Raw genomic sequence first — 115,343 nt, forward strand, 5'->3', positions numbered from 1 at the left:
CCTTCATATTGCGTTATTTGCTTTAGTGGTAATGCTGCTTCCACTTAGCGGTTATACAGGTATTGGCTTTTTAACAGTAGCTTTCGCAACAAGCCTTTGGTGGCTGTTAATGGCGCTGCGCGGATACAGACCCGACATCAACGTAGAAGGCTGGGCAAAACGTGTTTTTGGTTTCTCCATTGTGAATATAACGCTGTTATCCGTCGCTATGTCACTCGACTATCATACGTCAGTAACGAGTCTGTTTGCGCTCTCGTTCTAATTGACGTGTTTCGACTCACTCCACGAGGTTGGCTTGAAAGCTTCCAATGCAGTGTGCGTATAGCAACGCATTCACTTTGGGCAATCAGGCCTAACCGAGTGCTTTTTGCCCTCTGTACAAGCGAATAATGGTGAAGCTATTAACTGCCAGTAGCGTAGCTTCAAGCAGGGTGCCGCCAATAGAGCCGACAATAATATTGTTAGTTAGCCAACATATAGCGCCGCACAAAAACGCTAAACGCATGCGTATTCCCGACAAACAAAACAAGGCATAAGTGCCTATACACGTGCCCAAAATAGGGAATAAGTCGTACCAAACTTCGGCCAAATACAGCCCGGCTGCTAGCGATATCAATATAAACAGGTAGGCGACATTTCTGGAGCGAGTTTTAATTGAAATGCCTGTTCTTATCACTGAAAGCAAGGCACTTAAGCATGCGGTAACGGCACCAAGTAGCGCAAAATGCAGGGCGTGATTTAAATTCATCACCACCATCATTATTCGCAGGTGCTGATCATCACGCTGATAAAAGCACAAAATGCCAAGCGCAAAACTCAGCATTCCTATCGCTTGGGCCAAGTCGAATTCTGGTAACAAAAGGGAAGGCTCGTCAATGATTGATAAAGGTTAACGATACGCAGTTTTTAAACAGCAGAGTAGCCTTTACATCGCTTTTTTAACCCAACACATCACATTGACTAATGGCAGGTGGGTTGTTCACTAGGGTATACTTAGCGTGCACGATATTATTCTTAAACCCCCGAGACAAATTAGGTCCTTTCCATGGCAACGGCATCCGCACTTCACATTTTGGTTAAAACAGAGAAAGAAGCGCTTTCTATTTTAGAGCAGCTTAAAAAGGGTAAGGATTTTGCGACGTTAGCAAAGCGTCATTCTAAATGCCCGTCGGGCAAGCGTGGCGGCGATCTTGGTGAATTCCGTAGAGGCCAAATGGTAAAAGCCTTCGACGATGTGGTATTTAAAAAAGACGTGCTCAAAGTACACGGGCCGGTGAAGACCCGTTTCGGCTACCACCTTATTAAAACGCTTTATCGTAGTAATTAAAACCAGAGCCTTTTAAAACCAAAGCCGCTAAAGCCGAAGTAAGCCCGATCCATTCAACAAGCGTTTAAAGTATGTCCTAGCTAATTACCTTGTTAATTGCCCGGCTCCCACTTTTCACCGCATACTGAATTTTTGGTAAATATGGCGTACGGGCTGTTGGTGTCGTGCAGTGAATTGCGTAGCGCTGCGCCGTGATCTACCGTAATAAAAGCTGTGTCAGAGGCCTTACCTTGTTCATCCAGCATAAAGTAGTCGCTGGAGTAGCTTGTTAGCATCATGCGATTGTCGTAACCCATATCGCTTAAGCGAACCCGGGTAATGGCTTTAAATTTAGCATCGGGGTTAGAAAGGCCTACGATTTTCTTAAAAAAGTAGCCTTTATCAGACTGCAGCTGGGAAAAACCATTTAACGTGTTTATCAGGGTTTTTAAATCTATTGCTTCGCGCTGCAGCATGAAGTCGTGCTGGATGGCATTGCCATCTTTTCTAAGGCTGTCTTTCGACGGTGCTTTACCAGCAGTATAGGCCTGCTCTGCTTCCATTGAAGAAAGGTGCGCTTGCCCTTCCTCTGTATAGTGAATCAGTGCGCTCGTATTCATGTTTACGTAGTAGTCGCTGATCCCCGCAGGTACCACTTCAAATAGCATAACATCTGGGGTTACGGCGCCTCGCTCTTCGGGCGTTTGAGGGCCTTTAGCCACGCACTTGTCAGAAATGAAATAGTAATATTGGCCAGCTTCAATGGCGAAAGCTGTATTAGATAGCACCGCGCAGGTGGCCAGAAATAGTAGCCTGGAAGTGAGCTGCTTAATTGCCGTTAAAGTACTGCCTAATTGCATATCAAAGACGCCTTATTGTTTGATGCATTTATCTATCATACCAATGCATGCCGACTGGTATAAGGCGTCATTGTAAGGGGGAGTGGGTAAAAGCGCGAGTTAAGCTTTAGAACGCGCTTTGTGTTTAGTTTGTAGCTCAATAATGCTAAGTAAGAACTTATGAGCCAAACCCACTGTTAACGGGGGCGAAGGACAATAGTGTCGCTAGAGTAGTCTGTAGATATCTGTAAATTGTCGGCAAGGGCGGCAATAAGCGCGTCTACATCATTGGTGTTGAATAGCCCTGCTACTTGCATATTGGCAAGTGCCGCATCACCTAAAACGACCGTTTTATCCGTATATCGGCTTACTTCTTCAATCACGTCAATTAATGGCTCGCCGCGAAATACAATCTTGCCCTCACGCCAGCTTAAATCATTCGCGATATCTTCATCTGACACGGTCTCAACGGTGCTGTTAGGCAAAGATAAAAGTGATTTTTCACCTTGAACTAACGTCAATGGCTGAGCCTGCGGTTTAATAATTGGATCAATAATGCTTTCGCCATTCGCTTTGTTAAGTGTATAACTGGCGACTTCTACCACGCCTTCGGTAACTACCAGTTCAAGGTCGCCGCGGTGATATTGCACATTAAAAGCAGTACCAACCGCCTGTATGGCTTTACCGGCTGCAAGTACATTGAGCGGGCGGGATTTGTCTTTCGCCACTTCGATATGAAGCTCACCTTTGACAAGCTGAATAATCCGTGAGGTTTCAGTAAAAGCGATGTTCACTTGAGAGTTGGTATTAAGCCATAGTGTACTGCCGTCCTCTAAGCTAATGCTCTTGTGCTCGCCCGGTTTGGTCGAGGCTTGTAACGAGTAGCTTGCCATTTGTGAAACAGGTTCGGTTTGGTTAGACGGCGAGAATAAATTTAGCCCCTGATAACTTAACAGCCCGACCATTAAAAACGAGGCAGCAATGGCCAGCGGGCGCTTCCAAGTCACGCTGTTGTTTGCTTTGTGTTTGATGCTAGGCTCAGGTGTATGAGGTACGATCTCAGCCAGTTCGCTAAGCACCGACATCTTGTCCCACAAGGCTACCATTTCGAGGAAGGTGTCTCGATGCAATGGCGTTGTAAGCCATGTTTTTAGCGCTTGCTTTTCTTCGGCATCAAGCCCTTCGTCGAGTTTCACTAGCCATTCGCTAGCGGCATCAAGCACACGCTCATCGCTATTAAACTGTACAACGTTGCTATTGGTGTCTGACTTAGCGTTTTTTGTTTCGTTTGTTGAACTATTCATGGGCGTCTCTCTTTACATCCGCCGTACTGTGTTGCCCACCACTTTGATAAGCATTCGGCCGTGTATGCGACGTCGTTTGTCGTCGCATAAATAAGGTGCATCTTTTTATCCCTTCAGCAATATGCTTTTCCACGGTTTTTTCGCTTATCTCTAATTCTTGGGCAATCTCTTTAAGAGAGTAGCCATACACTTTCTTCAATACAAATGCGCGCCTGCATTGCTTGGGAAGGGCGCGCACTGCGTCACAAAACAACTTAAACTCTTGCTGGGTGGCGTTGTTGTGAAATGTTTCATCTTCAACACCGCTAATTGCGCTTTCCAGTGCTGCCGCAACCTCTACGCTGTCGTCTACCATGCGTGTTTCTGCACGCTTCAAGTGATCGTAGGCCAAGTTTTTTGCGGTTTTAAACAAAAACGACTTGGGCTCTTTAATATGCTCGGTAGATTTCGCCTGACACAAGCGAACATACGTATCCTGCAGTATGTCATCTACTTCTTTAGGCGGCACAAGGCGCGACAGCATTTTGGCCATCGAGCCGCGCGCCGACATATAGGCATTATGTATGGCTGTTTCTATGGGCATATTGTTATTTTTTATCGTTGTTACTTACTAAGACGACAGCCACGCTATTTTCCCCCAGTATTTTCAACATTATCGCTCAAAAATTAAATTTGTTAATGGGTTGTATATAATGCGACGCTAGTTTAAAACAACACCAACAATAACGTGTAGGGTGACGCATACGCATCACACACTCTAATAATCAATAATAACAATAGCGTAAAACCGAATATGCCTGTGGCAAATGAACCATTCGACACAATAATCATGCTGCCTTTTAAACCTAAAGCTTTAACGGTTGCATTGTGCATGATGTCGTTCGGCGCAAGTCACACTGTTATTGCGCAGTCAGTGCTGCCCCACCAACAAGCAGAAGTGATTACACAGAATACATCGCCGGTCTCCGCAATAGATTTCGCTATTCCTGCACAAAGTGCAGACGAGGCAATCATCGCGTTTGCCAATCAAGCCGAGCTGACCGTAGCCTTTCCCTTCAATAAAGTCAGGCATATTTTTGCAAATGAAGTAAGTGGTAACTATACGCCACAAGTAGCAATAGAAAAGCTTTTGGCTGGTACAGGCCTGAGTGCTGATATTGTCGATAACACCCGAATAAAAATAGTGCCTGCTAGCGATAGTGATGAAAACAATCACTTGCTTGGTCGTCTTTTTAACGCCATTACCGCACAAGACGATAGCTTGGTGACCGTACCTGACGAGCAAGGTAGTTACGATATTGAATACATTGAAGTAAGGGGATTACGAGCGCGTGTTGCTCAATCGGTGGGTATTAAACGCAACGCGAACGTCATCATTGATACTATTCAGTCGGTGGATATGGGCAAGTTTCCCGATCAAAACCTCGCAGAAGCGCTGCAGCGTGTGTCTGGCGTATCTATCGACCGCGCAGAAGGTGAAGGTCAACTTGTTACAGTGAGGGGGTTTGGGCCGGAATTTAATCGGGTGTTATTAAATGGCAGGCCTATGGCAACCGATAAGCTCGGGCGCGAATTCAGCTTTGATACACTGGCCTCTGAGATTGTCAGCAGTGCAACCGTACACAAACAGAGCCAGGCGACCATGCAGTCAGGTGGCATCGGCGCTACGATTGATGTTCACACCGCTAAACCTCTTTCTTTCAAGGGAATGCGGGCGGCTGGCAGCATCAAAATGCAGTACGATACTAACTCGCAACAATATGCGCCTTCTACCTCTGCTATGTTCAGCAACACTTATTTGAATAACTCGTTTGGCATTCTAGCCTCTTTTACTCAACACAAGCGTCAAGCGCGACTAGAAGAAGCGCAAATTGATGGTTGGTTGGTAAATACTAACGTACCTGAAAGTGAGCTATCTGATGACGTTTCTACGCTATATGTGCCCAGGAATTACGATCAAAGAGTACGCTTTGACGATAGAACCCGTACGGGGTCTGCGCTCGTTTTACAATATCGACCTAACAACAAGCTTGAGCTTACGGCTGATTATCTGGGGTCAACATTTGATGTTGAAACCTCAGCAACCTCAATGGGGCATTGGTTTACATCGAGCAACCTTGAAGATGTTACGGTGGATGAAAACGGCACGGCGGTGGCTTTTTCACAAAATAGCGGGCATGCCACCGACTTTCACGCGCGCACATTTAACCGTTCATCGACTTTGAGGAGCTTCGGTTTTGCAGCGAACTACATCGCAAGCGATAGCGTAATTGTTGATGCTGATCTGTCTTACTCAATGGCCAATGTCGATGACAACAATGGAGAGGGTAATTCTCTCTCGCTTATCGGTTATCTAAATCGCTCTTCATTCGATCATCGTCAGTCGAATATATTGCCCGCAATATCGGGCTTTGAACAAGCCAACCCCCGTCAGGTAAATGCCTTGGGGGAGCCGGTTGGCGTGTCCCATTACTTAGATCCAGCCAACGGCCGTTCCCACGTGATGTTGCGCAGAGGGTGGAGTATTGATGACGATATAGGGCAAGCAAAAATCAATGTAAGTGTGCTTGGGGATGAAAACTGGTTTAGCAAAATTGAGGTTGGTGGAGCATTAACTCAGCGCGAAAAAGCCAACGAAAGAAGAGACAACGAAGCAGACGCAAGACACTGCAGTTTTTGCGGCTATTTTGATGCACCAGATATTCCCGATAGCTTCCAAACCATATTTGACGCAGGCGACGATTTTCTAGGCTCAATTAGTGGGCATGAGAACATACCTCATCAGTGGCTGCGCCACGACGGTGATACATTATTCCGTTACTTGGAAAACGCTGGGGATGTCAGTCTAGCCGCTGAAACACGGGGAAGCTCTTTCGCTGTTAAAGAAACAGTGTATGCGGGGTATATTCAAACCGCTATTGAGAAGGACTACGCGCCTTGGTTTATCGATGTGCATGCAGGGCTACGTGCTGAGTACACTGACGTAAAGGTAAGCGGTGTCGATGAGCAGTTATCGGCGTTAGTTATTTTAGACCAAACCGAACTGGGGCAAGAGTTTGGCGCCTCGGTAAATATTGATAAATCGTCAAGCTACACCAATCTTTTACCCAGCGTGAGTGTTAAAGCCAGCTGGTTAGATAGTTGGGTATTTCGCGCAGCTTATAATCACAGTATCACCCGCCCAACCTTAGAACAAATGGCGCCGGGCGTCACTTACACCACCACGCGACAAGGTGGTGATCTGCGGGCGCGTATCGGAAACGCACAGCTATTGCCCTTTGAGGCAAAAAACATTGATTTGGCCATTGAGCATTACTACCAGGAAAATAGCTATATATCGGCAGGTTACTTTAGAAAAACGGTAGATAATTTCATTGTTAATGAAAGCAGTACACAAACCTTTAATAACGTGACTGACCCTAGCACCGGCTCAAATCCAAACGCGGTTGATGATGCTGATGCATTAGCGCAGTTTTCCGTAATATCTCCTAGCAACGGTGAGTCTGCAACGGTTGAAGGGGTAGAGGTAGCAGTACAGCATTTGTTTGGCGAGTCAGGGTGGGGAATTCAGGCCAATGCGAGCTTTGTAGACAGCAACGCTGAATTAGACACCGCCAATATCCGTTCAACCTTCGCACTTACAGGGTTGTCGGGTGCAAAAAACATGGTGCTTTTTTATGAAAAAAATGCGCTGCAATGGCGGGTGGCCTGGAACCAGCGAGAAGGGTTCTTGCAATCACTGAACCAAACCCAAAGCACCGAGCCTACCTTTGTTAGCCCCTACAAGCAGTGGGATATGAGCCTTTCATACCAATTTAGCCCGAGGGTTTCTGTATTTTTTGAAGGTATCAATATTACTAACGAAACCGTGCATAAGCGCGGCCGATTCAGCAATCATCTCTTGCTTGTGCAAGACGCGGGGGCGCGCTACGCCTTAGGTGTAAACATCACGTATTAGTATTCGGTCACACGCAATGTGCAAGCGCCTAGCATTTATGTTCCTTGTGTGTTCTTCTCCAGTGTTTCTATTTCTTTCAACAGTTTTTCTGATTGGGCGGTAAGCAATGAATAAGTCTTTATGTCACCGTTTCTTTGCGCGTGCATGGCTTTTTCAAGAAGGGCGTCATACTGCTTTCGCATTTTTTTGGTTGGATTGCTTTTAAAAAGTCCAAACATAGTGAAAGTCCTAAAAAGAGAGATAGCGAGAAAACGTTTGAACAGGAACTTTCGATCACCCATTTTCGTGAACAAACTTTCATAAACATTCATGGGAGAATACTTGAGTGAATAGCAGGCCACTTGGCTAAGTTGAGCCAAGTATGGCCTGCACTTTGGTTACATTAGAACTGGTAAGTGACGTAGGCACTAATACTTCTGCCTGGCTCTGAGTAGCGCTGGTATCCATTACCGCTCACGCCGCCAAAGAAACCACCAGTACCGTCTCTTACACTACTAAGTACTTCCCAGCGGTAATACTCTTTGTCTGTAAGGTTGTAGATCGCCGTGGTAAAGCGCAGGTTTTCAGTAATGTCGTAGTAGGCGAGCAGGTCGAAAACAGCATAGCCTGCAGGCGTATGCGATGGACCTGCGCCGTTGTTCAACGAGGTGTAGCTAAGTTGAGTACTTTCTTCTACCCCTTTACTCAAAATTGCGACAAGTTCTGCGCCCCAATCGCCTTCATCAGATACGTAGCCTAGTCCAACTGTTGCGGTATCTGGCGATACGGTTTCTAAGTCGTCGCCCGCATTGTTAAAAGCAGATGCGGTGTCGTAGGTACCGTCCAATGCCGTATAAGCAAAACGACCTGATACATTATCGGTAAAATGGTAATTGGCCGTAACTTCAAAACCGTCAACAGTCAGTTCGCCCGTATTTTGTGGCTGCGTGAATATATCATCAGTATTCACTACGGTTTCACAACCAAAGCGACCGCACTGCACGGTAGTTACTTCAGTGCCATAAGGCGTTGAATAAGTCTCGTCTTGAATCATGTTAGTGTATTCAGTTCTAAACACCGACACGCTGACATTTCCGTTCTCGAAATCACCAATATAGGTGAGTTCAAAGTTAGTCGACTCTTGAGCATCGAGTTCACTGTTGGCAATGCGGTCAAGGTCAATAAACGTGTTACCAGTTATGATATCGGTGACTTCATCGCCTGAGTTTGTACCAAAATACAAGCTTTGGAGCGTAGGCGCTTGGTAGCCCTGAGCAATTCGAGCATTTATAGAGTGGCCTTTTACGAATTCGTAGGTTGTACCAATCTCACCAACCACCGCACTAAACTCGCTGTCTGTGATACTTAATCCTGTAGGGTCTGAAAATGTGCTGTCTACAGTAGGCGTATATTCGGTTGAATCGTAGCGAAGTCCAAGGTTTACGCTTAATTGCTCGCTAAGTTCAACCGTGTCAGCTAGGTAGGCTGTAATTAACGTTTTTTCGGTTTCTGGAACAAAGCTTTGGTCGCGAATAGGATAGCCGTCTAATATAGGCGAGTCCGCGGTTTGTCCAGCGAACCTGCGGTCAAACATCACCGCTTCTGCGTCCACCTGTTGATAACTAAAGCCATAAATAATCTCATGGTTAAATTCTCCGGTGATTGATTTGGCTAAATCAATATTGAAGCTCAATGAGTCCTGGCTGAAGTTGCGGTCTTCGGTACGCAATATTGCGTCGCCGTCTGCACTGCCGTAAAGAAAGCTGGTTACACCCGATGAAAACAGCTCTTGATAGTTCAATGTCACATCTATGCTGTCAGCAAACGCTAGGCCTAGGTTTTCGTTGTTAAAGAAAAGCCCAATTCGCTCGCGGTTATTTTCATCCGCTGAGGTGAAGTCGAAATAAGAGTCACTTTGGCGAGAAAGAGGTATGCCGTTCGTTTCTCTGTCTGTCTTTTCGTAAACAAAGCCTAGTTGCTGGTGCTCGGAAAAGTTATAAGCAAGTTTAAGTAAAACTGCATCGACTTGATTATCCATCGGGTCAGCCTGACCACGTGCTGAGCCAGAGATATTCTCACCATGGCTGTGGGCCTCTGTTTCGCTACTGTCGCGCATTGTGTATTGCAATAGCGAGTCGAAGTTACCCGTTCTGTTAGCGACGGTGCCGTGTACTAGCCATTCGTCAGAGCGTGCATCAAAACCTGTTTTCAATTTAACGCCTGTAGTATCACCTGTGGCAGGTAAAAAGTCGCTCGCTTCATTGGTCACGTAGGTGACTGAGCCTGCAAGGGAGCCTGGTCCTTGCGCGACAGCACTTGGGCCTTTAGTGATGTTGACGGCTTTTACGTGTTCTAATTCAATTTCGCCGCGGCTCGAACCATACATACCATAAGCGGCGAATGAGCTTGGGTTTAGCGTTTCGCCTTGACCGACGCCATCTACAGTTACTGCTACAGCGTCTCCTTCCAAGCCGCGAATGTTGAAGCCATCGTTACCGAAACGGTTACCCGTATCATTCGTTTGGACCCCTGGGATATAGCGAGCGGTATCTTCAATATTTGTAATTGAGCGCTTTGACAGAGTTTGTGCATCCAGCACGGTTTCGACAGTCGTTGTCAGGGTTTCTTCACTTTTGGCCTTTGTAACTGCCAATTCTGATTGTTGAGCTAGGGCAGGAAGTGTTAGCGCACAGCCAAGCGAAATAGCTACCGTTGAGCGTTTAAATTTCATTGTTCTTTTCCAATTTTTAATAAAAGTGCAAATAATTAGTATTTCGTATCAACGCTAAACCTCCTGTTTGCGTCGGTTGATATCATTTTTATTTTTCTTAAATCGCGCCTGTCAAAGCGATTTCTTGACACTTCGTGCGTCAAAAATCGATCGCAATACTATTGATAACCATTATCATTTGCAATAGTATGATTTCACTTTTACACAACTAGAAAATAAAAAACCATGAAAAAACACACGCTCATCAGTTTACCCTTGCTTATTGCAAGCTGCTTCAGTGGCGCTGCTCTAGCCCACGTGGCTTACCTAAAACCGCTTCAGTTTGAACCGGTTAGAGGCGGTAAAGTCACGCTAGATGCATCTTTTGCAGAACAATTTTTTGTACCAGAAGCGGCAATTACCAATGCATCGTTTGAAGTGGTAACCCCTAGCGGCAAGCTAGTGAGTGTGGAGAAGGTTGTCGATCTGTCTACCCGTAATGTTCTTGAGCACACTTTAGAGGAAGAAGGGACTTACCAGTTTTCAACGGGTAAACGAATGGGGGCAATTTTTCGCGTGTATGAAAAGGACGGTGAGCGTGGCTCTATGCGAGGTAATGAAAAGCCTCTACCTGAAGGTGCGATACTAAAAGAGCACTTTCAATCAGTTACGTTTGCAACTACGTACGTAACGAAGAAAGGGCCAAGTGAACAGGCGTTAGCGCCAAGAAATGACGGCTTAGAGATCGTGGCAGTTAATCACCCTAACAGTTTGTTTGCCAACGAGAGTTTTAATTTCAAAGTTCTGTTTAACGGTAAGCCTGTTACCGATCATGAAGTCTCGGTGTACCAAGGAAAAGATCAGTTCGCCGAAGAATCTGATGTAGAAAAATTAACGACAAATGCCAAAGGGCAAGCGTCATTTACTCCTTCAGCACAAGATGTCTATCTGATGCAAGTAAGACTGCGTACCGACGCGCCTGAGGGTGCAGACGTGCCTACCTATAGTTACACCACCACACTTTCGTTCGAAGCCTACTAATTAACAAGGGTACAAGGAGATAATTATGTTTAAAACAGTAAGTTTAGCCGTTGTATCTGCGCTTTGTATTAGCGCTTCGGCAGTAGCTGCACCACATAGCGCCAGCGGCATTATATTGACCTATGACTTAAACAAAGACGAGTCACTTCCATTAGAAGAGTTCGTTGATGCCAGACGCGCTCGCTTCAATGCGTCTGATACCAACAAAGACGGTGTACTTGATGAAAGTGAATATGTTTATGAGTGGGAAGGCAAAGTAGAAAAACGGTTAGCTGAAGACAGAAAAACATCGGTAAAACAAACTCACATACGTTTCCATGCTGTTGACAGCAACGATGACGAGTTCATCACTATTGATGAAGTCAATGCGGTGGGTGAGCGAAGTTTCTCGCGTATGGACAGTGATAATGATGGTGTAGTTGCACTGGGCGACCCTGAACCAGCGCCCCGTCGCTCGGCGTCACAGGAAAAAGATGACAAACCTGAGCTAGTACAGCGCCCTATGTTGCGCATGCCGACCAGCCACAATATTGAAGGCTTTGTCACCTTATACGACCAAAACGGTGACGAAAAGGTAACAAAAGAAGAGTTTCACGCCGTTCGCAAAGCGCAATTCCAGCGTACAGACGAAAACAGTGATGACAAGCTTACAGAGCAAGAATACGTGCTTGAGTTTGAAGACAGACTGGATGCACAGATCGAGAAAACCCATGAAGGGCAAATTAAACAAACTTACGTTCGCTTTGAAGTTCTTGATACAGACGAGAATGGCAAAATGACATTTTCAGAGTACATGGTGTCTGGGTTTAATGCCTTTCATCGCTACGACACTAATGGTGATGGCTACTTAACGTTAGCTGATCCAGCGCCTGCGCCACGTCAGCAGGAGCAAAGTGACACCACCACTGCACAAGTCAGCGAATAATGGTTGGGCGTTTCCTTTTATATCTGGCGGTATTTACCGCCAGCTATGCTGTTAAGGCCGAGTTGTATGTGTTTCCTGCACCATCACCAGAAGCAACCTCCCACACGCTTAACACAGAAATAACCCTGTACGAAGAGCAGACACTTAGCGCCATTGAGCAAAAGAATATTGATCTACTGATTAAAGACACCTATCAAACGTTAGATAAATCAAACGCAACGAGTGCGCTTAGCGAAATTAATCAACGTTACGAAGGTACACTTCCGGCGTGGCTGTACAGTGCCATTAAGCGGTGCGAGGATTGGTTTAATCGGACTGAAGGTAACATAAGCTGCCGCAACGGTGCGCTTTATGACTATTGGGCCGAATATGTTCAAGGTAAGCATGACCTTTCACGTCGCGAAGTGAGACGTCTTGCTCGTGTGGCGCGCATTGCTGAGGTCAATTTTAATGACGATAACAGCGTGGCATTTGCGTCACCTATCCAGTGGGATTTATCCGAGTTCACAGCTTCTCTTGCCGCAGATCGTATTGCTAACTACCTGACATCAATTAATATTCGTTCTTACCACATTAGCGCGCAAGGGCTAGAAACCCACGCGTCGAACCAAGGTTTTAGTTGGCAGGGGACCGTGGCGCAAGAGGCTGTAATTCAAAATGGCCGCGCAACGGACGCTGTTAGTAATCCAAGTACCATTGCATTCATCAGGCCGTGGCAACGCCCAGTACTTTCTACTTCAAAGCTGGCGTCTTTAGAAAAAGGCGTGTTAAGCCACAGTGACGGTTGGCCTAGCGCCAAGTTTCAAGCCATATCAGTGGCGGATAACGCATTTGAAGCCATGTTGTTAGCACACTTTTCGGCAACCAAAACAGCGCAGCAAGCCATGGAGTTAGTTAACGCGAACCCATCACTAGCGCTGAAGTTAATTGATGAAAATGGCAGGGTATTTACCAGCAACACCTATACGGCTCGCACGTCGGGTAAAAACAAGGCTGAAAAAAATGGCCACGCCATCTCAATTGATATCACCTTACCGCTATTTGACATTGCAGATTATCGCGGTCCTTACGTAAGCGTGTGGATAAGCGACGAAAAGAACCGGCTAGTAAAAAGCTTGGCGCTTCGCGGCACCAGCGAAAGATGGCTAGGCGAGCTGCGCACATGGTGGCGAAGAGTGGGTCGGAAAAATGAAGGTTTAGTCGATGGGTTTGCCGGGGCTACAAAGAAAAACGCGCCCTTGCACATAAAGTGGGATGGATTGGATGATTTTGGACAAAGCGCAAACTCGTCGTCGTTAATACTTCACGTTGAAGTGGCTAGAGAACACGGTGGTCGTAGCTATGAGAAAATTCCATTTACCTTTGATAGCCTGACTTCACCAATAACCGTAACGGGCACGGATGAAATCGCGTCTATTACATTTTCACTAATGAATTAGTCGTCAATCTTAAAATTGCAGTAACGTAACGAGCACTACCAAAGGCAGCTATCGCAAATCGCTATCTGAAGTTTTCATAGCCCTCATTATTAGGGCTGAGCGTTTTACCCTTTAAACGTGATACTGGCGTTTGCGGTTAGCCTGCCTTCTTTCACATCAACAAAATCCGAAATATCGTTAGGTAAACAGCCGCTGTGCAGCAAGTTGGCTGGATACAACACGGCGCGATTAAACATAGGCTCAATACGGGCGATTTGGGTGAACATGGCGGTATCACCGTTTATGTACGCTTTAGGTGGTAACCCTACGCTGGTGGCTTGACGTTTTAAGGTTTTAAAATAGCCTTCGTATTGCGCTGCATTAACCCGCTCTAACCCCGTTTCAATATGTCGATAGAATGCAGTACCGCCCAAAGGAGCGCTAAACAGATAGTGCACCAATGCCCATTCATTATCCTTTTGTGTATCGATGTGCGGAATACATTGAATGGGCGATAAACTTTTCGGCGCTTGATTGGCTATGGAAAGTTGCACTAGGGGTATTTGAAGCGGCTTTTCCACGCCAAAATCTTGTAGCCCATTATGCGAAGCAAGTTGGCTAAACAGCAGTGGAAGCGAGGTATGTAGGTGTTCAACATACTCCTGGGGCGGGTGACTTCTCACCCCCGGATAAAAGTCGCCATCTTGTTTTGTAAATGGGTGGTGTTGAGCAATTGTTTCTACCAAACTCAGCGGGTCTGGTATGAAACCATCGATAACAACAATCGGTGTGGCTTGCTCACCAACCTTAATCAATTCGTAGTTTGAAACCATGCGTCTGCGTTATTATTCGCCTTGTTCTTTTTGTCGATAAGGGCATAGATTTGTGCGTTTGACGCTATGAGCGTGTAAATGCTTTGCAGCATGTGTTGTGCATGCAAATCAGCAATCGCGTCAGCACTAAGCGCCGCTAGCTTATCTTCATCAATGGTATATAACCCTGTTATAGACGTTTTGCTTTCGTTTTCAAAGGTAATATCTAGGGTGAATGGTGTGATAAGGTTGTGCTGTTGCAGCGCGGCAATAAAACATTGATTTTGCGTTTCACCGTCAAGAAGCTGAGCAAGGATCTGCTGCTTTTCTAACAGGTAGTTACTGGGCTCTCCCGTGTTATCAAAAAGCGGTGTGCCTTTTTCTTCGCTTACTGAAGCGTTATCCATATCAATGCACAGCACCCGGTTGCTGCTGTCAGCGCTTTGCGCTTCCGTTCCTACATAAAAAGGCAGGCGTTCAAACTGTGCCGGAATATAAACCGCATCCCATTCACCTTGCTGCCAAAATAGGTTTTCCTTTTCTTCAAAACCTAGCAAGGCAGATAAGCCAAATTGTCCTGAGTCGTCAAACTTGGTGATCACCACGGGATAGTGCACCACTAGCTTGTTTAGCTCAGAGACCACCACAGGAACAAGGTGCTGATTGGCACTGAGTGACAATGCATCGTCGGTTACTTTCAAATCTGCATGTTGTTTATTATTAATGGCAACCATGTGAGTCATACGTAGGCCCTGCTTATTGATTTACGTTAAACGGCCTGCAGGCCGAATTGGTGAATTTTATTAATAAGTTCGCGATGTTTAGGCAGTTTCTCCACCGCCATGCCGCGAGCTTTTCTGTTCTGCATCAACTGTTGCTTAGCAAAGTCGGCGTTAACCCATTGCTGATGTGCGCCTAAATCTGAGGTGAACCCCATACCGTACAGGACATACTGATAGCTTGCCGCGGGGAATACCTCGTTGTTGCTGGTAAAGTCTTTGTCACTAGGTGGGTGGTATTGCCACAGTGCGAGTAATTCTTTTAATGAATCCGGAATAGTATGACTATCGCGATTGTCCCGCCAAAATGCGCTGTCTTCTCGCTTACTCAACATGTAATGAAGCTTTAAGAAGTCGATAATTCGCTGCCAACGGTAAGAAAAGGTGTCATTAAAGCGCTTCGCCACAATATCCATTACGGCTCGGTTTGCTGGTAACTGTTCAGCAATCATTGAGGCAGACAGCTCCACCAGTACAAGCGCTGAGGCTTCTAACGGCTCTAGAAAGCCCGCCGCTAGCCCAACAGCCACGCAGTTATTTTGCCAAAAGCGCTGCCTGTGTCCGCTTTGAATAGTAATGTCTTTTACGTTTATCCCATCTATGCCGTTTAACGTGCTGGTTTGGCGAACGTATGTGTCTAAGCGAGCATAGGCGTCATCTTTACTCTGATGCCTACTGGAATAGACGTGGCCTACACCTCGGCGTGACTGCAAACCGATATCCCAAATCCAACCGGCGTCTTGTGCGGTGGAGATAGTGTGGGATGCAATAGGACTTTGCGGGGTGTCATAAGGCACGTGTACTGCTAATGCTCGGTCTATAAAAAGTACATCGTCACAGGGAATAAACGGCACCTTGTAGTGTTCGCCGAGCAGCATAGATTTAAAGCCGGTACAGTCAACAAAGAGGTCGCCTTCTACTGTTACCCCTTGCTCGGTATGAAGGGCTTTGATATCGCCGTTATTGCTGCTTTCGACGCGGTTAACGTCGGCCAGCACATGGTGTACACCTAGTTTTTCAGTGCAGTGTTTGGTTAAAAAGGCGGTAAATTTTCCTGCATTTAGGTGATAAGCATAGTTAGCGGTGCCTGCAAACTCTGCGTGGCGTATGCTTTTAGGTGCACAACCTGCTTCGCATATCGCTTCCTGAACACATACTGCATGGGAAAAAGACTCGTTTAATTCCGGTGCTACAGTCTGCCAGTAAGGACCTAAATTTGTTTGCGAAAACCCTTGAGGCAGCATGAGAGGGTGGTAGTAAAAATCGTGCTCTTCACCAGTGGTCCACTTAGCGAATTTTGCACCTTGCTTGAATGTGGCGTCGCATTCTTTGATGAAAGTGGTTTCGCTAATACCCAATGCAATTAGTGTTGAGCGCATGGTAGGCCAGGTGCCTTCCCCCACGCCAATAATAGGCACATTGGGGCTTTCTACTAAGGTTACTTTAATGTCCTTGCGGGTAGCGCATTGATGTTGCGCTGCAATACGACCAGCCGTTAGCCACCCTGCGCTACCGCCACCAACTACTACAATGTGCGTTATGGGAGTTGCTGTTGTCATACTGATTTCCTGAATAAAAACTGTGGCTACCAAAGGGTAGCCACGAATGTGGGACCAACAAATGTCGGCCCCAATTACGCGAAACTAAAAGTTTCCGCGCACACCGAAGGCCCAACGTCTGCCGCTGTCTTCAACCAACAGCAAGTGATTAGAGAAGCGACCGCGTTTATGTACAAACTCTTCTGTAAGGTTAATACCTTCAAAGAAGATTTCTACATTGTCTGTCACGCTGTAGCTACCGCTAATGTCAAGCTGTTGATAAGACTCAACAATGGTTGGGCCGTCACCCTGCCCTTGTGTTAACGACTGAACAAACTCATCACGCCAGTTATAGGCAAGGCGAATTTGATAATCGTCAGTTTCATAAAATGCCACCAAGTTGTAAGAATCACTTAACCCGGTTAGTGCAAATACCTGATTAATATCGAATGGATCGAGTTCGGCGTCACTGTCAACGATAGTTCCGTTGGCAAGCACCCCAAAGCCATTATCGAAAGTGTGCTGAAGCGCAAGCTCGAAGCCGTCTACCGTCGCGTCTTCACCGTTATTTGGCAGAGTATTGGTAAACACAGCAACGTCGTCACTCGCATCTGGCGCGCTAGCGTTAGCGCCTGTAGAGGGGTCTGTTAGCAGGCTGCCGTCAGCAAGCTCGAAGGTTTTGTCTTCTTGGCTATTAACAATAAAGTTCGATACCAGCTTTCTGAAGTAACCAATCGATGCATAACTTGCTTCGTCATAGTAATACTCTAGTGACAAGTCCAAGTTGTCCGATTTGAATGGCTCTAGTGCAGGGTTACCACTGGTAGACGTTAAGTCACCACCTTGGCGGGTGGTCGTAATTACGGTTACCGGCGACATGCTGTTAAGCGTAGGGCGAGTAATAGTTGAACTCGCCGCAAAGCGCGCAATTAAGTCGTCGGTAATTTCCAAACGTACGCTGAAGTTTGGCAATAGCACGTCGTAATCAGACTCAGTGGCAATACTTTGCGCATCGCCAAAACCAGCCAGCATTTCGGTTTGATCCAGAATCGTTAAGCCCGTTATTGGCGCTTGCGTTCCGTTAACCGTCACATCCGTCATTTCATAACGCACACCAGCGGTTGCGCTTAAGAACATGTCTGCAACTTCGCCTTCAAAGTCGAATTCCATATAGGTAGAGATAATATCTTCTTCAACTTCAAAGCTGTTGTTACGGCGCACCGCATCAAAACTAATCGAATCACCATTTACGCTTTGATAGTAAGATTCTAAAAACGCAAAGTTGGCTTCGCCATCGTGGGCAAGCCAAGAGGTGGGCATGCGACCGCTACCACTTACGTCAGAAAGAAAATCGCTGCCTGCGTCAAAAACGTATTGGCTGCCTGCTGGGATCTCGGGCAAGTCTGGGTAACCACAGTAAGTACAGTGAATACCTACACCTTCATTGTCCCAACGGGTAAGTGATTTGGTTTCGGTGCTGTACTGTGCGCCAAAGCGAATTTCAGTTAAGCCGCTGCCATCGGTTACGTATTCGCCGTCAAAGCGCAGCTGGCTCACTTCATCTTCTACCGCCCAGCCTCGACGCAGCATTACGTGAGCTCGGCTGTTAGCTTCATCAAGATGATTGCTCACACCATCAGGTGTCAGTGCAGGGTTGTATATAGGGAATCCGTCAGGACCAGTAACAATCGCGCCATCTAGTTCTTGTTGTCCGCTATAAATATTGTCATTAGGCGAAGCGAACATGCTGGCAACTGGTAAAATGTTGTCATCTACTTGGAATCGTACGCGGTTGGCATAACCAATAAGTGAAAGCTGATCGCCGCCACCATTATTGGCTTCGCGTTCGGCTTCTGAATGACTTAAATCAAACGATAAATTCAGATTATCAGAGTACTGGTAATCAAAGTTAAGGCCTATGGCATAGGTATCAGTTAAACGGTCGAACGTTTTGGCGTGCATATCTGTCGCCAAACCTACCTCTTGGTATAAATCGACAATAGTACCGTTTGCATCAACCGTTGGGCTGCGGCGATTGCCGTTTTCATCAAACAGGCTGCCGTCATCACCTACACCCTGAATGTTAGGCGCGGTAAACCAGTGGCCGTACGACGTTGCTTCAGATTCTACGTCAAAATCTGAATACAGTGCGTCAGCAGTTACAACCAGTTTGTCGTTAGGTGCATATTGGAATACAAGATTAGCGTTTGTTCGGGTACGCTCTTCAAAGGTCACTTTGTGATCGTAGTTTCGCGGTGAAAATACATTGCCTGTCCAAGCGTCGCCTGACTGCGTAACAGGGTTTGGCACGCCAACGTTCTCTAGCCAACCGTCCATCTGAGCCTGGTTAAGGCGAGTCTCACGCTCTTGGTGTGAAACGGCAAGTAATACACCGAAGGTGTCGTCATTGAACGTGTTGCTAATAAGGCCAGAAAATTGCGGCGTAGTTTCTTCGCTATTTTCGTCGTACACGCCTTTTACCGAGCCCGCCATTTTAAAACCGTTTAATGCGAACGGGCGCGCGGTATTAATATTAATGGTAGAGCCTACACCACCAGACTGCATTGTGGCCGTTGACGTTTTATGCACATCAAGGCTGCTTACTAACTCAGAAGCAATCGTGTCGAAACTGAACGCACGCGAATCGTTTTCAGACGCCATTTGACGGCCATTTACCAACACGGTGTTAAACTGTGGTCCAAAACCACGTACGGTAATTAGCTGGCCTTCACCGCCTGAACGGTCGATAGATACGCCGGTAATACGCTGTAGTGATTCAGCTAAGTTGGTATCGGGAAAATCACCGATGTCTTCTGCACTAATGGCGTCGACTACGCCAGCAGAGCTGCGTTTAACATCCATCGATTTTGCAACCGATGAGCGGATACCACTTACCTCAATCACTTCTACGTCTTTATTGGGTTGCGCGTCTTGGGCAAATGCACTATTCGCAGAAATAGCCGACGCTAAAACTGCTGCCACTGAGCATGCAAGCTTGGTTTTCCTATACATGATGGTGTGTGTCCTAATCGTTAATTTTAATGCGCCTTATGGTGTGCACCCCACTTGGCTTTCTCTCACAGCTTTTCGCTGTTAATTCATCAAGACGACACGGTTTGTAAAATCCCCCAAATTTATTTAACAATTTTTTAAATTAATTGAATCGCCTTATTTAAAAGGCGTGATTTCTTCAACATCGATTAGCGTAATCCACCTTTACGTGTGTTTAAAAAATGCACAATTATTAATGTATTCACAGAATAAATGCTTCTTCATCTACTTCATTTATCGTCTGTATGCCATTTCTATATAAATATTAGTTATGACTCGTAAGTAAATGATACTAGTGATGTATGCCCATATAGCGTAGCTTTGCCGCAGTTTTGCTTGAAAAATAAGCGGGATAAGAGGTGCTATTCGAAGCAAAATAAATACAGAAATTGCCTGTTCTGTTTTTGATTTCGCTAGAGAATGCTAGGCATAAGTGAATAAAATGGCTTAGTACTGTTTAAAGGGTGTCATTCTCGGATAGCCGGAATGTAAGGAGAAGCGTGTGAAAATCATAATATTAAATGAGTCAAAAGCGCCAGATCCGCTAAATAATGTGGAGAAGCGATGTGCGGCTACACCTAGTAGTGCACAGCGTCTGGTGAAAAAAGGGGCGACCTTACTGCTAGAAGCGGGGGCGGGCGTACACTCAGGGTATTCAGATAAAGAATACAAAGATGTAGGCGTAACTGTCATCGATGATGTGAATGATGCATTATCAACAGCAGATATGCTGGTGGCAGTAAACAAACCCACCGATGCACAGCTAGCGTTGATGAAAAAAGGGGCCATTGTGGTAGGCCATCTCGACCCTTTCTTTCAGCAATCGCTTGTTGAGTCTATTGCAGAAAAGGGGCTAACCGCTATTTCTGTAGAGATGATCCCTCGTTCTTCTCGTGCACAAAAAATGGACGCATTGAGCTCGCAAGCGAGTCTTGCGGGTTACGTAATGGTGATGCAGGCGGCGAATCAATTGCCATCAATATTACCTATGATGATGACACCGTCAGGAACAATAAAACCAGCAAAGGTATTTATTATTGGAGCTGGCGTAGCGGGTCTTCAAGCCATAGCAACCGCGAAACGCTTAGGCGCAAACGTACTTGCTTATGACACCCGCCCTGTGGTGGCTGAGCAAGTAGAATCGCTAGGTGGCAAATTCCTTAAGATCGACATTGGGGAAACAGGCCAAACGAAGGACGGTTATGCAAAAGAACTGACCGATGAACAAAAAGCGAAGCAGCAAGAAGCGCAACGCGACGCGATTGCCGACTCTGACATTGTTATTACGACAGCGCAGTTATTTGGTCGCAAGCCACCAGTGCTTATCTCAAAAGATACATTAGCACTCATGAAGCCGGGCAGTGTGGTTGTAGATATGGCCGCAACATCAGGTGGTAATGTTGAAGGTTCGGTTGCTGGCGAAACCGTTGAAGTTAACGGTGTAAAGGTAATTGGTAATGGTAACTGGAGCCAGTATGTGGCTAAAGCCGCCACCGACATGTACGCCAATAACATCTACAACCTTGTGGATGAGTTCTTTGACGATGAAACCAAAACCTTTGGGCTGAATTTAGAAGACGACATTCTGGCCGGCTGTGTTATCGCCCACGACGGTAGCATCACCAACGACATGCTTAACAACGCATACAAAGGAGCCTAATCATGGAAATCATTTACCTACTTTTCATCGTGCTACTGGCTGCTTTTTTGGGTTTTGAGTTAATTCGAAAAGTCCCAGCAACCTTACATACACCCTTAATGTCAGGCTCTAACGCGATATCGGGTATTACGTTAGTGGGAGCATTGGTAGCCTCGGGTAGCGACAACAATTTGCTAACGACCATTCTTGGTACCGCAGCTGTGGCGCTGGCCAGCATCAACGTGGTGGGTGGCTATCTTGTTACCGATCGCATGCTTGGCATGTTCAAGAAAAAAGATAAATAAGGAGTACGCAAGTGAGTGATATCGTAACCGTAATAAACCTTGCGTACGTAGTAGCTGCGGCACTATTTATACTAGGACTTAAGTTACTTAGCCATCCAGATACCGCGAAAAAAGGTAACTTTATTTCTGCCATTGGTATGCTGGTTGCTGTCGTCGTCACCCTGCTTGACCAGCAGATTATTAGCTATCATTACATCCTGCTAGGTTTTGTTATTGGTGGCGCCTTTGGTGCGTGGAAAGCTAAGACCGTTGAAATGACGGCAATGCCAGAAATGGTGTCGTTATTTAATGGCTTTGGTGGCGCAGCGTCATTGCTTCTGGGTTGGGCAACATTAGCCGGAATGAGCCTAATTACTCTTAAAACGGAAAGTGCGTTTACTTTTATTACCCTGTTTTTCACAATTTTAGTTGGGGGCATTACGTTCTCTGGCTCGGTGGTAGCCTGGGGTAAGTTGTCAGGAAAAATGAGCTCTAAAGCCGTTATTTTCACAGGGCTTCGCGAGCTAAGCATCTTGCATCTAATTGGCATGGTGGTGATTGGTTATTTCTTTACTACCGACCCAAGCAACCCACTTTGGATTTACTGTGCTATTGCGTTGTCACTAAGCTTCGGCTTGTGGGCTACCATTTCAATTGGTGGTGCAGATATGCCGGTGGTTATTGCGCTTTTAAATAGCTACTCAGGTGTAGCAGCGTCGGCGGCAGGTCTTGCTACAGGCAACACAATATTGATTGTTACCGGTTTACTAGTAGGCGCTTCAGGCTTAATTCTTACCAATATTATGTGTAAGGCCATGAACCGTTCATTGATGAATGTGTTGTTGTCTGGCTTTGCCAAGCCAGTAGAAGCCGGCGAAAAAATAGAAGGCGAGATTAAAGTACTGTCGGCGCAAGATGCATTTTATGTATTAGAAGCAGCGCAAGCAGTACTGGTGGTGCCTGGTTATGGTATGGCGGTTGCGCAAGCGCAGCATGCGGTACGTGAACTTCAGTCGTTGCTAGAGGAAAATGGCTGTACGGTTGACTACGCCATTCACGCTGTAGCGGGGCGTATGCCGGGCCACATGAATGTGTTATTGGCAGAAGCTGACGTGCCTTATGACCAACTATACGAGATGGATGACGTTAACCCTCGTATGGAAAACTATGACGTGGTTATTGTTATCGGTGCAAACGATGTAGTTAACCCAGCAGCCAAAGAGATGAAAGGCAGCCCTATTTACGGAATGCCAGTTATCGAAGCACATCGTGCGAAAACGGTCTTTGTACTTAAGCGTTCTGCGAATGCCGGTTTTGCCGGTGTAGACAACCCGCTGTTTTTCAAAGACAACACACGCATGGTTCTGGGTGACGCTAAAGACACCATTAACAGCATTATTCGCGAGTTCGGAGACGACTAATACAGCGTATCTCTTTGATACATCTTCTATAAAGGCCTGTTTAAACACAGGCCTTTTTATTGGGTATTAAACTTAATTACAAAGTACTCAACTATAGTTGTAGTTGATGCTTATCAGCTCTAGTATGTGAATGCTATAGATGTTGAGTTAGCTATTCATATAGTCGCATAGAGATGTACGAGTAAATGTCTACGACCCCTTTTCATATTGAGCCGTTTAGAAATTGTATTTTGGTCACGCTTCGCGGTAAGTGGGATATGTCCACGAACATTCAGTACCTTGCTAAGCTTTCTGATTGCTTGAAAACCCGTAAAGGCCGACCCTTTCACTTATTTGTAGACATGCGTAGTTGGCAAATCCCCAATTCTGATACCTTCAATCAAATAAAAGCGCCCATTAAGTTAGATAGGCGAAGTCAGCTCAGCGAGACATGGCTGGAAGATGAAGCAACAGATGCTGATCACATTGCAGAGAAGTTTTTTAGCGCGCCATCAATTAAACTGGGATTTGAACTTGAACGTACTCAAAGCATCTCAGAGTTTATAACCCATTGTGAAGAAAAAACAGATAACGTTGTTATAGATTATGTTCGAACTTGGATAGGCTAAAAAAGCCCGCGTTCGATAAACAAAATTCGTCGCGACAATAGATATTTTATATCGCAACAACTATCGCGTTCAGTCTTACGTTGACTATAATACGCTGCTTATTTTCGCACTTTCTATGCTAGGTATTGGCCTAGCCCACTTACAAATAGGTGAATAAATTGTCAGATTGGAGCATCGAAGAAGCGGAGCGCGTCTATGGCGTGTCTCAATGGGGTGGCGGCTATTTTCAAATTGGTGAAAACGGCAACGTCCATATTACCCCTGTTCCTGAAGATCCTAGCATTCGAATCGACTTTAATTCGGTAATTGAAGATATCCGCAAAGAAGGCGTACAGTTTCCTGTTGTTGTGCGCTTCCACGATATTCTGCGCTCGCAAGTTGCAGGCTTGAACAAAGCATTTAGAAGCTCCATCGAAGAAGCCGAATACCAAGGCCAGTACCAAGGTGTGTATCCGGTAAAAGTAAACCAAATGCGCGAAGTCGTTGAGGAAATTGTCGATGCGGGCAAGCCATTTAACTATGGCTTAGAAGCGGGGTCAAAAGCCGAGCTTCTGACTGTGCTTGCCATGAATACCAACGAAGAGTCTCTGACTATCCTAAATGGTTATAAAGACGACGAAGTTATGCGTCTAGCACTGCTAGGCAGAAAGCTGGGTCGCCGCGTTGTGGTAGTAGTTGAAAAATACACCGAGCTTCTTCTTCTGGTAAAAATAGCCAAAGAGCTGGATATCGATCCTATCATTGGTGTGCGCTCGAAGATGACTGTGAAAGGTCGCGGCAAGTGGGAAAGCTCTGGTGGCGAACGTGCGAAATTCGGTTTAACCATTACTGAGATCATTAACGCAGCCCGCTACCTTGAAGAGCAAGGTATGGCGCATTGCTTGAAGCTACTTCATTTCCATATTGGTAGCCAATTAACAGACATTCGTGCAGTTAAAGAAGCGGTAACCGAAGGCGCGCGTATTTACGCAGACCTTCACAAAATGGGCTTCGAGCTAGATTATGTTGATGTAGGTGGTGGCCTTGGTATCGATTACGACGGCAGTAATTCAACTAATGAATCGTCGCGTAACTACAGCATGCAAGAGTATGTTGCTGACGTTGTCTATGGCATGAAGGAAATGTGCGACCTTGAAGGCGTACCGCATCCGCATCTGGTTAGTGAAAGTGGACGTGCAATCACTGCGCATCACAGCTGTGTTATCACGGAAATTGTGGGCGAAATTAAGTCGAATGCGTCGCAAATGGATACATCAGCGAAAGCGGGTGAACACTTCTTCCTTAAGAATATGCGCGAACTTGCAGACACGTTTGATGAACAAACGAACATGCATGAAATTTACAACGATGCGTCGCAGTATAAAGAGCAAGCGCTAGATGCATTTAAATTACGCGTGTTGTCACTTGAAGAGCTGGGCAAAATCGAAACGCTGTACTGGCAAATTATGGGTCGCTTACAGCAGTGGTATCGCAACGAAGAATATGTTCCAGAAGAGCTTCAAGAGCTAGATTACAGTTTGTCGTCTCAGTACCTTTGTAACTTCTCTGTATTCCAGTCGGCTGCTGATACATGGGCCATCGACCAGCTGCTGCCGGTAGTGCCTCTTATTCGTATGAATGAAGAGCCAACGGTCAATTGCTCGCTAGTGGATATTACCTGTGATAGCGACGGTAAAATTGATCAGTTCACTATTGGCCGTGAAATTACTGACGTACTGCCAATGCACCCACTTAAGAAAGATGAGCCGTACTACATTGGTTTGTTCTTAACGGGCGCTTATCAAGACGTTATGGGCGACATGCACAACTTGTTTGGTCGCTTAAATGAAGTGCATATTTACAGCTATGACGACGATCCTGAAGACTTTTACATTGAAGAAGTGGTGAAGGGGTCATCGGTAGAAGATGTACTTAACGTTATGCAGTATAACCCGCGCGCAATGGCATCAGACGTAAAACGCATGATAGACAAGCAAGTGTGGGACGGAAAATTGAACCCTCGTGAAGGGGTTCGCTGGACTGATTTTTACGAAAACTGTTTGGCAGGTTATACCTATCTAAAACAGTAGCGTTTAATATCTGAATGAAAGTACCGAAAAGCCGATGCCGATATTACTTATCTGCGTCGGCTTTTTTCAAGTAACGCTTCCAAAACTCGGCTGTCGTTGAATTAATCATATTCGACTCTGCATTCATCAGCATCACATAGCCAACTTTGTGTTCAGGCAAAAACGCCACGTCAGCACGATAGCCTTTTACCCAACCCCCATGATAGTTAAGCTGTAATCCATTTAAGTCGTAAATACGCCAACCCAAACCATAGTGAGCATCGTCAATCATGCCGCGCCAACCTCTGCGGTAGGTTTCGCGCTTCGTTTTCACGCGCTCTGTAGTGACATAGTCCACCATTTCATCGGATATGACCGTGGGGAACTCGCCTAGCAGCGCTTGCAGATAAATCGTCATATCTGAAATGCTAGCGTTAACGCCAGCAGCTGGAGAGAACCGATAGTAGTTGCTTTCTACCTTTCCCTCGCGCCATTTATTTCTGGCGATAGCAATATGAGGTTGAGCCCATGATTCTGATGCAAACAATCCGCCTTTTCCAACACTGGCTGTTTTCATGCCTAGTGGTGCAAACAGATTGGCCTGAAGCTGTCGTGAGTAAGAGGTATTATTGTTACTGAAGTAGTATTCCAGCGCACCAAAGAGTGCATTTTGATAGGTATAGCATTCACCCGGCGCACACAGTGGTTCAAGCTCGCCCAGGGATTTAAGCACGCGCTCCAGCGAGTAGTCAGCTTCAATAAGGTTGTCGTAAGCGTTGGGCATAAAGCCACTAGATTGGCCAACGATATGTTGCAGTTGCAGCGCATTCATTCCTTTGCCTTTAAAAGGAATGTCGGGTAATAAGGTGGTTATCGGTGTTTCCCAGCTAAGCTGGTTTTTTTCTACAAGTTTAGCTGACAACAACGCAGTAAAGGTTTTTGATACAGAAGCTAGCCTGAATACTGTGTTCTCTGTAACTTTCTCTCCGCCGCGTTTGCGGGTACTTCCATATACGTAAACCCTTGGCGCTTTGCCCTGTTCATAAAACACAAACGCATAACCAGGCACGTTGTATTTTGAGGCTTCCTTTTGAACGTAACTAGCATAGTCATCAAGCCAATCCGCAAAAGCGCTTTGTGTAATGACCATTAGCATCGCTATCAGCCAAATTTTAGACAGGCGCAGCTTGAAGGTGCGCAAAGAGTTCAGCATACAGTCAGCTCGTTAAGCCTGTGGTTTTCTGATACATCCATCAGGCGCTCATTATTATTATCGCATTATTATGCGTTTAGCTGCTCCAATGATCAAATGTCGCTAATTATGCTCACTATCTCTTCAATGATTTGATTTATTCTAGCGGTAAGCGAACCGTTGTAAGAATATGCAAGAAAGGAAGAAAAGTTCGACTAGCAAGGTTTGTAATTATTGAGTTCTGATTTTGTCGCACCAACAGGGCCAATGCACGATACACTAGATAAAGGTGATAAACGACAGGTGGGAAGCGCATTCTAATGCCAGACAATCTTTTTGTCTCAGACATGGGGGCTTCAGAAAACTCAACAACTGCTGAGTCAGTGCTTTCAAAAGCAAGACTTAGCAGAGATCCTCGCTTTGACGGACGATTTTTTGTGGCGGTAAAAACAACCGGTATTTTCTGTAGGCCAATCTGTCCAGCGCGACTTCCTAAAGAAGAGAATGTGACTTACTTTCAACACGCCACACAGGCAATGGCACATGGTTATCGTCCATGTTTTCGCTGCAGACCAGACAGTGCACCTCGTTCAGCGGCGTGGAAAGGCGTGGGTGCAACGATTAACCGAGCGTTGTCGCTGCTATCTGTTATTCCCATTGAGCGCGTTGCGGATATTGCTATGCGGTTGGGTATTAGTGAGCGGTACCTAAATAAGTTGGTCGTCAATGCTGTGGGCATACCGCCTAAGCAGTTTCAAAATATGCAGCGCACTTTGTTTGCAAAGCAGCTTATTCAACAAACTCATTTATCTATGACAGATATCGCAATTACGGCAGGCTATCAATCACTGAGACAACTGCAGCGGGCCATAGAGCAATATTGCGCTACGTCTCCTACCCAGCTTAGAAAAAAAGAGCCGGTTCAACAAAAGGCTATCTCTTTATTTCTTTCTTATCGGCCGCCTTACAATTGGCCCTATGTACGAGATTTCTTGGCAACTCGCGCTATTGAAGGAATGGAACGAGTAACGGACGAGAGCTATGAACGATACTTTTCATGCAATGAAAGTATAGGCTTTTTTAAAGCTACTCACGACGAGGCGCGCCACGGATTCAAACTTCTCATCGACATGCCTGATTTAGGTCGTCTTCATACGATAATTGAAAATATAAAGCAGGTACTAGATCTTCACGCTGACCCGATTTTAATTGAACAAAGCCTATTGCAGTCTGGGTTACCGCCGAGCAAGTTAACGCCTGGGCTACGCCTTCCCAGTGCATGGAGCGTATTTGAAAGTGGCTGTCGGGCTATTGTAGGCCAGCAAGTTAGTGTAAAAGCGGCTATTGGCCAGGTGACTTTACTGGTACATCAGCTGGGCGAAACGGTCTCTGATGCGCTCCCGTCAAACGGTCTTGAATCTAAAACGAGTGAACGCTACAGCTTTCCCTCGCCTGAAAGTGTGGCCGAAAACAGTCTTGAATTCTTACGTATGCCACAGGCGAGAAAAGAGGCCGTACGTCATTTTGCTCGTTTATTCATAAACGGCAACATGCCAAGCCACGAAGACATACTCGCCATTAAAGGCGTGGGCCCGTGGACGCTCGACTATTTAAAAATGCGGGGGGAGAGAAATCCTGACGTCTACCTTGGCGGTGATTTAATCGTTCGTAAAATGGCGCAGCAGTACCCCGTAGCGCCCGAAAAAGCGGCACCTTGGCGCAGTTATTTAACCCTTCAATTGTGGCAGTTAAGCAATCAGTAAAGAGAGTCGTAAGTATGAAATATACAGATTTCGTGAACAGCATACAGGGGCTTGTTAAAGTTGAAGCCTCTGATAAAGGCATAACGGCTATCGAGTTCGTGAGTGCCGCTGAATCAGGTAATACGGCCAACGCGAGGCAGGGTGGTATAGGCAGAGAAACTGCAGCGCAAGAACGCGTGCTAAGCAACGGCTTTCATTCGCAAAAAAACGCCATCACCGAAGCAGCGTGCAGTCAATTACAGGCATACTTTGACGGTACATTACGCGAGTTTGACCTACCGCTTTGCCCTAAAGGTACGGCGTTTCAGAACCAGGTGTGGGATGCCTTGCAGCAAGTTAAATACGGCGAAACGGCCAGCTATTTAGATATCGCAAAAGCCATTGGCAACCCAAAAGCTGTCCGCGCCGTGGGTATGGCAAATGGTCGTAACCCTATTGCTATTGTTGTACCTTGCCATCGTATAATCGGAAGTAATAAAACCCTAACGGGCTACGCAGGTGGTTTACCGCGTAAGCAGTATTTACTTAATTTAGAAGGAGCCCAGGGGGTGCTGGGGCTATAAAAGAATGGGTGATAAGAAAATGGTGATAAAAGAATGGCAATAAGAGACATTATCGCGCTGCTGGTGTTAGCCGGTATCTGGGGCGGTTCATTTATTTTCATGCGTGTTGCCGCACCAGAATTTGGCATCTATGTATTAGTAGCCATTCGTACCGTGCTTGCTACAGCGGTATTGCTACCATTGCTGTTAATACGAGGGTCGGTTAAAGACATAAAGCGACACTGGTTGGCCATTGCGCTAGTGGGCATGGCTAACACTGCGGTGCCTTTCGTCCTGTTTAATTACAGCAGCCTACATTTAGAGGCAGGGGTGAATGCCATTTTAAATGCCACGGCTCCTATGTTTGGCGCCATTGTCGCTTGGCTGTGGTTAGGTGACAAACTAACAAAGTCAGCAGTAGCGGGGCTTTTTGTAGGCTTTGTAGGCGTAACCGTTATTAGTCAGCAAAAGCTCGGCGAGGGCGATATTAGTTTTCTTCCTATTTTGACTGCATTATTGGCCACCACTGGCTACGGCATAGCGGCATGTATGATGAAAAAATGGCTACAAGGGGTTAAACCTTTAGTTGTTGCAACAGGTAGTCAGGCCATGGCAAGCGTAATGCTGGCACCTTTCGCCCTTGCAACTCTGCCCGCCACTATGCCAAGCGTAAATGCGTGGGTTAACGCGGTAGCGCTGGCTGTCGGTGGCACGGGCATAGCGTATATCTTGTATTTCAAACTCATAGCTGACATCGGCCCAGCCAAAGCCATTACCGTAGCTTACTTAGTACCACTATTTGGCATTATTTGGGGTGTACTGTTCTTGCAAGAGCACTTATCGATTCAAACCATTGTGGGTGGTTTAATGATTTTATTCGGTGTGGCGTTAACCACAGGCGTTCTCAAAAGAAAACGCCTCAAAATTAAACCTGCTTAGATTAGCTTGAACTAGGGCTAGTCAATCAGCTGCATTCTTACTAAATTGCTGCCGTCGCGCTTGGCTTGATAAAGCGCGTCTTCCGCGTGCGCTGTTACTTCGTGCATAGCGCGCGGTGACGCAGTGTAAGAAATACCAATAGAAGCGGTAATCACAATTTCCGGTAACTCTTGCAATGGTGAAAGCGTAGCTATGCCATGTCGAAGGTTTTGCGCTATATCAAAGGCTACATGGGGGCCCGTGTGTGGCAACAAGATTATAAACTCTGCGCTACTCCATCTACCCAATATATCCTGGTCGCGCATATGTTCAGCTAAGTAAGAGACCACTTTATCAAGAATGTCATCTCCCGCATTACGGCCGTGGGCGTCTACAATATCTGAAAATTCGTCAACGCTTAGCAACATTACGCTGAGTGATTTGTGCTCGGCTAACAGCGTTTTATAAATAAGCTGCAAGTTATCTTTTTCAGGAAGTCGGTTGCTGTGACGTACCACCAAGTCTGGCTGCATATCTTTTCTGAAATAGTACAGTAGATTGTAGATAAGTAAGAACAGCGAGAAGACAACAACCAGCAGCGTTACCACGCTAAAAATAAACGCTTGAGAAATCTCTGCTTGGCGGTCTTCAAGCGGACTTAAAAGAAACACAGTCCAACCAAATTGATTCAGCTTAACTTCCGCAATCAGAAAGTCTTTTTGGTCAATAGTGACCAGCTTGTTATTCAGCGCCTGCTCGCTTTGAATTGTTACTGGCAAACTCGCGTACCAAGGCAACTCGGACAAGTTGGTGAATTCTGAGTAAGAGGCGATAAGACTTGGATCTGAAGACAACATAATATCGCCTTCACTATCCACGAATAAGAAGTCATAGCCGTATTCTTGTTTGTAGGTATCGAACACTTCGATAAAGCTGCGCAGGCTTTTTCCTACACCGAAAAAACCTAAAAAGCGGCCATTTTTGTCGTGAATTTTAATATCAATATAAAAGTGTGTGTCTTCCCATTTACCAATATCGGCAACGGCATCAGCGGGATAATCGCGATATTTGAAGTACCAGCTTACTTCACCTTCGATAAGGTTGATAATACTGCCGTCAGAATTATATTGCTTTCTGTCTGCCTCGCTGGCGATAAAGAAAGATAAACCAAACTCATTTTCAAGGCGATCCAATGTCTTAAAAACAGCATCTTGATCAATTGTTTCTCCATCCATCAAGTCTACCAACTCAGTGGAATGCCCTAATGCTTCAGAAATATGTAGAGGCTTAAGAAGTTGCTCGACGATAAGCGATATTGCAGGCGACAGTGACTGCTGCTGTGCGCGACTTTGTTCGGCAACGATTTTTGAAATACTGAAATGAACCAGTGTCACAATAGCGATAACCACTACCGCAAATAACACCAGAATACTTCTATGTAGTGTACGAAATGTGTTCACAGACTGCGCATGCTCCCTTGCCTGACTGAACCTAACCTAAGTGTTGAGTATACCTGTTGCAATAATGAACTACTAGGCGGTTTCTTTTAACTTAGACTAAATAACGAAGAGCAAAAGCGCAATGTGAAGTCGTCCGGTCAGACCTCAAAGTGAATCAATCGCTGACATATTGTTGGGCCTTGGTTACACTATACTCCGATTTTCATTCTCTTTGCGAAATAAAGGAATTATATGGCTTTCTCAGTGGTTGTATTAGCAGCGGGTAAAGGTACCCGTATGAAATCGTCGTTACCGAAGGTATTACACAAAGTAGCTGGTGTGCCTATGGTGCAGCGCATTATCAACACAGTAAAATCACTGGGTGCTGACAATATTCATTTGGTCTACGGCCATGGCGGCGACCAGCTAAAGGCAACGGTTGTTGAAGACAATCTAAACTGGTGCTTACAGGCCGAACAGTTAGGTACAGGCCACGCTGTTCAACAAGCTGCACCCCACATTAAAGATGATGAAGACGTGCTTGTACTTGTTGGCGACGCACCACTTATTCGCGAAGAAACACTAAGTGCATTAAAAGCAGCAAAGGAAAGCTGTGATTTAGCACTGCTCACTGTAAATTTAGACGACCCCACAGGTATGGGCCGCATTATTCGCGAAAATGACAATATTACCGCGATAGTCGAGCACAAAGACGCCACTGATGCTCAGCGTGAAATCAAAGAAATTAACACTGGCATGATGATGATGTCTGGCGCTGATCTTAAGCGCTGGTTGGGTGAGTTAAGCAATGATAACGCGCAAGGCGAGTATTATCTTACCGACGTTATTGCCATGGCAGCGGCCGAAGGCAAGCGAATTCAGTCAGCACAGCCACAGTCTGCGGTAGAAGTGGAAGGCGTTAATAATCGTTTGCAGTTAGCTAACCTAGAACGCGCGCTTCAGCGTCGCCAAGCCAAAGAGCTAATGACCAATGGCGTAACCTTGCTGGACCCCGCTCGCTTTGACCTACGTGGTCAGCTTGAAACCGGTAACGACGTCATTATCGACGTTAACGTTATTGTTGAAGGTAAGGTGACACTTGGTAGCAACGTCAACATTGGTGCAAACTGTATTCTGCGCAACTGTACTATTGCCGATAACGCTGTAATTGAAGCTAATTCTATTGTTGAAGAAGCCAGTGTGGGTGAAGCCTGTACGGTCGGGCCTTTCGCTCGACTACGCCCAGGTGCAGTAATGCAGAAAAATGCCAAAGTGGGTAACTTCGTTGAAATGAAGAAGGCTATTTTAGGTGAAGGCGCCAAAGCGAATCACTTAACCTACCTTGGCGACGCTGAAGTGGGTGCTAAAGCGAACATTGGCGCAGGCACAATTACCTGTAACTACGACGGTGTGAACAAGTCCAAAACCGTCATCGGCGAAAATGCCTTTATCGGCTCAAACTCGTCGCTTGTCGCGCCTGTAAACATTGGCAAAGGGGCTACGGTAGGTGCTGGTTCCGTGATCACGTCAACCGTAGACGAAGACGCGCTAGCCGTTGCCCGCGGTAAGCAGCGCAATATTCCAAATTGGCCGCGCCCGACCAAAAAATAAAGACGTACCCTAATTAAAGCTCGCTAACGGGTTATATGATGAGATAGGGCTGGCAAACACAAATAGTGATTAGCTAGCCCAGTTTCTTCTTTAGTCCTATCAAAATATCGCCCAGTCAGAAAGATGACAAAATCAGAGGGCTTGAATTAACGTCCACTGTGTCGCTGTAAACGCAACTCATTCAGCTATCTGTCTTCTAAATAATGAACCATCTGAGGTTTCCCCTATCTATCATTACTGATAGTGTGTGTTTACTTACCTCTTGATTCTTTTTAAATAAGGATATGCGATGATATCTACCCTTCTGGTTGGCTTTGGATTTTCCGCCACAACCTTTCATTTGCCATTTCTAAATTATCTACCGCAGTTCTCTGTCGATGTGGTTATCTCTTCAAAACCTGATGTGGTTAACGCAGTTTTACCCCATGCTGAAGTGTATGGCTCGTTGGAAGAAGCGCTTAAAATTCACGATGTAGACTTGGTGGTTATTACAACCCCAAATCACCTTCATGGGCCACAGGCGAAACTGGCATTAGAGCACAGTTGTCACGTATTGGTAGAAAAGCCATTTACATTAGATAGTGAAGAAGCAGAAGCTTTAGTAGAGCTTGCACATTCTCAAAATAAACAGCTTTGTGTTTATCACAACAGACGTTTTGATGGCGATTTTCTTACGATTAAGCAGCTAATTAACGATGGAAAACTTGGCGACATTAAACGTTTGGAAAGCCGCTTCGATCGATTTCGCCCGGTACCACGAGACAGGTGGCGTGAAAATGCAGGGCCAGGAAGCGGTATCTTCTGGGATTTGGGTCCCCACTTAATCGACCAAGCGCTACAGCTTTTCGGCGAGCCGGAAGAAGTGTCGGCAAACATACAGGCCTTGCGTGAAAATGGGCAGTCAGACGACACGTTCGATGTAACTCTTCACTATGTTGATAAAGTTGTAAAACTAGGTAGTTCAGCCTTTCAGGGAGGAGCAACATTGCGCTACGACTTGCAAGGCACAAAAGGCAGCTTTCGAAAGTTCTATTTAGATCCGCAAGAAGATCAATTGCGTGGAGAGCTATCCTTTGATGATGAACACTGGGCGATTACAAAAGATAACGAGCATGGCGTGCTAGCTGTGGTCAATGAAAGCGGCCAGCTAGTTGAAGAGACGGTGACAACATTGAAGGGTGAATATCTCACGTTTTTCAATCGCCTTGCTCACGCTATTGAAGACGGTAAATTCTCGCCGGCTGACGCAAGTACGGTCGTACCTGTTATCAAAGTCATTGAGCTAGCCATAAAAGCGAGTGCTCAAAAGAAATCGCTGGCGTTTAATTAAACAATTACCTTGATCGTCGTTTCAATTTAACTTACGATACTTTCACTTTAAAACTAATATCTTTCGTTTTGAAAGTTATGGTTGAATGTTGAAGATGTGTTTGCGGACTGTTTTGCAGACTTTTCATGGCTTGTTCTCAATTGGAACAAGGCGTACAGGAAGGTTTAGCGAGAAGGCAGCAAGAGCATGAGGTTATATTGAAAAGTAGTAAATCAGTTGAACAGCGCCGCCAGCAGATAGTGGCGTGGGTGAAAGAGCATGGTCAATCACAAGTTGAAGATTTGGCTGTGCGTTTTGCTACGTCTGAAGTCACCATTAGAAAAGATCTCGCAGCCCTTTCGCAGCAAGGTTTACTGATTCGACAGTTTGGTGGCGCAGTGCCTGTACCATCATCTACCAACTCAAATGCTGGGCCATCTCAGTTTATTACCAGTGACCCTTTCGCGAATTCAACTACTAGCCCAGCAATTAACGCTATAGGCCAACTTGCAGCGAGCTTGGTCAAACCGGGCAATAAGCTCGTTATAGACTGCGGGTCTACCACCGCATCCATCTTACCCCATTTATCACATGCCGATGATTTAGTGGTAATGACCAACACATTATCAACCGCCAATTACCTTACCCAAAGTGAAAAAGAGCCGACGGTGTTAATGGTAGGGGGCACATGGGATGCCCAATCTCAGTCGTTTCAAGGCGCTATGGCTGAACAGTTGGTTAGTGCCTATAGTTTTGACTTTGCGTTTATTGGTGCCGCGGGCATAGATGTCAATAGAGGCACCACCACCTTTAACGAGCTTATTGGTGTAACCCGCGCCATGGCTGTGGCGGCGAGTAAGGTGGTTATAGTAGCCAGCTCAAAGAAATTAACGCATAAAATGCCTAACCTAGAGCTAAGCTGGAAAAACATTTCTGTTTTGATCACTGATGAAGGCATTTGTGAACAAGACAAACTTAATATTGAAAATCAGGGCGTGACAGTACTTATTGCAGCGCCGAGTGGAGAATAATTATGTGTGGAATAGTTGGCGCTGTAGCTGAGCGTAACGTGGTTGAAATCCTATTAGAAGGTTTAAAAAGACTGGAGTATCGCGGCTATGATTCAGCTGGCGTAGCGCTATTGCAAGGCGACGGCACGCTTACGCGTATTCGCCGTACAGGCAAAGTACAAGAGCTTGCTGATGCGGTGGCAGAAGGTGAAGCTTTGGGTACAACTGGAATTGCTCATACCCGTTGGGCAACGCACGGTGGTGTGACTGAAGCGAATGCGCACCCACACTTTTCAACTGAACGTGTAGCTGTTGTTCACAATGGTATTATTGAAAACTACGTTAACTTAAAAGCACAGTTAAAAGAGCAGGGCTATACCTTTACCAGCGACACCGACACAGAAACTATTGCTCACACCGTACACGAAGAGCTTAAGTCAGGTAAGACTTTACTAGACGCTGTGCAAAGTGCCGTTAAAACCTTCCACGGTGCGTATGGCACCGTCATCATGGATAAAGAAGATCCTAGTCGCGTAGTGGTTGCACGTTCGGGCAGCCCGCTTGTAATTGGTTTGGGGCTTGGCGAAAACTTCATTGCGTCAGATCAAATGGCATTATTGCCAGTGACACGCCGCTTTATCTTTTTAGAAGAAGGCGATGTGGCAGAGATTACTCGTCGCGACGTTAAAATCTTCGATAAAGACGGCAATGCCGTTGAACGCGAAGTGATTGAGTCGAATATCGAGCACGACGCGGGTGACAAAGCGGGTTACCGCCACTACATGCTTAAGGAAATTCACGAGCAGCCAACCGTTGTTCGTAATGCGCTTAAAGATCGTATTGACGAAAACGGACTTACTGCTGACATATTTGGTAAAGGTGCTGACGAGATATTCAAAAAAGTACAGCATGTACAAATTATTGCCTGTGGTACCAGCTACCATGCGGGTATGACGGCGCGCTATTGGCTAGAACAATATGCAAATGTGTCGTGCAACGTAGAAATTGCATCAGAATTCCGTTACCGCAAGTCAGTAGTGCACCCAAACAGCCTGCTTATTACTATCTCTCAATCAGGTGAGACAGCCGATACGTTAGCTGCCCTTCGCTTAGCAAAAGAGCTGGGCTATATGTCTAGTTTGACTATCTGTAACGTTCAGGGTTCGTCATTAGTACGCGAGTCAGACCTTGCATTTATGACCCGCGCTGGCGCGGAAATTGGCGTTGCGTCTACCAAAGCTTTCACTACTCAGCTCACTGCGTTCTTAATGCTTACCCTAGCACTGGGCAAAGAAAACGGCATGACAGACGCTGACAGCAAAGCTATTGTCTCTGCGCTTCATAGTCTGCCTGCAAAGCTTGAAGAGACCTTAGCGATAACTGGTGGCATTGAAGATTTAGCTGAAGAATTTGCAGATAAGAACCACAGCTTGTTCCTAGGTCGTGGCGATCAATACCCTATTGCCATGGAAGGAGCGCTTAAGCTTAAAGAGATTTCTTATATTCATGCGGAAGCGTATGCGTCTGGTGAATTGAAACACGGCCCACTTGCGCTTATTGATGACGAAATGCCCGTTATTGTGGTTGCACCGAACAACGAACTCCTCGAGAAGCTAAAGTCGAACGTTGAAGAAGTACGTGCCCGTGGCGGCATCATGTACGTATTTGCGGATAAAGATGCGGCGTTTGAAGGTGATGAAACCATGCGCGTTATCAACGTACCGCACTGCGACGAACCAATCGCACCTATCATTTATACCTTGCCACTACAGCTTTTGAGCTACTACGTAGCGCTAATTAAGGGCACCGACGTTGACCAGCCGCGTAACTTGGCGAAGTCGGTTACGGTGGAATAAAGTACACTGCTGAAGCACTTATGTGCACGTTAAATAATGTTCGAAACAGTGTTTAATGTGCGCAACAAATATTAAAGTCAGAAACTTATAAGTTCGCTACAGTTTTAGAGTTCAAAACAAAACGGTCACATCTAGTGACCGTTTTAAATTAGGTTTTTAGAGTATTATCTTTTGCTTAGTCTAACCCATTCAGGCTCATCCAAACCTACACGAGATAAACCAGAGCTGTAATCATCTACGATTCTTTGAGCATAGAGCTCTTTTAGCTCAAATAAATATTCAAAACTCTCTATTCCATCCTCCATTTGATGAAACTGTTTGAATATAAGAGAGTCTTGATCTCTTTCAGCTCTTACCGAGCCATCATCAGAAGCTAAAAACTTAATTGTCTTTAAGTCATAGGTTTTTCGGTTTAAGTAGAGTTTTTCTCCATTTGGTGTAATGAAATCAAATGGACTATTATGATCAACTAAATCCAAAGATATGAACAGGAACCTCCGTATATCACCATTCGCGATTCTCACTGAATCACAACGCTGTTGGATACAAACGAAATACTTCCCATCATGAGTACTTTTGACGACGGTACCCAAACTTAGAAAAGGAATATAACCTTGATTATGAATTAGGTTCTTATGTTGACAAAGTTTCGCATACTCTTGGTGTGCCCCATATCCTTGAGAATCAGAGAAAATATCAAAAGCGTAGGCTTTGTAGTTTTTCCCTACATTACCCTTAGACAGGTTGTTCAATTCACCTAGAGTATTAACAAACTTTTCTTTAACATCACTACATGAGCTCAATAAATCGAGTGCATTTTGTACAGATACAGAGAAAGTTTTCTCTTCAAGTTCACCAGATTTGGATCTGCTAGGTTGTTCTTGAGCTTGTAAGTTATCCTCTAGCCATATGCTAATAAGCTCTGTATCAAGTAAACTATTTGCATCATTAGCACGTAATATTGATACAAATGTATCGCCTATGAGGTCAACTAATAATTCATTGGCGTCATGGTTGTTAATTAATAGAGATTGATTTGCCAAATATGCGTAATCAAGATTTTTTGAGAAGACATTTATAATTTGAAAACTATTCTCTCTTATAGCTGCCAAAGCTTTTAAAGCAAAGTTTGATAACAAGCCGTTGGTCATCTCTGCGAATTCAGAGTTAATAAATTCAGGGAGTTCTTCGTAAGTAACTGACTTTTCAATTAGCTCTGGGGCATGCTGTCCACGGTTGAGACCTCCATTGGACTTAGCTCGAACTAATATTTTACAACTATGAGAATTAATGCTGCATTCGTCATATTGATTGATCGAAAACCCGTCAATACCTGCGCCCTGCAAGCTTTGTAATATACTAGCTGCTATTGCTTGTAGTTCAGGGTTTCCTGTGTAGATGACAATTAACTTTAAGCTATTTTGACTACTCTTTGATTCTAATAATTTATTTATTATTTGTTTAGTGTAATGACCGTTATGGTCGTCAACTACAGCATCTTCTTCATCATCAAGTTCTTCAGAATCTTCAATGTCGATGATAATTCGCCAGTCAAGAACTACCACGTCGGCTTTTTGAGCTATTTCTGTAAAAAGGTGTATGTCATTCTCAACTTCTGGTTGGAAAACAGAACAAACCTTCTTGTTATGAGCAAACGACTTAACTACTGACTTCACATCAAAGTCATGATTTATATCTGCTTGATCTGTTGTGCCGTACGCTTTGTCGTCGAGAAATACTACAGTCTGTAGGAATTCATTTGCAATTTCGTTAGATTTATCCCTGAAACTCATTATTCTTAGTCCATTTTAGCTATTTTAAACGTTACGGTGGCATCTTTTCTTGGCTCAGCTAATAACAACTTGTAACCCGCAGTTTCTAGAACTTCATTACTTATATGCAGGCCCATACCTCTTCCATTTTCTTTTCGACTAAATCCTAATTGAAAAATTTTGTTTTTGTCTTGTTGAGGGATTTCTAACCCATTGTTTGAAACATACACTGACCCATCATCTTCAGCGTGGAGTCTAATAGTTTTATTAGAAATGCCACTTTCATTTAACCAGTGGATAGCATTGTCAATCAAGTTAACAAACACTGGATAAAAAGAAGAGCGGTAGCCATTTATGCTACCTTTTGCAAAGCCGTTTGTATGATTAAAAGCGATTTCATGCCGCGCAAATCTACTGCCAAATAAGTCTTTTAGGAAAGCTTTTATTTCGAGCAGTTTTATGCTCTCGGATTTGCGTGAAAGTCTTCTGTTTAGTGGCGTGAACAAATTCAAGTATCCATCGAGATGCTCGAAATTAATTTTTATATTCTTGTAAACACCTTCTAGGTCTTGATTTACATCAGACCAGGCCTTTAAATCTTTCAAGCTAGAGCGAACAGATCTAACTGTGCTGTTAAACTCATGATGAATAATACTTACAGCTAAGCCTAATTGACTTAATTCTACATCCGTATGGATTTTTTCTTTCAGCTCTTCTAATTCTTCGCCTAAAGCACTCGTTATTTGTTCGTTTGTTATATAGTTATTATCTTCATCTTTTTCCCAATAGATACCTTCTAGCTGCCTAATTATGGTATCTAATATATTTGTATTTCTTTCACTTACTGAGGTTATTTCATCCGATAACTCTTTTCGTTTTGCAACTAAATCAATATCAGCTTCATTATCAATTGATATAGTTTTAAATCTATCTTTTACTTGTCTAATTTGGTCGTCTAGGTCTACCATCAGCTCTGTAGTTAGCTCTTTTACTCTTTTTGTTATCTCATTGGCTGACTCTGTGGCTGTATTCTTTTTAAGAGCATTGATTGCTTTTGCTTCTTGCGATATAAAATCAACAGCCTTTTCTAAACGCTTTCTTTTACTGATAGATATTTGTAACTTCTTAACTGTTTCATCAACCAGTTCATCAATTTTTTTTATTGTTTTAGAGAATAAATTTTCTTCTAATAGATCAAATTCACTGAGATAAGCTTCATAGTCTGATTTTAGTTCACCTCTCACAAGGAAACCTCTTGGTGTTGGAACAATAATAGACTTCCTGTAATCATTAAGCTTTTGTCTGGTTTCTGATTCAGTATCTATTATCTTTTGACTAGCTAGATCATGATCTTTAATAGAATATATAGTATTAAACCCTTGAGCAGCTTCTGTAAAAATAGCTCCAACTTCTTGTTCAATAAGACCTGCTTGGTTATCAGAGAAAAATTTATTTAAAGCTTTTTCAAATCGCTCTTTTTTCGCTCTAGCCCTCTTATTTTGCTTTTCTAGGGCTTTATGAGATGCCTCTATTTCTGCTCTTTTATTAGCCCAAACTTCTGCTTTAGGGCTTGCATTTATATCTTCTCTGAAAAAATCTGTTGCCAGCTGAGTGAGGAAATTTATAAGTATATTTCTGAATTGACGGTACGCTTTATCTTCAATGAAACCTTCTCGCCCAGCTTTTTCTTTAAGTTTGAAGTTATCTTCTTGCTTTAGATTAATGACACCGAACATTCTGCGATAAGAAAAAAATGCGGAGCCAGCATGCTTTGATCTTCTTTTTTCAACGTCTAAATAATCAACATCGGAATTACCGTACGGAAGGATACGTATATTATCCTTGTATACATATAGCCCTCCAAATTTATCCGCTTTTGCACTTATCCTCGCAAAATCTTCATTATTTAATATAGTCTGAGTCTTTTTGCCTTGAACATAAGCTAGATTAATTTCAAATGGACCACAGCTAGTTTTGTTAAAGTTGTTACCGGTCCAATTTACTATATGTTCATATGTTTTTTCTTGGTAAACCTTAATTGTACCTTTGAACTGTCCAAACTCATCGAAATGGCCCTTAAAGTGGTGGTCTGCAACTTCGAAGTCATCTACAGTGAAGAATTGTTCTTTGTCAATAACATCGACGTAAGTGCCATCATTTACCCTGTAATCTCTAAATACGATATCTAAAATTGGCTTCGGGTGATCAGGGGTCATTGTATTGTGGAAACCCATGAGCATTTTTTCTATTTTGGTGGCTTCTTTACCAACGGATGAACCATCTAAATCAAATTTCAGTGTTTCATCGACAGGAGATACGAAAAAATAGGTTCCACTAGATTGGTAATCAGTAAGATCATTGCTGCGGTTTAGTTTATGATGTAGGTCAGATGGAACAGCGTTAAACGCTTTTATTGTTGATCCTATATTCATATATTCTGCATCAGTGATATCGTCTTGTGCTAGCAGCTTATCCAAAGACTCTATCAATTCCTCTTTCATTGAATCTATTATCAATTTATTTGGCAACTCTGTAAGAGTTCTAATAGGGATAACAATATCTTCTAAATTCAGACCTGGCAGCTCAAAAATTTGCCAATTTATTAGGGCGGCTGTGACTTCTTCCTGATTCTTAGCCTTGGTAACTATTAATACTTGTTTACCGATTGAAGCAATAGCTAATCGTCCTATGCCTTTCTCTCCCATTGCAACCCGCTTGGGTTTAGAAGGATCGGTTGGTGGTGGACTTGATTTTCTGTGTATCACTTTGGATTCAGTGCCAAGTGTAAGCCAACGAGTTTCAAAGTCCTCTTTTGACATACCTACGCCATCATCTCTCAACACAAAAAGATCATTTATTCTGAAATAATCAATATCAACATTATCGGCATATGCATCGTGAGCGTTTTTAAGTAACTCATTTATTGCTGTTGGTATACCCGCAATTTGCTGCCTGCCTAATAAATCTAGTGCTCTTGCTCGTGTTTTAAAGTTTGCCATTGCTGTTCTCTATAATCGCTAGTGCGATTCTCCTTGAATATTCAGGTGGGACTGCATTTCCTATTTGTCTGGCTATTGCTTCCATACTGGTGCCGTGAAATTCAAATGATTTAGGAAATGACTGTAACGTTGCTCCCTCCCTTAACGATAAAGCTCGATTTTCTTCTGGGTGAACAAATCTACCATTTGAAACACTGAAAAACTTGGTCGTTATAGTAGGCGATGGTTTATCCCACCACAGACGACCGAATGTATCTTTAAAAGAATTATCTTTTCCTACAAAGCAAGGTAGCTGTAGTTCTGGGTCATCAGCAAACCCCAGTCTATCCCCACCATTCTTTTTGATCTTTTTAAGTCTTTTAAGAGTTTTCGGTGTGATTTTGGCAACACTGTGCTTGAAGCTAGAGTTATCTACATGCCCAGCTTCCACTTTAGGAAATCCATTAGCTTCGCCAATAACATCTGAAACATTTAGCTTATCTGAGCATATTTTAGGTACCACCTCTTGATTGCCAACTCTACTCGCTATAAGTGTAAATCTTCTTCTATTTTGCGGTACTCCAAAATCATTTGTATTGTGAATCTCAAAATGAACAACATAGCCATCTTCCTTTAACCATTGGATGAAAGTCTCTAAACCGCTTTCTTTTTTTCTTCGAAGTACACCAGGAACATTTTCTACAACCACATAACCTGGACGTAAGAACTTAACAAACCGTTCAAATTCAACTAAAAGACTTTTAGATTGTTCAGACTTTTTCTTGTCCGTATTTATTATGCTCCAGTACTGACAAGGGCTACATCCGATTAAAATTAAATCTTTATCATTACGTTTTAATTTTAAATCTTTAGATAACTTTTTCTCATTTAATTCGAAAACATCACAATTAATGAATTTGGCATCTTTAATATTTGCTAAATAGGTTTTTTCACAAGCTGGTTCATAATCGATACCTGCGATTACTTTTACTCCTGCCGTCTGCATTCCATAACTCATTCCTCCACCACCACAGAAGAAATCGACAGCCTTTAAGGTTCTAGTGGCTTTATTATGTTTTTCATCCATTAAATTTTATCTACCTTTAAACCTGCTTTAATAACCTAGAAATTATTTTTTCAACTTATTGAGTCTTTTCGCCATGTGGGCGTTAATTCAATGTCTAAAGAGCTCACCTAGAGGTGGATTCAATAAATGACATATAGCTAAATTTGGATTTTTTATTTGCGATTCATTGCTAAACAAAGGTAAGTGAGCTGCCACAAATAGTGCCAAAGTTTGATAAGAGCTACATGTATTTTATTTTCCAACTACGATATCAGATTGATGCCTACCTAGGCGAATAATTCAGGTATTGAGCGAGAGAAAAGAACCACTCATCAGTATAGCATTGTTGCAAGGGTAGGTAAGCATGTTGTAATCATGCTACACATTATTTTATGTAGTAACACCGTTGTTAAACGGGAAGTAAGTTTATATTTTTAAGCTATCACCAAGTTTCAACATTGCGAGGCAACATGGCTATCCCATACTCACTGCTAGATTTAGCGCCAATATCTGAAGGGTTTGGCGTAAAAGACGCGTTAAACAATTCAAAGTTAATGGCTGTGGAAGCTGAGCGCTGTGGCTATGAACGTGTGTGGTTAGCAGAGCATCACGGCATGCATGGTGTTGCCAGTTCTGCCACTTCAGTAGTGTTAACGCACATTGCTAACGCCACCGCTACCATTAAAGTTGGTGCGGGCGGTATTATGCTGCCTAACCATGCACCTTTGGTCATTGCTGAACAGTTTGGCACCTTGGCTGAATTATTTCCCAATCGCATAGAGCTTGGACTTGGCCGTGCACCAGGCACTGATATGGCAACCGCACGCGCGCTTCGTCGTAATTTGCAAAGCGATGTGGACAGTTACCCAGAAGATATTCAGGAACTTCAGCACTACTTGGGTACACCGCAAGACGGGCAGCCGATTGTTGCAGTTCCAGGGGCGAATACCCACGTGCCCTTGTGGTTACTTGGTTCTAGCTTGTACAGTGCACAGGTGGCGGCAAAGATGGGGCTGCCATATTCGTTCGCCTCGCATTTTGCGCCCGATGCGCTATTCGATGCGCTTCATGTGTACCGCAATATGTTCAAACCGTCGCCTCAGTTATCAGCGCCAAAAGCAATGGCTGGGGTAATGGTGGTGATTGCTGAAACCGATGAAGAGGCTGAACTCCTATTCACGTCAGTGAAGCAGCAATTTATGAACATGCGACGTGGTCTTAATAGGCCTTTCGCTAAGCCTATGCCTAACTTTGACGAATATTGTACGGCGACTGACGAAGCAATGTTATCGAATGTATTGAGGTATGCGTTGGTAGGGTCGAAAGAAACGGTGCAAAACAAGCTAGCTCAGTTTGTTGAAGCGACGGGGGTTGATGAAATTATCGTGTCGATGCCGATTTACGATATAGAAGCGCGCCTGTTTAGTGTTAACGCATTTGCGGAAATCGCATCTTAGTTTTAAGAAAGCTATTCCCAGTATTGAATATTTGGTTATAACTTCCACTATGAATGACCTTCGAATAACTTTATGATACGTCTATATGTGCGTATTTTCAGTTAGTTGTGTTAGGTTCACAGTCATGACAAAGGTCTGGTTTTCCCTTCTTTTAGCTTTATCATCTTTGATGTGGGGCGCTAGTGCTGCTTTTGCGAAAGAAACCCTGGACCTAATTGTTCTTGAAACACTGCCTGTTCCCATTGTCGCTGATTCGCGGGCCGAGTTCGAAAAGGAACTTGCGCGGATTATGCCCGATCACGAGATTAACGTAACATCGTATAACGCCGAAGGCTCTGAAGTTCGTGCTAAGGAGATACTTACCGAGCTTGCACAAAACCCAGCGCCTGACCTTATTGTATCGGTGGCGACCCTTGCCACCAGAGCGCTGAATGCGTCTGAAGAGTTTGTTGATGTACCTAAGCTGTTTATGGCGGTCTCAGCACCGGTTGAAGAAGGAATAGTTTCTGCTATTGGTGCGGTTAGTGAACGCAACATGACGGGCGAGTCACACGTGCTAGACGCAAAGGTAAAGCTAGATATGTTAGAGGGCGTGCTCAGAGCGTCTAAGCCCTCATCGCTTTTTACCATCGGTCTAGTCCATTCTACATACCCATCGTCAAGCAACTTGGTTAATCAACTTCTGGCACTGAATGATGACTACGAGAACATAAATCTTGTTGCTGTTAGTACACCGTATATAGAAGGCGATGATGGACTGGTTGAAATGACTGACAGCATCATCAACAGCTTGCAGCAAAAAACAAACGAGCTGGATGGTTACTGGCTTTCATCTGGGCCGCTCGCGGAATCGAATGGCTTAGTAACAAAGGTAAAAGAAGCTACGGGACTGCTTCCTTTATTTGCAGAAAGCATTTCCTCTGTGAAAGAAGGTGCGCTTCTTGGCGTAGTATCTGAGCCAGCGAGTATTGGCAAATCAGCTGCAAGAAAAGCCAAGCTAATTCTTGAGAAAAAATCGGCGAGGGACATTCCCGTTGATAAAATGGATACGTACACTGTAGCGGTAAATGTGTCTACAGCAATCAAACTGCAGTTACCCATTCCTTCAAATTACTTGAAGCTGTCGAAAAAACATGTGTATCAATAAGGCCTAATTAGAAGTAAGTATGCGGATTAAATCGAAACTGCTGGTTATCTACATTCCAATTTTATTAATTGGTATGGCACTTACAGGGTATTGGGCTTATTTGACGGCGTACGATTCAGTACGCGAAAGAGAATATCAGCTCCTCACTCAGACGCTTACATTAAACGTTTTAGAGATCATTGACGAAAGACGTGAACTGCTTATTGAGTCGGGCCTAGAGAATGTGCCTGTGTTTCGCGAGGCCTATCAAAAGGAAGTGTTTGAAGAGCTAAAGTCGTTGCAGCAAGCCACCGACCGCCACTTTGCGATCAGTGACAAGAGTGCCGATACTGTGGTGTTTAGTACGATGGAGCACACTGTGGTTCCTAATGTCGAAGATGCGACAATCGCAACCATTGCCAGTCGTAAGGTCGCCTTTGGTGAGTCGAATATTAACGATGCTGACGTGTTATTTGCGTGTGCGGAATTTGCGCCATGGAATTGGAAAGTTACCGTATTACAGCCTGCTGACGCACTGCAATCTTTCCTATCTACTATTGCGTGGCTAACGTCATTAGTGACGCTATTTGCTGTCGTTATTGTCAGTTTGCTTATGGGAAGAGTCACACAGGTGTTTGTTGTTTCTCCTATCGAAAAAATAAAATCAGCAGCAAGTCGCATTGCGGTTGACCATAAGAAGGTCAGTATAGACTTACAGCAAAACGACGAGTTAGGTAGTTTAGCGCGAGACGTTGAGGCAATGTCTGGTGAAATAGAGCAATACGTTGCTCAAGCTCAGCAAGCAAACCGCGCAAAAACGGATTTTCTTGCAGTAATGAGTCATGAAATTCGCACCCCACTGAACGGTATTCAGGGATTAGCAACGCTACTTCTTGATACGCAACTGTCGGATAAACAGCATCAGTATGCCAGCGATTTGAAATCATCGGCGTCTATTCTAGCGACCGTTATCAACGATGTTCTGGATCTCTCAAAAATTGAATCAGGTATGTCAGAAGTTGACGTTACAGAGTTCGATCTTGACGCAATGCTGAATGACCTTATTACGCTACTGGGTACCAATGCTAGCGCCAATAGTACGCGTTTGGTTTACAAAAGTAAGAACATGGAATCGGTGGCAGTAACCAGTGATATTACGAAGTTACGCCAGATAATCATTAACTTGGTGAGTAACGCAATTAAGTTTACTCATAAGGGCACGGTGACTATTTCCGCCAAACTCAAACAGCCTTCACAGGATACCGTGAGCGAGAACCATTTGGTAATTGCGGTTAAAGATACCGGTATTGGTATTGAGCCAGACAGACTCGAGCATATTTTTGATAAGTTTACGCAGTCCGATTCATCAATTACGCGTAAATACGGTGGCACTGGGCTAGGTCTTGCTATTGCAAAGCAGCTTGCACAAATATTAGGTGGTGATATTAAGGTGGTGAGCAAAGTAGGCGAAGGTTCATGTTTCACCGTTACCGCCAAGGTGCAGAGTCGTCGCGTGGTGGAGTCGTCGGCCGATTCGGATTCCGTGCGACAAGCAGAGCGCGCTAGCTTACCAGAAGGTATTAAAGTTCTGTTGGCTGAAGATAATGCCATTAATGCTGTGGTAGCACAGGCACTCTTAGAACAGCTGAAATGTGATGTTGAGCACGTTGATAATGGACTGAAAGCCTCTGCACGAGTAGAAGAGGGCGGTATTGATGTTGTTTTCATGGATGTGCACATGCCAGTGATGGACGGCATTGAAGCGACAAAACGCATTCGAAAGCTTGATGGAGAGCTTAGCAAAACCCCAGTTATAGGACTTACCGCCGAAGCATTCAAAGAGCGGCACGTGTCATTTAAAGAAGCAGGGATGGACGACATCGTTACCAAACCTGTCACCGTTGAGGCACTGCAAGAAAGTTTGTCAAAACTGGCGCTTAATCAGGAAGTCACTGATAATAGTTAAAGTGATGCAGCCTCAGTAATTTGAAGTTGTAAGAGCCCGTGGGTGATTTCACCATGGGCTAATATATAAATGCTTTAACAGTAACTTATTGCTTAAGGTGGCGTGTGCAAATCAATAAACCCCGCGAGCTACTTCGGCTGAGAATTGCGCTGATCATTGGTGCTGTACTTGTGCTTGCCTTTATGGCTGCTGACTTGATGCTACTACCAAGCAGCATGTACGAGCTGTACATATTCGATCGCTTACTTCTTCAATTCCCTATTATACTCGTCGTTGTTGTACTCTCCTTCTGGCGCAGGTTCATTCAGCATCGAGCCTACATTTTCGCAGGGTTACTTATTGCGCTTTCTTACAGCAACTACTGGTTAATATGGGTTTGCTGGGAAGAGCACAGCTTCATTTTCCCCTACGAGGGCACAATTTTATATGCTTTCTTCTGTGTGTTTGCGCTGGGTATTGCCTTTAAATTAGCGCTAGCAGCCAACGTCATCAACATTCTGGGTTTTTTGGGGTTAATGTGGGTTGCGCCGGTTTATGGTGACAGAGTTCCAATTTCAATGGCATTTGTATCTGGGTCTTTGTTTATTTGTGTCTATGCCCGTTATCGGTTAGATCGCAGCGTACGCATGTTAAAAGAAACCAATGACAGGCTACTTAAACTTAGCAAATTTGACCCCTTATCTGATTTATTGAATCGGCGTGCGTTACGAGAGCAGAGTGAAAAACTGTTGGCGTTGAGTAAGCGTCATAAAGTGTCGATGGCTGTGATGATGCTCGACTTAGATGATTTTAAAAAATATAACGACTGTTTTGGTCATCAGCAGGGTGATGAAGCCATAAAAATACAAGCCCGCATTATGAAGCAGGTCTTTAAGCGAGAGACAGACATATTAGGTCGGTACGGTGGCGAAGAGTTTATTGTTGTATTGAGCGACATTCAGAAAGAACAAGTTGAGAAGCACTGTGATGCACTCTTGAATAAGTGGACAGAAGTCGCATTAGAACATGCTCAAGATGCAAAGCATCCTTTAATGAGTTGTTCCATTGGTGTGGTGTTTGCCAAGTCGGCCGAGAACATGTCAATCGATTGCCTTATTGACGAAGCAGATAAAGCACTTTACGAAGCAAAAGAAAAAGGCAAAGCCCAGTTTGTATTAAATCAGGCGCAGTGCTTAGCCTAACACTGCGCTTTTTTTTCACGATTGGCTTACAGCTTCACAATCATCTTGCCGGTGTTCTTGCCTTCAAATAACATATTTAGGCCTTTCTCGGCGTTCTCTAAGCCTTCCACAGTGTGTGCACGGTACTTGATTTTACCTTGTTGAACATAAAGCGAAAGCTTTTGCAGTAGTTGTGGGATTTCACCCCAGTGATCAGGCATAGCAAAACCGCGAATGTTAATTCGCTTTTTAATCAGCGGGATCCAGTTCGGGCCCGGTGACGGCTTTTCAGACTGGTAATCGGCAATCATTCCACATACCACAATTCGGCCATGGGCATTCATTCTGTTAAAAATGTGCTGCTGAATAGGACCGCCCGTATTTTCAAAGAAGACGTCTATTTTATTTGGTGTTAGTTCGGCTAACTTTTCTTCTAAATTGTCGGTTTTGTAGTTTATAGCGCCATCAAACCCAAGCTCGTTAACAATCCAATCGGCTTTGTCTTCGCTTCCTACTACGCCAATTACACGCAGCCCGTCTGCTTTAGCAAGCTGACCTACAATTGAGCCTACAGAACCTGCTGCACCCGTAACAATAAGTGTCTCACCTTCTTTGGGCTGGCCAAAATTATATAAACCTGTTGTGGCCGTTAGGCCTGGTAGTGCAAAAACACAAAGGGCCATTTCCTCAGTAATGCCAGGCTGAAGTTTGTTAAAACCAGAACCGTCACTGAGCACATATTCACTCCAGCCAGTCATTCCCATAACTTTGTCGCCTACCGAAAAATTAGGGTTGTTAGACTCAACCACTTCGCCCACACCGCTTGAGCGCATTACATCGCCAAGCTCCACAGGTGGAATATAACTCTCTCTGTCTTCACTCATCCAACCTAACATCGCAGGGTCTAAAGACATGTGAGTTTGCTTTATCAAAATTTGACCGTCTTTAGGCGTGGGAATTTCGAGCTCTTTGCTTTCAAATAAATGTGGCCCAATTTTTCTGTCATGGGGGCGATTAACGAGTGTAATTGCTTTGTATGTTGACATGGTGTCCTCCTGTTACAAGCACAAATGGTCGACGTCTTATCGAATGTAAAAGCGCATCGCTAAACACGGTTACATCTGCGCTGTTTAAAATAGGGTGGGGGTTATAGACATAAACACAACCTATAACACAGCTTGTTTATAAATTTGAGTGAAACCTTTTTGCATTTCCAATAGGTGTTAGTGATAGTTAATTAAAATGGCGTTAACAAGATTGAGATCTTTTGTTAACGTCGTTTTATCAAAGTTGTTTATAAATGCGTCGAAGTTGTAGCTATAATTGTAAAAAATGCGATAAAAGTGCGTAAATGGCGTTTACTTGCATTGAACAAAAGTACTCAGATCCGTAGAATGCCCGATGCAATTTTCCCCTTTTACAATGAGTATCTTATGAAGCAACAGTTTTCTTTACGTGCCTCAGTTTGCTTAGCGCTTGCTACCTTAGCCTCTTCTTCTGCGCTGGCAGCTGGTTTCCAAGTTAATGAACACAGTGCAAACGGTCTAGGCCGTGCCATGGCTGGTCAAGCGGCTAAGCCAGAGAATGCCTCCATTTTAGCAACTAACCCTGCAGCGATTGGTGTATTTAAAGAAGCTGAGTTCAGTGCATCAGTAAGCTTTATCGATCCGAATGTTGATATCGATGGTGATGTTAGCTATGCGTTAGGCGAAGCCCCAGTTGGCCAACCTATGCCAGCAGCAGAAGACAACATTGCAGATACTGCTTTTGTTCCAGGATTCTTTTATGTAAGCCCAATTAATGAAAAGCTATCTGCTGGTGTAGGTGTATTCACAACCTACGGTCTTCGTTCAGATTACTCTGATGATTTTGGTGCGCTGCATTTTGCTGACACAGCTGAAGTAAAAACGGTAACCCTAAACCCTGCTGTATCTTATAAAGTGAATAAGCAGCTTATGGTAGGTTTTGGTTTAAACATCACTTACGCTGAAGCTGAAATTGGTTCTGGTGTATCAAACACGCTAGCGGGCACTGTTGCAGGCCTAGCGCCAACAGCAGAAGCATTAGGTATTACATTGCCTACGCTTACTCCTGGCAATTCACTGTTTAGCATGGAAGGTGACGATTGGGGCTATGGTTGGAACGCTGGTATTTTCTGGCAACCAACTGATATGACTAATGTTGCGCTTTCATACCGTGCAGAAACGAAACTAGAACTTGAAGGCGCGGTATCTTCAGAGACGCCAGTGTTTCCTATCAACTTAAACCAGCCTGGTAGTCTAGATTTGAACCTTGCTGCGATTACAGAGCTAGCGATTGATCAAAAAATTGACAATCAGTGGTCTGTACAAGCAAGTGTTACTTTCACTGACTGGAGTACGTTTGAGAAGCTTGAAGCTAACCTAGAAGACGGCATCGATTTCCTAATTAAAGAAGAGAATTTCGACGACTCATGGCGTGCAGCGCTTGGTGTAACTTACATCCTAAACGATGAAATTACCCTTCGTGCTGGCTATGCTTATGATGACGGTGTGGTATCGGTAGAAAACCGCTCACTAAGTATCCCAGATACAGACCGTCATTGGTTCTCTGGTGGTATGACTTACACGGTTAGCGAAGATACATCAATAGACGTGGCTTACGTATTCATAGATGGCCGTGAAGCGAATATCGACAAAGATAGAACGATTCTAAGCAATGTTCTTCCTGGTACTGACTTTACTACTAACTTCTCTGGCACACAGTCAGCTACTGCGCACATTCTAAGTGTTCAAATGAACACTCGCTTCTAATTTCAAAGAAGCCAAGTTAAATAAGAAAGGCAGCGTATTTACGCTGCCTTTTTGGTAATGACCTATGCACACTGGTATAACGTCGCATTTTTTATGTGCGATGGGGTTCTTGTGCGCTGTTTAACGACTAAATTTGCGCAAATAAATCTTGAAGACATGTAATTGCTGCGCCGATTTTTGCAGGCATTAGCTCCCTTTTCGGTGTAACCGCATAAACCGTATAATCTGGTAACTCCCAGTCAGTGAAGAGCTGCTTCATTTCACCAGACTTTAATAGATGTCTCACTTCTGGTTCGGGAAGAACCGCATAGCCAACACTATCTTGAGTAAGTTTAATCAATGTCTGCATTGAGTTGACATCAATGCGTTGTGTATCCAATTCATACTCGCCTTCGCTTTCGTGCTTCATGACGTATTCTTCAATATGTCTGTGAGCAATGTATGTATGCGCGTTAAGCGCTTCAGGCGAAGTCAGAGTTTCGTTTGCAAGTGGATGGTCTGCAGAGACACATAAAATGCGCTTCCAGGTCGCGAGTACCAAACTGCTGAAATTTGTATCTGAGACTGGGGCGAAGCAAAGAACAAGATCGGCACTGGAAGCGATAATGTCTTTAGGCTCGTCAGTTACGGTTAAAGAAATAGTTATTTTAGGAAATTCTTCACAAAGCTTTTTCAGTGGCTCGCTTAACAGTCCTCCGCCAAAACCCTCCGGCGCGATGATGTTTATTTTACCTGTGGGATCATCCTGCAGACTTTCAATTTTTTGCTGGGCAAGTTCTGCGTTTTGTAGCATTTGCTTACTGGTTTCGTAATAGATGCGCCCTGCTTCCGTTAGGCTCAAACTTCGGGTATTTCGGTTAAAAAGGCTAAGGCCGATATCGTGTTCTAGCTTTCTTAACTGCTGACTAATAGCAGAGACAGTCATGTGCAGCTCTCTCGCAGCTACACTCATGCTGCCGCTATCGGTTACTGCAACAAAAACCTGAAGAGAGCGAAGTAATTTAGTATTCATGGCGCTTAGTTAATCCTTTTTATTGGCCGCAGTATCTTGACTGTTCATTTGTAGCAAATTAACGACGGAAATAGTCGAATTCTACCGTATTTTAACGTTGATGAACGCTTTTGAAGCAGGTCTTTACGCAATGCTTACATTGAAAAGTTATGCATTCTCTTCGCATTTGTAGCTAAAAGTAATTTTGGAGCTCGCCTTGTTTTAAAGATGTTTTCTTTATGTTTTTAAATGGTAAATTATTGAAATCCAGCGTTTCTTTGCCCGATTAAAGTGCTAGTTTAACTATTCACTAACTATGCAGCTGAGAATCGCGAATGAAACAGTTTACTTTGATGATTATTGTTCTGCTCTCCACCTCGTGGATGGGCGGTTGTACTTCTACTAAAACGTCCGTTGGCGCTTCATACGGGCCCGCCGCGTTCTCACAGCCTGCGTTTACTGCTGTTACCGTAGCCTACGCACCCGAAATGCAGGGTATCCTTAACCGTATTGAGCAAGATCCCAATGCATCCATTCACACAACCACAACCATCAAAGGCGTTACGTATCGCATGGGTACCTATCACGACGAGCCAATATTAATATTCGCGACTGGAATGAGCATTGCAAACGCTGCTATGACTATGCAGATGGCGTTGGATTACTTTCCGGTTAAGCAAGTGGTTTACATGGGGATTGCAGGAGCAGTTAACCCAAAATGGCAACCGGGTGACGTCATTGTTCCGGCGCGTTGGTACTACCATGATGAGAGTGTGTACACCAATGAAGATCCGAATGCTCCGGGGGAATACATACTGCCTGAATATTATGCAAAGTTCATTGAAGAGCAAGATGAACGCCGCGCTAAAGATCCTCACACACCAAAATATAAGCCCTTTCACTTCATTCATCCTGACGAAGTACTTATTGTGAAAGAGGGTATGGATAAACCACAAGACACTGCCTATTTCAGCGCGACACCGCGTCTTTTAACTGCGGCGAAACAAGCTATGAGCACTATGCCAACGCAGCGTGTGCTTGGTGAGCGGGATGCCGAGCTCTTTGTAGGCGGAAATGGTATTACCGGGTCTGTCTTTATGGATAACCGCGAGTATAGAAAGTGGACAAGAGACGTGTTCAATGCCGAAGTAACTGAGATGGAGTCAGCCGCAATAGGTCAAGTATGTACCGTTAACGACGTTGACTGGATTATTGTTCGAGCTATTAGTGATTTGGCTGGCGGTCAAGAAGGCGTTAACGTAGAGAACAAGTACGACGATGAAGTGTCGCGAATTGGCGCTAACGTTCTGTTTTCTGTATTAGATACACTCGCTGAGGACGAGTAGTCGATAGTATGGCAAACATTGAGGCAACGTTGCTTCTTTGCATATGAATGTTAGTTTCAAAACTAAGCCAATCGCGACAGCCTAAAAATAAGTAGGCGGATAGAGAAGGTAAACAGTACGCGCTATCCGCCTTTCTTAGGTGCTTCTAACGCTATTAATTGAACGCCAGCGAGCAAGCCGTTGTCGATACGTGGTTAGCGGATGGTTCTGACCATATTTATGGTATTTGTCGCAAGTTTTACTTCAACCAGAAAAACAATGAGCGCACTGATTAGAAACATCATAGCCAGTATGAATAGTACGATGACTGGTGTTTTTAAATCGACAACCCATAGAGACCCAGAAAACAGCGCCATAATGACGGTACACACCATCAGTCCAGCGGCGACACACAGCCCAATCGCCCAGTTAATCACTTTTACTCTGCGCCATAGCACCTTAATTTCTTTTTTTGAGCGATCGACAATATGCGGGTCTGATAGAGTATGAATCTGTCTTTCCGCCACCCTCACCCTGTCTGATATTCGGCCCAGCCGAGACGACATAACATTGAGGAAGCCCGCAATACCGGTAAGTAAAAATACGGGGGCAACAGCGAATTCGATAAGCTGTGAAAGACTAGGAATAAGTGTGTCCAATGGTTCCTCCAGCGAACAAAGTTTGGTGTTCTTACTTCAGGCAAAGAGTGATTAACCCATTGCTGCAATCTACTAACGTACTGCCAGTCTATATGCGTTAGATACACGTAAATTAGTATTAATGTATAAAACTAAGACTTGTGTTGTGACAGTTAAGTCTGCGAACTGCAAAGTCTACGCCAACGCTTAACTCAGAGATATGACGTAATGGTCAAAATGCCGCAACAGTTTAGCGAGTTTTAACCCATTCTTGCCTAAATTAACGATACACTAGCATCAGTTGCTAAAAAAACATTTTGTCATCATAAGGATAGATAATGCGCTTTGCCCCAAGCTTTCCTCTGTCGTTGCTAGCTGTGTCTCTGCTATCGCATTCAGCCATCGCTCAACAAACCAATGAAATAGAAAGAATTGAAACCACGTCTTCTCGTATACAGGGAAATATGAATGCTTCCGGTTATGCAGTGTCGTCTATTTCAGAAGAAACGCTTTCGCTGCTTTCATTTCAACATATCCAAGAGTCGCTGAATTACATTGCGGGTGCAGGCGTACAGCGGGGCAATGGGCAAGAGTATTTACCAGCCCTTCGTTCGCCAGTGTTAACCGGCGCTGGCGCGTGCGGCGGAATTTTAGCAGCAGAAGACGGTATTGCGTTGCGCGCAGCAGGTTTTTGCAATATTAACGAGCTGTTTGAAGCACACGGTGAAATTGCACAGCGTATTGACGTGATAAAAGGCCCTGCGTCAGCGCTTTATGGCTCTAATGCGATACATGGTGTGATTAATGTGATTACCCCTGACACAACCCAAGGCGACGGAGAGGTTAGCGTTGATTACGGGTCTTATGGGTTTCATCGCGTAAAGCTTAAAGAAGGGAAATACTTTGGTCGCAGCGGCGTGGGTATTGCTGCCAGTGTTACCAGAGATACAGGATATCGAAATGAAGAGGGCGTTGACCAAGAGAAAGTCTCGCTTCGCCACAGGCTAGAGTGGGATAACTCGGTTATCACGAGCGGCCTTACCTATACCCATCTGGACCAAGAAACTGCCGGCTACATCGAAGGGTTTGAAAGCTACAAAAATACACAAATAGCCAAAAGCAACCCAAACCCCGAAGCGTTTCGAAAAGCAGAAAGTTTTAGGCTATGGAGCAAGTTCGATACAAGCTTTAGCGGTGGTCATGCACTGTCGATTACACCTTACGTACGCAACCAGGACATGCGTTTTAGAATGCATTTTCTTCCAGGCAAACCCCTTGAAACGAATGCCCAAAAAGGCGTGGGTGTGCTTTCTCAGTTCCATTACGTCATTAATGACAGCCTAAGTGCAGATATAGGATTAGACGTAGAATACACAGAAGGTGAATTAACCCAGTCACAAGACAGCGCCACAGAAGGGTCAGCCTTTTTGGTTGAAACCATTCCTGCAGGTAAACACTATGATTATGATGTAGATGCCACGCTATTTGCGCCTTTCTTTACCTTTAATTGGCAAGCTGAGCGTTGGGCTATTTCTGTCGGCGGGCGCTTTGAGTCTATGCAATACGACTACACCAACAATATGAATGTTGGTCGTGTACGCGAAGATGGCACACAGTGCGGTTTTGGCGGCTGCAGATATTCCAGACCAGCAGACAGCGAAAATGAATTTGATAACTTTAGTCCGAAGCTTTCACTTCGTTATCAACTTAATCCTCAAACACAGTTATTTGGCGGCATCGCAAGAGGCTATCGCGCGCCTCAGGCAACAGAGCTGTATCGTTTGCAGCGTGCACAGACTGTTACTGATCTTGACTCGGTAACGGCCGATAATATCGAGATGGGCGTTACAGGTACACTATTTGACGGCAGCTATACGCTTAGCCTTTACAGCCTACAAAAAGATAATGTGATTTACCGCGACAGCGACTTTTTCAACGTAAGCAACGGCGAAACGTGGCATAGAGGCGTAGAGCTTACTTTTGACCAACCGTTAAGCGATATACTGCGCTTAGATTTTGCTGGTACATACGCAAGGCATACCTACGAGCACAGTCAGCTCTCAGGTGAACAAGACATTAAAGGTAATGATATTGATACTGCGCCAAAGCTTCAGTTTAACGCTCGTTTAAGCTTTGAGATGTCGAGCAAGGTACAAACGCAGCTAGAGTGGCAGCATGTTTCGAGCTATTTCACCGACGCTGAAAATCTCAACGAGTACGAGGGGCATGACTTGGTACATGCGCGTGTACGCTACAGCGTGAACGAAGACGTTACATTGTATGTGCGGGTTAACAACGTATTTGATACGGACTACGCTGAACGCGCCGATTTTACTAGCTTCACAGGCCCTCGATATTTTCCTGGGCGGCCTCGAAACTTCATGATAACGGCATCGTTCACGTTATAGATTCAAATAAGCAACCGTAATAGATAATTATTAATCTTGAAAATACAGACTATTGCCGTGATTTGCTTGTACCCCAGCGGCATCAGGCGTAGTCTGTAGGCATCAGCATGGGTCTCAGTCACGCCATGTATAGCGCTTGGAAAGGTCAGGCGACATACGTGGAATGATTGTTAATAGGTATACCCATGCAAAAAATAGTAATTGTTGGTGGCGGTGCTGGTGGTCTTGAATTAGCCAGTCGCTTAAGCCGCACCCTCGGGAGAAAGAAACAAGCCGAAATTACCCTCGTCGACCGCAGTCGAACCCATATCTGGAAGCCGCTATTACACGAAGTGGCCGCCGGTGTAATTGATAAGCATTCAGACGGTGTGGACTACGCCATCCACGCTGCAGCTCACCACTACCGCTTTCAATTAGGCGAAATGTGCTCGCTTAACGCGCAAGCGCAAATCATAACCTTGTCGCCTTTAATCGATGAAGAAGGGACACAGGTTTTGCCTGAACGCGAGATTCATTATGACCAGTTAGTGCTGGCGGTTGGTAGCGTGAGTAACGACTTTGGCACACCTGGCGTTGCTGAGCATTGCTACTTTCTTGACTCGTTAAAGCAAGCTGAACGTTTTCACAAAGCGCTTCTTAATCAGCTAATCCGCATCAATCAGCAAGAAGATAAAGACGCCAGAATTGATGTCGCTATTGTCGGGGCAGGAGCAACAGGTACTGAGCTCGCCGCTCAACTTCACCATGTGGCTAATTTGTCTAAGGCTTACGGTATGCCAGACATGTCAGCTTCTCGTCTTAAGATTACGATCGTAGAAGCGGGAGAGCGTATATTGCCTGCGCTACCTGAGCGTATAGCAAACTCTGCAAGAAAAGCGCTGCATAAGTTGGGCGTAGACATTAAAGAGCAAACCATGGTGGCAGAAGCCGACGCGAAAGGGCTGATCACAAAAGACGGTGGTCGGATTGACGCTGATTTAATGGTGTGGGCTGCGGGGGTGAAAGCACCGGACTTCATAACAAAGCTTGCGCTTTTTGAAACGAACAGAGCCAATCAAATTCTTGTTGATAAGCAGCTTCGCAGTTCATCTCATAAGAATATTTGGGTGTTAGGCGATTGCTGTGGTTTCCAGCAGGAAAATGGGAAGTGGGTGCCGCCTCGAGCGCAGTCTGCCCACCAAATGGCGGATATTGTTGCGCATAATATAACGTCGTTATTTACTCAAAAAGACACGAAAGATTTTACTTACAAGGACTATGGATCCTTGGTTCACTTAAGTAAATACAGCACTGTTGGAAGTTTAATGGGCTCACTGTCAAACAGCAGTATGTTTATAGAAGGGCGTCTAGCCAAGTTGGTTTACGTTTCTTTGTATAATATGCACCAGTTTGCAGTACACGGAAAAATTAAAGGTGCTCTAAAGCTCCTTGTGAAGAAGTTAAGTCAGGCCATCAGCCCTAAGCTGAAGCTTCACTAACCACATATAAAAAAAGCCCCATGTTTGGGGCTTTCTCAAATCATAAATTTAGTTCGCTGGGACCAAACGTAAATAGCTATTGTTTCACGCCTTCAACGTGAAGCTCTAATTCTACCGTTTGCGACGCTGGGCCTAAATCATAGTTGATGCCATAATCTTTAAGTGCAATCGTCGTTGTGCCCATGAATCCTGCACGATAGCCACCCCATGGGTCTTTGCCTTCGCCAATCTTTTTGGCTTCAATTGTAATAGGCTTTGTTACACCATGAAGCGTGAAATCACCCATTACATCCATCATGCCATTGCCTTTATCGACAATTTTTGTGCTGACAAACTTCGCCTCTGGAAAGTCGTCAACGTTTAAGAAATCGTCGCTCTTAAGGTGCTTGTCACGCTCTGCGTGGTTTGAGTCGATACTGTCGGTATCGATAGTCACCATAATTTTGGCTGCACTAGGTGCTGCGTCGTCGTAACTAAAAGTACCTTTAAAATCGTTGAAGCGACCAGTAAGCCACGAGTAGCCCAAGTGTTGAATTTTAAAGTTGATAGACGCGTGGGCGCCTTTGCTATCAATCACATAATCTGCGGCGTTAGCGGTGCTTAAAGACAGCGCAGCAGCCAAGGCAAGTGTTAACTTCTTCATCATTTCTCCTTTCTTCTCAATATCATCGAAGCCGTAACATCTGCTTCAGTGTGTCATCGTTACTAATAAAGTGGTGTTTCAGTGCAGCCAGCGCGTGAATGATCGCCAATACAATCACTGACCACGCAATATAAAAATGGGCCTCTCCTGCAATGTCTTCTTGATTTTCAAAGAACTCGCCCATTGCAGGTACAGAAAACCAATTAAATACGTCGATGCTTCTTCCATCGGCCGTTGAAATTAAATAGCCGCTCGCGAATAGCATGATAATCAAGGTGTACAGAAGCCCATGACCTATGCGACTTAACCTTTTTTCTAACGGGGTGCCATGTGACGGCGGCCGTGAAGTAACAACGCGCGTGACTAAGCGAACAACAGTGGTGGCAAGCAAAATTAATCCAACACTCTTGTGCCAATGCGGTGCCGTCTTATACCAGTCGCTGTAATATGTGAGGTCGACCATCCACAGCCCTGAAGCAAACATGCCGACAATGGCAATGGCAGATATCCAATGCAAAATAACTATAGGTCTGGACCATCTTGGTTTCATATCACTTCCGTTATTACTTACTTGCAATCAGGTTGTTTAGACCTTCAGTTAATGCGTTATCTCAACCGCTAAATGACCGCTGAAAAAACACCTTATGGATCAATTGAATCTAGTGTATTTCTAATTACGTTGGCTAAACATCACATTTAATGGGAGTGTTCGTTCTTGTTTTTAGAACGAATGTACAGAAAACAACCCACCAAACCTGAGTCGCGACACGGTTAGTTTTCGAAGACGCGTCGTTTAATGGTCGATAAAATGCGCTAAACACCTCTATTAAACGCGCTAAATACTCTTATAGTTTAAATAGGCAGTAACAAAAGTGGCTGCTTTGCTTCAATGTTGTTTAGTTCAGTAGAGGTTGTACGCTTTGCGCGTTTCGTACGTTTTGTTGGCCGTTATTCTGCCAGCGATATTTTCATCACTAGTATCCGTCTCCGTATTGGGAGAGGGAAGAAGTGTGCAAAATATTGCGGGGCAGTCGAACAGTGCAAATACGCTCTCAACCCTCATTAGCGAATGGGAAAGCTCCGCTTTTGAAGTATCTGACGACGACATTGATGATGGCATTTCGTTTGTCGACATCACCAGCGGCTTGGAAAAATACCGGTTTTCGGCTGGTAAAACGATTGGTGCAAAAGCCTTTACTAGGCAGCGCAATAACATCATTAGAGGGCCACCTTCTTTCACTTAATCATTAAAAAACTGAATTTTTTATTTTTGATTAGGAGAAAGGTATGCACGCCTTAAATCTATATAAAACCGAAGCTATCGATACATTGGCATGGCCGGTTGTTGAAAACACCATTACTGTAAAATCATCTGCTATGGCGGTCTTCACTGACTTTAAGCAGCACTTACCACACGTTATTGATGCTCGAACTCCAGCGACGAAAATAGAGTCGATTATGCGTCAGTCTCATGTTCGTATGATGCTGGTGGTAAACAGTGAGAACCGTTTCATTGGTATTGTGACCAGTCACGATGTCGGTGAACAGCAAATCATTCAGCGTGTGAGCGAGCTTAAGATTAAGCGAGAAGAACTCACTGTTTACGATTTCATGCGTCCTAAAACCTCGCTCATGTCGTTCGATTTCAGTGAACTAACACGTTCATCAGTGGGCGACGTGATAGAAACACTCAAAGACTACGGGCAGCACCATTGCCTTGTCATGGACAGAGACAGCCATGAAATTCGTGGCGTAATCAGCGTGAGTGACATTGCTAGAGAGCTGCGTTTGCCGCTTGATATACAGGGCCGCCCTACGTTTGCTGAGCTGATCAACATTCTTGCCGCTTAATTTTCAATTTTCTCAATACTGAACCATACTTTGACTACGTGTTGTTTCAAAACAACTCGTAGTCAAAGGCATATATCGCCTTAACGGTATTTGCTAGCTTAATATTTTATCGAAGTAGTTAGGTGGTTATATGCAGTATGCTCATGGTGAATTTATTATTACACGCTGTGGTGATGCGGTGCTAACGCAAGCTTATGGGCCGTGGAACAGAGAGTGTGTAAATAGCTTTGCCAGTGAGTATCGCACGCTTTCCGAGTGCTTACATGGGAAAGCTTGGTGCGATATTGTTAGTGTTGTTGGCGAATCACTACTCATTCCTGATGCTGAAGCGCTGCTTCACGAACGTGTGGCTTCGGTAAATCCCATAGGGCTCACTCATGTGGCATTAGTGATGGGAGAGTCAAGCGTTCGAGCAACCACGCAGGCGCAACTTAAAAGCGTGTATCGCGATACCAATATTGATTATATTTTTGTGGATTCCATAGAAGATGCTGTTGATTGGTTGTCTTCAAAAGGATTTTCCGTCGATAGAGATGGCATCGATTTGCATCGTGAGAAAGTAGCAATGAAGCTGTAGATAAAACTTGGTACGCATTTCGCAACGTTTCATAACATCTGTATAACATTGTTCGATGAAACGAGGCGATATTATGAATAGATCACTATTTCCTACCAGCGTTGTTACGAAAGCCTTCACTTGGGCATACCAGGAACTCGGTTTAAATATCAAGCAAGCTTCTGAAATATTGGGTATTTCTCCATCTTCTTTGGCGCAGACTACGCTACTTGGGTTTGAGAGTGGCACATCAGAGTACAGAAAGCAGCTCGCTTTTATTCGTATGTATCATTTACTCATTTCATTGTCAGATGGGGACAGTGAGCAAATGAAGGCGTGGTTTAGCAGTTACAATATAACGCTGGGCGCGACCCCTTTTGAAATGTGCAAAGCGTATGACGGCATTGAGAGAGTCGCCGATCAGCTTCGCAAACTGAAGCAGTCGACTTGTGGTCGAGAGCGCACACTCGCCGTTGTTGAGTTTTCTCATAAAGAGCACGTTGAAAAGACAGGTGCAAGGCTTCACTAAGCCACTTACTTAAGCGCTTTCGTCAATCGATATTATAAAGTCTGCGCACGCTTGCACCTGAGTAACGGGGATCATGTGGCCAGCGCCAGAAATAATTTTGTGTACCGCACTTCCTATTGCCTTTGTTACCGCGGTGATGTGCTCGTCGGGCCTCAAGATAGTATCTTTTTCACCATACAATACCCCAACAGGGCATTGAATATCTTCATAACGAGTTTGCTGACGGTGCAGACTGCCCTGCGCAGATACTGTATCTCTGCTACCTTCATAAAAGCTTCGAGAGTGAAGCGCTAATAAACCACCGCCTTCAGTTGAAAAGGACGGGGGGACAGGTTCGGGGTGAAAAATTTGTGCGACTTGTTTTCGACCTAACTTTGCACGCAGTGGACTGGCAATGGTTTTTGCAACACTGCTGCGTACCCATTCATTGGGTATGTAAAGCACCGAAAGAGGCCCGGCACCACCTTTTAGTGGTGTAGTTAACGGGCATAGAAGCGAAACCGATTTTATTTTGTCAGGTGCATCGATTGCCATCCTCAGTGCAATTCCTCCTCCCATTGAATGCCCAGCGATGCTCGCACTACCTATTCCCTCTTTTTGCATCCACTCGAGTATCATTTTACTTTGCTGTTCGAAGCTGGCGGATGTGCTTTTATAGCGGCTCGAAAATCCGCTGCCTGGACGATCAATGGTATAGACCGTGTAGCGGGAAGCGAGGGTTTTTGCTAATTCGCTAAAATTGTTACTATTGCCAAGTAAACCATGAATCAGCACAAGCGCCGGACCGTTTCCTTGCTTTTGCCAGTGAATAATTCCACCATCAACAGGCGTAAGTTTTCCTGATGGTGTGAATGAAGCTTCGATATTGCTGTCCATTTTGGCGGTAAACCAAATAAGCGCTACAACGATACAAATAATGATGAGCAATGCGATGATCATGTTTTATGTCCAAAATAAGGATAAAAAACAACCTATCGGTTAACGCAAAAATGGTCAAGTAAGCAGTAGTGATAGTGACCTATAGATGTAGAGCCGCTAGTGCTGCAACGTTAACGTGGTTACGCCATGACGTATTAGGATTTGAGATGGAATTAATAATAACCCCTTCTATCGCGATAGATGAAAGCGAAGCTGAATTGCAAGCTATTCGAGCACAAGGTAGCGGTGGGCAGAATGTGAACAAAGTAAGTAGCGCCATACATTTACGCTTCGACATAAATGGATCATCGCTGCCTGAAAAGCTGAAAGAAAAGCTACTTCAGCTTAAAGATAGTCGCGTAACCAACGACGGTGTTTTTGTGCTTAAAGCGCAAAATTATCGAACGCAAGAACAAAACAGAGAAGATGCGCTAGCGCGACTTGTTGCGTGGATAAAGGCTGCGACAATTGAACAAAAACCGCGCATAAAAACAAAGGTGAGCCGTGCGGCAAAAGCACGTCGTGTAGATGTAAAAAAACAACAAGGTGCTAAAAAATCTATGCGTAAGAAAGTGGAATTTTAAACAAAACTAATCTAAAGTATAAAGCCTTATAGATGTCATTTCGCAAGACAACGGAAAATTCTTACAATAATAAATGAATGTGTCTTGTGCTTATGCTAATTATTGGAACTTAGGGAAGCATACAAAGTGACGCGTTCGAACGTTATTCCTATGGTGTTATTTGCAGCCATAGTGGTTTCGCTTGGGATTAATACACCGCAAGCCGCAAACGAGATTATTGCTCGTTTGTTCAACAAATCTATTTCTAATACTGAACTACAGCCTTCACAGGCTGATGTTGACCGTTTTCAGTCTATTTTAACTGACAAGTCTGAGAAAGAAGTACGAGCTATTTTAGCTCAGCGTGCACTTGGTAATAAAATTACCGAGTCTGTTCTTTCAGATTTTGCCGATAAAAATGCGATAGAGCCAAATGAAAGCGAAATTCAATCTGCGTATTCTGTAATAAAATTATGGACCGTTGATTTGGACAGCGATGGCGCCTATCAAGATGAAGAGCTAGAGCGTTATCGTTTGGCAATGGCGGAAGGCATGGCAAAAAGCTGGAAAGTATCGAAAGCCCTTTACGAAGCGTACGGCGGAGATGTGGTTTTTCAACAGGATAACCCGTTAACACCAGTAGGAGCTTATCAAAAACTGTTTGAACAGTATCGCGAAAAGGGTGAGTTTGTTATTTACGACCCTGCTTTCAAAGCTGCGTTTTGGAGTTCAGTTAAAATGAAATATGCCAAAACTTACGACCCAGATAATATAGATTTTTCACTTCCCTGGTGGGAAAAGAGCATGACTGCTTCAGAAAAATAGTTCGAAAAGCCCTGTTTTTACAGGGCTTTTTTAATTCTTTTAAAAAAATCAAACTCAGTGCGGAATAAAAACTTTTCTTCAATCGTTATCTCAGTGTCCTTTATGAAAAACGGAGATAAACGGATGAAAAAGTTAAATACTGCAATTGCACTGGCTTTAGGTATCGCGTCAACGTCTGTGTTGGCTCAAGAAACCACGTTCTCTGCTAACACATCAGCTAATGCGTCGACTTCTACATCACTTTCACTAACAAGCGGTGCAACTACACAGTCTGCAAATCAGGTTAATACGCAGACTTCTGCCGAAGGCGAAGCATCTACGCAGAGCCAAATGTCCACCGAGAGCTCAGCCGATACCGGTTTACAATTATCCGCAAACCAAACAAGCAACGATCTATCTGCCGATCAGGGAGTGAGTCAAGTTTCTGCAACATCAGATATGGCGAACTCGATAACTTCGCCAGTGGCAGGCGCACTGACAAGTAGTGTATCTGGGTCATTATCTGTACTGTCATCAGCGTCTGGAAATGCAGAACAAGTCGATGGAGCAGAAAGTGAAGCAGAAAGTACAGCGCAGACAGCGCCAAGCTTGGCATTGAACCAAATCGGTTCACTAGCAAACAATGGCGCGGAAAATACCGCAGGAGGTTCGCTAGCTGGCAGTGTAAGTGGTGCACTAAACAATACTGCAGAAACAGCAGCAGGTAGTACCTTATCGAACACGGCTGCAGGCACCATCGAAAGTGCGGTAAACGGCGGCGTAGCCAATACAGCAGCCAGCACCGTAGCAAGCTCAGTGACCAGTTCTGTAACCGGAATGGTTGGCACCGCTGTCGAAGGAACAATTATTGACACGGTAGGAAATACGGTAGAAGGCACGGTAGAAGGCACGGTAGAAAGCACGGTAGCAAGTACGGTGGATAGCTCTGTAGAAGGCGCAGTTTCAAATACAGTCGAGCAAACTGTGTCAGCAACAGTCGCAAATACGGTAGGAAATACGGTAGGAAATACGGTAGAAGGTACGGTAGAAGGCACGGTAGCAAATACGGTGGATAGCACCGTAGCAAGCACCGTAAATAATACCGTGGCGAGTTCGGTTGAAAGCGCCGTAACAAGCACTGTAAACGACAACGTAGCTTCAAGTATTTCAGGTGCGCTTGGCCTTTAATATAAAGGCCTAAACCATTAGGTGGGCGTAGAGCAATCTTGAGCTAGCACGTTAAATAGCCACCTTAAAGTCTGAGTGCGGCTTGTCTAAATAGAAAGGCAAGCCGCTATTTAAGGTCTAGGCTGCAGGTGCGAATACACTGCCTCGCTATCGTGCATTCCTTAAAGCGAGCACCTCAAGTCAAATCTCACGTCTCTCCTTAAAAACAGCAATCGCTAAGTTTCACTTTCTCTGTGGTAGGTAACAACAATGAATACGCAAATACTTCAACACTCATCAACAACAAACAACCTTATTCGTGGCGGCCGCAAATGCCTATTGCCGTCCGTGGCAGCTGTTTTACTCGGTAGTAGCGCTGCTAATGCGGGCTCTGACAGTCACTCGCACAATGATGAAGATGCGAATCATACAAACGCAAAACACCAAACGATTTCATTCTCAGGGTCTGGCTATTTAGGGTACCGCTCTGATAGCAATGTGAGCGTTAGCGAGCTCGATACGAATTCAGATGTGGCCGACGACGCGGTACAGTCAGAAGCTCAGCTAAAGGTGCTGGTGAAGCCCACAGCGAAATGGGAAAATGTACTGTCGGTAAGTCAGGCGAATACCAACTATCAAACGCTAAGCGAGTTCGATCTTGGCCTTACCACACTGTCCGCTAGCACCAGCTATGCGTTTGACTTCGCCAAACTAGGAGCGCACTACTATCACGCTAGCGCTGAGCTAGACGGGCGTGACTTCCTCACCTATCAACAGTCTGGATTATCTGTCGGAAAATTGTTGGGGCAGCGCACTTACTTGCGTGTTAGTAGCGACCTTATCGATAAACAATTCGAGAACACGCCTGAAGGTGCGCCAATTCGAGATAGTGAAGCAGCTGCTGTGCGCAGTGACCTATTTTACTTCTTCGAAGGGGAAGACTTCTTCCAAATCGCACTTAAGTATCAAAATGAAGATGCCCAAAATAATGTGTTCGATTACACCAGTATTGGGATGGATCTAGCGTACACCTATCCTCTAGCGGTGTTTAGTAAACCCTTGAAGCTTACGGTTGCCTATCAATTAGATGTAAGAGATTACGCCTCAGAACAAGATGGAGGTATAGGCAGGGAAGACGACAGACACGTTGTTGAGATGAGTGCCGATTACGCCATTCACAACAATGTTGATATTAAACTGTCTACGCAATATGGAGACTTTGCTTCTAGTGTCGATGGCGCAAATTATCAAGAAACCATTGCTGAGTTAGGCATTAACGTTCATTTTTAGTGGGCGTTAATATAAATTCTATAATGAACAGCACGCTTAATTTAAGGCAGCACACCAAAACCGAATACGCTGTCTCGTCCGGGAGCCCCTGCATCTAAAGCTAGCTGCTGAAGTTTCAACAAGGCAGCGTTCCTTTCTTGTTTTTCGCGCAAAAAGCATGCATACAAAGCGGTGGCGCGCGGTGAAGCCATAGAGGTTCCCGTTTGCCTGATCGTTTTTCCATTAGGATGTGCGGCATTTACCGACACGCCAAACGCAGCAAAATCAACGTAATCCCCTTGGTTTGCCCACCGGTAAATTACATTAGATTTATCAACGGCCGTAATGCCCAATGTTTCTGTATAAGCCGCGGGGTACAAGGGTAAAGAGGCTGGCCCCTCGTTGCCCACCGCAGCAATGATTTGAATACCGCTCTTATCCAGTTGATTTATGACCCGCGCTAAAATAGGGTTGTCGGGACCTGCAAGGCTCATGTTTATGGCGTCTACCTGCTGTGATGCAAGATAGTTTAAACCTTCAATTAACGACATTAGCGTAGCGCCTTGGCTAACGCTATTACGCGAATAAAACACACTGGCGTTAAATACCTGGCTAGACTTAGGCAACGACGCCGCCAATAGGCTGGCTACTGCGGTACCGTGGTCTGACGAAAAGGCAACGTCAGTTTCGCTGCCCGCATTGCCATCTTGCTCCTGATTTCGATCTTGATTATGACCGACAATAAAAGACGCTTGCGTTAAATTAACGTGTGAGAGCAGTGGGTGATTGGACGCTACATGAGTATCAACCATTCCAATGCGCAGTGGGGTTGGACAGGTTTCCAGCTTTTCACTGCTTATCTCTTGAAAAGACCCGTTCGAAGTGGGCTTGGTCTGTGATAAATAAATATGATTTCGACCAATTTGAGACTGCAAATTATGGGGCAAACTGTTGCGAATAGACGACACATCATCCTCATCTCCTGTGACTTTAACTTTAAAAAGCCACTGAGAGAGCGCGGGTAAAAACTGAGCTTTTTGTATTTCAATATTGGCACCCTGAAAGTGTACTTTGTCGGCTTCTTCCCCTAGGAATAGCCACTCTTTTTCGACAGCCAGAAAGCCATTTTCAACCGTTACTTCATTAACAACTACCTGGCCTGAAGTCGATAAAATAGTGGTTGCTGCAGGAGCGATAAATTGGGGGGCAGGAATGTCGCTTAGTACGCTCGACGCCACTATTGATAAGTCTCTGGTGCCTTCGATAGATGATTGCGCTTTTCGTCTTGCTTCCTCGCGAATGGCCTTTAGGTCGGAGGAGGTTCGATCAATTATCGGACGCACAGGAGACACCACTTGATTCAATGTTCCTGCTAGTTGGGCTTGTGATATTGGTGCCGCAATCAAACTCAAAATAGCCACAATGAGTGTGTACTTCATTTTACTACCTTTACGTTAACGTTGGGGCAGATCGGTGCCTAAAGAAGGAATGGCATAAATTGTGCCATAGCCTCTATTAGAAGCCTGTGGTCCATTGTGCACAAACGTTGTTCTAAATGTGCGTTAAAGGCGAACAGGCATTTACCACTACCTTACAGTGTAGTGACGATTAGACAGAAGAAAAATTCCAATGCGACCTTTTAGACTGTTAAACATTCGCCTTGTCTAGATGGCTCACAGACCGCTGCTATACAGTGCAGTAAAAAAATAGGTCTTAGTACGTGGAATAAAAACAAAAGTGGCTCGTTAACAGAGTAGAGATAACGGGAAACCTCACAAAGGTACATGAAAATGAAAGATGAGTTGACTGAACTCGTCCCGTCATTGCGAAAGTTTGCATATTCGTTGACGGGTAACATGCATGATGCTGATGATTTACTTCAGAACACGCTTGAACGGCTATTGAGTAAACCGCTTCCTGAGCAAGTTACATTAATGGCTTGGGCATTTAGAGTGTGCCGCAACTGTTGGATAGACGAATACAGAGCGAAGAAGGTCCGTGCTAATGCCTGCGATGTTCTTTCTCACGAAGCGCAGTCTGTACATCAATTAAATATGGATGAGGCGGTGACGCAAGCGATAACGTTAAAACAGGTTTCCAGTGCCATGGACGAACTACCATATGAGCAAAGGGAAACCCTTTCTTTAGTGGCGGTACAGGGAATGAGTTACGCAGATGCTTCTGAAGTTTTGCAGGTGCCAGCAGGGACCATCATGAGCCGCCTTGCCAGAGCAAGAGTGAAGATATCAAACTTATTAAACGGGCAAAAAGAGGTGCTATCGTGATCTTAACTGACGAGAAACTCTCTGCGTTTTTAGACGGAGAGTTAAACACAGCAGAGATGGACACAGTCCGTGAAGCGATAGCACAAGATGCATCCATTTCTGACCGACTCGCCGCACTTGCAGAAGTGGATAGAGTTGTGAAGGTGGCTGCTGAAAAAGCGACAGCAGTGGCGCTGCCCAAAGAAATCGTGGCCCTTTTGAGTGATGAAAAACCGTTAAGCCAGGCAAGCGGCGTACAGGCATCTGATGCAAGCTTAGCCAGCGTAAGCGCTGCAAATCAAAGCTCTGCGGAAAACGTTAAGCCCTTTCCAAAGAAAGCGAATTCAACTAATAGTGCGCCACATAAACAAACGAAGTGGAAGGGGCCTTTTGCAATAGCTGCGAGTGTGGCGGTATTAGCGGGCTTAGTGTTCTTTAATCAACAGGGCGCTGAAACAACGCAGCCTTCTCATTGGGCGAGAGTATCATCGGTACTCGACAGTAACCTAACTGGCGAAGCAACAACCTTTGATTCAGGCGTGACGGTTACGCCACAGTTGTCTTTCGTAAATACGGAGTTTAACTACTGTAGACAGGCTGAAGTCGCATCGAAAGATGAACTAAATGTAATGATTGCTTGTAAAGATAAGCAAGGTGCGTGGCAGCTTGCCGCTAGCAAATTGGACGAGCTAGGTGAGAATGCAGGTCAATATCAAACCGCCACTAGCGCTAAAGTAATGGAAGAAGAGTTAGACAAAATGATGGCGTCTGCGCCATTAAACCGAGAGCAAGAGAAAAACGCAATTGAAGCAACTTGGCTAGCTGATAAGGCCGAAGGAGTAAATGATGAAAACTAAAATTATGTTAGTACTTGCGGTATTAATTATGGCGGGCTGCGCCAGTCAACCCGATTATAGACAGGCCAAAAAAGGCGGCTTTGGCTACACGGAAAGTAAGTTGAGTGATACCCAATATCGCGTGCATTTCAAAGCGAAGGGGTCTGATAAAGGCAAGGCGATGGATTACGCCATGCTCCGTGCTGCCGAGCTTACGTTATTAGAAGGTTACGACTGGTTTGTAGTGACTGACCGAGAGACCTTAGTAGATAAAGAGACCGTGCAAACCACACCTACCGCAGGCTTTAGCCAGCGATATGCACGGGTTACCGAATGCGGTGTGCTCACTTGCAGAACGTCCTACCACCCTACTACCCAATTCGAAACGGGTGTATTTGTAGGGGGCTCTCAGCAAAGTGAGATCGAAAGTATCTTGAGCATTGAGATAGGCAAAGGTACGCGTCCAACGTCGGCAACGAGCTTTGACGCAAGGGAAGTTCGCGATAACTTACAGCCTAAGACGGAAGAGTGATAAAAAATCAAAGGGCATAACCTCCCTTGACTTTGACACAAATAAAAAGGGCCGCTGCATTATGCAGCGGCCCTTTTAGTAGCAGTAAAGATTAACAATACAGTGATACCAGATTGTTATACTGCCAGTGTCTTAATTCATATATTGAAGACGGCGATTAATTAAAATAACCATCGACCTCTTTTTCAGCTTCGTCACGGCTTTTGCCATAAGCTTGTTGAATCTTACCTACTAGTTCTTCACGTCGACCGTCAATTACATCTAGGTCGTCATCGGTAAGTTTGCCCCACTTTTGCTGCACCTTACCTTTCATTTCTTTCCAATTACCTTCAATACGATCACTGTTCATAACTTGCTCTCCTTATCCAAACAATTGGTTGAAAAAACTGGCGGAATAATTGGCCAGTTATTTTCTTAGCAGCAAATGCTGTTCCATTGTGTAGGTGCATGAAAGTATTGAATTTATTGTTTATGAAAATTCTACCGTACAGTTGTTTTTTATGCAGAATTTACAAGTTCTTGCAAAGCCTACAGGAAGCATAATCATCAACTAGGCCAATGTTTTAGCATACGCTTCACTGTCCTGCCTTTTTTCTATTTTATGTTGATCTTCGCTGCGGCCTTTCTTCCAGTAGCTACTAATATAAATATTCTCGTGCGCCACGGATTTTTCGTCCTTGAGCCATGTCCGAATCGCCCGCATATCAGAAAATTCACACGCCACCCAAACTGTGGGGTTTCCGTCGAGCCAAGTTAACTGGTCAAGGCGGGAAGGTAAAGATTGCTCATGTTCCCATATCACCGTTACTCCTTCGGGCTTCTTAAGTGTAACCGCATCCTTTTCGTCTTCAATTTTAATCACGGCGTAGCCTTTGGTTTGTACAGGAAGCTCGGCGAGGTGATTTCTAATACTAGGAAGCGCTGTCATGTCGCCAGCCAACAATATCCAATCATATTGCTCGCTGAGTCCCTTACTAGAACCGGGCCCTGCGAGCGTGATGATGTCGCCAGGCTTTGTACTTGTCGCCCATGCCGACGCAGGGCCAGTTTTACCACCATCGGCATGGATAACCATATCCAGAATCATTTCAGGCTTCTCTGCGTCAAAGTGCGCAACCGTATAGGTGCGCATTGCCACTTGGCTCGTATCTGTGGGGCGTTTCAGCGGGTTTCCTTCTAGGTCGAACATAAGTTTAATGTACGCACCTGCAGTAACCGAGGGAAAGGCAAGAAGGTCTTCCCCACTGAGGTGTACACGCTGCATATTTGGGGTAATTCGGACTGATTGGGTGACAATAGCTCTGCGAGGTTGCGGTTTAGACATTAGCTTACTCCTGTGATCTTGAGTAGCTATTCTATTTGGAAATAATTCTCATTACTATTTCTAAAGGTGAAATGATCAGGATTGTTTAGCTCTATTTTTTAGATTAACTGACCGGTCTTGAGAGAAACTAATACAAATAAAATAGATAGGTTTACGTTGGATTAGCACTATAACAATAAGCGAGGAATACGCACTGGAAAAGGAAAGATTAGAGCAAAAGAAAAGGGGCTAAAAAGCCCCTTAAAAAACCACAACATAACTTGGAAAACACATTTACACACCACAAAGACGCACACTCAACGACTTCATGTATAAGTTAAGATAGCCTAATTATAAAAAGGTTCCGCTTTTTTAAAAATAAAAGGTAAAAAAATAGATACCTTTGAAATAGGCGTATTCCTGTCACCTGTCAGGCTGACATTAATTCGCTAAGGCCTGTTTAGCTTTGATGACGAATTGGGCCAAATGTATAGCAACGGTTAACAGGCCCTAGCCAACGTGTCTAATTCTTTTCAATGTTATGTAGACGACGCACGTGGTTGCTGCGATTAGCACTGACGCTATAGCGAACGGAAGCGCGATATCCAGTTGGTAAATGAAAGCTGCCAGTGGCGGACCTATTACGTAGCCCATGGCAGTAGTCGCTGTAATTAACCCAGTGATAGTGGCTTGTTGAGAGGGGGCGCAGTAGGTCGTTGCTGCAGCTGCCAAAGATGGGTAGGCCATTCCCATACCTAAACCCATTAATGTCATGGCCGCATAAAGCATAAATAACGAATGTTGAAGAAAGAGCAGCAAGTAGGCTAAGCCCAATAGCGGAAGCGCGATAGTGATCATCGCTTCTTTGCTTATTCGGCCTTTTTGTACCCACCCAAATTGGGCTGTAAGAGACGCGGCAGCACTGACCATCATCGCGAAACCCACTTGCCGAGCAGCGTCTACGGGTGAATAGTCGTAAAAATCGATAAAAAAGAAACCCAGTGATTGCTGCATCATAGCCATTGCGCAAAATACACAAATACATGCAGCGACGAATACATAAGGTACTTTGCTAGGCGCTTGGTTATTGTCGCTAGTCTGCTGAGCGTTTTTTTGCTGAGACAAAGGCGGCAGAACAGGTAGCTTAAAATATACCAATGTAAGCGCCAGCAAGGTTAGCAAAACGATGCTGTACAACGGTGCTAATAAGCCAAAACCGACTAAAAGCCCAGCGTAGGCGGGCCCCACAATTTGCCCTACGTTGCTTGCAGAGGTGACTTTGCTGATTGCACTTACTCGACTTTGGGGCGTACTGATGGCGACGGCGTAACCTACCGCAGAAGGCGGAGTTGCAGACATAATGGTTGATTGCAGACTTCGGCTTATCAACAATGCCAAAAACAAATTGGTGCCGCTTATAATGCCAGAAAATCCTGCCATCCATGCACTAGCGAAGGCAAATGTGCCCAAGCTATAACCCGACAGACCAACCATTAAAATACGTTTAAAGCCCGCACGCTTAGCGACTTTGCTCCACACATTCGTACCGAACGCAAAGATAAGTGCAGAGCTAGACATAATAGTGGCAATGTGGAATTCAGAAAGGTTCGCCTGTCGCCCCATAGAAGGGAGTGTGGTAAGCATTACGCTTTGGCCAACAGACGTAGCGAGCAACGCACAAAAAAGAACTCTAAAAACGATAGTAGATGCAGACGGCGAAAGCACGCAGGTAGCCCTTTTGGTAGGCGATAAAGAAACAACGCAATTTTATCACAAATGAAGATAAAAAAATGCCCGCCAAAGGCGGGCCAAAATCAGAGGTATGTAAAGGCCGGGATGGGCCTTTGAGGGGAGAGGGTAGTCGTCGGATGACAACTCACTAATAACATCGACGACATTACCAGTGTCCTCACTATGGTCTCGCTGAAGCAACACACACGTACATTCAACGAATCCAAATTGGGTCAACAATCCCTTGCTGCACGAGACATCACTGTCGGTGCTTGCGATGTAGGTACTCAGAGCTTGTTTGCAATCCTTATGAAACAAGTGCCTTGCATCCTGCGAGTTTAATTAGGTTGTCTTTTACCTAACCTCATCATCGACCAGCAATTTAACGAATCTTCTACAGGCATCCATTAGCTACAATACTGACACATCCGTTTTTCCTTGGTGACACACTCCATGCACTTCCCATGTCGTCACCTTCAGTATTTGTCATCTACGCAATTTGGCCTCTCCGTCGCTAAAGCTATCCTAGCTACAAACTGCGTTCTGTATTTATCCGTTAGTCTAATGTATGCGTGATCTGTGCCAAACCTTAAATTCAATTTAGAATAATTTTAATTTGCTGATTTTTAAAGATTATTTTTATTTTTTGACAGCGGGTAGCTCGTATTTGAAAAACTAAGGTTGAGTAGGTATGTAGTTTTTTCTCGGTGGTGTGTAGCGTTTTACAAACACTTTTCTTTTCTCTGTGTTACTCGTCGCATTGCTCTTGATCTTTTCTAAAAATACATTAGGTTATTTATATATTAGAATAAACTAATTTAATGCTGTGTCCCATAAACGCTGTGCCCATAAATGTCTCCATTGTTTTTGCTAACGCAGGTAGGCGTTGTGAAATGTTCTGCAGATCAAAGGTCATGGTTTGTGAAAGTGGAGCGCCACTCAACACGCCAAGGAAACACAGTGGATGGAGTTAACCCAGTCGTATCACGATTAGAGGGAATCAATGTATTTCCTAGTAGGAGTTCATAGCTATGTTCACGGCAGTTATTGAAAAATTACTGTTCCTATCTACCCAGAAAGGTAAGTGGGTTTATGCCGCTTTACTGTTGGCTGTTGTCTTTTGCGCTTATCAAATGCGGCTAATTACGATAGACACCGACCCAGAGAATATGCTTGAAGCCAATCATCCTGCCCGCGTCTTTCATAACGATGTGAAGCATACTTTTGCTATGCACGACGCGATAGTGGTGGGGGTTATAGCATCACCAGCCAATGACACAGCCACTCATAATGCTGCTTTAAGTACCAATAAAGGCATCTACACACCAGAGAATCTAAGCGCAATAGACAAGGTTTCTCAGCATATATTGAACACTGAGGGTGTAATTGCTCAAGATGTCATGTCGTTTTCAACGGTTGACAACATAACTCAGGGCGACAGTGGCGAGCTTAAGTTTTCTTGGATGATGCCAAACGCTCCGGCGTCTCAAGAGAAAGCGGGGAAAATTGCTGAGGCAATAGCACGTCTTCCAATGTTACAGGGAACCCTAGCCTCTTCTTCTAAAAATGCAGCCGCTATTTATGTGCCAATTAAAGACAAAAATGAAAGCTTTCGAATTGCAGAAGACATTCGCGCATTTATCGGCGCGAATACAACAAACGAAACATTGCAGTGGCACATAACAGGACTCCCTGTTGCTGAAGATCAATTCGGCGTTGAAATGTTTATTCAAATGGCAATTTCAGCGCCAGCTGCGGGACTAATGATTTTTATCCTCCTCTTTGTTTTTTTCCGCAATTTTACGCTGATTACCGCCCCGATGGTGGTAGCAATGGCAACAGTAATTATCACAATGGGGGCGTTAATCGGCTTAGGTTTCACTGTGCACATCATGTCATCCATGATTGCCATATTTTTGATGCCTATCGCTGTTGTTGACTCGGTGCATATATTGTCTGAGTTTTCAGACCGCTATAAACCAGGTCAAAAGGCTGATGAAGTGATTACCACAGTGGTTGAACACCTATTTCAGCCGATGCTGTTTACGTCGCTGACCTCTGCGGCAGGGTTCTATTCACTTATGCTAACTCCCATTCCACCCGTACAGATTTTCGGTGCTTTCATTGGCTCAGGTATTCTTTTGGCTTTCGCTATTACGCTTACCTTTATACCTGCTTATATATCAAGAATGTCGCCAGAGGCGCTCGCAAAATTGCAGTCTGCACTGCACGCCGATGCCAATACCTCATCAATGAAAACAACATACTTACAGCGATTTGTGTACGGTATTCGCACCTTGGCGCTAAATTATAAAGGGGCATTACTCGTTGCGTTTATGGTGATTTCAGCGGTATCAGTGTGGGGTATTTTCCAAATACAAATTAACGATAATCCTGTGCGCTGGTTTAAAGAAAATCATGAAATTCGCGTAGCCGATAAGGCGCTTAATAAGGAGTTTGCGGGTACGTATAACGCGTACATTGTTATTCAAGATACCCGCAAGCTGAAAAGTGCTGGTGAAATACTGCAAAGTGCAGTGTTGCCCTCTTCGTTAGATGAATGGCGCAAAACAACCCTCGATACACTCAACAATGAAAATGCCGGTAATAATTATGAGACTCTCGTATTTGCCGTCGATGATGCATTGTTCGGTGATCTAGACAGCAACGAATATGACGCTTTAAATCGCTTGCTTTCAAGCATTGATGAAATTAAAGGCACAAGCAAAACGTTTCAGCAGCCCGATAATGTAGCGCTGCTTTCAGACCTGCAAAGTTACTTAAGCACTCAAACGCTGGTGGGTAAAACTCAGTCCCTCAGTGATGTGATTAAAGTGGTTAACCGAGAGCTGCATTCGGGCAATGACAGCGACTACGAGTTACCTAATACTCAGCCGGCGATAGCTCAGACGCTCTTGCAATATCAGTCCTCTCATAGGCCTCAAGACTTGTGGCATTTCGTGACACCAGACTATCGTAAAACCTTGGTGTGGCTACAACTATCCAGTGGTGACAACCAAGATATGACCGAGGTAATTGAGTTAGTCGATAACTACTTCGCTCAACACCCACTGCCTGATGGCCTGACATATCAATGGGCAGGTAAGGCATACCTAAATGTGGTGTGGCAGGACAACATGGTTGCAGGCATGTTAGACAGCTTACTTAGCGCCTTTATTATTGTTTTTGTGATGATGGTATTGCTGCTGCGCTCACTGATATTCGGTGTATTAGCCATGCTGCCCCTTACCATAACTATCACCTTTATTTACGGCGCGATTGGCATTGTAGGTAAAGATTACGATATGCCTATTGCCGTGCTCTCAGCCCTGACATTGGGTTTGTCGGTAGACTTTGCCATTCACTTTCTGGCTAGAGCCAAAGAGATTTACAAGCAAACGGGTAACGTGAGTAAAACGTTTGATGCCATGTTTGAAGAGCCTGCTAGCGCTATTACTCGTAATGCGCTGGTCATCGCGCTTGGCTTTACGCCGCTGCTTTTAGCACCACTTGTGCCTTACATTACCGTGGGTATTTTCCTGGCAAGTATCATGTTTATTTCGGCACTCGTTACGCTGCTGGTGTTGCCAGCTGCGATGACTTTGCTTAAACGTTGGGTTTTCAAGGAGGCCTAAAATGCGTATTTCCATATTATCAACTCTACGGTTGCGTCGACCAACAATGTTAAATCTACGCAGCTCATTCACGGGGCTTGTTGCGCTATTACTTATATCAGGTAATGGTTTCGCTCAAACCTCGGCAAACCAAAACGGTAGTAATATAGATGTTGCCGAAATCGTCAATAAGGCCGAGCAAGCAGCATATTACGCAGGCAATGACGGGCGTTCAATGGCGAGAATGCTGATTGTAGACGAGCAAGGTCGAAAGCAAATGCGTCAGTTTACTATTCTGCGCAAAGATGTGCTGAATGAGGCAGGCGCCGACACCGGCGATCAACGAATGCTGGTTTTCTTTAGCCGTCCTACTGAAGTTGAAGGTACGGTATTTCGCGTTGAAAAGCATGCGGCGCTTAATTCTGATGACGACCGTTGGTTATATTTGCCGGCTTTAGATTTAGTAAAGCGAATCGCCGCAGGCGATAAACGTACATCGTTTGTTGGTTCTCATTTCTTCTATGAAGATGTTTCAGGCCGCGCAACGGCGCAAGACAGTTTTGAGCTGCTTGAACAAACCCAAACTCATTATCGCTTAAAAGCGACACCTAAGGACACAGCGCTCGTAGAGTTCAGCCACTATGTAGTAGAGATAGACAAAGACACTTACTTGCCCACCTTAATTAACTTTTATAAGGGTGACAATAACTACCGTCGTGTTGAAGCTGTGACCATTGAGACTATACAGGGCAATCCTACTGTGGTGAGAAGTAAAGTGACGGACCTTGCATCAGGTGGCTATACCCTTATGGAATTCAGAGGGATTGAATACGACATAGGTCTTCCAGATAGCATATTTAGTGAGCGTAGCCTACGTGTGCCACCGCAACGCTATATTAAATAACACTATTTTGAAAAAGGAATTTAGCACGGTGCGCTTGCCTAAATTACTAGCTCCATCCATATGGATAACGCTGCCTAGCCAAGCCTATGGTCTTTCTGAGCGGGTTAAAAAGCAATGGAGGGCGCACGCTTTACTCGCGCCGATTATTCTCACCTTTGCGCTCACGGCTGTAGTAAGTCTTCCATTAAACGCCCAGACAATGGGTGTTGAGACCCAGAATCAGGAAGACCCGTTGAAAAGCGGAGTAAAAGAGCGGAAAGCTAACGTAAACGACGAGTGGGACAGCGTGTGGCCTGAGGAGGATAATGTCGAATCAGGTGACGATTGGAGCGATGAGTGGGATGACGAATGGGGCACTGACAGCAAAAGTAAGCTTCGTATTTCTGGTTTCGCCGAGCTCGCCGTAGGAAACCGTTTTTCCCGTGACATGGCTACCGCGTTTGGCAGTCAGAATTCACAAATGAACGAGAGTTTTCAAGCTGCTAACGCGCCATCTGTGTTAAATAACAGCACATTGCGCGACGCCAGAGTTCAACTTCGCGCAGATTATGCATTAGACAGTTCCTCAATTTCCAGTAAAGCAGACGTTTGGTATGACGGCGTTACATCGTCGTGGGAATCACAACTTCGCGAACTGGCATGGCAAGGTAGCTTAAGCAGTATTCTTCCCAGCGCTTTAGTCGGCGCAGGGGACTGGGCAAACGCATTCGATATCAAAGTCGGTAAGCAAGTGCTGACCTGGGGAACAGGGGATTACTTGTTTTTAAATGATCTCTTCCCTAAAGATTATCAGTCGTTCTTTGCAGGAAGAGAAGACGAATACCTTAAAGCGCCGAGTAATGCATTAAAGGTGTCGGGCTACACGGATTTTGCCAATGTAGATTTAGTCGTCACACCTGAATTTGAGCCTGATATTGGTATTACAGGCGAAGTGTTTTCTTTTTACAGCCCGCAATTGGATGAAAACATTGCCCCTTCGTTTTCTGTTGAACGTGATAATCGCCCACGAGGAAGTGAGCTTGCCTTAAGGGTGTATAAATCTGTTAAGGGGATGGAGATTGCAGGCTATGGTTACACCGGTTATACAAGGCAGCCCACCGCGACAGATTCTCTTGGAAGACCGCGCTACAGTAAAATGAATGCCTATGGCGCAAGTGTTGTCGCGCCTCTGGGGCGGGGGATAGCAAATGCGGAATATGTTTTCTACAACAGCCTTGAAGACATAGATGGAACTGACGGTCAAATAGCGAATGATCAAAGTCGTTTCTTACTAGGCTATAGCCAAGAAATTGCCGCAAATCTTACCGGTGGTTTCCAGTGGTACACCGAGTACTTACACAATGCGGATGGCCTAGATAGAACTATCTCGTCTTCTGAGCGAGTTCAAGAAAAATACCGCCATTGGGTGACGACCCGTTTAACGTTGTTAGCAATTCGTCAAACACTGACATTAAACACTTTTCTGTTTTATTCACCCAGCGATAGCGACGGATACCTAAAAACCACAGTGGCGTATTCGCCTACCGATAAGTGGCAAGTGCGAGCAGGGGTGAATGTCTTTTCAGGTAAGGACAACTATACGTTTTGGGGGCAGTTTGAAGACGCAAGTAATGCGTTTATTGCCTATCGATTTTATTTCTAATCTCTTCCAATATTTAAGGATTACGCTATGTCTCAGGAAAAAGCATTAACCGCCTTCGCAGGGCTCATGGTGTTGTTGTCTGTATTACTAACCCAGTTTGTTCATGCAAACTTTATGTGGTTTACCGTGTTTATTGGCGCAAACTTGTTCCAACAAAGCTTCACTGGCTTTTGCCCAGCAACGCTATTTTTTAAACATGTGCTAGGGCTTAAAAGTGAACGGGAGCTAGCGTGTTCTGCAGACACTTCTACTTCTCGATAGAAGTCGCTAACTTCTATAATCAGCCGAGCGAGCTGGGTTTACTAGCTTATTCAACAGTGTTGAATAAGCTAGCGCTATTCGTGGAGTAGTTAAGATGAACACGCGAGTTGCCCCGGCTACTCTAGCTTCGCTCTCTACCAAGACCCATACATTGGATTAGGCAGAATAAAAATCTCTGTGCCCACTCGTGGCATGAGCAACTCAACGTTGGCAGATTCTTGGGTTACGCCGCCCACATCTTCAATGTTGTCGCCAATTTGCATGATAATAGTGTGAGGCACAGCCCACGTAGACGTCGCGTCTTTAGACGTATTCGAACATGCGATCTCGCCCTGGGTAAGCTGCATTCTGCGCAAGTCTTTGTCATTAACCATACCTTCTTGGCCTACCGCTTCTTTGTCTTCAGCAGTGCGGCCAACAACACAGGTATTACTCGTGGTAAGCGGCAAACCTTGCGCCAAAAGGTTATTCCAGGTGTGACTATCAAGCGCTTTATTGCGATTCGTAATAAGCGCCACCTTGCCATTTCGTGCAACAACTTCGTCGATGAAAGCGGCTACACCAGGCACCAGTGTGGCTTCTTCGCGTTTTACCCATTCGGCCCAGCTTTGTGAAGAATATCCCAAGCCAGCACTTTCCCGTTCTTTTTGATAGGTGCTATTGTCTAGCACGGTTTCATCAACATCCATCACCACAACATCGCCATTAGCAAAACGCGTAGGTAGCGCTGAAATAGCTTGGCCATACACAAAACTTGAAAGAACAGGGTACTCTTTGCTGCTGGTTTGGTATATCACGGCATTTGACAGAGTGTGTGATTTTACACCAGCAAGCGGGGTTGATGGCGTAGACGAGCACGCCGCAATAGCTGATACTGCAGCGCCAATGCACGCCGCTTTGCTGATGTAAGAGAGCTTGTTAAGAGATAACAATGTTATTTTCCTTTTATTGTTTCTTCTGCCTACCGGTTTCAACACCCAAATTATGTCTGAATTTATCGATGAACTGGGCCTGATAATTCAGCAATGGCGTCGTGTGCATGCAGACTTTCTTGATGTTCTACTTTTACACGAAAATAGGTAGCTTGGTAATACGTACTTAACGCTTCATGCAGTCGCCTTACCGAATCTTCTACAAACATTAGGTTTTCAGCATTACGCTTGGCAAACGCCTGTTCATCTTCACGCTTAACTGCGGTTTGAAGCGGTGTGCCTAACGCGTTTTCTATCAAGTCAATAATACCAATAAAATCGGGGATCTCGTTGTCGCTTAAATCTAGAGTTATATCGGCAAAGGAACGCTGTGCATGCGCCGTGGCGATGCTGGCTTGTTTAGAAGCGAGCCAAGCGCCCATTTCTTCTACGGATAAATCTTTTCCTTCGAATTGCTGTACAAATGCATCTGATAACGCCTTGCGAGAGAGGGAGGCCGAACAAGGACAAGTACTAGAGTACGGTACTCTTAACTTAAGCTGTGCTTCATAACGTTCAGGTGAACGCCTTACGCAAAGTGAAGCAGGGTACGATTGATATCCTGACATCCTACTTATGAGCGCCGGACGCGACACGGTGAGGTCAAAGTGTAGATTAAGCTGGGCGCTATTGCTCAGCCCATCTTGAGACTCGATAAGCGCGTTCATTAACGACACAAGTGCCGACTTATGTAAGTCTTGGTTGCTCAAATATCGCTGCAGCAAGCTGTACAATCGAGACATGTGAATGCCTTTAGCATTGGGGTGATCTAAACTTACTGTTACATCAACCGTAGCCTTACTGGCTAAGCGCTCACCGCGTCTACCTAAGATGTGTAGAGGTATGGCAATGCCCTGCATACCAACTTTATCAATAACAGGAACTTGTGCAGTAGATTGATCGGTGGTGACATCGGGAAGTACCGTATTGGGAGAATTGAAACTGGCCAAAATTACCTCTGAATGAGATCTTAAGAACGACTTACATCACTATCTTTTAAAAAGCAGTTCGCTTTTGATGAAGTAATGAAACAATAGGTTATGGGGTGGTGCTGTGCTTTGCGCAAATAGCAATTCGCACTTTTGGTGCTACAAAGCATTTGTTAGATATCTAATACACAGCGCTATTGACCCTGTCACACCATTGAGTGTTATATTATAACGCTTAATGGGTGTTGTTGATACATTATCACATTTAAAGATTACAAAGAGCCTGATAATAGCGCTGTTTTAAAGCGCCATTAGTGTAATGACGTTAATGACCGGATAAGCTGAAGCTCAGATTATTTAATGGGCATCAGGCTCAACTTTTAAAGCTACGCAAAATCTAACAAGTCAGTACCGAAGAAGTTATCGATGACACAGCGCCATTCTCCACTTGCATCCCTTTGCAGAACATAAACGGCGCGCTTACCCTCGCAGGGTAGGGCGTTGGGTGTTGCTTTGGGCACAAGGTAAAGCTTCGCGACGACTAGCGCTACGTCACCGGCTTGTATAACCCGTTCATCTCCGGTTGTAACAAAATGATCGGGCATGAATTTCTTTTGAAATTTAAGCAAGGCTTCAACGCAGTCGCGCTGTGTGGCATGTTCTTCAGCGGTTTGGTTTTGCGTTGAGCTGGACATAGGGGTCGCGACCACTGTTGCATCGCTAGCATAACATTGGGATAAGGCGTCTTGATCGCCGCGGTTTACTGCGTCATGCAACTGTTGTAACACGTGAGATATTGGATTGTTCATGGCTGTCGTTCCGTTATTTTTACCGCAAGACGAGCCAATAAAAAACCCGCCTTTGCGGCGGGTTTAGTGAATTCTATTTACGCACTAGCTAACCCGCCCATTCCTTAGAATAGCGAGAATAATAATCAGCGCAGTCGCTGAGTAAGCAGTATGTGTATTCGTGTTTTTAGGCATAGTGTTTAAAAACAGTGTGCTGCTAGTGAGTATTTAATGACCCGAGTATCCTGTGCACAATGAAGAAAGTCAATGGGTTTTTAGGTGTAGAAATTAGACCCATGCGAGTGGGTGGGCAAGCGGTAAGTGTAAGGTATAAGATGTAACGCTACCCTAGGCTTCAAATATGGTAATGCGAATAATCGTGCCCTGCTTTAAACAATCATAAATATCTTTATCAGTGAACCCGCTATTGCGGAGAAGTTGCCTGGCAACTAGCTTAGCGCCTTTTGTACATTGCTTGTCGTGTATTATCCGAAGTGCTTTGTTTAAATAACTAATAGAAGGCATGATAAATAACCTTACGCGCTAGGCGTGAGTTTTGTATGATATTTAAACGATATGTTTTGGTGTAATGATCACTCAAACCATACAAACTGCGCTACGAATTAAGGTGGAATTTGACCCTTGGAGTTACTTTATAGCTGGTTAACGGCCAATGATGCGATGTTGATGTCATCATCAGTAGTACTTGTTGTTACCTCCTTTTTTACGTCGATGATGACAGCAACGCTGGGTATTGGTGGCGGGGTCTTATTGCTGGCAGTAATGGCCGGTACTATGCCAGTCAGTGCGCTGATCCCGGTTCACGGTCTAGTACAGCTTGGTTCAAACGGCAACCGTGCACTGATGACGGCAAGGCATATCGACTGGAATATGCTGAAGTATTTTTCTTTAGGCGCAATTGTTGGCGCTTTTTTTGCCTCGTTTGTTGTGGTTCAGCTGCCGTTGGTTATTATTCAATTTGCGGTTGCCGCATTTATTTTATTTCTGGTGTGGGGGAGTAAACCCAAGGCACAAGAAATGAACCCCGCGGGTAGAACATTGGCAGGGTTAGTAACCACGTTGGTTTCAATGTTTGTAGGTGCTACAGGGCCTTTGGTGGCGGCATTTGTACACAGAAATAATTACAGCAAAATGCAGATAACCGGCACGTTTGCCAGCTGTATGACACTGCAACACGGCCTTAAAGCGTTTGTTTTTACCTTTGTAGGGTTTTCTTTTGCCCAGTGGGCCGGGCTAATCATTATTATGATTGCCAGTGGTGCGCTCGGCACATTCATCGGCTTGAAAGTATTAAAGCGTGTCCCAGCTGAAAAATTTATGCTGGCGTTTAAGATAGTGGTGACACTGTTGGCCCTGCGGCTCTTGTGGCAGGCATTCTCAACCTTATTTCCCGCTGTAATCTGACACAGCTCGTTACCTCCCAAATACTTACGTTAGTGCGCAAGTTTTCATTTCTAGCGTTTAAAACGGCATGTGTATCAGACATTACGAGTAGATAAACCAGCGAAGGAGAATCACTGGTTTATCTTTATGCCTTTTGGAGTTTGAGTTTTAAACGGTTAGAACCTGTAGCTCAGCGATAAATGCCACTCTCGTCCGGCAGCGGGTACTCGCTCACCTACTGCAACATCAGTATTCATCACGCGGTTAATTCCTGCTGTGTGTGGGGCGTAGTGTTTATCAAACAGGTTATGAACGGTTGCCGTTACCTGAAGGTTTGACTGTGCATTATCTATAAGGGTGAAAAGCCCCGTAATATGCACCAATCCATATCCAGCGGTAGTGTTTTCACTTTGTAGCGCTGAAACGTGGTTTTGTGCTCCTGCCAATTCTGACGTTAATTGGAGTGCCATTGGCAAATCAAGCAGCTGTGTGTCCCACTGAATGGTAGTGATGAGCTGTTCGGGGGCAATACGAAATAACGCATCGTCGATATCGTCGCGATTACCGTGCTGAACACTTGCTACTGCGTTAAGCCTTACGTTATCAAACACGTTACCCGAAACAGTCAGATCTGCCCCTTTGATTACGGCGTCCGTATTAGTCCATTGAAATGGTGTTGTGCCTGCCATCATGGTAGAGACCATATTGGCAGCCATATTCATGCTGGGAGAACCAGTAATATAGTCTTCAATATCTTGATAAAAGAGGCGAGGAGAAACTGACCAGCTTTTGAAATGGTAATCAATACCCACATCTATTTGGCGTGCAGTTTCGTTGTCTAGAGCCAAGTTTCCAATGTAGTTAAACCCGTCTGCCATTCCCCCAGAAATACCAAGAGGCAGCCACGTATAGCGTTCGAAGTAAGTAGGGGCACGGTTTTTCTGCGATACGCCAAGGACAACATCGACATTGTCGCTGGCGTGATATCGCGTGCTAGCGGCAATATCTAACATGTTATAGCTCTTACTGCGTTCTGCCGCGTTGAAATCATCAACGAGTGAAGCAATGGCTGGGTTCATCATAACCATATTAGAACCGGCTAGCCCGGCATCCATGTCAACACGTGTATATCGGGTACCAATTGTTGTTGAAAAAGATGCTTTATCTCGCTGCCATTCTGCGTATACGCTGGCTGTGTCTTTTTCTACGTTGGTAAAGTTATCAACGAAGAACATGCCGTTATTAGGGTTGGTGATGGTCGAGTTATTCCTGCTGTGGTGCAGATAGGCACCCAGTTTGAGGTCGCCTTTATAAAATGGCGTCACATAGGTGGCATCCAGGCCTTGAGCAATAGCATCAGCGTTATTCTCTCTCGCCATGCCGGCAGACATCACCATGCGCTGTGAGAAGTTGTCCATGGCATGTTGGTTGCTGTTGCCAAACCAGCTTAACGTGAAGAACTCCCTATCGTTCGCGTTATAGCGATAGCCCAGTCGATACCAAGCGGCATCAATAAAACCAATGTCCATGGCTAAAGCAGGCGTGCCGCTTTCGTTAGTATTAAGTTGCTGAAAACTCACATCGATTTGGTGATTGCCCCACTCGACGCCCGCCCTAAACTTACCGCCATTTCTTTGGTAATGGCTGTTTGGTATAACGCTGTTATCTCCCGACTCTTGTTCGTCGCGCTGCTGATGAGTGAAGGCGCCGCTAACAAAAGCCTGCTCACTCTTATAAAACAAATTGCCTTGGTATTGCTGACCGCTCCCCGGAGATATTGCGCTGGCACTTACACTACCGCTAAAGCCTGTATTCAAGTCAAAAAGTGCTGAGGCATCAGAGTGAATGCAAAGCTTTCCGCCTAGCGTCTGCACACCTGTACTTACTGGTACAATCCCCCGGTAAAGGGTGGCGGTCAGTCCTGGTTCTGGCAGCACATGAGAAAGGGGCGAGTCCATGGCGTTTGGTCCTGCTCCAGCAATATCAACGCCATCAATGCTTACGCCAACTCGGTCACCATAAAGTCCTCTATACTGAATAAGTCCGGTGACTGGGCCGTTTCGAGATATCGACACGCCAGGTAATGTGGCAAGCTGATCGCCAAAGTCAGCGTCAATATTGCTGGCAGCACTAACAGACTCTTGCTCGATATTTTGCGTGCTAAGGGAAAGCGGTGTGCCAATAACGGTGACCACTTCTGTCGAAGTGTTATCGGCCAAGTCGATGGTGTTTGCGTAAATGTGTACGGGCGCGCACGCAGTGAATACGGCAAGCGCAATGATAGATTGCTTCATAACAATTCCATTTTAAAAAACGAGTGTTGTGCATGGTGAAAGCATGCATGTTCAGTGTGTTTTGGAGGTTGTTATGCGTGTGGTGGGGCACGACTTAGCGGCGCCGCGTAAGCAAAATCTGTAAAGGGCTTAGCCGCTAAACGCGCGACTAAAGCGCGATAGCGAACCAGCGATAGTAAAGGTAATGTGGCATGTAGTGGCTCGTCAACCTGAGGTAAGTCGGCTAACGTGCCATTGGTACAGTCAACGTGCTCGGCGGGTGCTTTGAGCAGTTCGGGGCTAACAAAAACGAACTCACCTTCAAACTCAGTGGCGCTAATTGAAATGTAGCGCATGGTCTTGCCAGTACAAATAAGTTCAATATCTTCACCTACAAACGCACGTGCTTGCTGCATAGTATGGGCAGCAAGGCCAAGTGCTAATGCATTCTGCAAAAGCATACAAAGGCAAAGTGTTAGTGTAAGTAGGCGTCTTAAAGTCATTTTTCTTTATCTGGTTAGCGCGTTTTTATCATAGCCTGCGTTTTGGTAATTTTTCTACCTATTATTTTTTAAGTATCTCCAACCCCCGCTTTTTTCAGCTTTCTGTAAAGTGTACGGGTACTCACTCCCAGCGCTTGTGCAAGTTGCTGGGTATCGCCTTCAAAAGACGTGTGAACCTGACGTAAGTATTGGCGTTCCAATTCGTCTAAGGTTACAACGTTACCGTGAGATGAAGAGGCATCATTGATAGCATCAGAGCTTATGCTATCGAGCTCGGGTAAGTCTGTATCGTAAATAACGGTTTCATCAGCCAGTAAAATAGCTTGGTCTACAATGTTTTTGAGTTCGCGAATATTGCCTGGGAACGGGTAGTTGGTTAGTTTTTCTAGCGCGTTTTTATGAAACCGTTTTTTCTCTTTAGACATTGCCAAAAAGTGAGCGGCTATCAGTGCTATATCTGATCTTCTTTGTCGTAAAGAAGGGAGGTTGATAGGAAAACCGGCAATGCGGTAGTAGAGGTCTTGTCTGAATTCGCCCGTTTCCACCATGTGCTTTAAATTTTTGTGTGATGCACACACCAAACGAAAATCAGCCTTTTTAGACACTGTGCTTCCTACAGGTCGATAAGTTTGAGACTCGAACAGCCGCAGAAGCTTTACTTGTGTTGAAAGTGGGATATCGCCGACTTCATCAAAAAACAATGTGCCGCCTTCCGCTGCTTCTACGAGCCCTTTCTTATTTGTGGTAGCGCCTGTAAATGCCCCTTTTTCATAACCGAAAAGTTCGCTTTCAAGCAGCGTGTCAGACATGCCGGTACACTCGATGATAACAAATGGTTTGCCAGCACGGTGACTACTCGAGTGAAGTGCTTGGGACACCAGCTCTTTACCCGTGCCGGTTTCGCCAAACAGTAGTACTGAAATATCTGAGTTAGCGGCGCGATTTATTTTGTTTAACATTGCTTTAAATGCCTCTGATTCGCCGACCATCTTTCCTGCTGAAGGTCGGTTTGAAGCAAACGAAAGCTTATCAATTATTTCCAAGAAACCTAATAATTCTCCGCTACCGTCGAAGATCGGGCGCATGAGGATGTCGCAGTAGCTTTGACCCTCACTGGTGGTATGAACGTGTACTACGCTAGCCGCTCGTCCTGTGGCTTTACTCTCTTGCATGGGACAATGTTCGCCGCACTTATCGCAAGATTTACTGTTGCGATGAGAGACTTGATAGCAGGTACTAAAGCCAAGCTTTATATCCACAGGGTAGGTGTCTCTGTAGGGCTGGTTGACAGCTTCAATAACGTAGCTTGGGTTAATGAAGATTGCGGGTTTATCTATCGCATCTATCATCGCTTGTACTATGGATATATTCATGGGGCGCTGAATATTAATTTGTTCTAATTTGATTTTGGCAATTTATCATATTGGCATAGAGCTTGTTCGCTGTTTGAGACAAACGGCAATACTTGGGTAGCAACTCATTCAATTCCTAGGAGAGTTTTATAATGAAAAATGGCGTAATGCTGGTGGCGATAAGCTTATTGGCAAGTAGTGCTCATTCATTGGCAGACACAGCGACTGCCAATGAGAAACAAAGTGAAAATAGTGTGCAGGAAAAAGTCAAAGAAGCGCGACTACACGCAAAAGCGCTGGGAGGCGCGCTAAAATCACGACTACAGCAAGCAATTCAATCCGGAGGGCTAGAAGCTGGCGTTAACGAATGCCAGATCGCAGCGGCTCCTATTGCTCTGGCGCTCAGTCAAAACGGGTGGGAGGTTGGGCGTACCGCGCTGAAAGTAAGGAACCCAAACAATGCGGCAGATCAATGGGAGCGTGAGCAGTTAGCATGGTTTTCACAATTACTGACCAAAGCTAAGCAAGACAATTTGGCCCCTAAAAGACCTATTGAAACTTATCAATACGATAGCGAAAGCGGTGAGTTTAGGTACATGATGGCGATTGAACAAGGTCAGGTGTGCATGGCATGCCACGGAGCCAATGTGGCACCTTCAGTAAAACAATCCATTCTAAAGCACTATCCCAGTGATCAAGCTACAGGGTTTGAATTGGGAGAATTACGAGGCGCGTTCACACTCTCATATACCCCTTAACTTTTCCTTATACTCCACTTTTTGACAATCTGCTAAGCAGCCTTTCTCTTGTGCCATATTTGTCACCTAAATGACAAATATGGCGAATGCATCGCCATCAATTGTTGCGTTGGATCAATAAGCCACACGCTCGGTCGTGGAATAATTTATCTGCACAGTACGAAAATACCGCCGTTTATCGGTAATTGCGCTTTAGCAGCCAAATTACTGATGTATGGCATAAACCGTGCTCTTGCCATGCGGCATATTCATGTGTTCATCACTGAATTTTAAACCACTTTTCTGCTAAGCGTTTAACGCGCACACGAAATACAAGGGAGATAACCCATGAGCGATACGTTAATAGAACTATCGCGGTGGCAATTTGCATTAACTGCAATGTTCCACTTTATATTTGTACCCTTAACTTTGGGGCTTAGTTTCTTACTTGCCATTATGGAATCGGTATACGTAATGACGGGTAAAGAAATTTATAAGCAGATGACCCAATTCTGGGGAAAGCTGTTTGGAATTAACTTTGCCATTGGTGTAGCCACAGGCTTAACCATGGAATTCCAGTTCGGAATGAATTGGTCTTACTATTCTCACTATGTAGGCGATATCTTCGGTGCGCCACTTGCCATCGAAGGCCTAATGGCCTTTTTCCTGGAATCTACCTTCGTGGGGTTGTTTTTCTTTGGCTGGGACAAAATGTCAAAGGTGAAGCATCTGATGGCGACTTGGCTGGTGGCCATTGGTTCAAACTTCTCTGCACTGTGGATCTTGATTGCTAACGGCTGGATGCAATACCCGGTAGGCGCTGAATTTAATTTTGAAGCCATGCGTATGGAAATGACAAGCTTTGCTGAGGTTATTTTTAACCCCGTAGCACAGGTCAAATTTGTTCACACTGTATCAGCAGGTTACGTGACCGGCGCAATGTTTGTGTTGGCAATTTCAAGTTACTACCTGCTTAATCATAAGCATATCGCCTTTGCGCGCCGTTCGTTCGCCATAGCTGCTAGCTTTGGCCTAGCCTCAACGCTTTCTGTGATCGTGCTAGGTGATGAGAGTGGTTATGAGCTTGGTGATGTACAAAAAGTGAAGCTGGCAGCAGTTGAAGCTGAGTACGAAACCCATCCTGCACCTGCGCCGTTTACCGTGTTTGGTATTCCAAACGACGAGAAGCAGGAAACCGAGTACGCCCTTCAAATTCCTTGGGCAATGGGCATTATTGCTACCCGTTCGTTAACCGAAGAAGTAAAAGGTATTAAGGATCTTAAAGAAGAGAATCGCGAGCGTATTCTAAGCGGAATTAAAGCCTATGAAGTGCTTGATGATGTAAGAAACGGCACCGCGACAGCTGAGCAACGTGCTGCATTCGATGCAAATAAAGATAGTTTAGGCTATGCCATGCTGCTAGAGCCTTTTACTGAGAACGTTTCAAACCCCTCTGATGCCGCGCTTCAACAGGCAGTAGATTACAGCATTCCGCCAGTTGCTCCTTTGTTTTGGTGTTTCCGTTTGATGGTTGCGGCTGGCTTTATCATGCTTGCGCTATTTGTGTGTGCCTTTTACTACAGCACCAAGCACAAAATTACTAAGCCACGCTGGCTATTAAAAAGCGCGCTCTACGGCTTGCCGCTTCCTTGGATTGCTTGTGAGGCTGGCTGGTTTGTCGCTGAATATGGCCGCCAGCCATGGTCAATTGCAGAGGTGCTTCCGGTGCATACGTCGGTATCTAATCTCGCCGTAAGCGACGTGGTAATAACCCTTGTAGCCTACAGTGCTTTCTACACCGGCATGTTCATTATTGGTTTTTACTTAATGAAGAAGTTTGCCAAAAAAGGGCCGATTCCCCCTGCAGATAAGCAGCCTGACACTGAATTTGATCTTATTGACCTTGATGAGCAAGGAGCAAAAGCATGATTGATTATGAATTACTAAGAGTCATTTGGTGGTGCTTGGTTGGCGTTCTGCTAATTGGCTTCGCGGTTACTGATGGCTTCGATTTGGGCGTTGGAGCTCTGCTCACGCTTATTGGTAAAAATGACAAAGAACGTCGCGTAATGATAAATACAGTAGGACCGCATTGGGATGGCAACCAAGTTTGGTTTATCACCGCAGGTGGCGCTATTTTCGCCGCGTGGCCGATGATTTACGCCACTGCGTTTTCTGGGTTTTACCTAGCATTGGCCCTTACCTTAATTGCCCTTTGGATGCGCCCGATAGGCTTTGACTACCGCAGTAAACTACCAAACCCTCAGTGGCGTAAAGCGTGGGATTGGGCGCTATTTGCTGGCGGTATTATCCCAGCCCTTATCTTTGGTGTGGCGTTTGGTAACCTGCTGTTGGGCGTACCGTTTGAAATGGACAGCACGCTTAAATCAACCTACACAGGCTCGTTCTTTGGCCTTTTAACACCGTTTGCGCTGGTGGCAGGATTGCTTTCTGTGGCTATGTTGCTGAATCACGGTGCAACCTGGCTACAAATGAAAACCGATGGCTTTATTGAAGTTCGCGCACGTGCAGTATCGGTTGTGTTAAGCCTGGCTGGTGTCACGCTATTTGTACTTGCAGGTCTTTGGGTAGCATTTGGATTAGATGGCTTCGTGATTACGTCGGCAGTCGACACTATTGCAACGTCAAATCCACTTAAGAAAGAGGTTGCCATTGAAGCTGGAGCTTGGATGAGCAACTACAGCAAATACCCCCTTATGATGGCAGCACCTGTGCTGGGTATTATTGCGGGTCTGGCCTGTGCGCTTTTCTCTAAGAAAGGTAATGCAGGCATGGCGTTTGTATCGAGCGCGCTATTTATCGCAGGCGTTATCTTAACGGCTGGCTTTTCTATGTTCCCATTCTTAATGCCAAGCATCACCATGCCAGAAGCGAGCTTAACCGTATGGGACGCTACGTCTAGCCATATGACGCTAAACGTAATGTTTATCGTTGCCTGCATCTTTGTGCCTATTGTACTTAGCTACACGGCCTATAGCTTTTACGTAATGCGCGGACGCATTAAAAACGAAGACCTCGACCAGTCTCACACCATTTATTAAGGAGAACGCTATGTGGTATTTCGCTTGGATTTTAGGAGTTTTGCTGGCGTGCTCTTTTGGCATTATCAACGCCATGTGGTTGGAGTCGACGGAAAATATGGATAGACCCGAAGACCAAGAATAGAAGTGGAGGTAGGCTGGCCGCAAGGACACGGGGTGAACTCGTCCATGGGGGCTCTTCGGCAGCGTCCCTGCCGCTGAGGGTTCTTGCAGCCAGCCCACCACCACTTGGAAAAGAATGAAAAAGAAATGCAAAATTTGCTCTCATTACTAAGTCACGCAAAAGAAGAGTCTAAACCATAGTGATCAAAGAAAAAGTTCCCAACCGGCAAACGCTTAATGCGTGGTGCAATAAGATGGATAAGGCGCAGTCGCTTGGCTTGCGCACTTCGCTTATGGCGCAAGTAGTGGTTAAGTGTTTGTCGCTTTTTTCTTTGATTATTGGGTTCTATTATTTTTCACATATTGCTCATGACTGGGTAGTAAACCAGACTCTTGCAACAGCGAGTGATGTCACAGGACTTGCCGTTTGTTTGGGAATGAGTTGGCTGCTTCAAGGCGCATTCAATGCCTTATCTAGTAGTGCAAAAATGCAGGTATTAAATAAGCTAGAACAGCGCTTGCAGCAGGTTTTCATCGAGCGTCAATATGCGCTTATTCGCCAGCACTCGGTTTACTATTGGCAAACGGTGTGGCTGCAGCACTTACAGGCTTTTGCTGACTGGGCACTTGAATATCGAGTGCAGCAAATGATTGCAGTTGTTGTCCCCTTGTTTGCTTTAGCCGTTATCTTTTATGTGAACCCCGTTGTAGGAATTGGCTTATTACTAACATTGCCGGTAGTGCCGCTTTTTATGATTATTGTGGGCAAGGGAGCCGCTGCCCTACATCGAAAGCATTTTATCGCCCTTGAACGTTTGGGAAGTTTATTTACTGATAGGTTAGCCGCGCTGCCGATGCTGGCAAATTATCAGGCGCATCAAAAACAAACAGCCCTGCTTAAAGATGCCAGTGAAAACTTGAATGCGCGAACTATGAAAGTAGTGAGCGTAGCGTTTTTGTCCAACAGCGTGCTCGACTTTTTTGCAACACTCGCAGTTGCACTTACGGCAGTATTTATTGGTTTTTCACTGTTAGGTGAATTGAGTATTGGGCCGGAGATAACGCTCCAGCAGGGCTTATGGATATTGCTGACCGTGCCATTGTTACTCAGTGAAATGAAAAAGCTGGGGCAGGTATACCATCAAAAGGCGCAAGCAGAAGCCGCCAAAGCTGAACTCGCGCCGTTATTCTCGCGCTTCACACAAAATCTTGATGGTAGTGCAGTGAACCCGGTCAACGCTGACACAACCCACCATTATTCATCAGAACACGAGGTATTGCTTACGGCTAACAACCTTAAGGTTTTTGACATAAACGCCCAGCAACCTCGCTCGCCGAGCGGTAAGGATAAATCGGCTGTTGATGCTCCTCCTGCACTTCTGCATGCTGAATCCCTCGTAGTATTAAAGGGCGATAAAATACTCATTAGCGGGCGCTCTGGTTCAGGTAAAACACTATTATTAGAAGCCTTAGGCGGTCAAAGGCCTAGCACACATAAATTCAGTGAACCGGTAATTTGGATTACCCAGCACCCCGTGATCACGCCAGGTACCGTGCGTGAAAATCTGTGCTTAAACGACACCTATACAGACGACGCGCTTATGAAAGCGCTAGAAGCAGTAGAACTTGACTTGTGGCTGTCGTTATTGCCTTTGGGGCTTGATACGGTAATGACTGATTATCCGCTGCTTTCAGGTGGAGAAGCGCAACGGCTGTCGCTAGCGAGAGCGCTGTTGCGCAAAGACGATATATGGTTACTAGACGAGCCTACAGCCCATTTGCCAGATTCCCAGCATGCAAGATTGGCACAGTTAATTGAACGTTTGGGTAGAGACAAAACACTGATTTGGGCTTCTCACAAAGCACTCCCTGCAAACTGGTTTAACCGCTTTTGGACGGTATCGCGAAGTACGAATGAACAAGACGCCATTTCCAACTCAAACTTCAACTCAATGTCAAAATCAGAGGCAGGGCTTAAAAGCAAAATTGGCGCTGTACAAGACGAGCACCTACAAGGCTGTAGCAGCGTGACGGAAACGAGCTTTAAGACGAATGCCAATCAAAAGGAACGTAGCCTTGATGAAAAGTAAACCGGCTTATCTCACGCTACTGCTTACTCTTTTACACGGTGTGGCAGGAATAACCATTCTTGTTATTTCTTCGTGGTTTATTGCTATCAGCGCTATTGCACCTGTAGGTTTTAACTACGTTATTCCCGCGGTGGTTATTCGCGCGCTAGCACTACTTCGCATTGCTTCGGGATATGCCAGTATGTGGGTGGGTCATAACGATTTGCTTACCCGTATCGCAGAGGGTCGCTTGCTTGTATTCAGTCAACTTGAAAACAGTAAAATTTCCGACAAAGCGTTCACAACAGAAGCATTAGCGCAGCATACCGAAACGCTTGCCAGTCGGTGGATTGCTTGGATAGCTCCGCTTTCTAACATCACATTTATATTCACAAATCTTTGCATTGTTGCAGTATGGTTTGACCTTCCCGGCACGTCATATTTACTTACACTTTTTGTTATTTGGCTCTTCATCGTTGTGCTGCAAGGCTTTATTGGTTTAAACGTTGCGGAAAAAGCGACAAAGGAAAATAAAGTGTTTCGCCAAGAGTCAGCCGACTTCCTTAACTGCAGCGCTTTATGGCACTTAAATAAAACAATGACAGATAAGCCGCAGGAAGAGGGTGGGCATGTGATCAATAGTGTGCCGAGTGCTGACAGGGTGTGGCGACAACAAACTACGCAGAAAGACAAAGCGCAACGCGCGAGCTGGTGGTTTCAAGGCGCGGCATTTTTCGCGGTAGTGTTAGTTATGTCGGGCGCAGTAAGTCCAATATCTGACTTTTCGTATATGCCTATTGCTATTGTTGTGCCCATGATATTGATGGCTGCGCCTGATTGGGCTGGTGCAGCTTTTCACAGCATTACCAAGTTTGCACAGCACAAACAAAGCGCGAAAGCCCTTAAGAAGCTCAAAACCTCACCCATTAAAGTACTTGAACGCACCGAACTGCACCATTCACTTACGTTATCTGATTATACTGCCAAAAATAGACGCTTACCTTTGATCAATGCTACATTCCCAGCCACTGGCATCGTATGTATATCCGGGCCGTCAGGCTGTGGTAAGTCATCTTTGCTTCAGTCAATTGCGGGGGTTGTGCCTTCTACTGGACTTAAAGAAGTGGATGGCATGCGTATAGCCGATGGCTTAATTAAAAACTGGCGCTATGTGGAACAAGAGCCAATAGTGCTTTCTGGCAGTGTCTCTTCAAATTTAGACCCTGCCGGAATGGGTATTCCCCTTGATGACATGACTAACCTGTTAGCTCAATTAGGGCTAGAGGCACTGTTGCCGTTGTCTATGTGGGTTGGCAAGGCGGGTAGGACGCTCTCTGGGGGAGAGCGTAAGCGACTAGCCTTAGCGCGCGCTATTTTATCTCACGCAAAAGTGTTGCTTGTTGATGAACCCTTCGAGGGCTTGGATGTGACTACTCAGCATAAAGTGTGTGAGGTATTAAATCGCTACGCTGCCAACCATCTCATCCTAGTTGCTTCTCACGTTACGCCAAGCGCGTTAAATGTATCATCAACACTACTATTAGAAGAGGCGAGAATGGATAACCTTTGTGCAGGTCAGCATGCTATCAGGTTGCCTTAATATACAGGATTGACCTCAGCTAAGCGGATCGCTCAAATTCTTCCGTGATTTCTTCCAACGTTCTTCCTTTTGTTTCTGGGAAGAACTTAGCAACTAATATCAGGCTGACTAAGGCAAACACACCGTAAATTGCAAACGTGGCCGCGGCTCCCAAGTTGGCCAACTCCCAAGGGAAAACAACTTGAACTAGAAAACTGGTGAGTGAATTCACCATGCCAACTAATGAAATAGCCAAAGCGCGGGTTTGATTCGGAAAAATTTCAGCAAGCATTGCCCACATCACTGGGCCAAGAGACATCGCGAACGAAGCAACAAACGCAATAATGCCAAACAACACTAAAGGTGCATTCATATTAATACTGCTAGTTAGCAATGGTTGCTGATACGCATCGTATTCGTCGCTGGTAAGTGTGGTCTTTAGCGTGCGCTTAAACTCAACGTCTGAATAGTAAATATCGTTGGTTAGTGGAGTTAGCTTTATTGCCACACTCGGCGCATCTTGCTGTATTTCGTTTATGGCCGTTTGCTGTACTTGATATGTCGCCTGTTTAAAGCCATAGGTACAAATAGACATGCTGATCACTACGCCAGTTAAGCCAATCAGCAGCAGCGGTTTTCTTCCCCATTTATCAATAGTTAGCATAGCAACCACGGTAAATGCTACGTTAACCAAGCCAATCCATACAGCCTGCATAAATGCCGCATTGGTACCTACACCGCTTTGTTCAAAAATCGTGGGCGCGTAAAAAAAGATAACGTTAATGCCGGTAATTTGCTGAGCAATGGCAATAATAATGCCCACCATTAACGGAAATCGCATGGCCTTCGCCTTTAGAAAGCCTAGGCGTTCACGAAAAGGCCACGACTTTTCTTTAAGTGAAGACGCTATATCTTCAACAAGAGCGCTGGCTTGGGCTTTGTCGAATAAGCGATTTATTACCTGCTCCGCCTCTTTGTTCTGGCCTTTCAATACGAGCCACCTAGGGCTACGTGGAATAGTAAACAGTAAACCAAACCATAGTGCAGCGGGAATAACCTCCAAGCCCAGCATGTAGCGCCACAAATGCGTATCTAAACCCCATTCAGCAACCCAACCTGCACCGCTGTTACTCAGCTGTAGCAGGTAATAGTTGGTGAAATAGGAAAGGGCGAAGCCAAATACAATATTTAGCTGGTTCACCGACACCATTTTGCCTCGGTTTTCTGGAGCGCTTATTTCCGAAATATACAGCGGGGCAATGATCAGCGAACAAAACGCAATGCCGCCAATAAAGCGAGAAAGCACTAATAGTTCGAAATTAGGGGCTAAGGCTGAGCCGACAGAAGAAAGCAGGTAAAGGAAAGCGACAAGAATGAGTGCTTTGCGCCTGCCAATAGCGTCGCTAACGCCGCCGGCAAATAGCATGGCAATTAGCGCGCCTAGTGTTGGTGAGCTTACGACGAAGCCTTGCTGCCAGTCGCTTAGGTTAAATTCGGCATCGATAAAGCCATTGGCTCCTGCTATCACACTGGCATCGAAGCCAAAAATAAACCCTCCAAGAGAGACAATGAGTGTGTAATACAGCGACGGAGACAGGGCTTTATTCATTTTATAATTTGCCTAATGTGTCCCTATTTATTACTTCGGGTTCAAATAGGTGCTCAATAGGAATGGGGCTTTTTATGTCATAAACATGTTGTAGCACCCAATAAGCAGCCATTTCTCCCATAGCGTGAATAGGGTTATTAATGGTAGTGAGTTTTGGATAAAGGTAGCGCGAAAACAGTACGTTATCGAAGCCAATGATAGAAAGCTGTGACGGTATATCAAATCCCGCTTCTCTTGCGGCGGTCATTGCACCAGAGGCCATTTCGTCGTTCGCGCATACCAATGCGGTAAAGTCAGAGAATGTTCTCTGAAGATGCTGCATGCCTTCTTGGCCTGATGACTCGTGGAAGTCACCTTCAAAGACACTGTTTTCACGAAAGGTAACCCCTGCTTCTTGAAGGGCTCTTTTGTGACCTGCCAGACGATCGCTCGCATCCTTTTTAAATAGCGGGCCGCTAATGTACGCAATCTTTTTGTGGCCTGCATCAATAGCAGCTTTCGTTGCCATGTAACCGCCTCTTTCGTTGTCCACAACAAAGCAGTTCTCGTCGAGAGCGTCCACTTTTCGGTTTATCACAACAACGGGGATCTTACTGTCTACTAGTGTTTTTAAGTAGTCATCGGAGACGGCTTCAGCGTGAAGAATCAAGGCATCGCAACGGCGGCTTTTTAAAAACTCAATAGCTTCGTGCTCGCGCTTTTCATCCACATGACCGGCGGTAATAATAACGTGCTTACCGTTTTGTTTAAGCACATGTTCTACCGTACTCATCAAGTCGCCAAAGTAAGAGCCGTGCAGTTCTGATACGAGCAAACCGACGCTGTTAGTGCGGTTTGACGCAAGAGATTGAGCGATGGCATTGGGTTGATATCCCAACGATGCCATAGCATCCTCTACTTTTTTGCGGGTGCGCTCGCTTACCTTCGCGTTGCCATTCATTACGCGAGAAACGGTAGCTAACGAAACACCTGCGGCCTCTGATACTTGGTAAATTGTTGCCATACGGTTTGGTACTTGTCCTTATTTGATACCGCTAATGTACCCATTTATCCGGCTCTTAACCAGTTTTGAATAAGCCAAAGCGCTTTGTTTTGGCGTACGTTTTTGGGTTGCGTAGTCGACATAAACTATGCCGAAACGCTTTGAATAGCCCAGTGCCCACTCAAAGTTGTCCATTAAGCTCCATGCAAAATATCCGCGTATGTCTACGCCTTTTTCTATTGCTTCATTTACCGCATTTAAATGGGTGTGGAAGTAGGCGGTACGCCCATTGTCCAACACTTCCCCATCTATGAGCTCATCATCCATTGCTGCTCCGTTTTCAGTGATGTAGATAGGCGGTAAGTCGTAGCGTTGGTGCAAATCAACAAGCAGCTCGGTAAAGGCATCAGGAGTGATTTCCCAGCCCATTGCGGTTAACTCGGTTGTGGCTGGAGGCACAATTTCAAACCAACCATTGCCGTCACTTTGATACACAGTGCGGGTGTAATAATTAATGCCTAAGTAATCGATTGGTTGGCAGATAATAGCCATATCACCTTCCGTAATGTCGGGCTTAACGTCGGGAGCGAGCTTATCGATAATGTCTGGATATTTGCCTTCAATAATAGGTTTTAGATACCATTGATTGTGGTAATCATCGGCGAGTTTGGCGGCGTGTATGTCTTCGGGTGAATCACTTTTTGTATGGCAATTGCTAAAGTTAAGTACGATACCGTTTTGGCTTTTTGGGCAAACTCGGTTAAGCACCTTCAACGCTAAACCGTGAGCAAGCAATAGGTGATGCGCTGCCTTTCGACCATTTGCCATGCCTGTCTTTCCAGGTGCATGAATGCCTGCCTCATAACCCAAATAGGCTGAACAAAATGGCTCATTTAATGTCGCGTAAGAGTGGACTTTTTCGCCCAACGTGTTTGCTACGGCTTCAGCATATTTTTCGAATTCATAGGCTGTGTTGCGATTAAGCCAGCCACCATTGTCTTCAAGGTGTTGCGGTAAATCCCAGTGATAAAGCGTCACGAACACTTTCATGCCGCGCTTGATAACTTCATTGACTAAGTTTACGTAAAAGCGCATGCCCACTTCGTTTACGCTACCGTCCTGTTTCATCACTCGCGGCCACGAGATAGACAGCCTATAAGCATCAACACCAAGAGAATCAATTAGCTCTACATCTTGTTTCCACAAATCTATGTGGTTACAGGCAATGTCACCATTAGTGGCATCAGTAATGGCATTTTTCTTTTCGCAGAACGTGTCCCAAATACAATCTAATCTTCCTTTTCTGTCTCCCTCTATTTGGAAACTTGATGTAGCCACACCAAACAAAAAGTCTTTCGACAACATCATTGAATTGGATGGAAGGTTAATTTCTTGCATCGTGGGTATGTCCTGACTATAACAATTTTTTCATATTAACCCTGCGCTAGACAGGGCAAATAACATCATATTTACATTGAATTCGATTACGCTTCGTGTAATTATCTCTTCAATGTAAGCGCTTACAAAATCATTTGTAGTTAGATGTAAGCGCTTTCAAATGTAAATTTATCATTAAATAGAAAAATAGCAACAGAGGTTATTCGTGGACACACCAGTGCAGCCTAATATTTCAAGCTCCCAAGAGGCAGAGGCAAACGGTGGATACCGTTTTGCGCTTATCTCACTCACCACGCTGTTCTTCATGTGGGGTTTTATTACCTGTTTGAATGACATCCTTATTCCTTACTTAAAAGGTGCATTCAACCTTAGCTTCACACAAGCAATGCTGATTCAGTTTTGCTTTTTTAGTGCCTATTTCATTGTGTCACTGCCTGCAGGCATGGTGGTGTCGCGCATTGGTTACCAGAAAGGTATTGTACTTGGGCTCGCTATAGCCTGCGTGGGGTGCTTGCTGTTCTTCCCCGCTGCATCAGGTCAAATATACGGTATTTTTCTGTTAGCTCTTTTTGTATTAGCGTCTGGTATAACCGTACTTCAGGTGTCTGCCAACCCTTATGTAACGGCACTCGGCGACCCTAAAACTGCCTCGTCACGACTCACCATGACCCAAGCATTTAACGCTTTTGGTACAACCGTGGCTCCCTTCTTCGGTTCTTATCTTATCTACGGCGCTACAGGAGAGCATGGAGGCGGTACGCCAGGCGCTTCAGACGTGCAAGTGCCTTACCTAATTCTTGCAGCGTCTTTGCTTCTTCTGGCTCTTATTTTCATGTATTTAAAGCTGCCGAAGCTAAATCACACCAGCGCAAGCACTGGAGTATTTAAAGGAGGTGCATGGCATCACAAGCACCTTGTTTTAGGCGCTGTCGGCATTTTTATGTATGTCGGCGCGGAAGTGGCTATTGGCAGCATGCTAGTGAATTATCTAGCGAGTCCGGCGGTTGGCGGATTAAGTGAGGCAGGGGCGGCCAAGCTGCTTGCTTACTACTGGGGAGGCGCGATGGTAGGGCGCTTTATCGGTGCTGTGGTCATGCAAAAAATCTCGGGTGGCTACGTGCTGGCGTTCAACGCTTGTGTGGCTATTGCGCTTATTTTGCTATCACTTTCAAGCACAGGAGACATAGCGCTGTGGAGCATTTTGGGAGTAGGTTTGTTTAACTCAATTATGTTCCCTACCATTTTTAGTCTTGCACTTCACCAGCTAGGAAAAGACACCCCACAAGGTTCAGGCATTCTTTGTTTAGCCATAGTTGGCGGTGCCATTATTCCATTGCTTCAAGGCATGCTTGCAGACACCGTCGGCGTTACGCTGTCATTTTTACTACCCGCTTCTTGCTACCTTTACATTGCCTACTATGGCCTTGTAGGAAGTCGCGTATCTCACATTAATACCACTGAAAAGTAACGAGGATAAATAATGCGAAAAAGTATAATCGCGAAAGTTGTTACCGGTGCATTGGTTGGCGTTTTAGTTAGTGCATGTTCAGCTGAAAAAAATACGGCTTCAGTCGATGATGTTGAGCCACAGCCAAACAAAGCGGGCGAGGTATGGCCTAAACTGGATATTGAAGTTAAAACAAACGCTACTGTCGAAACTAAGGTAGAAGAAATTCTGTCTACCATGACTATCGAGCAAAAAATTGCGCAGATGATCCAGCCTGAAATTCGCAATATCACGGTAGAAGATATGCGCAAATATGGATTTGGTTCTTATCTTAACGGCGGTGGTGCATTCCCTAATAACGACAAGCACGCCACACCAGAAGACTGGGTAGCACTTGCAGAAAAGCTTTATCAGGCTTCCATCGATGACAGTTTGGACGGCTCGACAATTCCTACAATGTGGGGGACAGACGCTGTTCACGGTCATAACAATGTTATAGGCGCAACCTTGTTTCCTCACAACATTGGATTAGGCGCGGCGAATAACCCTGAACTGGTAGAGAAGATTGCGCACATTACAGCTAAAGAGGTCATGGCGACAGGTATCGATTGGGTATTTGCGCCTACCGTTGCTGTGGTACGTGACGATCGCTGGGGCAGAACCTACGAGAGCTATTCTGAAGACCCAGCCATTGTTAGAGAGTATGCTGCTTCTGTGGTTAAAGGTCTTCAAGGGGCAGCTGACAAAGACTTCTTAAGCGACCAGCGTGTAATTAGTACGGTAAAGCACTTTGTAGGTGACGGCGGTACGGTTGGCGGTGATGACCAAGGTGACAATGTTGCCAGCGAACAAGCGTTATTTGATATTCACGCCCAAGGCTATGTGGGCGGATTAACGGCGGGCGCGCAGTCTGTTATGGCGTCGTTCAATAGCTGGAATGGCGAGAAGCTTCACGGTCATAAATACTTACTAACCGACGTACTTAAAGAGCAAATGGGCTTTGACGGGTTTGTAGTCGGTGACTGGAACGGTCATGGGCAAGTTAAAGGTTGCAACAACGAAGATTGTGCACAGGCCATCAATGCAGGCTTGGATATTTTTATGGTGCCAAACGATTGGAAGGTGCTGTATGACAACACTCTTGCTCAAGTAAACGATGGCATCATTCCTATGTCGCGTATTGACGATGCGGTACGCCGAATTCTTCGAGTGAAAGTACGCGCTGGACTTTTCGAAAAGCCAAGCCCGGCAAACCGCCCGTTATCTGGCGACCGTTCGCTTATTGGTAAGGCAGAGCATAGAGAAGTGGCGGCGCAAGCGGTGCGCGAGTCTCTGGTACTGCTGAAAAATAAAAATAAAACCCTCCCGATTTCTGCAAGCAAACGCATATTGGTAGCGGGCGATGGTGCGGATAACATCGGCAAGCAATCAGGTGGTTGGAGCATTACGTGGCAAGGCACAAATAATACCAACGATGACTTCCCTGGCGGCAGCTCTATTTATGACGGTATTAAAGCACATGTAGAAAATGCAGGTGGTAACGTACAGCTATCGGTTGACGGTAGCTTTGAAACTAAACCTGATGTCGCCATAGTGGTGTTCGGTGAAGAGCCTTATGCAGAAGGTCATGGCGATAGAGAAACCTTAATGTATCAACACGGTAGCAAGACGGATCTAGCGTTGCTCGAAAACTTGAAATCTCAGGGAATTTCCGTGGTGTCGGTGTTTATCAGCGGCCGTCCGATGTGGGTTAACGCAGAGCTAAATGCATCTGATGCATTTGTTGCAGCTTGGCTTCCTGGCTCTGAAGGTGCAGCGGTGGCAGACGTTTTGTTTGGTGAGCAGGACTTTAAAGGCAAGCTGTCTTTCTCGTGGCCGTCAGAGCCTCAGCAGATCGTTAACAAGGGCGATGAAACCTATGAACCTTTGCTGCCTTATGGCTTCGGCTTAACGTACAGCGATGACAACGTTCTAAGCGATACGCTAAATACTGAAATTAGAGTCAGTACTGACAGCAACAAGCCGATGGAAATTCTAAAGGGCTCGGTTGAGGCACCTTGGGTATTATGGCTTTACTCTGGTGATGATTCTCTGGCAGTGAACGCTAGCACGCATACTGTTGGAGCTATTACTTATCGTACGGTTGATAAGGAAGTGCAGGAAGATGCGCGTAAAATCACTTTCGATGGCACTGAGTTCGCCGCTATGCGTTTTGCAAGCAAGAGCTTTTTCCGTGAAGATTTAAGTGCGCAATTACTTACGCATGGTGCCCTAAGCTTTAACGTTAGTCGTCACTCAGACATAAATGCACCTGTAACGGTAGGCATGAACTGTGAAGGCGAGGGAGACGCAGCGGGCAGCTGTTCAACTCAAATTGATATTAGCGAGCAGCTAAAGGCAATGCCAGCTGACACATGGACAAACATAAGTATTGACCTACAGTGCTTTGTTAATGAAGGTATCGATTTTACCGGCCTTGTTGTGCCGTTTGAGCTGGGAAGTTCAGGGAAGGCTAGCTTGAGTGTGGCAGATATTCAGTTTACCCCTGAGGCTGACAAATCGGCGAGTATAAGTTGCCAAAACTAAACAGTAAGTAGCTCTCAACGCTACTAGAAAAAACAACGCCGCCAACCTCAAAAACTGGCGGCTTTTTTTGTTTGCACCGACCTTGAGCCTTCCGTTTATCGATCTATTATGCAGTTCATCCCGTAGCCAACCTGTAATATAAACAACAATCGTTGGTGAGATGAAAGTAGATAAGACGTGTTTCCGTCCTGCATTCATTCTTGTCATTCGGGAAAATTACAGGGTAGTAAAATGACAGATGAACAGCGTGCAACACCAAGTCTCTTACTTGCGTTAACACCTGTTGTATTGACGCTTTTAATCCTCGGCACCCAGATATTTTACTTCGGCGTGTTTGAGCCTCATATACCGCTTGCCATTGGCATAGCATTAACAAGTTTTGTTGGTACTTATCTTGGTCTAACGTGGGAAGAAGTGCGGGCAGGAATCTTTAAAGTTATCCATGTTGCGTTGCCGTCGGTAAGTGTACTTATTGTTGTAGGGATGATCATAGGTATTTGGATAGCCAGCGGTACGGTACCCACCATTATTTACTACGGGTTAAAGACCCTGTCTCCCCAAATTTTTCTGGCCGCGGGTATGGTTATCTGTGCAGTCGTTTCAGTTTCTTTAGGCACAAGTTGGGGCAGCGTAGGCACCGTTGGTTTAGCATTAATGGGTATCGGTGAAGGATTCGATATCCCCATGTACTGGACGGCGGGAGCAGTAGTTTCAGGCGCCTTTTTCGGAGACAAGGTATCGCCGCTGTCGGATACCACAAACCTTGCTCCAGCGGTTACAGGTACCGACGTGTTTTCACATATCAAGAATATGATGGCAACGACAATCCCTGCCATGGTGCTCGCATTTCTGATTTACCTTGGCGTCGGCTTCTTCGTTATCGATGCTCAGAGCGTCTCATTTGCAAAAATTGCAGGTATCACCAGTGCATTAGAAGATAACTTTACCGTTACGGGGTGGGCGTTATTGCCAGCGCTTGTTGTTATGGGGTTAGCCTTAAAGAAAATTCCCCCCCTTCCTGCGTTATTTGCAGGAGCGGTTGTGGGAGGAGCTTTCGCCATGTTTATGCAAGGTCAGAGTCTGCAAGCCGTTTTCGATTATGCAAATAACGGATATGCCATCCAAACGAATATTGTTGAAATAGATAGTTTGCTTAATCGCGGCGGCGTTCAGTCAATGATGTGGACTATTTCATTGGTATTGATTGCGCTTGGTTTCGGTGGAGCGTTAGAAACGACAGGCTGCCTAAGAAGCATTATCAATGCAATAAAGAGCAAAGCGAAAACCTTTGCTGGTACACAGATAGCAGCGGTTGGTACGGCGTTTTCTACTAATCTGGTGGCTGGCGACCCGTACTTGTCGGTAGCCTTGCCGGGAAGAATGTATTCACCCGTTTATAGAGGCATGGGTTATTCCACGCTTAACCTGTCCCGTGGCATTGAAGAAGGGGGCACGTTAATGTCACCGCTCATCCCTTGGAATGCCGGTGGTGCTTTTGTGATATCTGCTCTTGGCTTGGGTATTTCTGGCGCAAACTTAGAGAACCTGCTGTACATCCCTCTTGCCTTTGCTTGTTGGACGGCGCCCCTAATAGGGATATTTTACGCCTACGTTGGCTGGTTCTCACCCAAAGCCACTAAAGCTGAAAAGGAAGAATGGGAGTCTTCTGGCGCCGAAATAGCGAAATTTAATAAGGATGGAACGCCCGTTACCGAGTAATATTGGATAAGCGAAAACAGTCGCTTGAAACGCGCGAGTGACCGTAGCTAAAACTAGTTACTACAGTGTTAAAGTCTGATGACTCTAATACTGTAGTACACTCGACTTATTGGCGTTCAATTCTTTGGTTTTCTTAGTCATCCTGACTGAAAATACAAACTCTATTCCTACCAAACCTTTTAGCGACATAAAGCGCTTCGTCACACTGCTTAATGAGATTCGATGTTTCAATCCCTGTTTGATACTGCGCAATGCCAGCAGAAAAGGTTTGTGCGCTGATATTTGGCGTAATACGTACTTTTCGATAACTATCAAGGATAGAGCTAACAACTTCCTTAGCCTCGGCAGCCGACGTGTTAGGAAGGCACAGAATGAACTCCTCTCCACCATAACGTCCAAATGTATCTGTTTTTCTAATGGACTTGGAAACGTGTTCACAAAAGGCTTTGAGTAAATCGTCCCCACACTCATGGCCATAGTTGTCATTGATTTCTTTGAAGTTATCTAAATCGATTAACACCAAAGATAAGTCGTTTTTATATGACTTTGCTTCATTTAGCTCTAATTGCACTGCGCCGAGTAAACTTCTTCTATTACGAACGCCTGTGAGCGTATCTACGGTCGCTAATGTTTCCTGTTCTCTTTTCAACCTTCGCTGGACAGCATATAGATAGCTAATGAGGGCTAAAAGTCCTAATAAAGTCAGCGCCCCAGCAGTAAGAATTAGATTCATTCTGTTGCTGTTTGCAAGTTCCAGTTGAGATAATTCGTGCTGTTGTTTTAAGAGTTGTAGTTTTCGCTCAGCTAACGCACTTTCATAATAGTCGCTAAACAGTTCTTTTCTGTCGTCAGTTTGATAGTAAAGAGATTGATAAAAGTTCTTACTGTCTCGCAATGCTGAAATGGCAGCCTCTTTGTTCCCCAGCTGCTCGAAAAGAGAAGACTGAATAGATTTGAATTGTGCCCAATGTAAATCGGGTGAGCTGTACTCGTCACTCAAGTTGTCGATAATTAAAGCTGATAACGCGTTAGCTCTTTCAAACTCACTCTGTTCTACTAGTGCTTTGAATCGAGAAATTTGAAAAGTGTTAGTATCGTATGAGGTCGGTAGTAAGGATATGAAACTCTTAGTTTTTTCAATTAATTCATGTGCCTCTTTTACTTTGCCCAGAGCATAGAAATATTCAATTTTTAAAACTAGTCCATAGGTGTAGGTATTCCAGTCCTCAATGGATGTAGCGTATTCGGTGTATTTTTCGAGCATGTCGAAAGCCTCATCTATTCGACCTAAGTTATCGAGGCTTCTTCGTTGGCAGTCTAGGGCAATTTGGTAATACCGATGGGGGCTAGACAAAGGCCTAGTATAAAAAAAGGTCTCTGCACGAGAACACAATTCTAAAGCACGCTTATTCTCCCCTAAGTAAGACATATTGAGCCCTATCTCAAGCTCCATGTTTTCTATTGCACCGTCTCCAAAGAAGCGTTTTTCGGTTAATGAAGGCAGTTCGCCTAACACTTTCGCGCCTGAGTTTAGGGATGCTCTAATTAGTCCCATTCTCGCTAGAAAGATGGATTTAGTCGCAATAGCGTCAAAGTAAAGCTCAGGGTCATTGTCGTTGGCAAACGCTATTACTTCGTCAATAGTGCTATGAGCTAAACGCCACTTTTCCTGAATGGCGAGGTTATAAGCTGACAGAATGTTGTGTCTGAAATACAACGCTGGGTGTGAACGCTTTATATCTTTTAAGTGGTCTTTCGGGGCAAGTTTGTACTCTTCGAATCCCGTGGGATGATCAACCATAGATTGCAGTAAAGCAATGTAAACAGATGCAAGAGATGACTGTTCAGATAAGGTATCAGAGTCAGAGACTAATGCCGTTAACTCTTCTTCACTGTCGGGTTTACTGCCTATAATTTGGGAATACGCTTGGAAATATCTATCATCGTCAGATGCGAAGGTATTGTTTATTCCCAACAAAAATAGCACTAGTACGCTAATACACTTCTTATACTTCACTCTTCTTCTTCTTTTATTACTCGTACCTGAGCTTGTTTAGCGAGGTTATCAAATATTGGAAGAAAAGTTTGATAATTCTAGCGTGCTAAAACAAAAAAGGGCCTGAAAAGGCCCTTAGTATTATTGCTCTATCAACTTAGAAAGTATATCTAGCGCCTAGCGTGTAGCGGGGTCCGTATTGACGAGCAAATAAGAATTGCTCTTCGAATCGGCCGTAGCCACGCTCTGTTTCGTCGTTAATGTTTACGCCTTCTAGGAAGACAGTTAGGTGCTCATTCACATCATAGTTGATGCTGGCATCAACTTGACCAAAGGTGTCGAACTGAGTTGCTGGGTTATCTGAAGAACCTTGTGCTTGGCCAATACCCACAACATAGTCTGAGCGCCATGCATAGGTCACTTTCACAGAAAGGCCTTCTTTCTCATAAAACACTTGGAAGTTGGCCGAGTCACTGATACCTACTAGCGGGTCTTGCTCGTTCAGGTTGTAAGGATCGTATTCAACGTCACCGTCAACTAACGTTGCGTTGGCGCCGAAACCAAAACCAGTGTCGCCAAACGTGTGCTGTATAGCTAGCTCAATACCTTCAACCGTTTTTGAATCGCTGGAATTACCGGGCTGTGTGGTACGCCAGGTAATTAACGGGTCGTCCGCATTAGGGGGTACAACACCGTTTTCGTCAGCATAGCCGTTATCAATAAAGTAATTATAGATAGCGCTATCGGTGGCTTGCTCACCAGCTGCCGTTAATGCGGTCACGGCTTCGTTCCAGCGAGGGCCTTGATATATGTCACGTAAACCTTCGAACTGCTGATCTTGACCTGTGGTTGTAATGTAGTTTTCAACCGACTTTCTGAATAAACCCACGGCAAGCATGCTCGACTCGTCGTAGTACCACTCAAATGAAAGGTCTAAGTTAGTTGACTCGAACGGTAGCAAGCTGGTGTTACCCGCCGATGCGGTTCTCGCGCCAATTTTAGGGCTTCCACTGAATGCCAAGCCACCTTGTAGCAAGCCAATCGGCGCTCTGGTAATTGATTTACCCCAAGAGAAACGCGCAACAATGTCATCCGTCACATCTACTTTTACGTCGAACATGGGTAATAAAATGTCATATTCGCCAGTAAAGTCTTGCACCTGTAGCTCGTCTTCAAACTGCGTGATCCACTCAGAAGCTGCGACCCAATTTACCTGCACAGGTACACGAACCTCCGCAGAGCTTGGCACTTCTGTTTCTTCGTAGCGTACACCAGCATTTATTTGCACGTAATAATCACCGACCTCGAAGTCCCACTCTGACTGAACATAAATAGAGTCGGTAATTTCCTCTACGTTACTGACAGAAGGCGCACCGCTGAAGTAAGGGTCGATAGAGTAAGCGTTACTCTCGCCAACGACATCACCAGTAATGAAAGCAAGTTGACGGGCAATGGCTTCGTCAAAATCATAGGTGTAATAGTAACCCGGATTCATGCCTGCGCCGCCACCGTCAAAGGCGTCTAGGAAGCCTGATGTGTCATTGCGAATAAACATGCTGTCTGGGAAAATTTCTGTGAAAGATGGACTAAAACCCGGGCCGCCGCGTAGTCCGCTCCACGCTTCAAAACCCGTCAATGCTTGTTCTGTTCGGGCGTAACCAAAGTCAATTTTAACCAGTGGTATGTCGAAAGCTGAGTTATACCACGTGCCGTCAAGCTGCAGTTGCTCAATATCAGAGCGACCTGGTGAGTAAATGAATTGGCTGAAGTTAGAGTCAATTTCACTAGGTAAGATTTCATTCGTACCGTTGTTCCAGTTCACATAAACTTGTGGAATCTCGCCTGCTCTGTAGTCGTAAACTTTTGACTCAAGCTGGTTTGAGCCCAGTATAATTTGGCCAGAGCTACCCAAACCTTTGTCATAACCGTTATCAATCTCGTTGTAAGAATCGTGGTAATCCAGACGGAAATGCCAATCGTCAGACACTACCCAGTCTAAGTTTACACCAATTGAACGCGCGTCAACTCGCGTGGTTTCGCGACTGGCAGTAAACGAGCCGTCGTCACCACTAATATCGGCGTAGACTGCTGTACCATTTTCGTCTAATTCGTACGCATTGATATTAGCGCCAAAGTTATTCCAAATACCCCATCCCACTGTGTTGGTGCCAGTAGTGGCTCGTGTTGCAGTGTAATCTATCGTTGCCGTAAAATCGTCAACTGGGCGAAATTGGAAGGTAACTTGGGCGTTTGAACGCTCACGCTGAACGTCAGTAATGCTGTAGTTCATGTCTTTAGGGAAGAACGCAGCGTCGGTAATATTGGTGCGGTTATCAACCACATTTTCAGGGTCTAAGTCAGGTAGTGCAGCGTTTTCTTGAAGCTGCCAGCCTTGAATATTTGCCGCTTGCTGCTGAAAGTCACGTTCTTGGTGAGAGAATGACAGACCAAATCCAAACATGTCATCGGCAAACGTGTTGCTGTAGACACCAGCAATTTCAGGGGTTACGTCATCACCCGCTTCGTTAGACGAGTCGTAAATACCTTTCACTGAAAACGTGGCATTTTGTCCTGATTGCGCCAACGGCTTCATGGTAATAATGTTTACCGTTGCACCTAGTCCCCCGCTGGGATTTTCTGCACGGGCGGTCTTCTGAAGCTCAAGCGTGTTTACACCTTCAGAAGAAAGGTTGGCTAAATTGAAGGAACGGGTAAAGCCCGTCCCCGGCATTTGTCTACCGTTCAGGGTAATTAGGTTGAACTCAGGACCAAAACCACGAACGGTAATTTCACTACCTTCACCGTTTGAACGACTAATACTTACACCTGTAATGCGTTGAAGTGCCTCAGCCAGGTTGGTATCAGGAAATTTACCTAGTTCTTCAGCGGATATGGCATCTACTACGCCGCTTGAGCTGCGTTTCAAATCCATAGAGCGGATCATACTGCCGCGAATACCGCTTACTTGAATAACTTCAACTTCGCCCTCTGCCGGTGTTACCGCTTCTGATTCTTGTGCGTAAGAGGGAAGAGCTAGGGTAGAGCCCATCAACAAAGCCATTGATGTGGCAAGCTGGGTCTTTTTAAATGGTGTGTTTTTCATAATTGCCCTACTAATTCTTATCAATTGGTCACTGCCGCTTTAAAGGCTAAAGCGGCATTTGCTTTGTTACTGTGCTGCTATTTCTACATTGTCGATGCGATAAACTGCACCTTCGCCTTGCCCCCATGCTGGGAACATCATGATGACGTTGATAGCGCTGATATCTAAGCCTGCGTCATATAGGGTTTGTAGTGGGAAAGTGTAGGTTTGCCATTCACCTTCAACCGGATCAGCACCTTCCAAGCTGGCCGACATTGGAAGTTCAACAGCAGAAGAGACATTAATGGACTCTACTTTGAACAACCAAGGTGCAGAGGCGTCGTTAGGCATTGAGCTTACTTTCATTTCAAACTTAATCGCGCCATTTGAAAGTAGTGATGAAGCATCGAATGATACGGTTTCATCAGCTAAGAAACCCATCACCGTTGGTGTAGCGCCAATGCGAAATTCTGCTACTGTGCCGTGTTCCGCGTCGTCTACTTCTTCAGTTGGCGTTGAGCCACCACAACAATCCCAGATTGACCATTGTTCAGCTGCTGTATCAGCAAAGAGCGTGATGCCCGCACCTGACGCATCTTCGCCGCTATCAGGGTGGTAAAATTTCACATTGTCTAAGCGATAAACCGCGCCTTCACCTGTGCCCCAAGCTGGGAAAACCATAATGACGTCGATAGCACTCACGTCCAAACCACGTGCCTGCAATTCTGAAACAGTAAATGTGTAGGTTTGCCATTCACCTTCCACAGGCTCCTGACCCTCAACGCTATCAGAAAGTGGCAATTCAACAGCAGTAGATGCGCCATTAGACTCGATTTTGAATATCCAAGATGCTTCGGCGTTACTAGGCGCACTCACTACGCGCATATCAAACTGCAATAAGCCACCGTCGGTAAGTGCTGTAGCATCGAACGGGGTGTCACCGCCGCCAGATTCAGGACGCGTGATAAAGCCCATTACAGTCGGTTCTGCGCCAATTCGAAATTCTGCAGTTAGACCGTGTTCTTCGTTGTCCATTTCTTCAGTAGGGGTAGAGCCGCCACAGCAGTCCCACATAGGCCAGTTAGGGTTTTGCCCATCTTCGAAGATGACTAATTCTGGGTAGCTAGCTCCGCCTTCTTGCGAAATTTCTACGTTAGCCATGCGATACACTGCTCCATTGCCGGTATCCCACGCAGGGAAAACCATGATGACATCGATAGCACTTGTATCTAAGCCTGCTGCTGCAAGCGCGCTAAGTGGAAATTCGTAAGACTCCCACACACCCTGTTCAGGCGCAGCACCAGCGGTGTCTGCGGGTCCTACATAGCCGTCCATCAGTGGAAGTTCTGCGGCAGTTGAACCTTCAGAACTTTCAATCTTAAATAGCCAATTAGTTGTCGCATTTGCAGGCAGCGATGTAACTTTCAGATCGAATTTAACACTGCCAGTTTCTTCCATTGGAGATGCATCAAACGGAGACGCTTCACCTTCTGGGTCGGTAATGAATTGAGCTCGACTGATAAAGCCCATTACCGTAGGTGTTTCATTAATAGCAAATTCGAAAACCTGTCCTTGCTCGGCATCTTCAACGAGTGCTGGTGTTGACCCACCACAGCAGTCCCACGCAGGCCAGTTTGGATTAAGTGTTCCGTCGAAAATAGTAAGGTTTTGTGCAACACCGGTTGACGGTGGTGAAGGGATAGGCGCCTCGCCTTCCACTAATGCATCGTCTAGTGAGTTGTAACCTGGGCGAACAGTTTCACAGCCCTTGCCGGTGTCTGGGTTCGATGCACATTCGTACACTCGAACATAATCGACCTCGTAAGTCTGACCTTCGGCAAACGCTTCAGCATCAATACCTGTTTCGTTTACGTTAGCTGGCCAGTCGCCACCTACTGCAAAGTTAAGGATAATGTAGAATTCTTGATCGAATGGCGCATTGTCCCAGTGAGTGGTTAGCTCACCTGTGCCTTGCTCAAAGTATTCCGCATACCAGCCGCGGTGAGAAAGTCCAGTTGCGTCACCGTTTGCGTTATAACGAACTTCTGAACGACGCTGCGTAGCGTAAAGGTAATCGTCCATGTACCAGCGAATTTCGCCTTCTTGCCATTCAACGGCGTAGGTGTGAAAGTCGTCTGCTGGATTCGCTCCATCAGGAAGCGAGTAGGCTTTGCCTGAGCTATCGTTATTTGGCCATTCTTGACCATAGTGAAGGGTGCCGTGAATATGGCTTTCAGGATTGCCGTCGGCATCTAGTGCCTTTAGATTTACGGCTTCCATGATGTCAATTTCGCCAGAACGTGGCCAGCCACCGTAAACTTCATCAGTAGGCATCATCCAAAACGCCGGCCAACTGCCTTGACCAGAGGGTAATTTAGCACGCATTTCAATACGGCCGTATTTAAAGTCTGCTTTGTAGCGCGTGTTTAGACGGGCTGACGTATAAGGCTTTTGCGCTCCTTCTTCCGCGGGTAGAGCAACAATTTTTAGGCTACCGTCAGACACAAATGAATTGTCTTCGCTGTCGGTATAACACTGAGATTCATTATTGCCGCCACCGTCGCAGTTTACTTCGTGAGTCCAGTTGTCATCGTCAATACTGTTCCCATCGAACTCGTCGCTCCATACCAGCTCCCAGTCAGAAACGGGTGCCGCAGGATCAACAACGTCGATGTCTGTAGATGTGGTTGCTCCGCCTCCACAGCCAAATAGGGTTGCGACTGAGATCGCGGCAGCTATCCGCGAAAGTTGAGATGCTTTTTTCGTCATTGTTTTCAGCCCTGATCTAAAGAAATTGGGTTTTTATGTAGTGGCAAATGCCACGTAAAAAGCTTTTTGTAAGCGCTTACAATTTAGGTCAAATAAAAATGGCTGTTTGAAAGCGCTTACATTACATTAAGCGACTGACACATAAAGATCAATACTGTTCTCAAAAAATTAACATTTGGCTGTCGGTCTTATTTTTGTTGATCTTCGTTTATTTTCAAATAAAACAATAAGATAAGGTTGTATTGGAGGGTGGGTTAAAATTTAAAGGTGCTTGTTTCACTCACTGTTTACAAATTATCTCAGGGACTTGTTAATGACCTGTGCTCGATATTTTGTTCGCACCTGGGTACACATCACGTTAAGCTCAATATACGATCTCATGTGAGTTGTTATTATGCATCACCACAATCACAGCACTTCCGCCTCTGATCATCATAAAGGTCAGCATCACGGCCATCACCACGGTGCGCATGCTGAAGCGCTAGGCACAGATTCCACACGCATTGGATGGGCGTTCTGGCTAAATTTCATCTTTACTATTATTGAATTCATCGGGGGTTGGCTTACTAACAGTGTCGCCATAATGGCAGATGCTGTTCATGATTTAGGAGACTCTCTATCCATAGGTCTGGCGTGGTATTTAAGTAAGCTCGGGAATAAAGCATCTACCGAAAAGTATACGTATGGCTTCAAACGGCTAAGCCTTATGGGAGCTATGATCAACGGCGTTATCTTGGTGATTGGCTCAATTTGGGTGTTGTCTGAGGCCATCCCTCGTTTATCTAACCCCGAAATGCCCATTACAGAGGGTATGATTGGATTAGCGATCCTAGGTATTGTCGTGAATGGATTTGCAGCTTATAAACTCCACGGCGGTCATTCGATGAATGAAAAGGTGCTTAACTGGCACTTAATTGAAGACACGATGGGGTGGGTAGCGGTACTGGTAGTAGCCATTGTGCTCCATTTTGTTGAATGGCCTATACTTGACCCAATTTTATCTATTGGTTTTACGCTATTTATTTTGGTCAATGTTGTTCGGTATGTTGTGCAGACCATGTCTTTGTTTCTACAGGGCGTACCTGACTTGGCTACAAGGAGTGCTATTAGCAACACGCTTTTGAAAATCGAGCACGTTGAAGAAATTCACCATGTACATTTTTGGTCGCTTGACGGAGAGCAGCACGTGCTTACTGCACACGTGGTAATAAACTGTGCAATAGACAATGACAAACTGAGAGCACTCAAAAAGGAAGTTCACGAGCGTTTAGCCCCCTTTGAACTTGCTCATACCACGATAGAGTTTGAGTTGCCGGGTGAGCCATGTCGTGATGATAATGACCATTTACACGCCCACTCTCATGAACACCAGCACGAAGAGATAAATTAATACTATTATTTGGTCAAAGGCGTTTGTTTTGATTTTCAGGGACTAACAGTCTGTAGTTGTGCAAAAAAGAGGGGCGTTCACACGCCCCTTTCAACACACACGTTTTTTAATTTATAACGAGATTAAAACCTTGCTTTAAATGCTACGCCGTAATAGCGATCTGCATCGCGCGGTATTTGATAGCGGAAGTTGTCGCCGCTATATGTGGTCGCGTAGCTTTCATCAAGCAAGTTCTTCGCAATCAAAGATACGCGGAAGGCATCGTCTTTGAATGAGAAGCTAACGCTTGCGTTAAGCATGCTGTAGTCAGGTAACAATGAGTGAGGATTGAATTCACCCGTGTTGCCTGGCAAGTCAGAGTACTGTTCATCGGTATAGATGTAAGACGCGTTGTAGTAAACGTCAAAACCATGCTCTGTTTCCATGAAGTACTCCGCTGACAGTGAGTATTTCATGTCAGGTGAGAATGGAACATCCAATCCCGAACGGTCGGTACACTCTGCCTCTTCAGGACAATTAAATCTATCGATCTCAGCCTTGGTGTACGCAGCGCCACCGATTAATGTTAGGTTGTCGGTTGCGTTCCACATAAAGTCTACTTCAACGCCTTGGGTCGTCACATCACCAGCATTGGTAAGGCGCGTAATACATGCGCCGTCAGAACAATCAAAATTGTTTGCTTGGAAGCCTTCAATGTCAGTGCTAAATAGCGCGATATTTAAAAGTAGATCGCGACTTGCGTACTTATAGCC

At 45.1% G+C, this 115,343-nt stretch carries 90 protein-coding genes (2 of these 90 running past the window's edge); 52 read left to right on the top strand and 38 right to left on the bottom strand.

Annotated features, from left to right (window positions below; translation table 11 throughout):
- On the top strand, nt 1-262 hold the final stretch of the coding sequence (gene cyoE / locus MHN02_RS00775) for a heme o synthase (RefSeq protein WP_239244120.1). It extends 635 nt beyond the left edge of the window; the window shows 262 of its 897 coding nt (coding positions 636-897); its start codon lies beyond the left edge, outside the window; the stop codon is at nt 260-262.
- A 90-nt stretch (nt 263-352) separates the two neighbouring features.
- Here cyoE and MHN02_RS00780 read toward each other — a convergent pair whose 3' ends face one another.
- Nucleotides 353-859, bottom strand: a complete 507-nt coding sequence (locus MHN02_RS00780) for a YgjV family protein (RefSeq protein ID WP_272492273.1) — start codon at nt 857-859, stop codon at nt 353-355.
- A gap of 186 nt (nt 860-1,045) precedes the next feature.
- On the opposite strand from MHN02_RS00780, the gene ppiC reads away from it, so the two are divergent.
- A complete protein-coding gene (ppiC, locus tag MHN02_RS00785) occupies nt 1,046-1,327 on the top strand; it encodes a peptidylprolyl isomerase PpiC (protein ID WP_012520075.1) in 282 nt (93 codons plus the stop codon).
- 92 nt (nt 1,328-1,419) lie between these two features.
- On the opposite strand, the gene MHN02_RS00790 is transcribed toward ppiC, so the two are convergent.
- The 3 genes from MHN02_RS00790 to MHN02_RS00800 form a co-directional block, all read right to left on the bottom strand.
- Nucleotides 1,420-2,166: a hypothetical protein gene (locus MHN02_RS00790; RefSeq protein ID WP_239244122.1), complete on the bottom strand. Its 747-nt coding sequence runs from the start codon at nt 2,164-2,166 to the stop codon at nt 1,420-1,422.
- Nucleotides 2,167-2,342: 176 nt separating this feature from the next.
- A complete protein-coding gene (locus MHN02_RS00795; RefSeq protein ID WP_239244124.1) occupies nt 2,343-3,449 on the bottom strand; it encodes a FecR domain-containing protein in 1,107 nt (368 codons plus the stop codon).
- The gene (locus MHN02_RS00800) at nt 3,442-4,032 is read right to left on the bottom strand and encodes a sigma-70 family RNA polymerase sigma factor (RefSeq protein ID WP_039229032.1); all 591 of its coding nucleotides are present in this window, start codon (nt 4,030-4,032) and stop codon (nt 3,442-3,444) included. Before MHN02_RS00800 ends, MHN02_RS00795 begins: the two co-directional genes overlap by 8 nt.
- A 210-nt stretch (nt 4,033-4,242) precedes the next feature.
- Here MHN02_RS00800 and MHN02_RS00805 point away from each other — a divergent pair, with 210 nt between their 5' ends.
- A complete protein-coding gene (locus MHN02_RS00805) occupies nt 4,243-7,407 on the top strand; it encodes a TonB-dependent receptor (RefSeq protein WP_239244126.1) in 3,165 nt (1,054 codons plus the stop codon).
- A gap of 35 nt (nt 7,408-7,442) precedes the next feature.
- Here MHN02_RS00805 and MHN02_RS00810 read toward each other — a convergent pair whose 3' ends face one another.
- Nucleotides 7,443-7,625 (bottom strand): DUF6435 family protein, encoded by a 183-nt coding sequence (locus MHN02_RS00810; protein ID WP_239244128.1) that lies wholly within the window; start codon nt 7,623-7,625, stop codon nt 7,443-7,445.
- Between the two features lie 164 nt (nt 7,626-7,789).
- Nucleotides 7,790-10,117, bottom strand: a complete 2,328-nt coding sequence (locus tag MHN02_RS00815; protein ID WP_239244130.1) for a TonB-dependent hemoglobin/transferrin/lactoferrin family receptor — start codon at nt 10,115-10,117, stop codon at nt 7,790-7,792.
- Nucleotides 10,118-10,342: 225 nt separating this feature from the next.
- On the opposite strand from MHN02_RS00815, the gene MHN02_RS00820 reads away from it, so the two are divergent.
- Genes MHN02_RS00820 through MHN02_RS00830 form a run of 3 tightly spaced genes read left to right on the top strand, consistent with a single transcriptional unit; the run spans nt 10,343 to nt 13,501 of the window.
- On the top strand, nt 10,343-11,137 hold the full coding sequence (locus tag MHN02_RS00820; protein ID WP_049585548.1) for a DUF4198 domain-containing protein: 795 nt from the start codon (nt 10,343-10,345) through the stop codon (nt 11,135-11,137).
- Between the two features lie 25 nt (nt 11,138-11,162).
- On the top strand, nt 11,163-12,062 hold the full coding sequence (locus MHN02_RS00825) for a calcium-binding protein (protein ID WP_239244132.1): 900 nt from the start codon (nt 11,163-11,165) through the stop codon (nt 12,060-12,062).
- Complete coding sequence (locus MHN02_RS00830; protein WP_239244134.1) at nt 12,062-13,501, top strand: DUF2271 domain-containing protein; 1,440 nt, start codon at nt 12,062-12,064, stop codon at nt 13,499-13,501. The genes MHN02_RS00825 and MHN02_RS00830 overlap by 1 nt, the downstream gene beginning before the upstream one ends.
- A 104-nt stretch (nt 13,502-13,605) precedes the next feature.
- On the opposite strand, the gene MHN02_RS00835 is transcribed toward MHN02_RS00830, so the two are convergent.
- The 4 genes from MHN02_RS00835 to MHN02_RS00850 form a co-directional block, all read right to left on the bottom strand.
- On the bottom strand, nt 13,606-14,313 hold the full coding sequence (locus tag MHN02_RS00835) for a DUF6445 family protein (RefSeq protein WP_239244136.1): 708 nt from the start codon (nt 14,311-14,313) through the stop codon (nt 13,606-13,608).
- Nucleotides 14,292-15,035 (bottom strand): SapC family protein, encoded by a 744-nt coding sequence (locus MHN02_RS00840; RefSeq protein WP_239244138.1) that lies wholly within the window; start codon nt 15,033-15,035, stop codon nt 14,292-14,294. Before MHN02_RS00840 ends, MHN02_RS00835 begins: the two co-directional genes overlap by 22 nt.
- Nucleotides 15,036-15,061: 26 nt before the next feature.
- Nucleotides 15,062-16,630 (bottom strand): tryptophan halogenase family protein, encoded by a 1,569-nt coding sequence (locus MHN02_RS00845; RefSeq protein ID WP_239244140.1) that lies wholly within the window; start codon nt 16,628-16,630, stop codon nt 15,062-15,064.
- 84 nt (nt 16,631-16,714) lie between these two features.
- Nucleotides 16,715-19,621 carry a TonB-dependent receptor gene (locus tag MHN02_RS00850; protein ID WP_239244142.1) on the bottom strand — a complete coding sequence of 969 codons (2,907 nt, stop codon included), beginning with the start codon at nt 19,619-19,621 and terminating at the stop codon, nt 16,715-16,717.
- 541 nt (nt 19,622-20,162) lie between these two features.
- Here MHN02_RS00850 and MHN02_RS00855 point away from each other — a divergent pair.
- From MHN02_RS00855 to speA, 5 genes are all read left to right on the top strand, one after another.
- Nucleotides 20,163-21,320, top strand: a complete 1,158-nt coding sequence (locus tag MHN02_RS00855; RefSeq protein ID WP_014980650.1) for an NAD(P) transhydrogenase subunit alpha — start codon at nt 20,163-20,165, stop codon at nt 21,318-21,320.
- A 2-nt stretch (nt 21,321-21,322) separates the two neighbouring features.
- Complete coding sequence (locus MHN02_RS00860) at nt 21,323-21,604, top strand: NAD(P) transhydrogenase subunit alpha (RefSeq protein WP_014951245.1); 282 nt, start codon at nt 21,323-21,325, stop codon at nt 21,602-21,604.
- Between the two features lie 11 nt (nt 21,605-21,615).
- A complete protein-coding gene (locus MHN02_RS00865) occupies nt 21,616-23,004 on the top strand; it encodes an NAD(P)(+) transhydrogenase (Re/Si-specific) subunit beta (protein ID WP_014951244.1) in 1,389 nt (462 codons plus the stop codon).
- Between the two features lie 185 nt (nt 23,005-23,189).
- Complete coding sequence (locus MHN02_RS00870) at nt 23,190-23,612, top strand: hypothetical protein (RefSeq protein WP_039233749.1); 423 nt, start codon at nt 23,190-23,192, stop codon at nt 23,610-23,612.
- A gap of 158 nt (nt 23,613-23,770) precedes the next feature.
- A complete protein-coding gene (gene speA, locus MHN02_RS00875; RefSeq protein WP_014951242.1) occupies nt 23,771-25,681 on the top strand; it encodes a biosynthetic arginine decarboxylase in 1,911 nt (636 codons plus the stop codon).
- A gap of 43 nt (nt 25,682-25,724) precedes the next feature.
- Here speA and MHN02_RS00880 read toward each other — a convergent pair whose 3' ends face one another.
- On the bottom strand, nt 25,725-26,873 hold the full coding sequence (locus MHN02_RS00880; protein WP_014951241.1) for a serine hydrolase domain-containing protein: 1,149 nt from the start codon (nt 26,871-26,873) through the stop codon (nt 25,725-25,727).
- 299 nt (nt 26,874-27,172) lie between these two features.
- Between MHN02_RS00880 and MHN02_RS00885 the strand changes: the two genes are divergently transcribed.
- Genes MHN02_RS00885 through MHN02_RS00895 form a run of 3 tightly spaced genes read left to right on the top strand, consistent with a single transcriptional unit; the run spans nt 27,173 to nt 30,096 of the window.
- Nucleotides 27,173-28,615 (top strand): Ada metal-binding domain-containing protein, encoded by a 1,443-nt coding sequence (locus MHN02_RS00885; RefSeq protein ID WP_171337240.1) that lies wholly within the window; start codon nt 27,173-27,175, stop codon nt 28,613-28,615.
- A 14-nt stretch (nt 28,616-28,629) separates the two neighbouring features.
- Nucleotides 28,630-29,178, top strand: coding sequence for a methylated-DNA--[protein]-cysteine S-methyltransferase (locus MHN02_RS00890; protein ID WP_039221607.1), 549 nt, complete (start codon nt 28,630-28,632; stop codon nt 29,176-29,178).
- A gap of 33 nt (nt 29,179-29,211) precedes the next feature.
- A complete protein-coding gene (locus MHN02_RS00895; RefSeq protein WP_039221610.1) occupies nt 29,212-30,096 on the top strand; it encodes a DMT family transporter in 885 nt (294 codons plus the stop codon).
- 17 nt (nt 30,097-30,113) lie between these two features.
- Here the strand turns inward: MHN02_RS00895 and MHN02_RS00900 are convergent, their stop codons facing one another.
- On the bottom strand, nt 30,114-31,535 hold the full coding sequence (locus tag MHN02_RS00900) for a diguanylate cyclase (RefSeq protein WP_061486779.1): 1,422 nt from the start codon (nt 31,533-31,535) through the stop codon (nt 30,114-30,116).
- 231 nt (nt 31,536-31,766) lie between these two features.
- Between MHN02_RS00900 and glmU the strand changes: the two genes are divergently transcribed.
- The 4 genes from glmU (at nt 31,767) to glmS (ending at nt 37,300) form a co-directional block, all read left to right on the top strand.
- Nucleotides 31,767-33,125, top strand: a complete 1,359-nt coding sequence (gene glmU / locus MHN02_RS00905; protein ID WP_171337239.1) for a bifunctional UDP-N-acetylglucosamine diphosphorylase/glucosamine-1-phosphate N-acetyltransferase GlmU — start codon at nt 31,767-31,769, stop codon at nt 33,123-33,125.
- A 289-nt stretch (nt 33,126-33,414) separates the two neighbouring features.
- Nucleotides 33,415-34,455 (top strand): Gfo/Idh/MocA family oxidoreductase, encoded by a 1,041-nt coding sequence (locus tag MHN02_RS00910; protein ID WP_039221615.1) that lies wholly within the window; start codon nt 33,415-33,417, stop codon nt 34,453-34,455.
- Nucleotides 34,456-34,652: 197 nt separating this feature from the next.
- Nucleotides 34,653-35,465, top strand: coding sequence for a DeoR family transcriptional regulator (locus MHN02_RS00915; protein ID WP_014977723.1), 813 nt, complete (start codon nt 34,653-34,655; stop codon nt 35,463-35,465).
- Between the two features lie 2 nt (nt 35,466-35,467).
- Nucleotides 35,468-37,300, top strand: coding sequence for a glutamine--fructose-6-phosphate transaminase (isomerizing) (gene glmS, locus MHN02_RS00920; RefSeq protein ID WP_014951234.1), 1,833 nt, complete (start codon nt 35,468-35,470; stop codon nt 37,298-37,300).
- Between the two features lie 164 nt (nt 37,301-37,464).
- Here the strand turns inward: glmS and MHN02_RS00925 are convergent, their stop codons facing one another.
- From MHN02_RS00925 to MHN02_RS00935, 3 genes are read right to left on the bottom strand one after another with little or no spacing between them, the layout of a single operon-like run.
- The gene (locus MHN02_RS00925) at nt 37,465-39,093 is read right to left on the bottom strand and encodes a response regulator receiver domain (protein WP_239244144.1); all 1,629 of its coding nucleotides are present in this window, start codon (nt 39,091-39,093) and stop codon (nt 37,465-37,467) included.
- Nucleotides 39,094-39,098: 5 nt separating this feature from the next.
- Nucleotides 39,099-42,071, bottom strand: a complete 2,973-nt coding sequence (locus MHN02_RS00930; RefSeq protein WP_239244146.1) for an ATP-binding protein — start codon at nt 42,069-42,071, stop codon at nt 39,099-39,101.
- Nucleotides 42,058-43,137, bottom strand: a complete 1,080-nt coding sequence (locus MHN02_RS00935) for a DNA cytosine methyltransferase (RefSeq protein ID WP_239244148.1) — start codon at nt 43,135-43,137, stop codon at nt 42,058-42,060. Before MHN02_RS00935 ends, MHN02_RS00930 begins: the two co-directional genes overlap by 14 nt.
- Nucleotides 43,138-43,586: 449 nt before the next feature.
- On the opposite strand from MHN02_RS00935, the gene MHN02_RS00940 reads away from it, so the two are divergent.
- From MHN02_RS00940 to MHN02_RS00955, 4 genes are all read left to right on the top strand, one after another.
- Nucleotides 43,587-44,573, top strand: coding sequence for an LLM class flavin-dependent oxidoreductase (locus MHN02_RS00940; protein ID WP_069945164.1), 987 nt, complete (start codon nt 43,587-43,589; stop codon nt 44,571-44,573).
- Nucleotides 44,574-44,697: 124 nt separating this feature from the next.
- Nucleotides 44,698-45,720, top strand: coding sequence for an ABC transporter substrate binding protein (locus MHN02_RS00945; RefSeq protein ID WP_156078990.1), 1,023 nt, complete (start codon nt 44,698-44,700; stop codon nt 45,718-45,720).
- Between the two features lie 19 nt (nt 45,721-45,739).
- Nucleotides 45,740-47,665: an ATP-binding protein gene (locus tag MHN02_RS00950; protein ID WP_239244150.1), complete on the top strand. Its 1,926-nt coding sequence runs from the start codon at nt 45,740-45,742 to the stop codon at nt 47,663-47,665.
- 104 nt (nt 47,666-47,769) lie between these two features.
- Nucleotides 47,770-48,846, top strand: a complete 1,077-nt coding sequence (locus MHN02_RS00955) for a GGDEF domain-containing protein (protein WP_156078988.1) — start codon at nt 47,770-47,772, stop codon at nt 48,844-48,846.
- Between the two features lie 26 nt (nt 48,847-48,872).
- Here MHN02_RS00955 and MHN02_RS00960 read toward each other — a convergent pair whose 3' ends face one another.
- A complete protein-coding gene (locus MHN02_RS00960; RefSeq protein WP_239244152.1) occupies nt 48,873-49,871 on the bottom strand; it encodes an NADP-dependent oxidoreductase in 999 nt (332 codons plus the stop codon).
- A 387-nt stretch (nt 49,872-50,258) separates the two neighbouring features.
- Between MHN02_RS00960 and MHN02_RS00965 the strand changes: the two genes are divergently transcribed.
- Nucleotides 50,259-51,617, top strand: coding sequence for an outer membrane protein transport protein (locus MHN02_RS00965; protein WP_014951198.1), 1,359 nt, complete (start codon nt 50,259-50,261; stop codon nt 51,615-51,617).
- A gap of 127 nt (nt 51,618-51,744) precedes the next feature.
- On the opposite strand, the gene MHN02_RS00970 is transcribed toward MHN02_RS00965, so the two are convergent.
- A complete protein-coding gene (locus MHN02_RS00970; protein ID WP_239244154.1) occupies nt 51,745-52,629 on the bottom strand; it encodes a LysR family transcriptional regulator in 885 nt (294 codons plus the stop codon).
- 314 nt (nt 52,630-52,943) lie between these two features.
- Here MHN02_RS00970 and MHN02_RS00975 point away from each other — a divergent pair, with 314 nt between their 5' ends.
- Nucleotides 52,944-53,954, top strand: coding sequence for a 5'-methylthioadenosine/S-adenosylhomocysteine nucleosidase (locus MHN02_RS00975; RefSeq protein WP_239244156.1), 1,011 nt, complete (start codon nt 52,944-52,946; stop codon nt 53,952-53,954).
- Between the two features lie 194 nt (nt 53,955-54,148).
- On the opposite strand, the gene MHN02_RS00980 is transcribed toward MHN02_RS00975, so the two are convergent.
- Nucleotides 54,149-54,592, bottom strand: a complete 444-nt coding sequence (locus MHN02_RS00980; RefSeq protein WP_014951195.1) for a DUF2721 domain-containing protein — start codon at nt 54,590-54,592, stop codon at nt 54,149-54,151.
- 317 nt (nt 54,593-54,909) lie between these two features.
- On the opposite strand from MHN02_RS00980, the gene MHN02_RS00985 reads away from it, so the two are divergent.
- Together MHN02_RS00985 and MHN02_RS00990 are read left to right on the top strand one after the other, a co-directional pair.
- Nucleotides 54,910-56,979: a TonB-dependent receptor gene (locus MHN02_RS00985; RefSeq protein WP_239244158.1), complete on the top strand. Its 2,070-nt coding sequence runs from the start codon at nt 54,910-54,912 to the stop codon at nt 56,977-56,979.
- Between the two features lie 185 nt (nt 56,980-57,164).
- Nucleotides 57,165-58,457: an NAD(P)/FAD-dependent oxidoreductase gene (locus MHN02_RS00990; protein ID WP_239244160.1), complete on the top strand. Its 1,293-nt coding sequence runs from the start codon at nt 57,165-57,167 to the stop codon at nt 58,455-58,457.
- Nucleotides 58,458-58,533: 76 nt separating this feature from the next.
- Here the strand turns inward: MHN02_RS00990 and MHN02_RS00995 are convergent, their stop codons facing one another.
- Nucleotides 58,534-59,100 carry a YceI family protein gene (locus MHN02_RS00995; RefSeq protein WP_239244162.1) on the bottom strand — a complete coding sequence of 189 codons (567 nt, stop codon included), beginning with the start codon at nt 59,098-59,100 and terminating at the stop codon, nt 58,534-58,536.
- A 22-nt stretch (nt 59,101-59,122) separates the two neighbouring features.
- Complete coding sequence (locus tag MHN02_RS01000; RefSeq protein ID WP_239244164.1) at nt 59,123-59,650, bottom strand: cytochrome b; 528 nt, start codon at nt 59,648-59,650, stop codon at nt 59,123-59,125.
- A 460-nt stretch (nt 59,651-60,110) separates the two neighbouring features.
- Here MHN02_RS01000 and MHN02_RS01005 point away from each other — a divergent pair, with 460 nt between their 5' ends.
- The 4 genes from MHN02_RS01005 (at nt 60,111) to MHN02_RS01020 (ending at nt 62,036) form a co-directional block, all read left to right on the top strand.
- Complete coding sequence (locus tag MHN02_RS01005; protein WP_239244166.1) at nt 60,111-60,344, top strand: hypothetical protein; 234 nt, start codon at nt 60,111-60,113, stop codon at nt 60,342-60,344.
- A gap of 43 nt (nt 60,345-60,387) precedes the next feature.
- Nucleotides 60,388-60,951 carry a CBS domain-containing protein gene (locus MHN02_RS01010; protein WP_239244168.1) on the top strand — a complete coding sequence of 188 codons (564 nt, stop codon included), beginning with the start codon at nt 60,388-60,390 and terminating at the stop codon, nt 60,949-60,951.
- Nucleotides 60,952-61,081: 130 nt separating this feature from the next.
- Nucleotides 61,082-61,528 (top strand): hypothetical protein, encoded by a 447-nt coding sequence (locus MHN02_RS01015; protein ID WP_239244170.1) that lies wholly within the window; start codon nt 61,082-61,084, stop codon nt 61,526-61,528.
- Nucleotides 61,529-61,601: 73 nt separating this feature from the next.
- Entirely contained in the window at nt 61,602-62,036 is a 435-nt protein-coding gene (locus tag MHN02_RS01020) for a hypothetical protein (RefSeq protein ID WP_061096125.1), read from the top strand.
- A gap of 9 nt (nt 62,037-62,045) precedes the next feature.
- Here the strand turns inward: MHN02_RS01020 and MHN02_RS01025 are convergent, their stop codons facing one another.
- The gene (locus MHN02_RS01025) at nt 62,046-62,975 is read right to left on the bottom strand and encodes an alpha/beta hydrolase (RefSeq protein ID WP_061096124.1); all 930 of its coding nucleotides are present in this window, start codon (nt 62,973-62,975) and stop codon (nt 62,046-62,048) included.
- Between the two features lie 146 nt (nt 62,976-63,121).
- Here MHN02_RS01025 and arfB point away from each other — a divergent pair, with 146 nt between their 5' ends.
- The 4 genes from arfB (at nt 63,122) to MHN02_RS01045 (ending at nt 66,778) form a co-directional block, all read left to right on the top strand.
- On the top strand, nt 63,122-63,538 hold the full coding sequence (gene arfB / locus MHN02_RS01030; protein WP_014951185.1) for an alternative ribosome rescue aminoacyl-tRNA hydrolase ArfB: 417 nt from the start codon (nt 63,122-63,124) through the stop codon (nt 63,536-63,538).
- Nucleotides 63,539-63,664: 126 nt separating this feature from the next.
- Nucleotides 63,665-64,342 carry a hypothetical protein gene (locus MHN02_RS01035; protein ID WP_039229119.1) on the top strand — a complete coding sequence of 226 codons (678 nt, stop codon included), beginning with the start codon at nt 63,665-63,667 and terminating at the stop codon, nt 64,340-64,342.
- Between the two features lie 123 nt (nt 64,343-64,465).
- A complete protein-coding gene (locus MHN02_RS01040; protein ID WP_239244172.1) occupies nt 64,466-65,509 on the top strand; it encodes a hypothetical protein in 1,044 nt (347 codons plus the stop codon).
- Nucleotides 65,510-65,758: 249 nt separating this feature from the next.
- Nucleotides 65,759-66,778 carry an outer membrane beta-barrel protein gene (locus MHN02_RS01045; RefSeq protein WP_156087173.1) on the top strand — a complete coding sequence of 340 codons (1,020 nt, stop codon included), beginning with the start codon at nt 65,759-65,761 and terminating at the stop codon, nt 66,776-66,778.
- A gap of 41 nt (nt 66,779-66,819) precedes the next feature.
- Here MHN02_RS01045 and MHN02_RS01050 read toward each other — a convergent pair whose 3' ends face one another.
- Complete coding sequence (locus tag MHN02_RS01050) at nt 66,820-68,196, bottom strand: S8 family serine peptidase (protein WP_239244174.1); 1,377 nt, start codon at nt 68,194-68,196, stop codon at nt 66,820-66,822.
- A 351-nt stretch (nt 68,197-68,547) separates the two neighbouring features.
- On the opposite strand from MHN02_RS01050, the gene MHN02_RS01055 reads away from it, so the two are divergent.
- Genes MHN02_RS01055 through MHN02_RS01065 form a run of 3 tightly spaced genes read left to right on the top strand, consistent with a single transcriptional unit; the run spans nt 68,548 to nt 70,389 of the window.
- Complete coding sequence (locus tag MHN02_RS01055) at nt 68,548-69,042, top strand: sigma-70 family RNA polymerase sigma factor (RefSeq protein WP_239244176.1); 495 nt, start codon at nt 68,548-68,550, stop codon at nt 69,040-69,042.
- Nucleotides 69,039-69,878: a DVU3141 family protein gene (locus tag MHN02_RS01060; RefSeq protein ID WP_239244178.1), complete on the top strand. Its 840-nt coding sequence runs from the start codon at nt 69,039-69,041 to the stop codon at nt 69,876-69,878. Before MHN02_RS01055 ends, MHN02_RS01060 begins: the two co-directional genes overlap by 4 nt.
- Complete coding sequence (locus tag MHN02_RS01065) at nt 69,868-70,389, top strand: hypothetical protein (RefSeq protein ID WP_014977712.1); 522 nt, start codon at nt 69,868-69,870, stop codon at nt 70,387-70,389. The genes MHN02_RS01060 and MHN02_RS01065 overlap by 11 nt, the downstream gene beginning before the upstream one ends.
- Before the next feature lie 157 nt (nt 70,390-70,546).
- Here the strand turns inward: MHN02_RS01065 and MHN02_RS01070 are convergent, their stop codons facing one another.
- The 3 genes from MHN02_RS01070 to MHN02_RS01080 all read right to left on the bottom strand — a co-directional run bounded on the left by MHN02_RS01070 (nt 70,547) and on the right by MHN02_RS01080 (nt 73,417).
- Nucleotides 70,547-70,738: a CsbD family protein gene (locus tag MHN02_RS01070; protein WP_014951177.1), complete on the bottom strand. Its 192-nt coding sequence runs from the start codon at nt 70,736-70,738 to the stop codon at nt 70,547-70,549.
- A 201-nt stretch (nt 70,739-70,939) separates the two neighbouring features.
- Complete coding sequence (locus MHN02_RS01075) at nt 70,940-71,713, bottom strand: siderophore-interacting protein (protein WP_239244180.1); 774 nt, start codon at nt 71,711-71,713, stop codon at nt 70,940-70,942.
- A gap of 489 nt (nt 71,714-72,202) precedes the next feature.
- Nucleotides 72,203-73,417: an MFS transporter gene (locus MHN02_RS01080; RefSeq protein ID WP_187446376.1), complete on the bottom strand. Its 1,215-nt coding sequence runs from the start codon at nt 73,415-73,417 to the stop codon at nt 72,203-72,205.
- A 1,037-nt stretch (nt 73,418-74,454) separates the two neighbouring features.
- Between MHN02_RS01080 and MHN02_RS01085 the strand changes: the two genes are divergently transcribed.
- Genes MHN02_RS01085 through MHN02_RS01100 form a run of 4 tightly spaced genes read left to right on the top strand, consistent with a single transcriptional unit; the run spans nt 74,455 to nt 79,844 of the window.
- Complete coding sequence (locus MHN02_RS01085; RefSeq protein WP_239244182.1) at nt 74,455-77,058, top strand: MMPL family transporter; 2,604 nt, start codon at nt 74,455-74,457, stop codon at nt 77,056-77,058.
- A gap of 1 nt (nt 77,059) precedes the next feature.
- Nucleotides 77,060-77,941, top strand: coding sequence for an outer membrane lipoprotein-sorting protein (locus tag MHN02_RS01090; protein ID WP_239244184.1), 882 nt, complete (start codon nt 77,060-77,062; stop codon nt 77,939-77,941).
- Nucleotides 77,942-77,969: 28 nt separating this feature from the next.
- A complete protein-coding gene (locus MHN02_RS01095; RefSeq protein WP_239244186.1) occupies nt 77,970-79,583 on the top strand; it encodes a hypothetical protein in 1,614 nt (537 codons plus the stop codon).
- Between the two features lie 27 nt (nt 79,584-79,610).
- On the top strand, nt 79,611-79,844 hold the full coding sequence (locus MHN02_RS01100; protein WP_239244188.1) for a DUF2892 domain-containing protein: 234 nt from the start codon (nt 79,611-79,613) through the stop codon (nt 79,842-79,844).
- Between the two features lie 134 nt (nt 79,845-79,978).
- Here the strand turns inward: MHN02_RS01100 and MHN02_RS01105 are convergent, their stop codons facing one another.
- From MHN02_RS01105 to MHN02_RS01115, 3 genes are all read right to left on the bottom strand, one after another.
- Complete coding sequence (locus MHN02_RS01105; protein ID WP_239244190.1) at nt 79,979-80,776, bottom strand: HAD family acid phosphatase; 798 nt, start codon at nt 80,774-80,776, stop codon at nt 79,979-79,981.
- Nucleotides 80,777-80,838: 62 nt separating this feature from the next.
- A complete protein-coding gene (folE2, locus tag MHN02_RS01110; protein ID WP_239244192.1) occupies nt 80,839-81,765 on the bottom strand; it encodes a GTP cyclohydrolase FolE2 in 927 nt (308 codons plus the stop codon).
- A 365-nt stretch (nt 81,766-82,130) separates the two neighbouring features.
- Nucleotides 82,131-82,553: a DUF4440 domain-containing protein gene (locus MHN02_RS01115; RefSeq protein ID WP_239244194.1), complete on the bottom strand. Its 423-nt coding sequence runs from the start codon at nt 82,551-82,553 to the stop codon at nt 82,131-82,133.
- Nucleotides 82,554-83,174: 621 nt separating this feature from the next.
- Here MHN02_RS01115 and MHN02_RS01120 point away from each other — a divergent pair.
- Nucleotides 83,175-83,957, top strand: a complete 783-nt coding sequence (locus MHN02_RS01120; RefSeq protein ID WP_239244196.1) for a sulfite exporter TauE/SafE family protein — start codon at nt 83,175-83,177, stop codon at nt 83,955-83,957.
- Nucleotides 83,958-84,112: 155 nt separating this feature from the next.
- Here MHN02_RS01120 and MHN02_RS01125 read toward each other — a convergent pair whose 3' ends face one another.
- The 3 genes from MHN02_RS01125 to MHN02_RS01135 form a co-directional block, all read right to left on the bottom strand.
- The gene (locus MHN02_RS01125) at nt 84,113-86,230 is read right to left on the bottom strand and encodes a TonB-dependent receptor (RefSeq protein ID WP_239244198.1); all 2,118 of its coding nucleotides are present in this window, start codon (nt 86,228-86,230) and stop codon (nt 84,113-84,115) included.
- A gap of 71 nt (nt 86,231-86,301) precedes the next feature.
- Entirely contained in the window at nt 86,302-86,670 is a 369-nt protein-coding gene (locus tag MHN02_RS01130; protein ID WP_232379095.1) for a hypothetical protein, read from the bottom strand.
- Between the two features lie 110 nt (nt 86,671-86,780).
- Nucleotides 86,781-88,061 (bottom strand): sigma-54-dependent Fis family transcriptional regulator, encoded by a 1,281-nt coding sequence (locus MHN02_RS01135; RefSeq protein WP_239244292.1) that lies wholly within the window; start codon nt 88,059-88,061, stop codon nt 86,781-86,783.
- Between the two features lie 155 nt (nt 88,062-88,216).
- On the opposite strand from MHN02_RS01135, the gene MHN02_RS01140 reads away from it, so the two are divergent.
- The 6 genes from MHN02_RS01140 to MHN02_RS01165 all read left to right on the top strand — a co-directional run bounded on the left by MHN02_RS01140 (nt 88,217) and on the right by MHN02_RS01165 (nt 95,634).
- Nucleotides 88,217-88,822, top strand: coding sequence for a DUF3365 domain-containing protein (locus tag MHN02_RS01140; protein WP_239244200.1), 606 nt, complete (start codon nt 88,217-88,219; stop codon nt 88,820-88,822).
- Between the two features lie 327 nt (nt 88,823-89,149).
- Nucleotides 89,150-90,730, top strand: a complete 1,581-nt coding sequence (locus MHN02_RS01145) for a cytochrome ubiquinol oxidase subunit I (RefSeq protein WP_239244202.1) — start codon at nt 89,150-89,152, stop codon at nt 90,728-90,730.
- The gene (gene cydB / locus MHN02_RS01150) at nt 90,727-91,863 is read left to right on the top strand and encodes a cytochrome d ubiquinol oxidase subunit II (protein WP_014951150.1); all 1,137 of its coding nucleotides are present in this window, start codon (nt 90,727-90,729) and stop codon (nt 91,861-91,863) included. Before MHN02_RS01145 ends, cydB begins: the two co-directional genes overlap by 4 nt.
- A gap of 10 nt (nt 91,864-91,873) precedes the next feature.
- Entirely contained in the window at nt 91,874-91,987 is a 114-nt protein-coding gene (gene cydX, locus MHN02_RS01155) for a cytochrome bd-I oxidase subunit CydX (protein WP_014951149.1), read from the top strand.
- Between the two features lie 178 nt (nt 91,988-92,165).
- Nucleotides 92,166-94,055: an ATP-binding cassette domain-containing protein gene (locus MHN02_RS01160; RefSeq protein ID WP_239244204.1), complete on the top strand. Its 1,890-nt coding sequence runs from the start codon at nt 92,166-92,168 to the stop codon at nt 94,053-94,055.
- Nucleotides 94,045-95,634: an ATP-binding cassette domain-containing protein gene (locus MHN02_RS01165; RefSeq protein WP_239244206.1), complete on the top strand. Its 1,590-nt coding sequence runs from the start codon at nt 94,045-94,047 to the stop codon at nt 95,632-95,634. Before MHN02_RS01160 ends, MHN02_RS01165 begins: the two co-directional genes overlap by 11 nt.
- A 19-nt stretch (nt 95,635-95,653) precedes the next feature.
- On the opposite strand, the gene MHN02_RS01170 is transcribed toward MHN02_RS01165, so the two are convergent.
- The 3 genes from MHN02_RS01170 to MHN02_RS01180 are packed head-to-tail and all read right to left on the bottom strand — an operon-like array spanning nt 95,654 to nt 99,602.
- On the bottom strand, nt 95,654-97,222 hold the full coding sequence (locus tag MHN02_RS01170; RefSeq protein WP_239244208.1) for a sugar porter family MFS transporter: 1,569 nt from the start codon (nt 97,220-97,222) through the stop codon (nt 95,654-95,656).
- 1 nt (nt 97,223) lies between these two features.
- Complete coding sequence (locus tag MHN02_RS01175; protein ID WP_239244210.1) at nt 97,224-98,225, bottom strand: LacI family DNA-binding transcriptional regulator; 1,002 nt, start codon at nt 98,223-98,225, stop codon at nt 97,224-97,226.
- 18 nt (nt 98,226-98,243) lie between these two features.
- The gene (locus MHN02_RS01180) at nt 98,244-99,602 is read right to left on the bottom strand and encodes a GH1 family beta-glucosidase (RefSeq protein WP_239244212.1); all 1,359 of its coding nucleotides are present in this window, start codon (nt 99,600-99,602) and stop codon (nt 98,244-98,246) included.
- Between the two features lie 205 nt (nt 99,603-99,807).
- Here MHN02_RS01180 and MHN02_RS01185 point away from each other — a divergent pair, with 205 nt between their 5' ends.
- The 3 genes from MHN02_RS01185 (at nt 99,808) to nhaC (ending at nt 105,354) form a co-directional block, all read left to right on the top strand.
- Entirely contained in the window at nt 99,808-101,070 is a 1,263-nt protein-coding gene (locus tag MHN02_RS01185) for a sugar MFS transporter (protein ID WP_239244214.1), read from the top strand.
- A gap of 12 nt (nt 101,071-101,082) precedes the next feature.
- On the top strand, nt 101,083-103,635 hold the full coding sequence (locus MHN02_RS01190; protein ID WP_239244216.1) for an exo 1,3/1,4-beta-D-glucan glucohydrolase: 2,553 nt from the start codon (nt 101,083-101,085) through the stop codon (nt 103,633-103,635).
- Nucleotides 103,636-103,866: 231 nt separating this feature from the next.
- Complete coding sequence (gene nhaC / locus MHN02_RS01195; protein ID WP_014951141.1) at nt 103,867-105,354, top strand: Na+/H+ antiporter NhaC; 1,488 nt, start codon at nt 103,867-103,869, stop codon at nt 105,352-105,354.
- 133 nt (nt 105,355-105,487) lie between these two features.
- Here nhaC and MHN02_RS01200 read toward each other — a convergent pair whose 3' ends face one another.
- The 3 genes from MHN02_RS01200 to MHN02_RS01210 all read right to left on the bottom strand — a co-directional run bounded on the left by MHN02_RS01200 (nt 105,488) and on the right by MHN02_RS01210 (nt 113,201).
- Complete coding sequence (locus tag MHN02_RS01200) at nt 105,488-107,371, bottom strand: GGDEF domain-containing protein (RefSeq protein ID WP_101566247.1); 1,884 nt, start codon at nt 107,369-107,371, stop codon at nt 105,488-105,490.
- A gap of 136 nt (nt 107,372-107,507) precedes the next feature.
- A complete protein-coding gene (locus MHN02_RS01205) occupies nt 107,508-110,453 on the bottom strand; it encodes a TonB-dependent receptor (RefSeq protein WP_239244218.1) in 2,946 nt (981 codons plus the stop codon).
- Between the two features lie 66 nt (nt 110,454-110,519).
- Entirely contained in the window at nt 110,520-113,201 is a 2,682-nt protein-coding gene (locus MHN02_RS01210) for a glycoside hydrolase family 16 protein (protein WP_239244220.1), read from the bottom strand.
- A 394-nt stretch (nt 113,202-113,595) separates the two neighbouring features.
- Here MHN02_RS01210 and MHN02_RS01215 point away from each other — a divergent pair, with 394 nt between their 5' ends.
- Complete coding sequence (locus MHN02_RS01215; protein WP_069945134.1) at nt 113,596-114,591, top strand: cation diffusion facilitator family transporter; 996 nt, start codon at nt 113,596-113,598, stop codon at nt 114,589-114,591.
- 122 nt (nt 114,592-114,713) lie between these two features.
- Here MHN02_RS01215 and MHN02_RS01220 read toward each other — a convergent pair whose 3' ends face one another.
- Nucleotides 114,714-115,343, bottom strand: partial view of a TonB-dependent receptor gene (locus MHN02_RS01220; protein ID WP_239244222.1) — the 3' end only. The gene runs 1,779 nt beyond the window's last position; 630 of the gene's 2,409 nt are visible here — the last part of the coding sequence; its start codon lies beyond the right edge, outside the window — the gene reads right to left on this strand; its stop codon occupies nt 114,714-114,716.

The organism is Alteromonas sp. CNT1-28, from assembly GCF_022348345.1.
GTDB lineage: Bacteria > Pseudomonadota > Gammaproteobacteria > Enterobacterales > Alteromonadaceae > Alteromonas > Alteromonas macleodii.

What these genes read in the sequence shown, in the direction of transcription:
- ppiC (WP_012520075.1), top strand. Translation starts at nt 1,046, where the DNA reads ATGGCAACGGCATCCGCACTTCACATTTTGGTTAAAACAGAGAAAGAA.
- MHN02_RS01065 (WP_014977712.1), top strand. Translation starts at nt 69,868, where the DNA reads ATGAAAACTAAAATTATGTTAGTACTTGCGGTATTAATTATGGCGGGC.
- MHN02_RS00935 (WP_239244148.1), bottom strand. Translation starts at nt 43,137, where the DNA reads ATGGATGAAAAACATAATAAAGCCACTAGAACCTTAAAGGCTGTCGAT.
- MHN02_RS00970 (WP_239244154.1), bottom strand. Translation starts at nt 52,629, where the DNA reads ATGAATACTAAATTACTTCGCTCTCTTCAGGTTTTTGTTGCAGTAACC.
- MHN02_RS01090 (WP_239244184.1), top strand. Translation starts at nt 77,060, where the DNA reads ATGCGTATTTCCATATTATCAACTCTACGGTTGCGTCGACCAACAATG.
- MHN02_RS00885 (WP_171337240.1), top strand. Translation starts at nt 27,173, where the DNA reads ATGCCAGACAATCTTTTTGTCTCAGACATGGGGGCTTCAGAAAACTCA.
- glmS (WP_014951234.1), top strand. Translation starts at nt 35,468, where the DNA reads ATGTGTGGAATAGTTGGCGCTGTAGCTGAGCGTAACGTGGTTGAAATC.
- glmU (WP_171337239.1), top strand. Translation starts at nt 31,767, where the DNA reads ATGGCTTTCTCAGTGGTTGTATTAGCAGCGGGTAAAGGTACCCGTATG.
- MHN02_RS00975 (WP_239244156.1), top strand. Translation starts at nt 52,944, where the DNA reads ATGAAACAGTTTACTTTGATGATTATTGTTCTGCTCTCCACCTCGTGG.
- MHN02_RS01115 (WP_239244194.1), bottom strand. Translation starts at nt 82,553, where the DNA reads ATGAACAATCCAATATCTCACGTGTTACAACAGTTGCATGACGCAGTA.
- MHN02_RS00890 (WP_039221607.1), top strand. Translation starts at nt 28,630, where the DNA reads ATGAAATATACAGATTTCGTGAACAGCATACAGGGGCTTGTTAAAGTT.
- cydX (WP_014951149.1), top strand. Translation starts at nt 91,874, where the DNA reads ATGTGGTATTTCGCTTGGATTTTAGGAGTTTTGCTGGCGTGCTCTTTT.
- MHN02_RS00800 (WP_039229032.1), bottom strand. Translation starts at nt 4,032, where the DNA reads ATGCCCATAGAAACAGCCATACATAATGCCTATATGTCGGCGCGCGGC.
- MHN02_RS01020 (WP_061096125.1), top strand. Translation starts at nt 61,602, where the DNA reads ATGAATAGATCACTATTTCCTACCAGCGTTGTTACGAAAGCCTTCACT.
- MHN02_RS01180 (WP_239244212.1), bottom strand. Translation starts at nt 99,602, where the DNA reads ATGCAAGAAATTAACCTTCCATCCAATTCAATGATGTTGTCGAAAGAC.
- MHN02_RS01000 (WP_239244164.1), bottom strand. Translation starts at nt 59,650, where the DNA reads ATGAAACCAAGATGGTCCAGACCTATAGTTATTTTGCATTGGATATCT.
- MHN02_RS01145 (WP_239244202.1), top strand. Translation starts at nt 89,150, where the DNA reads ATGAGCGATACGTTAATAGAACTATCGCGGTGGCAATTTGCATTAACT.
- MHN02_RS01070 (WP_014951177.1), bottom strand. Translation starts at nt 70,738, where the DNA reads ATGAACAGTGATCGTATTGAAGGTAATTGGAAAGAAATGAAAGGTAAG.
- MHN02_RS00845 (WP_239244140.1), bottom strand. Translation starts at nt 16,630, where the DNA reads ATGACAACAGCAACTCCCATAACGCACATTGTAGTAGTTGGTGGCGGT.
- MHN02_RS01125 (WP_239244198.1), bottom strand. Translation starts at nt 86,230, where the DNA reads ATGAAGCAATCTATCATTGCGCTTGCCGTATTCACTGCGTGCGCGCCC.
- MHN02_RS01215 (WP_069945134.1), top strand. Translation starts at nt 113,596, where the DNA reads ATGCATCACCACAATCACAGCACTTCCGCCTCTGATCATCATAAAGGT.
- MHN02_RS01190 (WP_239244216.1), top strand. Translation starts at nt 101,083, where the DNA reads ATGCGAAAAAGTATAATCGCGAAAGTTGTTACCGGTGCATTGGTTGGC.
- MHN02_RS00840 (WP_239244138.1), bottom strand. Translation starts at nt 15,035, where the DNA reads ATGACTCACATGGTTGCCATTAATAATAAACAACATGCAGATTTGAAA.
- MHN02_RS00870 (WP_039233749.1), top strand. Translation starts at nt 23,190, where the DNA reads ATGTCTACGACCCCTTTTCATATTGAGCCGTTTAGAAATTGTATTTTG.
- MHN02_RS00830 (WP_239244134.1), top strand. Translation starts at nt 12,062, where the DNA reads ATGGTTGGGCGTTTCCTTTTATATCTGGCGGTATTTACCGCCAGCTAT.
- MHN02_RS01135 (WP_239244292.1), bottom strand. Translation starts at nt 88,061, where the DNA reads ATGATAGATGCGATAGATAAACCCGCAATCTTCATTAACCCAAGCTAC.
- MHN02_RS01100 (WP_239244188.1), top strand. Translation starts at nt 79,611, where the DNA reads ATGTCTCAGGAAAAAGCATTAACCGCCTTCGCAGGGCTCATGGTGTTG.
- MHN02_RS01050 (WP_239244174.1), bottom strand. Translation starts at nt 68,196, where the DNA reads ATGAAGTACACACTCATTGTGGCTATTTTGAGTTTGATTGCGGCACCA.
- MHN02_RS01040 (WP_239244172.1), top strand. Translation starts at nt 64,466, where the DNA reads ATGAAAAAGTTAAATACTGCAATTGCACTGGCTTTAGGTATCGCGTCA.
- MHN02_RS01165 (WP_239244206.1), top strand. Translation starts at nt 94,045, where the DNA reads ATGAAAAGTAAACCGGCTTATCTCACGCTACTGCTTACTCTTTTACAC.
- MHN02_RS00985 (WP_239244158.1), top strand. Translation starts at nt 54,910, where the DNA reads ATGCGCTTTGCCCCAAGCTTTCCTCTGTCGTTGCTAGCTGTGTCTCTG.
- arfB (WP_014951185.1), top strand. Translation starts at nt 63,122, where the DNA reads ATGGAATTAATAATAACCCCTTCTATCGCGATAGATGAAAGCGAAGCT.
- MHN02_RS00860 (WP_014951245.1), top strand. Translation starts at nt 21,323, where the DNA reads ATGGAAATCATTTACCTACTTTTCATCGTGCTACTGGCTGCTTTTTTG.
- MHN02_RS01010 (WP_239244168.1), top strand. Translation starts at nt 60,388, where the DNA reads ATGCACGCCTTAAATCTATATAAAACCGAAGCTATCGATACATTGGCA.
- cydB (WP_014951150.1), top strand. Translation starts at nt 90,727, where the DNA reads ATGATTGATTATGAATTACTAAGAGTCATTTGGTGGTGCTTGGTTGGC.
- MHN02_RS00895 (WP_039221610.1), top strand. Translation starts at nt 29,212, where the DNA reads ATGGCAATAAGAGACATTATCGCGCTGCTGGTGTTAGCCGGTATCTGG.
- MHN02_RS00930 (WP_239244146.1), bottom strand. Translation starts at nt 42,071, where the DNA reads ATGGCAAACTTTAAAACACGAGCAAGAGCACTAGATTTATTAGGCAGG.
- MHN02_RS01205 (WP_239244218.1), bottom strand. Translation starts at nt 110,453, where the DNA reads ATGAAAAACACACCATTTAAAAAGACCCAGCTTGCCACATCAATGGCT.
- MHN02_RS00820 (WP_049585548.1), top strand. Translation starts at nt 10,343, where the DNA reads ATGAAAAAACACACGCTCATCAGTTTACCCTTGCTTATTGCAAGCTGC.
- MHN02_RS01210 (WP_239244220.1), bottom strand. Translation starts at nt 113,201, where the DNA reads ATGACGAAAAAAGCATCTCAACTTTCGCGGATAGCTGCCGCGATCTCA.
- MHN02_RS00960 (WP_239244152.1), bottom strand. Translation starts at nt 49,871, where the DNA reads ATGTCAACATACAAAGCAATTACACTCGTTAATCGCCCCCATGACAGA.
- MHN02_RS00810 (WP_239244128.1), bottom strand. Translation starts at nt 7,625, where the DNA reads ATGTTTGGACTTTTTAAAAGCAATCCAACCAAAAAAATGCGAAAGCAG.
- MHN02_RS01085 (WP_239244182.1), top strand. Translation starts at nt 74,455, where the DNA reads ATGTTCACGGCAGTTATTGAAAAATTACTGTTCCTATCTACCCAGAAA.
- MHN02_RS00995 (WP_239244162.1), bottom strand. Translation starts at nt 59,100, where the DNA reads ATGAAGAAGTTAACACTTGCCTTGGCTGCTGCGCTGTCTTTAAGCACC.
- MHN02_RS01045 (WP_156087173.1), top strand. Translation starts at nt 65,759, where the DNA reads ATGAATACGCAAATACTTCAACACTCATCAACAACAAACAACCTTATT.
- MHN02_RS00880 (WP_014951241.1), bottom strand. Translation starts at nt 26,873, where the DNA reads ATGCTGAACTCTTTGCGCACCTTCAAGCTGCGCCTGTCTAAAATTTGG.
- MHN02_RS01130 (WP_232379095.1), bottom strand. Translation starts at nt 86,670, where the DNA reads ATGCTTTTGCAGAATGCATTAGCACTTGGCCTTGCTGCCCATACTATG.
- MHN02_RS00925 (WP_239244144.1), bottom strand. Translation starts at nt 39,093, where the DNA reads ATGAGTTTCAGGGATAAATCTAACGAAATTGCAAATGAATTCCTACAG.
- MHN02_RS01055 (WP_239244176.1), top strand. Translation starts at nt 68,548, where the DNA reads ATGAAAGATGAGTTGACTGAACTCGTCCCGTCATTGCGAAAGTTTGCA.
- MHN02_RS00805 (WP_239244126.1), top strand. Translation starts at nt 4,243, where the DNA reads ATGCCTGTGGCAAATGAACCATTCGACACAATAATCATGCTGCCTTTT.
- MHN02_RS00850 (WP_239244142.1), bottom strand. Translation starts at nt 19,621, where the DNA reads ATGTATAGGAAAACCAAGCTTGCATGCTCAGTGGCAGCAGTTTTAGCG.
- MHN02_RS00945 (WP_156078990.1), top strand. Translation starts at nt 44,698, where the DNA reads ATGACAAAGGTCTGGTTTTCCCTTCTTTTAGCTTTATCATCTTTGATG.
- MHN02_RS01025 (WP_061096124.1), bottom strand. Translation starts at nt 62,975, where the DNA reads ATGATCATCGCATTGCTCATCATTATTTGTATCGTTGTAGCGCTTATT.
- MHN02_RS00950 (WP_239244150.1), top strand. Translation starts at nt 45,740, where the DNA reads ATGCGGATTAAATCGAAACTGCTGGTTATCTACATTCCAATTTTATTA.
- MHN02_RS00965 (WP_014951198.1), top strand. Translation starts at nt 50,259, where the DNA reads ATGAAGCAACAGTTTTCTTTACGTGCCTCAGTTTGCTTAGCGCTTGCT.
- MHN02_RS00790 (WP_239244122.1), bottom strand. Translation starts at nt 2,166, where the DNA reads ATGCAATTAGGCAGTACTTTAACGGCAATTAAGCAGCTCACTTCCAGG.
- MHN02_RS01140 (WP_239244200.1), top strand. Translation starts at nt 88,217, where the DNA reads ATGAAAAATGGCGTAATGCTGGTGGCGATAAGCTTATTGGCAAGTAGT.
- MHN02_RS01175 (WP_239244210.1), bottom strand. Translation starts at nt 98,225, where the DNA reads ATGGCAACAATTTACCAAGTATCAGAGGCCGCAGGTGTTTCGTTAGCT.
- MHN02_RS00825 (WP_239244132.1), top strand. Translation starts at nt 11,163, where the DNA reads ATGTTTAAAACAGTAAGTTTAGCCGTTGTATCTGCGCTTTGTATTAGC.
- nhaC (WP_014951141.1), top strand. Translation starts at nt 103,867, where the DNA reads ATGACAGATGAACAGCGTGCAACACCAAGTCTCTTACTTGCGTTAACA.
- MHN02_RS01075 (WP_239244180.1), bottom strand. Translation starts at nt 71,713, where the DNA reads ATGTCTAAACCGCAACCTCGCAGAGCTATTGTCACCCAATCAGTCCGA.
- MHN02_RS00990 (WP_239244160.1), top strand. Translation starts at nt 57,165, where the DNA reads ATGCAAAAAATAGTAATTGTTGGTGGCGGTGCTGGTGGTCTTGAATTA.
- MHN02_RS01015 (WP_239244170.1), top strand. Translation starts at nt 61,082, where the DNA reads ATGCAGTATGCTCATGGTGAATTTATTATTACACGCTGTGGTGATGCG.
- MHN02_RS00910 (WP_039221615.1), top strand. Translation starts at nt 33,415, where the DNA reads ATGATATCTACCCTTCTGGTTGGCTTTGGATTTTCCGCCACAACCTTT.
- MHN02_RS00940 (WP_069945164.1), top strand. Translation starts at nt 43,587, where the DNA reads ATGGCTATCCCATACTCACTGCTAGATTTAGCGCCAATATCTGAAGGG.
- MHN02_RS01170 (WP_239244208.1), bottom strand. Translation starts at nt 97,222, where the DNA reads ATGAATAAAGCCCTGTCTCCGTCGCTGTATTACACACTCATTGTCTCT.
- MHN02_RS00795 (WP_239244124.1), bottom strand. Translation starts at nt 3,449, where the DNA reads ATGAATAGTTCAACAAACGAAACAAAAAACGCTAAGTCAGACACCAAT.
- MHN02_RS00815 (WP_239244130.1), bottom strand. Translation starts at nt 10,117, where the DNA reads ATGAAATTTAAACGCTCAACGGTAGCTATTTCGCTTGGCTGTGCGCTA.
- MHN02_RS00835 (WP_239244136.1), bottom strand. Translation starts at nt 14,313, where the DNA reads ATGGTTTCAAACTACGAATTGATTAAGGTTGGTGAGCAAGCCACACCG.